Here is a 114,071-nt window from a genome sequence, read left to right on the forward strand (position 1 = left end):
TCTTCGAATTTCCAAATAAATCTATCCGTCATTTCACAAAAAACGGTCGGTTTTGCTGGCCGTTTTTTTGTGCATATGGCTCACCTATCCATAAGACATATCTTCAAACAATCGATACGATCACACGTAAACCTCTACATTTACCGTCATGGCCCGCCAAACAAAAACATTTCGAACGAAAAAGTTGGGCCACTCTCAGCCGGTCCTCCCTTCGGGTCATAGCATCCGGCCCCCGGAAAGATGCCAACTTCATTTAGTTCTGAGCAAAACAGCTGATAGAATATGTAAGCCCGACCTTTTTGAACAGGATAGCTCCCTCTCGCCGCATTTATCGGTATGGCGATGTCTCTGCAGGCACCTTCTACCGCCCAAGTGCCTATGAATTAATGATTTGGGGCAGCCCGAAAGCGCATAGCAAGCAACCTCAAGACCCCTCCTGTCAACTGAGAAAACAGATCTACATAATTGGAAGCAGGCCTCCGCATCTTTAAGGCTATGCGCTGCGTAAAGAACTGAAACCTTTCCCTCCTTTTTAAAAGGACAGCTCCGTCTTGCAACATTTATGGGTATGAACTAATCATTCGGTGAGTGTTCTCCCGGACAAGCCCGCAAGACCTGTTTAATCGAAACAGCCGATGCGGTCATAGAAGGCAGCCTCACTCCCTACCTATCAGCCTGAGAAACAGACCACATAAATGGTGGCAAGCTTCTCTGCCTTTAAGGCTATGCACAGCAAAAGCACAACATACAAAAACTGCTGAGCCCACGGGTTCAGCAGCAAAATGAATATTATGTAATCGTTTTATGATTTAGGGAGCGGAAGGAAACGTAATCCGCGCTGTAAAACGGGGCCGAAAATAGGCATCCCGATACAGGACCGTTTCGTCAAAAAGCCCTAATGCCCCGACAAGGTACGGTTTATAGCTATAGATCAATTCCGCAACGACCAGTGTCTCTGTTTCCGGCAATGTTTCGCCGCTGCCTACATCAATAAAGGCAGGGGGTAAGGTCGCGTCACCATTGATTGTTTCACCGATTGCACTTTTCCCCCCCGTTACCGCACCTGAGACACGCTGACTTAAGATATAGGGGGCCGCTGAAGTCCGTCCCTGGACTGAGGTCAACACGATCATGCTATCGTTGCTAAAATCAAAAGGGCGGGCCATATAGCGGGCTGAGTCAATAATGTTGGAGATTTCCGTTTCGGTCATACTTGTGCCATCAGACCGGGCAACCAGATCAGAAAGTGTCGCAACGATCCTATCCATTTTCTGATTGATCAAGGCATAGCGAGCGACTTCAAAACTACCGGCAGACAGGATCATGAGAACCGGCAACATCATGGCAAATTCAGTCATTGCCACGCCCGTTCGGTCAATCGCAAATGCCTTGATCTTGCCTGTGGTAAGGGTTCTAAAATTTCTAAGCAGTTTCTTCATACCTGCCGCGCTCCACATATATCCATCGATTAAAAAGGTTCGTTCATAACGACGATTGATGCAGACATTGGAATTGTTCCCTTGAGAATAGGGATGACCTGCCCACTAAGGAAATTCCAGTTATAGGTCACTGTATAAAGGACAATGTCCCCTTGCGTTCCCAGACCGGCTTCACCAAAATCTTCGTCCCAGACACCATTTCCGTTCACTTCTGTCCAAGGCTCGCCGTTCGGGTAAACCGTGCCATCCTCAGCGGTAACCGAGGTTTCCGTGCGAACGCCATTGCCATCAATATCAGTAAATTCTTCCCCTTTACCGACAGACGCAAAATTCTCATAAACAAGGGATGTAACATTCCCCGTCGTCAAATCCAGAAGGCCCAGAGACGCCTCATTCAGCATATCGACAATAGCCTGATCATTACTCGCGCCTTCCTGGATTTGGCCTGTCAGGCCGAGGCGTGAGGCCTCACGCAAGCTTCCTTCGACCACGGTATTGATAAACATACCGATACTCAATTCCATGATGCCAATAAGAACGAGAAGGAGCACAGGCAAGACCATTGCGAGTTCCACCGCGGTAGCACCATCCTCGTTTTTTCTGAACTGCCGGATTAATCGTCGGCGCAGGAGCATTCTAACCATATCACTCAAGCCTCTGTTATATTGGCTCAAGCATAAGAAACACAGATTAAATCCGGGTTAAATTAAAGCTCCGATTTACCTAAATTTTTAACTTAGCCGTCAGAAGTGCCACCAAACCTGTCCTGCCATTCAGCGATTTCGTCATCACTGATCTTGCGGAACAGGACATCCGGGACTTCAAACGCGTGACCGGGCTTCAATATCTGCAATTCTTCCAGCATCCCGCCTTTAATCCAGTCGAACTCACTCAGTTCCAGATTTAAGGCATCTGACAAAGTTTTAGATGCTGTCGGAATAACCGGGGCACTTAAAATCGCAAAAATACGGATCAGGTTAATTGCAATGCGCAATGATAATGCGGCCGCTTCTGGATCAGTTTTAAAGGCGGTCCAGGGGGCGGCCTCTGTCAGATACTCATTCCCCATCACCCAAATGGCGCGCAACTCCTGCATGGCTTTGCGAATTTGAATTTCGTCCATAAACTGATTATAGGTCGCAACCCGTTTATTCAATTCTTCTGCAAGTGCTTTTTCACGTTCTCCAATTTCACCGCCGGCAGGCAATTCTGATCCAAATTTTGACGTACAGAACTTCAAAATCCGGTTCACAAAATTTCCTAGTGTATCCGCAAGGTCTTTATTGCAGGTTCCCGCAAATCCTTCCCAGGTAAAGCTGGTATCAGAATTTTCTGGCGCATTTGCCAGCAGATAATACCGCCAGTAATCGGCAGGCAGCATTTCAATAGCGTCCGACATGAAGACACCGCGTTTCTGACTGGTCGAAAATTTACCGCCATAATAATTTAACCAGTTAAAACCTTTAACATAGTCAACCATTTTCCATGGCTCACGGCTTCCCAGAATTGTTCCCGGAAAAGTTACTGTGTGAAAAGGAATATTATCCTTGGCCATAAATTCGGTAAAACGGACATCCTTTGCATCATACCACCAGGATTTCCAATCCCGATCTTCAGGACTTTCGTCTGCCCATTCCTTTGTCGCAGCGATATATTCAATCGGGGCATCAAACCAGACATAATAAACCTTGTCTTCCATCCCTTCCCGGCCAACCGGCACACCCCATTTCAAATCGCGGGTAATTCCGCGATCATGAAGGCCTTCATCCAGCCATTTCAAGGCGATAGAAGAAGACAAAATCGGCCAATCCGTATGTTTGGTAACCCATGCGCGAATTTCGTCTGACAGTTTGGATTGAAGCAAAAAGAGGTGACGGCTTTCCCTTACCTCAAGGTTCGTGCTTCCGGATATGGCCGAGCGCGGATTTTTTAGATCCGTTGGATCCAGCAGGCGAGTACAACTTTCACACTGGTCCCCCCGCGCCTTGTCATAATCACAGTGAGGGCAAGTTCCCTCAACATACCGATCGGGTAGGAAACGATCATCGTCGATCGAGAAAACCTGCTTGGTCATCCGCTCTTCAATAAAACCGTTTTCCAGCAGCTTGTTCCCAAAATGCTGGGTCAATTCCTTGTTCTGTTGCGACGATGAACGTCCGAAATGATCAAACGAGAGCGAAAATGCCTCCCCCAAACGGGCCTGGACTTCATGCTGTTGTGCACAGAACTCCGCAACATCCAGATTAGCAGCGCGGGCTGCCAACTCTGCCGGCGTGCCGTGTTCGTCCGTTGCGCAGATTAGCAAAACCTCTTCGCCGTTCGCCCGTAAGTACCGCGCATACAGATCAGAGGGCAACATAGACCCCACCAGATTACCCAAATGTTTGACGCCGTTGATATACGGCAGGGCAGAGGTAATTAGGTGACGAGTCATCTGGTTTTCCATCTTCGAAAAAATACAGGGAATAATGCTGTTCCTTTTACAGGAACAATTTCGTTCAATCAAAAAACTTTTGTGGAAAAAGACCAGAATACGATCAGTTCTTCACAATTTTTCGATTTGCGCGCTATTCACGACCACAGATGTTACAGATCGGGTCTTCTGCATCGACCAGTGTTTTACAGTGAACGCAGCGACGAAAAAAACCGTCCGGTTCATCCAAAAGAACGGTTCCACGAGAGGCTGGCCGCCCCTGCCCTTGAGGCGGAAGCAGCACCAGAACAATCAAACTCAAAGGCATCATCGCAACAAGCAAAAGCCAAAATAGCTGTGAACGCCCTTTAGTTTTTGCAAATTTTATGGCTCCGATCAGAAAGACCACCCAAACGAACAATCCGGCAATAACCATGACATTTTGATTCCGCTTATTTGGAAAACCTGATCGTTTAACAGTCAAAGATTAAGGAAGCGTCAAAAGTCCAGTCCATTAGATATGCGTTTTTTGCAAGTCAGTGTCTTGAAAACTGCGCTTATCAAATGGGCTCCAATTCACTATTTCTGCACTGCAACATAAAATTTATATTCAGTCGGGAGACTTAAAATGGCTTATGCAAAACAAACATTGATTACTACTCAGGCACCCATCGCTTATGATGACAGCTTCATTGAAACAATCAAAAATTACTTCGTTAAAAAACGCGCGACCCGCCAACTGGAAGCAATGACTGATCGCGAACTGTCAGACATTGGCATCAGCCGCTCAGACATCCACAGAGCCGTTTCAGGTGACCTGTACAGATAAAGTTGCCTTGTTCCAAGAACAAGAAAACGTTAAAAATGGCGGTCCCTACTCACAATACTGAGACCGCCCATGCCGATTTCCCCGCCAGAAACCATTCCCGCCGATGCCGCGAAACGCCGGGCGATCAAGCCCGTCATCTGTTACCCGGTGCAAACTCTACCGGCCTATGATGCCGCATTCTACGAAAATGCCCGTGCAGGAATGTCGTTGATCGATACGGTAATCGTTCCACCAAGGGACGCCCGCTGTTTTACAGTACCCGCCGGTCATTTCTTCAGAATAGCCTATCAAGATGGTCCGCAGGTTGGGGATCTCAATCTTTGGAACAGCAAAGACCTTACCGAAAAATTCTTCAGCGGAAAAACCCGCGCCCTGCATGCGACCCATGTCACCACAGGCGACCGCCTTTGGAGCAATCTTCCAAGTTTGAGACCCCTTGCAACCATTACCCACGACACCCTCGCATGGTATGGCTGGGATGAATATGGGGGCGGCGTGCATGATGTGATTGGCACCCGATGTGACCCTTACACCAATTATCTATTGTCGGGTGAAGACTACCATTATTGCTGTCATTCCAATCTGACACGGGCACTGGCAGAGGAAAAAAATCTTAGCCTGAAAGACGCGGAGCAATATGTGCACGATGTCTTGAACGTGTTTATGTGCACAGGTTTCACAAAGGACACCCATCAGTATTTCATGAAAGCCAGCCCAGTTCGAGCAGGCGATTTTCTCGAGTTTTTCGCAGAAATCGACCTTCTGGGGGCCCTTTCCACATGTCCGGGCGGCGATTGCGGAAGCAGCCATTCCAGCGAAGATGCCGCCTGTTATCCTTTGCGCATTGAGATCTATAAGCCCAAGGACGCCTCCCTGGCTGGCTGGGAACCTGCCAAGCAATCCGGTTACGACCAAAGTCACGGTGCCTGACGGCTCACAGCAAAGGCAATCAGAAGGCCGGTCATTCATTCCGGCCTTTCCTTTTTGGCACAGGTCTTAGGCCAATGTTGAAAGTTAATCGCCCCATGCGTAAATAGTCAGTCTATCCATTGTTGCAAGCGGCCTGACGCACAGTGCAGATCGGCTGCCCGCCGCGGCCTGGCGTATCCAGCGCATAGTAAGTGCGCCAGTAGACAACCGAAGACAATATATCAAGCGACTGTCTAAATGATCAAAAACAGGATATTGCCAACCAGAACATCCTCGGCATTCTTTCGTTTCTCATACTGAAAGGCTCATAAATGGATAGACATCAGACTTTCACCATTTTGCACCCACCAATTCTTTCCATTCCATATCAATGCCGACAATCAGTGTTCCCCTCCCTTCATTTAAGGACAACACCGCATGTGGAGAGGATATCTTTCGGCTATAAGGTGGCGGCGATGTATCGTCAAAGTGATAGATCGGTTGTTTTCCGTATTGATGAAAATATTCAGCATCAAATAACGCTCGATATTTATCGTAATAGTCCTGCTTCAACGTCGAAACTGTTTGGCCGTCAGGTAAATTTCGTCCGGGAATAAACGTAACCCTCTTGCTGAGCCAATAGACCTTGTCATTCAGAATGCGAACTGACAGCTTTTCATACCCTTGTTTCCTCGCTCCTTTAATGGTGGTGCCGAATTTGGCACTAAAGCATGGTTTTTGTACGCTCTTTCCGGGCTCGGCACATTTTCCAAGTTTGTACCCTTTGGATTGCAGGGCTGCGACGGCATTTTCATGGGTCATTCCAAGGCCTACGCCATCGACAATCGCATTCACGACGCCACTGGAACCATCGCTCGACGTTTTCTGCACATTTTTCTTGGCACTGGCCTGCGCCACGTTGTTCTCAGATCGTTCAGATGTTGCTTGGCTTGTTGTAGCGTGAGTAACACTTGCATCACTTGCGCCCGCATATTTGGCCACTCTCACGTCAATACCGGTAGATATTGGTTTTGTTTTTCCCGCCAAATCTTCCCAGAAAGCAGCATGAAGTGATTGTGGAGCGATTACCAATAAACATAGTAAAGCAACATAAACATATGAATGTATACGCATGACACCCCCCTGAATTGTGAGATTTCAAGCAACACTCTATTTCAACTACCCGAAAAAACAACACGAAATTCTAATATTCAATTCGCCTGATGAAGCAACCACGTTCTCTTTATTTTACAGTGGATCAGCGCGATAGCCGACGCGGAGAATGGCCAAAATAAGAAACTAAAAAGATAAACAAAACCCGCCCCTTATTTCTCAACAAAATATACCGGCTCATAGCAGCAAGCCGGTATTTCATTTACATCCGTCGTTCCAGCAAACGCGCGCTCGAGAAAAATAACCTCTCTGTTTGGCACACGTTCCTTCCATAGAGACGTCTCAATTAGCGCATTTCATATCGGTGGTTTATGATTGCAGAACGGCGCGGATTTTATCAGCCTGGGCCTTGATTTTGGCCATATCGCCCATAACGCCGGGTGGGCGGGTCTTGATACCCTCATGACGCGGCAATACATGAAAATGTAAATGAAACACTTCCTGCCCACCGGCAGCCTCGTTGAATTGCTGAAGTGTCACGCCATCCGCGTCAAACGCTTGCATGACAGCCTTACCCAACTTCTGAACTGTTTCCATACACTGTGCCAACTGCTCAGGACTTGCATCCAGAATATTGCGTACAGGTCCCTTTGGTATAACAAGCAGATGACCATCGGCGCGTGGCATGATGTCCATGAAGGCATAAGTGTGATCGTCTTCATATACACATTCTGAAGGAATTTCTTTTCGAAGAATTTTTGCAAAGATATTATCATTGTCGTATTGCATGGAATAGTCCTTGTTGTTTTTGTGCCGCCCGTGCCCCATAGCATTCTCATAAAGTATCGTCATCTGCAAACGAAGAAAACAGTTCAAACAATAGTTTAGAAAAAAACACCGCAATTTAGGATTGTTAAATCCTGATTTGGATCCGGTCTGTGGCTATTGCCTGAAAACCATCTGTCCCTATTTAAGCATCCCTTCTGCTTTTTACCCCTGTCACCGGACTGAACACCGACCTTACCCTATCTGTTTTCCTGTGAACCGTTCGGATAGACCTCCCCTCATACTTCACCTATAATCTTGCCATAGACAAAACCAACAATTGGGGGAGAACCCATGGGGCCGACATCGAATAGTTATATTTCCCAACGATCAAAGCTGCATTATGTGGATTGGGGAAATGCAGGGGCACCCCCTTTGCTTTTGGTCCATGGGGGACGGGATCACTGCCGGAACTGGGACTGGGTAGCCGAAGAACTGCGTCATGACTGGCATGTTATCGCGCCAGATTTGCGGGGGCATGGGGATAGCGAATGGTCCACGGACGGGAACTACACCCTTCAAAGCTATGTGTATGATATCGCCCAACTGATCCACCAGAAGGAACTGAGCCCGGTGACCATCGTCGCTCATTCCATGGGAGGCAACATTGCCCTGCGTTACACAGGCACATACCCCGAAACGGTCCGCAAGCTGGTCGCGATCGAGGGGCTTGGTATGTCGCCCAAGTCACAAGCAGAAACAGCAGCCAAACCGGTGGCCGAGCGTTGGCAGGAATGGATTGAGAAAAAACGCGGGGCCAGTGCACGCCCCCCGCGTAAATACAAAACCTTTGCGGATGCCCTCGACCGGATGAAAGGGGAAAACAAGCATTTGTCTGACATTCAGGCGCTGCACCTGACCACCCACGCGGTAAACCAAAACGAAGACGGGACATTCAGCTGGAAATTCGATCCCTATATGCGGGTCTGGTGGCCTTTTGATACAAGCGCCACAGAGATACAGGAACTGTGGTCCAATATTACCTGCCCCACCTTTTTATGTTATGGCGCAGACAGCTGGGCCTCGAACCCGTTGGAAGACGGGCGGATCGAGCATTTCAAAACTGCGACCGTCAAGACCTATCAGGAGGCTGGGCATTGGCTTCATCACGACCAGTTTGACGAATTTATCGCCGACCTGCGTGCCTTTCTGTAATCCCCTGGTTCAAAACCAGTCTGTTAGGCCGCCTGCCTGAAATTAGTGCGGCTTTCTGACCTTTTATTTCCTTACGGATTGTTCAGAGTATCATAAATTCAATAACGGATTTAAGGCGCGGACATACTTCGTCGCTGCCCTTTATGGTATTTGACTGGTTGCTAAATATCGAGCCTGCGATAAACTGAGCCTTGGAATTTTCCGGGGCGGAATTACCGCTAACATAAAAATAAGAAGAGAAAAGCCAAAATGGATTTTGATACTGTTGTGCGCGAACGGCGCTCCACCCGCGGCTTCAAGCCGGATCCCATCCCAAAGGAAACCCTGACCGAAATCATCGCGTTGGCTGCACGGGCACCGTCTTCAATGAATACCCAACCCTGGCATCTGCATGTGATCAGTGGCGAGCCGCTCGATCGTATTCGTGCTGGCAACACAGAAAGAACACTGGCCGGTGTACCGCCATCCCGTGAGTTCCGGGTTGAAGGAAAATATGAAGGGGTCCATCGCCAACGACAGGTGGACATCGCCGTTCAATTGTTCGAAGCCATGGGCATTGAGCGTCACGACAAAGAGCGGCGCCAGGATTGGGTGTTGCGCGGCTTTCGCCAATTTGACGCGCCCGTGTCCGTCATTGTCGCCTATGACAAGGAACTTGAGGGAGATATCCGGCATTTTGATCTTGGCGCCATCACCTATGGGTTGGTCCTTGCCGCCTGGAGTCGGGGCATCGGTGCGGTGATCAACAGTCAGGGAATTATGCAATCACCCGTGGTGCGAGAGCATGCAAATATTCCGGACAATCACGTCATCCAAACGGCAGTTGCCATGGGTTATCCCGACGATAGTTTTGCCGCCAACGCCGTTATCTCCACCCGCCGACCAACCGAAGAAATCGCCACATTTATTGGCTTTGAAGACTAGTCTGGCAATGTAAGTATCCTAAAATCCGTCGGGCACCATACGCGGCCTGACGGAGCCTTTTGTCGTTTTTCATTTGATCGAACCAATACTCAGCCAATTTGCCGAATACAGATTGGCTTGCTAAAACTCTCTCTTACGGCATTTAATGCCAAGCGCTTCTTCGTTCGGGACAATCGTTCTTTGAAGAAAGTGACTGACTTTTAAACTGCCAGTCACGGTATTGGATGCAAGGGCACATAACAGCTTTTATTTCCTGATTGCTGGCCTTTCGGGAAACTCTTTTATTCTGTAATGCACCCTTGCCTGTTCCTTTAATAGAGTGGGCGACCTGCGGTTAAGGCATTGACCTTTTTAATGATTGAGCTCGCGTCAATCCCATAGTGCTTATACACATCACCAATGGTTCCGGTTTGTCCAAAATGCTCAACCCCGAGTGGGATCGTCTGGTGACCCAGAACCGACCCGAGCCACGCCAAGGTCGCCGGGTGACCGTCTATCACAGTGACGATACGGCAATGTGCAGGTATGTCCTGCAGCAGCGTTTCAATATGGGAGCTGGCCCCCTCCTGCCCACGTGAACGGGCACGTTGTGCTGCGGTCCAACCCGCGTTCAGACGATCGGCGGAGGTAACGGCCAGAACACCTATGTCACGGCGGCCTTCCGCCAGACGTCCCGCAGCCTTGATCGCTTCGGGTGCCACCACGCCCTGATATGCAATGATCACTTCGCAATTCGGCCCCGGCTGCCTTAGCCAGTAAGCGCCATCGATCGCCCCTTGGCGGAACGCACTGTCCCCCCGTTTCCCCGGCTGTTCGATCGGGTTGGTTGACAAACGCAGGTAAACCGCACCCCCCGTCTCATCCCGCAACCATGTCCGCTCATCCGGATCACCCTCGCCCTCGCGCTGTAAATAGTCAAACGCCCATTCCATGATCACCGCCAGTTCATCGGCAAAAGCAGGTTCAAAGGCCGCCAAACCGTCCTGGCTCATCCCGATCAAAGGAGTCCCGATGGATTGGTGTGCACCGCCTTCGGGCGCCAATGTCACACCAGAAGGCGTTCCGACCAAAAGAAAACGTGCATCCTGATAGCAAGCATAATTAAGAGCATCCAGCCCACGGCTGACAAACGGATCGTATAGAGTTCCAACAGGTATTACTCGCTTGCCAAAAAGGCTATGCGAGAGGCCCGCAGCCCCTAGAAGAAGCATCAGGTTCATCTCGGCGATACCGAGTTCAAGATGTTGACCCTCAGGTGTAAATTCCCATTTCGCGGTTGATGGGATGCGATGCTCGATGAACGCATCCGCCTGTGCAGTGCGGGCAAAAAGTTTACGGCGATTAACCCATGACCCCAGACCTGTTGTGCCGGTGACATCGGGTGACATCGTCAGAATTCGATCGGCCATCGTCCCGCCGGTCTTGCCAAGGCCGTCAAGAATTTTGCCAAAGGCTGCTTGAGTGGATATCTCGCGATCGGTGATGCTGTCGATCCGGGGCACGTCGATCTGTTCGTCGCAATATCGGCGGGCACCTTTTGCGAAAAATGGTACATCCGACAGAAACGCACGAAGGGCGCCCGGGTCCTCCACTCCGGCGATGGGTTCCCACTCTTGTCCTTCATCCACACCCATATGAGCCTGCCAGTCCTTAAACTGAGGGACATTCATCAGGCCTCCGTGGTTATCCTTATGCCCGGCGATTGGTGTCCCCCACCCTTTCACGGTATAGGCCAGAAAGCAAACAGGGCGGTCATGATCAATCCTGGCAAAAACCTCGGCCATGGTCTCTACACAGTTGCCCCCAAGATTTTCCATTAATGCAGCCAGTTCCTCATCACTGCGCCGCCCCAAAAGCTCGCTCACATCTCCCTGATCACCAAGATCATCCATCAAACGCTGACGCCACACCTCACCTCCCATATAGGTAAGTGCCGCAAATTCCTGATTTGGACAGGCATCAATCCACGCCCGCAACTTATCACCGCCCGGTTCGGCAAACGCCGCGCGCTGGAGGGAGCCATGCTTCACGCGCACCACGTCCCATCCAAACGCATCGAAGATTTTTTCGATCCGACCAAACAGCCCTTCACGGACAACACCATCAAGCGACTGCCGGTTATAGTCGATAATCCACCAACAGTTCCGCAGATCGTTCTTCCAACCTTCCTGCAAGGTTTCATAAACGTTCCCTTCGTCAAGCTCGGCGTCGCCCACAAGCGCGACCATCCGACCAAAAGGCGCCCCCTTCCCCCAGGATTTCGCAGCAATATAATCCTGCATCAACGACGCAAAGGAGGTGATGGCAACACCAAGACCGACCGAGCCAGTCGAGAAATCAACGTCATCAATATCCTTGGTTCGGCTGGGATAACTCTGCGCCCCCTCAAAGCCACGAAAATTCTCCAGTTTCTCGCGGGTCTGGTTTCCCATGAGATACTGCATCGCGTGGAAGACAGGGCTGGCATGGGGCTTCACAGCCACCCTGTCCTCAGGGCGAAGCGCCGAGAAATAAAGGGCCGTCATGATCGACACCATGGACGCGCTACTGGCCTGATGTCCGCCGACCTTGATTCCATCAATTTTGGGACGAATGTGGTTAGCGTGATGAATTGTCCAGTGCGAAAGCCACAACAGACGCTGTTCTATGGTCTTGAGATGCTTGGTTTTGGCGATCATCTTGCGCGTCCTTATGCTGCGGTTTGCTTCATATCCCGAGGCAGAGCCTGTTCCAGATCTGCAAATATATCAGCCGGATCTTCCAGCCCCACAGATAGCCTGACCAACCCGTCGCTAATGCCATGGGCTTGACGCTCTTGCGGCGTATAGGTCGAATGGGTCATGGAAGCCGGGTGCTGGATAAGGGTTTCAGCATCTCCCAAAGAAACTGCCCGCCCGATCATTTCAAGGCGGTTCATCATATCCTTTCCCGCCTGCATTCCGCCCTTCAGTTCAAAGGCGATCATTCCGCCCGGATTGGCCATCTGCTGCGTGGCGAGCTCATACTGAGCAAAACTCTTCAGCCCGGGATAATATACCGTACCAATGGCAGGATGCGCTTCCAGCCAAAGGGCTGTTTCCATCGCGGAAGCACAGTGACGATCCATCCGAAGGGCAAGCGTCTTTAATCCCCGCAAGATCAACATGGCATTGAAAGGGGCCATAACGGCACCGGTCATATCTTTCATGCCAATGAGCCGTATTTCGCTGATCTGCTCCTGCCCCCCAACCACCAGACCGGCGACAAGGTCACCGTGCCCGCCCAGATATTTAGTGGCGGAGTGCACCACAAGGTCAGCTCCCAGCTCAATCGGGCGGGTCAGGTAAGGGGTTGCGTAGGTGTTATCGACAACAACCAAGGCACCCGCATCATGAGCGATCGCGCTAACGGCACGAATATCAACCAAACGCATGTTCGGATTAGCGGGTGTTTCAAAATAAACTGCGCGGGTCTTTTCACTGACAGCAGCCGACAGGTTCGCCGGATCGGTCAGATCGACATGAGTGATCTTCACCCCCCATTTGGCGAGCCCATGACGCATGAAGGCAAAAGTGCATCCGTAAAGCGTTTCATCCACGATCAGTTCGTCACCCGGACTGAGAATGGTCCAAAGCGTTGCTGTAATCGCCCCCATTCCAGAGGACAGGGCCAACCCCGCTTCTGCCCCTTCGAGCTTGGCCACGCGGCGTTCTAAAAGATCCAGTGTCGGGTTTGAAATCCGGGAATAGACATGACCTTGTCTCTCTCCGGCGAACATCTCTGCACCTGCTTCGGCTGACTCAAACGCAAAAGTTGAGGTCAAATGGAGTGGCGGCGTCAAGGCCCCCTCGTTGTCCAGTGGATCGTAGCCATGATGAATAGCACGGGAGGCAAAGCCCTTCAGAGTGTTGGTCATTGTTGTCATCCTTCGTTTGAATATGGAAACATATTACCACACTAATCACAGTATTTTATTGCCACTTATGCCAACTTTTGATACCAAATTGACATAATATGCCAAAAAAGGAACCTTATGGACAACAAAGACCGACAGATAATCCGCGCACTTCAAAAAAACGGGCGAATGACCAATCAGGAGCTTGCTGAACTCGTAAATCTATCGCCGTCCCCCTGCCTGCGCCGGATACGCAACCTTGAAGCCCGCGGCGCCATTCTGGGGTATGCCGCCAGTGCCGATGCCGCCGCCTACGGACTTCCCGTGACGGTCTTTGTCAGGATAAAGCTCGAACGGCACAATGAAAAAGACGTTCAACATTTTGAAGCCCGCATCAAGGCGTTAGACGAAGTGCTTGAATGTCACGTCTTGACGGGGCAGACAGACTATCAGCTTCGCGTCGTGGTCGCCGATCTCGACAGTTACGAAACGTTCATCCGTAACCGCATCCATCCGATCGGGTGCATCGCATCCATCGACACCAGCTTCGTATATGGTACGGTCAAAAAGACAGCGGTCTTCCCGCCCCTGAAATAATGGAACGGCTTGGAATGGGCGGCTGGTGTAGTTTATTAAATTCACCGTGCCCGTCTTTCTTGTCCGCCCTTGCCACACTTAAACCCCTAAACGACAGGCCATAACAAACCTGGAAGAACTGACGTCCGCCAAGGCGCCAGCTCTTCAGGCTTCACAAAGCAAGGCCTCCACTGCCTCCTGTGTTTTGGCAACGGCATTGTTGTAACGGATTAAAAAGGGGATGTTGACCGCATCTTCACAGATCCTGATTAATCAAAGCCAGTTAAGGGACGCATTACCGATCAATGAACGGACACCCTTTGTCGTTGGCCTTTGCCCATACCCTGGCTAGTTTCCAGTCCCGCGGGACTTCCCCTACTGTCATGCTTTTCTTAAAGCCATCATTAATTTCGACTGTGCACCCGACTGTGCACCCGACTGTGCACCCACCCGTAATCCTGAAACTTAAACGATTTACAAACGACCAGATCAGTTGAGTTTTTTTCTTTTCTGGTTTCGTACATTCATTCAATCAGTGGCCGTAAGTTTTTGAGACATTTACTGTTACGAAACCGGACAGAACAATATTCATCGCCCCCATGCTGGACTGGACGGCATGTTTTTATGGAGATTTGACGGAAATGAAATTTTTTCGGGTCAAAAAGAACAAGTGCGCAATTGAAAGTAAATCCTCCACTTCGATATTCCTTCTCTGCGTAGAATTATGCCACCGACCTGCAAAAATACAGGCCCGAAACAAACGTCTCGGGCATGAAGTTAAGTCAGAAGCAAACCAACCTTTATTAAACATCTTGTTATGACATGCTATTTGGTAGCCATGTAGACAGGATTGGGAATTGTATCAGGACATACAGAACAACCAGTTCGATCAGGAACAAAGGCGTAATCCCTTTATAGAGTGTGGTGAGTTTTAAGTCTTTATCCGAGGCACTGACCACCGCAAACAAATTGATCCCTACTGGCGGAGTGATTACCCCGACTTCCATCAACTTGACTACGATGACGGCAAACCAAATGGGATCAAAGCCCATATTGTCGGCAACCGGAACCAGAACAGCTGCTGCCATAATCAGGATCGCAAGGCTATCCAGAAACATCCCAAGGATCAGGAACAGAACCACCATCGCGAACAGGAAACCTGCATTTCCCAATCCCAAATCTGTGATCAAACTGATTGCTTCGCGCACAAATCCGGAGAATACCAGAAAGCGTGAGAATGTGAGCCCACCGATCACGATAACGGCAAGAACAGCAGAGATTTTCACGGTCGCCTTAATCGCTTCCCAAATATCACCGCCATTCTGCCGCTTCATCATCAGAACAATCAGAATTGCTCCAACCGCGCCGACACTACCCGCAGCGGAAGGCGGAACTGTGCCGGTGTAAATCCCACCGATAACAATAAACGACAGCAGCAAAACTGCCCAAATAGGCTTCAATGAGGAAAACTTATCACCCCAGCTATATTTTTCAGAATGCTGAGGCACCCAGTCCGGTTTCACGCGGGCGATGATCATGATACCGACGATGTATCCGACGACAGTAATAGTGCCAGGAATAATACCGGCAAGAAGAAGTTTCCCAACAGATTGCTGGGTCAGCAATGCATAGATAACAAAAGTGATAGACGGCGGAATAAAAGCCGCGAGCGTGCCAGATGCAGCGATCACGCCCCCTGCCAGTCCTTTGTTGTAGCCAAGGCGTGTCATCTCTGGATACGCAATCCGTGTAAACACCGCAGAATTCACAATAGTGCTTCCAGATACTGCCGCAAAAGCCGCAGAAGAAGCCACCGTTGACATAAGTAAGGAGCCTTTCAGACCGGCCAGCCATTTATGGGCAGCATCAAACATATCCCGCATCAGCCCTGCATTGGAAGCCACAAGCCCCATCAGAATAAACATCGGCACAACAACAAGAGAGTAGTTTGAGGCAACCTCGAACGGCATACCGAAAAGAATGATTGTCGCTTTTGCAACTCCAAATTGAAGACTAAGTCCGACGGCTCCCACTGTAAATAATGCAGCCCCAATGGGCATTCCCGTGAAAATAAGAACAATAAGCGAGAGGATACCCAATCCACCTGACAATATCGCGTCCATATCTTAACTCTCCGCAGAAGGGGTATATTGTTTACGTGATTTCGGGCTCAGCTCACGGATCAAACGAGCAGACAAAGCCATCAAAGCCAATGTCGCGCCAACGGCTGCAAGCAATTTAAACGGCCAAAGCTCAAAATTGATGGCACCTGTCATGACGTCGCCTTTCTCCAAGCCCTTCATGGCCAACTTCCAGCTGAGAAACGTCAGGATTGCGAAAAAGCCGATTGTGCAAATATTGTTAAAGGCCGATAACAATCGGCGAAATGTTACCGGGACAGCGTTAATCAGCAAATCTACGGAAATATTGTCGTCGTCTTTTGCCGCCATTGGCATGGCAAGGAAGAGACAGCTAACCAGTAACATGCTTGAAAATTCGATGGTTCCGGTAATCGGGGCATTAAACAAAGACATTGCCAGCACATCCAACGTCCCCAGTCCGGCCATCATCAGTGCGCAGATGGCAGATAAAGTTCCTGACTTGTCTACCAACCAATCAAGAGTTCGCAACAGCATCATAATAATCCAAAATTAAAAAATGGCCCGTCTTGCGGACCATTTTCATAATGCAATAAACCGACTAGAGTTTTAGCTCTTTTACAAGGAAAGCTTCCACCTCTTTCGCTACGGCTTCAGCATCCGGACCAAATTTGGCGGTGGATTGAACATATTGCCCCAGGAGCCATTTAGGCGAAAATTTCTCTTTAATCAGGTGGCTATCCGAAATCGTGATTTTGGTCAGCTTGCTACTGAATAGTTGATCTGCCTTACCTTGCAAGGTCGTTACAACTTTATTGCCTGTTACTTCACCTTTATCAGAGGCAGCCCAAAACGCTTTCTTCTGATCCTCTGACATTTCATTCAGAAGATCGTTATTGATATAAGCAAGGTAAGAACTTACCGCACCAAATTCGTAATCAACATAATATTTTGCAACTTCGTGGATTTTAAAGACGAGATGAGCCACACGGGAGAAGTATGCACAATCAACGACGCCGCGCTGCATTGCCTCGTAAACTTCATGGGTCAGCGTATTAACTGGCACGGCTCCCAACTCTTTGAATACTTTAGGGATGAAGGCACCAAATGTTCGAATTTTAAGGCCTTGCAGATCCGCGACTTTTTCAACCGGCTTGTTACACAACAGCACATATGGATCCAAGCCACGGAACATAAAGGGCGTAACGCCCGCCTTTTCATATGTTCTACGGGTTAGAGGAAGCGTTTGTAACGCTTTCTTGTAGAGCGCGGCAACCTGCTCCTGATTTTCAAACAACAGGGACATTCCAAACGCTTCATATGCCGGGAACTGTGAGGCGTAGTGGTTCGTTGGGAACGAAGCAATGCCAACAACATTATTTGCAACGAAGTCCAGCATCTCTTTCTGACCGCCAAGAGATCCTCCGAAATGCAGTTTGATTTTATATTCGCCGCCTGTCCCTTGCTCCAAGGCTTCTGCAAAAGCAAGTTCAGCTTTGTTCGGTGGAAATTTCTCTGGCAGAAAATGCGCAAAATCCAATTCTTTTGCATATACGGATTGCGCGGCAAGCAACGCGGCAGACAAACCAGCTAAAGCAACACCAACTTTACGAAACATTACTTATCTTCTCCACAAATAGAAGGAACTCCCGAGATGAGCCTGACTTGTTATCAACTTTTCAGATTGACTATTGACTTCATTCTGTCAGCTCAGCATCATACATGACACGAATGTCATGTCTGGTCAATTAAAAACATGACGCCAGTGTCATTTTCGTGTAAATGACACTGTAAACCGCCGAACAGGAGAGTTGAAAAATTCTAATGAATGCAAATATTTACCATATGGAACAGGGCTTTACAGACAGAAGGGCCCTGGAAGAATTAAAGCTTGGAAAACTAAAAAAACAAATCCAGAGAGTGTATGACAACTCTCCATTCCATAAGGAAAGATTTGATCTCGTTGGTTTTCGCCCTGAAATGTTGAAGCGCCCTGAAGATCTGAAAGATGTTCCATTTTTTGACAAAAATCAGGAACGTGCTAGTCAGGCGGAAAGCCAGAAAAAGGGGCTGACTGCCCTTGGAATGCATATCGCATGTGACCCAAGAGATGTTCAGCGGATCAGCTCTACATCAGGCACCACAGGCAACCCGACTTTTACCGGCTACACACAAAACGACAGTGAGGTCACAGCAGAAATTATGCGCCGGGCGATGCCGATCATGAACGCCAAACCCGGTGATATCGTGATGCATGCCTTTGTACTTTCCATGTGGATCGCAGGAGTGCCAGTTGTAGACATAATGCAAATGGCAGGTCTTTGTGTCGTCCCGATTGGCGGCACGAGCGGGGCGGAGCGGTTCGCGATTACTGCAAAATCAGTGATGCCAAAACAATTGAATTGCACTCCTTCATATGCAGTTTGGATGGCCAAAGAGCTTCAAAATAAATATGGTATCGATCCAGCTGAATTTGGTTTTGAAAGGGTTCTACTTGCTGGTGAGCCCGGAGGTTCTATTCAGGAAGTCCGTGAAGAAATCTCAAGACTATGGGGTGGTGTGAAAATTTATGATGGTATTGGCGCCATGCATTCCAGTTTCTTCTCCTCTTTCAATTGCGACCATAACACCGGCCTGCATTTTCTGGCTGAAGACTTTGTCCATCTGGAGCTTATCGACCCGACAACCGGGGAGTTACTCCCTCTCGAAGACGGTGTGAGTGGTGAAGCCGTTTATACTGCTCTTGATAAGGAATGCGCACCAGCCATCCGTTTTCGCTCTGGCGATCGCTTTGCACTTCACCGGGGCCCATGCGCCTGCGGCCGCGACACCCTCAGATACCATGTGGAAGGTCGGACAGACGATATGCTGCTGGTGCGCGGGGTGAATGTTTTTCCCGCCGCTATTAAAGCAATTGTCAGCCGCTTTGGTGATCGTGGCGTCACCAATAACATGCGGGTCGTCCTAACGTCAAAACCACCGGTGCAAGAGCCTCCGCTTGAGATTCGAGTTGAGCTCGGCACAGGCTTGCCTGACGAAACTTCAAAAAACCTAGCCGCCGAAATGTCAGCAGTAATTTCAAAAGAATTACGGTTCAAATGCCAGATTACCTTACAGGCGAGCGGCACACTTGACGCTTTTCAGCAAGACAAGAACCAGAAACAACAAGTTTTCATCAAGGAATATTGAGGCACCCAATGTCAGAAACACAATCAGCAGAAGTTCTGTATGAGGTGCAGGATGGAGTAGCCATTATCACCCTCAATCGTCCTGAAAGGATGAACACATTTAGCAAAATTGTCTTCGCCAGTTTTAACGAAATGATCGCGCGTTTTAAAAAGGATGAAGATGCCGCGGTTTGCGTCATTACGGCAAATGGTGCGGAAGCCTTCAGCGCCGGTTTTGATATCGAGGCTGGCGGCGATCTCCTATCCACGGGCAATTATCAGGATAGCAATCAGTTTGAACTCAACTTTATGCTCGATGATCTTGGCGGAAAACCAGTCATCTGGGCAGGGTTTGGATACTGTGTGGGCCAGGGAATGGCACTGGCTGCATGGGCAGATATTCGCATCGCGACCGCAGATACCCTCTTTTCTCTGCCAGAGGCCAAAATCGGGATTTCCGCTGTCACCCTCCCTATCCTCTTGATGGATCAGATGGGTTTGTCCCAAGCGACTTACTCTCTGCTTTACGGCGGCCATCTGGACGCGGATTGGGGGCTTCGCAGTGGGTTCTTGCATGAAGTGGTTGACCGCGTTGAACTCCTGCCACGGGCCTTGAAAATAGCCAGGGCGATGACACAACAAGCCCCTCTTGCATTACAGGCTCATAAAAAATTACTCTGGGCACAAAGAACAGAGGAACGCCAGGCTGTTTTGGAAAAAGGCTTGGAGTTCAGAAATAAAACCATGTATTCAAAAGACTTCGTTGAGGGCATCAACGCATTTCTTGAGAAACGTCGCCCCACTTTCACTGGAAGCTGATCAAAAACGATGAATGAAAAAGTATCGCTTACCGAATTCTCTGCTCGTAGCTATATCGACATCCTGAAAGAACGGATCGAAGATGACACCGATGCAGGTCGTGGTGAAAAGCGAAAACATATGTTGATGCTGGCGGCAGCGGAAATTCTTCAGGGTGAAGGTTTTCATAACCTGAGCATTGCTAAAATTGTCAAACAGGTGGGGGCGGCACGCGGTACGTTTTACATTTATTTTGAAAACAAAATCGATATTGCGCTGCAAGTATTAAGTGATTTTCGAAATACCCTCCTTGAACTGTATCGCCCACAGTTTTCAGTCGGTGGCCCAAAATGGAATGAGCGCATTTTCTTTGCTGAGTTTTATTATGCGGACCTGCATGAGAAAAACAGTGGCCTGCTCAGGAGTTTTTATCAACTGCATGATGTAGAGCCAGATTTTAGAAAACTTCGATTTGAACGAGAAAAAAACTGGCACGAAAAACAGTATAAGAGCCTGATCCGCCATTTGGGCGAGCCAAAAAGCACAGAAGAGGAAACAGAACTCCGCCAAAAACTGCATGGCCTGCGCGCCATGTCAGAAGAGCTGTGCAAACAAATCTATATTGAACAAATGCCCAATCTTATAGAACTCTTTCCGACGCCTCATCATATTGCCAGGACAACCAGTGCTTTGTGGGAAAGCGCATTTGTCAAATACCAAAAGTAGAACGCAAAAGTCGGACCATTTGACGTATATTAGACAATACCTTCATTCCAATAATGTACTAAGTGAATGAGGAATATCTCCAGGCAAGCGGATATGCGCACAAGCTCATATCAAATCTATGGGGTAGCACGAACTTGGGGATGTATTGTACATACTGCTTAAAAACGTCATCTGTGAGGTGTAACAAATGACTGAAAACCACAAAAAACTATCAAATCAATTGACCACAACGTTAGCATTCCCCCCTGTTAAACCGGGCGGATTGTTAACGTAAATAATTGATTTAATTGATATTTATTCTTCTTGATACACATTTGGTCACACTAGAAAGGACGCCTAGGTTTTTGTTACCAATATTCTCTTGAGCAATAACAAAAGCCGTCCGAATAAATCAACTGATTTTTGTATAACTGACCTCTCAGCGTTGGCTCCATATCTGCAAAGTGGTTTCAGGGGTATGTATGATGATTGGAGCAACAAGTTTTTCATCATGATGTGCGTATTCAGTTTTTTCGATACTTCAAATAATCAAACATCCTGAGAAAGATTGATATTATTTACACCTGTCTTGCAACCATTTAGAAACCTAGTTAACTGGTTGATAGTCAACTCCGTTGAATATCAATTCTTTCAGGCTATACGCTTCCGTCTCTTCGGCATTACATTCCGCTTTTTCATTTACCTGGCTTTTAATTTTTACAATACGGTTCTTTATTTTTAGATTGGACAGGCCGTTTGATTTTTTATCTGCCATATACAAAATACTTTCGGTATCTGTAAACTCACCTTCACAATCCCCATTCCATTCACCAACGGATTTCTTCATGGGATATGCGTTAAGCACTTTATTTAACCTGTCACCCGATTTGATGAAAAGCGAGAGGGTCTCGCTTTCATACGGGTTCACCCGCGACATACCGGAATAGCGCACACGTACACCGAAAGCGCGCAATTCATCGGCCATACGGTAAGGTGCCGTATCAATCCTGATTTCTTTGAGTTCTATAGCATCTGAAACCCATTGGTTTGTTTGGCCGCTTTCAAAATATTTATGGGTTATTACGCCGGAACGATTGTTAACAAGAACAATATGGCTATCGAGTTTAAAATACTGCTCTCCCTCTTCTACGATCTCGGGTATGGCAACAATCACTTCATTAGGATTTTGTGAGTTAAATTTGGATGCAATCAGTTCTGTTTTAACTGCTAGCGGGTCAATCTTGAGCTCATTTAAAACGGGTAATATCAACGTATAATCCGCGATGCTATCGCTCAGCTTTCGTGAGTCTGTTTTATCAATAGTACCGTCGATGTTAATAACAAACTTTTGCTCTTCTATTTCTTTGACCAATTCCGAGGAAATACGATGGGTCGTTATCGCGTTTTCACGCAGTCTGGATTTTATTTGGATCAGGCCTTCCGCAATCTCATCATATGCAATCAGTTGATAGTCAAGAATATTGCCGCCCGAATCATAGTTGATCAGGCTAGTTTCCATCTTGTGCTCGCCTGATTTATAGGTAACCACTACCGAATGGAAGTCAGGTGAAAAGACCACCCTGTAGGAAGCCAGTGCCCGATACCTGTCTTCTTCTTCGTAGAAATCAGGATACAAGGTTTCAATTTTCAAGAGGCGGTCGTCGATGGGGTTTACGTCATCTGCGTCAATGAAACTGTCGAAGGATGCCGTCTCGATTATCGGCAAGTCTCTCTCCTCCATTGCGGTAATCGCTTTTTGAAAATCAGATAAACTCGCCCCACTCTCCCCCTCTATTCTGATAGTGTCAGTTGCATGTTCAACTGCCGCCTGTGCTTCCTCGATTGAGCTTTGCTGATTTTGAACAAAAGCCACAAGAGCCAAAATGACCATCAAAGTTCGTATGTATTTCAAGGTCATATCACATCAAAAGTTTTTTCGAGAAGGTAGTGCAATGCGCTTAAAACAACCAAAATAATTAACATTGAAAGCGCGCGTATTTTAAAAAATTGACGAGAAGACTGCCATCTCCTTTTAAGATAAAACATATCGAAAAGTATAAACACAACGGCTAGTATTGCCCCTATGGTGCCACCTACCTGAAACAGGCCAATAAAATATATTTTGGAGACAATAAATGTAAGAAGGCTTGTGTCTTCTGGCGCCGAACCTAGAACCAGGTACATATACCCGATACCAAGAAGCTGAGCGACCAAGGCCCAGAGAACGTATTCAAGGACCCTCTTCAAAATATCGTGCTTTCCGCCATTGCTCTTTGCTCCGTTTTCATTGGACAACGGCTTCAATTAAAGTCGTGATATTGGAAATGCCAACGGATTTAACGACACCATTTTCATTGAAAAACCTCAACTCACCACAGTATAGAGTCACCTCATCTTTACAGCGCACATATGCAAATTCTGCCAGCTTGTACTGTGTGTACATACCTATTTCTTCAGTAACGAGGCCGCCCAGATCCTCTTCGTTGTCCAGAAAATAGGCTGTCCCTTCATCCTGGAATACACTCAAGGGAAACGCTTTATAATATTCATAAAAGAAAATGGCATTTTCGTTTTCATAAGCCAGTTTTTTACCAGCCGCCCCCCTCTTGCTAAAGTGATGCTTTACGGTGTCTTGGATCGCTTGATGGAGGACAGATTGATCATTTTCAGGATATTTAATCAAATAAAGGTCAGGATAAACTTCTGATTGTATGAACAGCATATTCTTTAAAAAAAAGTGGTGGCCCCCTACCCCAACGAAACCAATTACCAGTAACACGCAAAATAACTGCGATCTCATTTTATCTCGCAAAATCCACTTAAGGAGCCGCAGAGCAAGTAATAAAACACTGATCAGCAAAAAGATCAGAAAGATAACGATGAGTACTTCCATCAGGCGTTAGCGTTCAGTAAGAGTAATTTATTCATTCACAATCAAGGGTATCAAAAAATATCTAAAATACAACGAATACATGCGCATTATCGCGAAAAGTATACGTATAAAAAATTGTTCTAGTTATTATTTATTTGCAACACGCATACGTTTCCGACACAGAATCCAGAATTTACCATATACACTAAAAGAATAATTATGCGATTGCAGTTACAACCTCAGCTTTAATTCACGGGCTCTCGATTGCATGACCCCTTTCATATCAAAATCCCCCTGCCCGAACGCACCCCGCGGACCAATGTACCCGCCACAAATTGCGCATGTTGGTAACGATTGTGGTTTCCGTTTCACAGAAACGCAGCCAGAAATGGTGAATAGGGTATTTGTATTCTGCTTACAGCTTTTTGCCGAAAAATGAGTCTTAAACCTTCGAACCCGCTCTTTTATCTCAAGAACATGTAACAAGTCGAATTATGGACGAGATACGCAACTCAGTTTTTACTTTTCTGTTTGTGTAAATTCATTATATCTGTGGCAGTAAGCTTCTGAGGTATTCTGTATGACCAAACTTGATCGCACCATAAGTATTGCTCCCATGCTGGACTGGACGGACCGGCATGATCGTTATTTCCTTCGGTTGATCTCCAGCAAGGCTCTTCTTTATACCGAGATGGTCACAACAGGCGCCATTTTATTTGGTGATGAAGCCCGGCATCTAAGCTTTGATCCTGCGGAGCAGCCCGTTGCCCTGCAACTGGGGGGCAGCAATGCTGCAGATTTAGCAAAATGTGCCGCGATCGGCGATCGATATGGCTATCAGGAAATTAACCTGAACGTTGGCTGCCCTTCGGATCGGGTTCAAAATGGGCGCTTCGGTGCCTGCCTCATGGCAGAGCCCAACACCGTTGCAGACTGCGTCAAAGCAATGAAAGATACGACGACCCTTCCTGTGACTGTCAAAAACCGGATCGGCATTGATGATCTGGACAGCTATCAACATCTTGTCGATTTTATCGGAACTGTTACAGCAGCAGGCTGTAAAACCTTTATCATTCACGCACGTAAAGCCTGGCTGACCGGATTGAGCCCAAAAGAGAACAGAACTATTCCGCCACTCGATTATCCTCGGGTTTACCAGTTAAAGAAAGATTTTCCAGATCTCGAAATCATCATCAATGGTGGCATTACAACTTTGGAAGAAATCGATGTGCATCTAGACCATGTAGACGGCGTCATGATTGGTCGGGAAGCGTATCAGAATCCGTATTTTCTAGCCGCCATCGACAATCGGTATTATGGACTATCCGATGAAAGTCCTGAACGGCAGGATATTATCCAGAACATGCTGCCTTATATTGATCGTGAGATGAAAAAAGGGGTTCCGCTCAAATCTATAACCCGGCATATGCTAGGTTTATTTCAGGGCCGCCCCGGGGCCAAAGCCTGGCGCAGGCACATTTCTGAGAACGCGCATCTAAAAGACGCGACACCGTCCGTCCTAAAAGAAGCGGCTGCAAAAATCCGCTAACAACGGCGAGGGTCTCAAGATCCCGAATACGCGAATGCTCCCATTCCACCTCGGGACCCTGAACGAGGAACCTAAAAAATTGAATTAAACCGGTTAAATCCGTTAAATACGGATTTCAACTGATGTCGAAAACTATGTTCTTCCTGCCGGGAAAAAGCCTCTACGCGTTTCTGATTGTCTTTTAAGAAATCAAGGATTTGCTTCGCTTCTTCCGCTTTCTTGTGATCAAAGCCTGGAAGTTCCCGCACCGCATCAGCTTCACGGCGGAAGACCCCTCGTTTATGACCTTCAATCATCTGCATGGAAGAGAACTCGACTTTGCTTCCCTCCATATTAATCACTGCGGACCGATCAGGATCAAAATCAACCGTGGTCGTAGCAACACTCACTTCCAAGGCAAATCCGCTGAAAATTCCAGCAGAAGACGCACCATATCCACCTTGGCTATAGGTTTCTTCCACTCTGGCAAATCGGATGTCAACGGAAAGGGCCGCTGCATCAACGGCCGTATCCGAAACTAGATCCGATAGACTTTCCATTGCTTTTCCAAGGATTTCTGCGAGCTCCTCACCTTTTTTACCGAACGGTTCCAAAAACCCTTCAAGCTTTTTCGCCAGCATTTCCATCATATCGTCAGAAGATTTATCGCCTTCGCCAAAAGGGAGTGAGACGACTGGTGCCCGGGCATCCTCTGCAACGAACGCATCAAAACTGAACGACGCTTCCTGCGCCAATGATGTGGAGGTTTGTGAGAGACCACGATAAGGACTGGAATAGCGCGATGCTTCAGCAAACGAGCTATAAGAGGACGAGGCCGCAAACCCCGCTATTAAATCAGACATAAAAACAACCTTTCTCTTTTCAAGAGCCCGTATGCTTCATTCTAAAGCTGGTACTGGTTCCGTTAAATTAGAGAAAGATGCTTAATAACACGTTAAGCATTGGTCAAATTGTCAAATTTATCCCTGCTGCCCCCGATGACGGAGCAAGTGGTCCGCCAGCACACAGGCCATCATGGCCTCCCCAACGGGAACAGCCCGAATGCCAACACAAGGGTCATGACGTCCTTTGGTAACGATTTCAGTGTCTTCGCCAGCAATAGTAACCGTATCCCGTGCCTTCAGAATTGACGAAGTCGGCTTCACAGCGAAACGTACCACGATATCCTGGCCGGTTGAAATGCCCCCTAGAATACCGCCCGCATGATTGCTCATAAAACGGGGTGAGCTTGCATTTCCCTGACGCATTTCATCTGCATTGCCTTCACCGGTAAGGGCCGCCGCAGAAAATCCCTCTCCGATTTCAACCCCTTTTACGGCGTTAATGGTCATCATTGCACCTGCCAGATCACTGTCCAGTTTTCCATAGATCGGTGCCCCTAGCCCGGCAGGAATACCGGATGCGACAACTTCGATCACTGCGCCAACTGACGAGCCTGCTTTTCGGATACTGTCCAGATAAACTTCCCATTCTTTTGCCGCCGTGGAATCCGGGCACCAAAAGGGGTTATTTTCAATTTCGGCAGCATCAAAGCGCGTCCGATCAATAACTTTATCGCCAATTTGGGTCAAATATCCCTGGATCTTAACCTGATCTCCAAGAACCTTACGTGCGAGGGCTCCTGCCGCAACACGGGCTGCGGTCTCCCGTGCGCTGGAACGCCCACCGCCCCGATAGTCACGAATGCCATATTTGGTTTGATAGGCAAAATCAGCGTGCCCGGGGCGATATTTTTCTTTGATATCCCCATAATCTTTGGATCGCTGATCGACATTCTCAATCATCAGGCTAACCGGGGTTCCAGTTGTCTTGCCTTCAAAAACACCGGATAAAATCTTTACCGCATCTGGCTCGCGTCGCTGAGTTGTGAAACGGTTTTGCCCTGGACGGCGCCTATCCAGCCAGAACTGAATCTCGTTTTCCGAAATATCGATCAGGGACGGGCAGCCATCAACAACGCAACCTAACGCTGGGCCGTGACTTTCGCCCCAAGTTGTTACCCGGAACAAATGACCAAAACTATTATGTGACATGGTGGCAACCGCCCCGAGTTAGAATAAGATCAGGAATTATTTTGAGGAGGGGTCAAATCAGGGGCATCTTCAGCCTTCATGCCGACAACATGATATCCCGCATCCACATGATGGGTCTCCCCGGAGACACCGGAACCAAGATCGCTCAGCAGGTAAAGAGCCGATCCCCCAACATCTTCAATGGTAACATTGCGCTTCAACGGCGCGTTATATTCGTTCCATTTCAGAATGTAGCGGAAATCACCAATACCAGAGGCCGCCAAAGTTTTAATGGGTCCCGCAGAGATCGCGTTTACCCGAATTTTATTGCGGCCCATTTCCATGGCAAGATACCGTACAGATGCTTCAAGTGCTGCCTTCGCAACGCCCATGACGTTATAATGCGGCACAACCCGTTCTGCGCCGTAATAGGTCAGCGTCACCATGCTGCCCCCTTCGGTCATAAGTCGGGCAGCGCGCTTGGCAACAGCCGTAAACGAGAAACACGAGATATCCATCGTCATCAAGAAGTTGTCGCGAGTGGTATCAGAATAATTTCCGCGCAGCTGGGTTTTATCGGAATAGCCAATGGCATGGACCAGAAAATCAATCTTGCCCCATCTATCCTCAATTGCCTGAAACACACCATCCATCGAGGCGTCATCCGTCACATCACATTCAAGAACAAGGTCGGAACCGACACTTTCAGCCAACGGCTTCACTCTTTTTCCCAAAGCTTCGCCCTGATAGGTAAAAGCGATTTCCGCCCCATGATCACTCAGTGCTTTCGCAATTCCCCAGGCAAGAGATTTATCGTTTGCGACCCCCATGATCACACCCCGCTTTCCTGCCATTAGCCCCAATTGCTCAGTCATCCACCAATCCACTTTTCTTTTTGAAAAAGAACCTATTGCTTGTCTATTTTTATAGCGCGGACCAAAAACAGTCAAAAGCAAATGGTATTATTTTGCGATAATAGTCAGTTATCAATTATTTTGCGAACTTTGATCGGGCATCATAATCATGATCTTCCGACCATTTCGCCACCCAGTCCTGAAGCTCTTTATCCTGTTTTTCAGGAAGTACAACTTTTAATCTTACCAGTTGATCACCCCGGGTTTTGCCATCAATCCCTTTCCCTTTCAATCGTAGGGTGGATCCAGTATTTGACCCCGCCGGGATTTTTAGGTTCACAGCCCCGTCCACAGTTGGAACAGCAACTTTTGCACCCAAGACGGCTTCCGGCAAACTGATCGGCAGTTCAACAATAACGTTCGTCCCGTCTCGTTTAAAAACCGGGTGTTCCTTGACCGAGACATTGATCAGGATGTCGCCATTTCCGCCGCCATACGCACCGGGCTCGCCTTGCCCCTTCAGGCGGATCTGCTTTCCATCGGTTATGCCGGCAGGAACCTTGACGTCAAGCGTCTTGCCCCCCTCGCCCAAAGTAAGGCGGCGTTTTCCGCCGATCGCAGCCTCGACAAACGAGACATCAATGGCAAAGATCTTATCGCGCCCTTTTTGCGGAACATTCTGTCGGCGGCCGCCCTGTCTGAAATTGCCAAAAATGTCAGAGAAAATATCCTCTGCACCGCCACCAAAGAAATCTGAACCGGCCTGACGGGTGCGCCCGCCACCACCTCCACCGCCGCCAAATCCAAACGGCGCTTGTTGCTGGCCATTCGCGTCAATTTCGCCACGATCAAATTTTCCACGCGATGTTTCGTCGCCGACAATATTATAGGCCGCAGAAACAGACTTGAATTTGTCCGCAATTTTTTCATCCCCTGGATTTGCATCCGGGTGATATTTTTTTGCAAGCTTTCGATAAGCCGACTTTATTTCCTGCTGGCTGGCGCTTTTCGATACGCCAAGAACACTATAAGGGTCTTGCATGAGTTGTCTTTACCGTCCGATTTCTTGAATATTCTGTTTATCAAACCAAAAACTGTTGTGGAAAAATTCCACGATTTTCTGAATAAACTAGTTCACACGCTGAAGTTGCCGTTTCTCAAGAAATGTAAGTGTTTTTTCAAGGTTCGCAAGAGATTGAGCTGCATTTTGATTACCGCTCTGCTTTGCTTTTTCCCACCAGTAATATGCCCGAACACGATCCACAGGAACAGCCAGGCCGCGATTGAACATAACCCCTAACCTATATTGGGCAACATCGTTGCCTTTTTGGGCCAATGGGGCCCAGACACTCAATGCCTGTTGATATTCTTCGAGCGTAAATGCCAGTTCCGCAAGTTCCAATTGCTCCGATAACGATAAGGCACTCGGGGCAACCGTAACGGCAGGTGCCGCCGTCTTTGGCTGGACGACCGGCTGCTGCGGTGACACCGCGGCAACGGTTTGCACCGTTTCAGTTTTTGGTTGAACCGTCTCAGAAACCTGGGTTGCTGCAGGAGCAGTCGTCTGAACAGAAGAAGCTTCCGTCGTTGCCGCAGGTTGGCTGTTCGTCACAGTCCGATCTGGACTTTCTGTTTTCACCTCAGAAGTATCAACAGCTTTTTCCTGTTCACTATCGCCGGAGACCAAGGATTTAAGCGCTGCAAAAAACCCTTTTTCCTCTTTTGGTTTATCAGCGACCGGGACTGCGACCACCTTTGGGCTCTCACTTGGGGCTGCCTTCGAGAAAACTGTTGCTTCACCAGAGGTTTGAACTTTGTTTTCACTTCCCGCAAACGGGTTAAACTTCTTCTCGGCTTTCACGGTCGGAACTGGATTTTCGGGGGCCGTTGTTGAAGGGGCCGTCGCGGTTTTCGTGACCGAGGCGACACTGTCCTGTTTTGAAACAGGCGCAACCGGCGCAGTTTTCGATGCCGTCACTGGTTTCGAGACCTTATTCAAGACCGGCTTCGAGGCCGGCTTTGGTGTCGACGGCACCACCGTTTTTACCACACTGTCTTTTGACGGTTTGGGTAATGGGGCAACAACGGGCGCCTCTGGCGGTGAAGGTGATTTAACCACAGCGACGCTTTTCGGTTTTTTTTGTACCGTCTCGACGGGGATAGATTTCTTGGCGGGGGCCTCTTCCTCAGTCGCAGAAATATCAGGATCGCCCGCCACAAGGATCGACAACTTGTTTAAAGCCTGTTTATGCCCAGCTTTTGACGCAAGATTATACCAAGCCAAGGCTTTAGCTTTATTCTTCTCGACGCCTTTTCCGTATTCATACATCAGGCCCAGATTATATTGCGCAATTGTATGGCCATTTCTGGCGGCCTTTGTAAACCAGGAGGCCGCTTCGGTGAAATTTTGATCCACCCCTTCACCGTTCAGGTACATGGTTCCAACATTTGCCTGCGCCCGATCAAATCCCATATTGGCGGCGCGCTTATACCATTTAAGCGCGAGCGAGAAATCTTTCTCGACACCTAGGCCTCGCCGAAACAGATGTCCGATGTTTCGCATAGCAGCGGGATCGTCATCCTCAGCAAGAGGCAGCCAGTTTTCATAGGCTGTTTTATAGTCCCCTTGCTCATAGGCAGTGACAGCTTCATCGAAACCAGCTGTAACAACCGGGGCAATAGACAAAGACAGGACGACTGCAACAGCCGTACCTGTCAGAATTTTTTCAAGTTTCCGCATCAACTCAATCTACACTTTTGTGTTCTGTATGTCCCTTTTATTGGACTATACAGTAAAAAGACAGACCTATTGAAGTGAAATTCACCTTTGCAAATCAGGTCATGATCTGCCAGCTACCATCTGGCTGCCGACAGGCCGTTCCATAACCTTCTTCCAGCTTACCTCCGACTTCGATGGTTTGACGAAATTCTCTGCAATAACGACCCTTTGTATCCTGTCCATCCCGGACTGGCGTAATGGTGCCGCGATTACCACTTTCCGGATTATTCCAGGTGATCGTTTTATTCAATGGCGCTGCGGTTGCTCTTTGTTCCGCGCGGTCAATGGCAGCCCGATCCGCAGCATCCAGCGACTTACCAAATTCCTGCCCGATCATCGCACCGACCAGTGTCCCGACGGCCACCGCCGCCAACCGGCCAGAGCCACCACCGAATAACGATCCAAGTAATGCCCCGCCAACGCCGCCAATAATTGCGCCGCCGGTTTGTTTGGGATTTTCCCTTTGCGCAGCGCAGCCTGTCAGGGCTAGCATACTTGCCAACGCAAGAACGGATAGTGTTTTGCCTATTGCCATATTAAATCCTTCCTATCTTCATCAATACCGACTGCCTAACGCACTTTAAAAAATTATATGGTGCGCATTCAAACGGAATCACTGATTTTCATATCTTCCTCCCATATATTTATGGCGCGAATAAGACAACAGGTCGACAGATTGCCTCCGCTTGACTAAATTACCGGGCAACGAGATAACGTTCCTGCCCAAAACCGGAACTGACAAATTTTCTTAACCGCGAGTAAAACCATGAGCGTCACTAACCTGTCTGATTTAATTGCAGAATTTAATGACTGGCTGAAAAAAGCCGAAGCAAGCGAGCCAAATGATGCAAATGCGATGTCTCTTGCTACCGTCGGCACAGACGGCTTTCCTTCGGTTCGAATGGTTTTACTGAAAGATGTCACTGAACAGGGGTTTGTGTTTTACACAAACTTCGAAAGCCGCAAGGGAGAAGAACTGCTGGCAACCCCGAAGGCTGCCCTTTGCTTTCATTGGAAAAGCCTCCGACGCGCTGTTCGGGTCACAGGCACCGTCGAGGCAGTATCAGACGCAGAGGCTGACGCATATTTTGCCAGCCGTGCAAGGGACAGTCGCATTGGCGCCTGGGCCAGTCAACAATCCAGGCCCATGGATGGGCGTTTCTCGCTGGAGGCAGCGGTTGCCAAATATGCTGCGAAATATGCTGTTGGCGAAGTCCCCCGTCCGTCTTATTGGTCGGGTTTTCGCGTCCTACCGCAAGAAATCGAATTTTGGCGGGATAAACCCTTCCGCCTTCATGAACGTCGCCAATATTCCAAAGGTCCGGATGGCTGGGAAAAAGCCGTCTTATACCCTTGATCATACCCCGCAACGAAAAGTGTTCCCATGACCAGTCAGGCTGAAAAAAACAGCTCTTTAATGCGCTTTGCTACCTATGCAGCAGTATTCGTCGCGATCAGTCTGATTGCGATCAAATCCTGGGCGTATGTTGCAACAGATTCTGTATCGATCCTGTCGACCTTGGTTGACTCTGTTCTTGATCTGGGCGCGTCGATCGTCAACCTTCTTGCCGTTCGCCATGCCCTGACGCCTGCGGATGATGAACACCGATTTGGTCACGGAAAAGCAGAAGCCCTCGCCGGACTATTCCAGTCTGCCTTTATCGTGGGGTCGGCGATCTTCCTGTTATTGCAGGCTGCGGAACGGCTCGTTCACCCGCAACCCATTCAGGCAGGTTGGGTCGGTATCGGCGTCATGATTGCATCAATCGTGCTCACACTGTTTTTGGTTGTTTTCCAGCGCTTTGTTATCCGTCAGACCAAATCAGTCGCGATTTCAGCCGACTATCTTCATTATGCCGGTGACCTACTGGTCAATGCCAGTGTGATTTTAGCCATCATCTTAAGCGCGCAGTTAGGGTGGATCATGGCAGATGGTGTTTTCGCTATCGGCATTGCGATATACATAAGTTACAATGCCTGGAGCATTATTCGTATGTCCTTCGCAGATCTAATGGATGAGGAACTTCCCGAAGAAGATCGTCAACAAATCATTGATCTTGTGCTCACACAAAAAAGCGTCATGGGCGTTCACGAACTCAGAACACGCCGTTCAGGCCAAAAAGTCTTTATTCAAATGCATATTGACCTGCCGGCCTCTCTCAACCTGCAAGAAGCCCATGAAATCTCTGAAACGGTTGAAATGGAAGTTTTGAAACTGTATCCGGATGCAGAAGCGATCATTCATCAGGATCCCTACCCAGCTGCGACCCCATAATCATGGAGCTTTCAGAGCAGCTAGAAGTTCAACAGAAGCTGATTGCTTTCTTGATGGCGCACCCCAAGAACTGGGACCCGAGAGCCACTGCCACTGATCCGGTGGAGGTGATCGAAACTCACGGCGCCACCGTGTTGCTTGGTCCGACGGTTGCATTAAAGATCAAAAAAGCGGTCCATTTTGATCATATGAATTACAGTACATTGTCTCAGAGAAAGTATTTTTGTGACAAGGAAGTGGCCATAAATCAGAACAGCGCTCGGGGGCTTTATCACGGCGTAATTGCTCTGTACGGATCGAACGAAGAGTTTTCACTGACCCCGGGCCAGGAAATCGTCGAATATGCCGTAAAGATGCAGCGTTTCCCAAAAGGCTCCCGACTGGATGAGCGGGTTCAGACAGGTGATTTTCCTATGGAGATACAGGACAAGCTCTCCGATGCGCTTGCCAGCTATCATTTAAAAGCGGAAATCATTGATGATCCCGCCAAAATACCGACTTTCGCGACTGTCATTGAACAGAATTTTCACCAACTGGATCACTTTTGCCCTGAACTTCTCTCACAAGATGCCGTTAATGTTTTCCGCGAAAATCTTGCAAATGACGCTGACAGGCTTTCTCCTCTGTTTCAAAAACGCCAACAAGACGGGTGGATACGGGCAGGACATGGCGACTTACACCTTCAGAATATCTGTGTGCTAAATGATCAGCCATTGCTCTTTGATGCTATTGAATATCAAGACGACTTTGTCATAAGTGACATCCTTTATGATGTTGCGTTTCTGATTATGGATCTTTGGTATCGCGACCAGAAAATGCCTGCCAATCGAATTTTCAACCGTTATTTGGGCAAAATCGGATGGACGACCAGCGTGACACCCCTTGAAGGTCTCCAAGCCCTTCCCTTTTTTATGTCCATGCGGGCAGGCATTCGAACACATGTCGCGGGCAACCGTTACCGACAGGCAACGAAACCTGACCAAAAAGCCGTGCTATCAGAGCAAACGAGAAGCCTGTTTGATGCGGCCTGCGCCTATCGGCGATCGGGTCGCCCGAGCCTGATTGCCATTGGCGGATATTCTGGTAGCGGAAAATCAACCCTCGCCGAACGGCTTGCCCCGGAAGTCGGAGCCGCTGTCCCTGGCGCCATTCGATTGCGAAGTGATGTTCTAAGGCGACAGTTAATTGATTGGGATGATTACTCACCGATGCCTCAATGGGCCTACACGCCGCAAATGTCCGAAAAAACCTATTCTCTTATGGCACGGAATGCTCGTGCAATTTTACAGGCAGGCCATAGCGTGATTGTGGACGCTGTTTTGGACCGCCCAACCGATCAGCAGCAATTCAAAGAGCTTGCAGCCTCCCTAAACATCCCTTTTAACGGGTTATGGCTCAGTGTAAATAAAGACAATATGACAGACCGCATCAACAAACGAACACGGGACGCCTCGGATGCGACAGTTGATATTCTGGATAAACAATTGGCCGCCCAACATGAAATCCCGAATAGCTGGTCGATTATTGACGGAAACGGTAGTATAGAAGAAACTATCGTTCTCGCCAAAGAGGCATTACAATAAAAACAGCGTTTTAATCCGTATGATGAAAACCTCTTCAGCCAAATAACTTGGTTCTAACCCCTTACTTACGCTATATTATTTAAGCAGGATAACAAAGTGAGGTAGACAATGTCCGTGAAAACAGTTTTGGTTCCGCTCGTTGGTTCTGACCATACCTGCGACACTACGGCGCTCGACAGTGCCCTAACTGTTGCAAGTCGATTGAAGGCATATGTTGACGCCCTTCACGTTCGACTTGACCCTCGCTCCGCCGCGGCCTTTGTCGGAGAGGGCATGACTTCAGCGATGATCGAAAGTGTCATCGATATGGCTGAAAAAGACAGCCGGGCACGACGTCAAACTGCCCTCAACCTGTTCAACAAAACAACTGAAAAACTGGATAAGGCGCTAGATGGAAAGGTCAATTTCGTAGAACGTCAAGGCAACCGTGAAGATGTCCTGCTGAATTACGGCAGACTGTGTGACCTGATTGTTGTCTGCAAAAATGCTAACGAAGAAAATACCAGCAATGAGATGGTCATTAATGCCGCATTACTGGAAACCGGCCGGCCCGTGTTGGTCGTTGATTCTCCTATTACCAAAGAGTTTGGCAAAAATGTTGCTGTTATCTGGAATGGTTCCGCCGAATCAAGCCGGGCAATTACCCATGCATTACCGATCCTGAAAGATGCCGATAAAGTTACCCTGATTTGTGCCGTGGATGATCTGGATGATGAATTGCATTCCGAAGAAGCCATCCGGTATCTGGAACGCCACGGGATAGCCGCCAGTGCCTGTGAAATCCGGGGAAGCAGCGGGCGAACAACAGCGGATCTTCTGATGTCGCAGGCAGAGAAGTGCGGCGCTGACTTTCTTGTGATGGGCGCATATACGCGCAGTCGGTTACGGCGCCTGTTTTTTGGTGCCGTAACAGGTGAAATTCTAGAGAAATGTAAACTCCCTGTTCTTATGGCGCATTAGGAAGGTTAAGCCTGATTAGCCGCCGTTTACGAATAGAATGCGACCATTTGTCTCTTGCCAAGGAAGCTTTATATTCGTATTCAACTTTTATAAAACATTTATGATTAAACACTAATAAGAATATAACCTGTAGCTAAAGAGGAAGTTGAAGGCATGACCGTGAACTATGACAAAGTGTTCGAGCAAGCCATTCAAAACCTAAAGGATGAAAACCGCTATAGGGTTTTTACCGAACTCGGACGCCACGCCGGTGATTTTCCACGGGCGACACGTCATACAGAAACAGGTGAGCAAGAAGTTACAATCTGGTGTTCAAATGATTATCTGGGCATGGGCCAAAACCCAAAAGTGATTGCTGCAATGAAAGAGGCTGTCGAGAAATACGGCGCAGGCGCAGGCGGCACACGCAACATTTCAGGTAATACACACATGGTCTGTGAGCTGGAAAAAGAACTTGCGGACCTTCACAACAAAGAAGCCGCGCTGGTGTTCACATCTGGCTTTGTCTCCAACGATGCGACCATCAGCACACTGGGCAAACTAATGCCGGGTGCAATCATTTTGTCTGATGAGCTTAATCATGCGTCGATGATTGACGGCGTTCGCCATTCCGGATGCGAAAAAATGATCTTTAAACATAATGATGTTGCAGATCTGGAAGAAAAACTCAAAAGTATCGATCCAAATCGCCCGAAGATTATCGCATTTGAATCTGTTTATTCGATGGATGGTGATATCTCTCCCATGGCAAAAATTTGTGACCTTGCCGACAAATATAATGCCATGACCTACTTGGACGAAGTACATGCCGTGGGCCTGTACGGACAACGCGGCGGCGGAATTGCGGAACGCGAAGGGCTTATGGATCGTATCGATATTATGGAAGGCACAATGGGCAAGGCCTTTGGTGTTGTTGGCGGATTTATTACCGGGTCAGCCAATATTGTTGATGCCATTCGCTCATATGCTGCTGGCTTTATATTTACGACAACGCTGCCGCCCGTGATCGCCGCTGGCGCCTTGGCCAGCATTCGCCACCTAAAAGAAAGCGAAGCGGAACGGACAGCGCATCAGGAACGCGCAGCAACCCTTAAACGTTTGCTTGCGGAAGCCGGACTGCCTGTCATGAACACACAAACCCATATCGTTCCCGTGATGGTGTATGATGCAGCTCTTTGTAAAGAAGCCAGTGATATCTTGTTGGAAGATTACGGTATTTATATTCAACCAATTAATTTTCCAACCGTTCCGCGCGGTGAAGAGCGGCTGAGAATTACCCCCTCCCCGCTTCACGATGATACCATGATGAGTGCCCTCGTGAATGCACTGACAGAAGTCTGGGGTCGACTGGGCCTGAAACAGGCAGCGTAAAAAGATGTCGCTTATCGATCCCACACGATCGCTATTGCTTATCATTGATTTTCAAGAGCGCCTTTTACCGGCTCTTCAGGACGGATCTGAAGCTGTGTCCATAGCCACGCTCTTGCTCAACGCTGCCGGGCAGTTATCGATACCAGTTGTCATGACTGAACAGAACCCGGATAAGCTCGGAGGTACAACAAGCGCCCTTTCTCCGGGACCATCAAGCCTGCTCGTTCCCAAAATGACGTTTAACAGTTGCCAGGCCGATGGCTTTCAAACGGCTCTTGGAAATAAAAATCATCTGATTGTTGTCGGCGCAGAAGCTCATGTTTGTGTTCTCCAGACTGTTTTGGGACTGTGTGAGTTGGGAAAAAGCGTCTTTGTTGTGTCTGATGGGATTGCATCGCGCACATACCAAAACAAAGACGCCGCCCTTACCAGAATGGCGAAGAGCGGCGCAGAAATCGTTACCGGAGAAATGGTGATCTTTGAATGGCTTCAAACAGCTGAACATCCATCATTCAAAGATATTCACCCGTTGATCAAATAAAGAAATCGGGCAACAGTTCTTCTTCTGTCACACCATCGTATCGATATTTCGAAAGATCAGCCACGCCAACACTTGCCAGAACTTCGTCATCAACATAGAAATTCCCGGTGAATTCTTTCGAGTCTCTCGTCAGAACAATATGTGCTGCATCAGACATAATTTCGGGTTTCCGGCAGTTACGGCTAATCTGACCACCACCGATCATATCCATTGCAGCAGTGTCGATCGCGGTGCGGGGCCAAAGTCCATTAAACGCAATTCCGGCTTTCCTAAACTCTTCCGCCATACCAAGAACACACAGGCTCATTCCATATTTTGCCATACTATAGGCGACATGCGGCTTGAACCAGCGCGCCTCAAAATTTAGCGGAGGCGACAAATTCAATACTTGTGGATTGTCCGCATCTTTCAAGTATGGAATTGCTTTTTGCGAACACAAAAACGTTCCGCGCACATTGATCTGATGCATCAGATCGTAGCGTTTCATCGGTGTCTGAAGGGTGCCGGTCAAACTAATAGCCGACGCGTTATTCACAAGAATATCGATACCGCCAAATGTCAGCGCCGCTTTTTCCATTGCCTTCTCAACAACGTCTTCTTCTCGGACATCAACAATCAGTGGTAATGCGGTTCCACCAGCAGCTTCGATTTCTTCCGCTGCTGTGTAGATAGTCCCCTTTAATTTCGGATGTGGCTCAGCTGTTTTCGCAGCAACAACAATATTTGCCCCATCAGCCGCAGCACGCTTTGCAATCGCCAATCCGATCCCCCGGCTCGCTCCTGTGATGAATAGTGTTTTCCCTTTTAATGTGCTCATACCGCACCCCTTTCTGGTTTCCTGCTCCAGATACTGATCATCTGCCCTTAAACTCAGGTTTGCGTTTTTCACCGAAGGCAGTCACTCCTTCAACCCAATCCTCGGTCGCACTACAAGCCGCAAAATTCTCAGCTTCTGAATTCAACTGTTCTTCAAGGCTGTTATTTAATGACGCGTGTAACATCTGTTTGGTTCGGCCAATTGCGACAGTCGGACCATTCGCAAGGCGCCGCGCCAGTTGATTGATTTCCATTTCCATATCGGCAACAGGTACGACTTTGTTCACCAGTCCGAGCCTAAAGGCTTCTTCTGCGTCAAATCGATCACCGAGCATTGCTATTTCCATTGCCTTCTTCAAACCGACCATTCTCGGTAAAGAATAGGTTCCAGAACCATCTGGCGTAGTCGCAATATTTATATAGGCCAAGGTAAAAAAGGCATTATCGGCTGCAATTACAAGATCACACGCCATGGCCAACGACAGACCAAAACCAGCGGCAGCGCCCTGCACACTACCAATGATAGGTTTGCGCATCCGGCGCATTGTCACCATTGTTGGGTGAAGACCGTGAATACGGGCCTCAAATTCCTTGCGCCGGGCATCTGCTTCTTTTTTGGCAATCTCTCCAAAGGAAATGACATCCCCGCCAGCCATGAAATGATCGCCAGCCCCCTTGATAATTACACACCGAATGTCATCGTCCGTTTCAATATCCACGACAGCTTCATACAGCTTACGACGCATTTCAATGGACAACGCGTTCCGGCTTTCCGGACGGTTCATTGTTAGAGTTGCAATCCCATCTTCTTTTTCAAACAGCAAATGATCTGACATAATTCTTCTTTCTTATTGTTCGTTGTGATCAGTTTCTTGTCTTTTAACGTCGGTCTCAGGCGACTTTATCCCGAGCCGATTTACGCACACCATATCGCCAGACACCGTCCTGTCCGACAGTTCGAGCGAATTCGTTTGTACCAACCAGATAATGACAATGTGCGAGGCCTTCCGCAATCCCAAGACCAATATCATTTTCCCCTAATTCACGGTCGAACAGGTCTGGCAAAATCTCAATGGCCGTTTTCGGCGATTGACATGCCGCTCTTAGGCGATCAAGTCTTTCCTGGTGATGGCTTTCATAAAAATCCAATTGATTATGCAACCCGACGAACACATCGTTATGGGCCGGCAACACAAGAAGGTCATCCGGCAGATGACGGAATTTATTAATTGAATCCAGGAATTTTTTAAGCGGGTTGGCAAAAGGTTCCGCCGGATAGACGCCAATATGCGGCGTAATACGCGGAAGAACCTGATCGCCGGAAATCAAAATATTCTTATCTTTATTGTGCAGGCAAACATGTTCAGGTGCGTGACCTGTCCCAACGATTACCTGCCACTCCGACCCCCCGATGGACAGAACATCCCCTTCATCCAAACGAACAAAACCCATCGGCATGGAATGAAAGGCCTTATTAAACATATTAAATCCGCGGTCTTTTACGCGCTTCATCATTGGCTCTGTGAAACCAATCTTCTGATAGAATTCAACAACATAATCCGGAGTTTTTTCCTCTCCCTCCAGATACAGCATGCGCCCGAAAGTCCATTCACCAAAGCTCATGGTCAATGGGATATTCCATTTTTCGGTAATCCAGCCAGCAAGCCCCATATGATCGGGATGGAAATGAGTACAAATCAGTCTGGTTACAGGTTTTCCATCAAGGAAGTTGTCAAAAATTTCTTCCCATAAAGACTTTATTTTACTGGAGTTAAAACCGGAATCGACAATCGTCCAGCCGTCGTCATCCTCCAATAAATAGAGATTGATATAGTCCAGACCTTTAAACGGTATCGGCATACGGACCCAGAAGACACCTTCAGTGATTTTCAAGACTTCCCCATCATCTGGGCGGGTACCTAGCGGGTATGTGATTTCTTGTTGTTTTTTCATTCATTCTTCCCGGTAGCGAATTTTCACGCAAAAACAATTGTGGCGGCCGAAGCCGCCACAATCAACAGTTAAATATGATGAACTTTCCCCAAAGGTCAAACCCAATCAGGCAACCAGGTTTTCCTCATCAATTGCAAAAAGCAACTCTGGTCCCTCTGTAACCGGGCCCAAAAGGGCCGCAGCCTGCGGTAGTATTTGCGCAGCAAAGAAACGGGCAGTCGCAACTTTCGCTTTCAGGAATTTCTGATCAGCGTCGCCTGCCTCCAACAACTCTTTTGCTTTCACAGCTGACTGAGCCATCAGATACCCACCCACTGTTGTTGCAAACATCCGCAAGTAAGGTGTCGCCCCTGCAGGCGCCGCATTTGGATCATTCGAAGCATTGCTATACATCCATTCAGTCGCTTCCCTTAAGGCCGTCACAGCAACACCGAGATGACGAGAGATTTCAGCCAGTTCAGAGTCCTCTCCGTTCATATCATGGGCGAGACGATCCATATCAGACAATAGGTTCCGAACGGGGGCACCGCCCTGAAGACCCAATTTACGGCCAACCAGATCAAGTGCCTGAATACCATTTGTTCCTTCATAGATCGGCAGAATACGAGCATCCCGATAATGTTGACCAGCCCCCGTTTCCTCAATGAAGCCCATGCCGCCGTGAATTTGCACACCAATAGACGCAAGTTCCACACCTAAATCAGTGCACCATCCTTTTGATAAGGGGATCAGCAATTCGGCAAGCCCCAGCTGACGTTCCCGCTCTGCCTCATCCGGATGATTATGGGCTTTATCAAGACTGGCACCGTTCAGGTAAATCAGGCACCGCATAGCTTCAATCTGCGACTTCATCGTCATTAACATCCGGCGTACATCCGCATGCTTTACAATTGGGGCGCTTTCTCCCTTGGCTGTTCCCGGTGCTTTGCCCTGCTTGCGATCCAGCGCATATTCAACAGCCTGTTGATACGCCCGCTCAGCGATAGCGAGCCCTTGCGTTCCCACGCCAAGACGCGCGCTGTTCATCATTGTGAACATACATGCCATGCCTTTATTTTCGCCGCCGATCAGGTATCCAACACAGTCACCATTATCGCCGTAAGACATAACCGCAGTCGGGCTTGCATGGATGCCGATTTTTTCTTCCAGCGAAACACATTTCAAATCGTTCCGCTTACCCAGAGAACCATCGTCGTTCACTAGAAATTTCGGAACAATGAATAGTGAGATGCCGCGGGTTCCAGCGGGAGAGCCCGGCGTTCTTGCCAGAACAAGATGAATGATATTGTCAGTCATCTCATGCTCGCCATAGGTAATGAAGATTTTTTGCCCGGAAATCCGCCAGCTTCCATCCTCAGCGGGTTCCGCTTTTGCCCGCAAAGCGCCGACATCTGAACCTGCATGACTTTCTGTCAGGTTCATGGTTGCGGTCCATTCTCCCGTAACAAGTTTATTCAGGTATTTTTCCTTTTGCTCATCTGAACCATGGGCAATCAGGCTTTCGATTGCCCCTTGCGTCAACAGCGGACAAAGAGCGAAAGACAGGTTAGCGGCGTTCCACATTTCAACCGTTGCAAGCGTCACAGCCTGAGGCATTGCGCCGCCTTCAAATTCCTCAGGGCTGGAAATTCCGTTCCATCCTCCTTCTGCAAACATCTTGTAGGCTTCTGCCCATCCTTCAGGCGATGTTACAACACCATCCTTCACAGAAGTTCCTGCCAGGTCTCCCGCCTTGTTCAAAGGAGAGAGTACATTTGTCGCCAGTTTGGATGCTTCTTCAAGAACAGCATCTACAACATCACTCTCAGCATGAGAAAATGTTTCAATCTCACTAAGCTCATCAAGCCCGATAACATTGTTTAGAACAAAGCGCATGTCTTTGATCGGTGCTTTATATTCGCCCATGGGATAATCCTTCCAAATTACTGCTTATGTGTTTGCAGCAGTTATGCCATAGTCACGGCACTAAAAAAAAGTATTTTAGTAGCAATGATCCTGTTGGATCTGAGTTTTTTCAATACGGTACCTAATATCTATGTCTGCCTCAAAATCCATTATCCCCCCATCGAGCACCGCGTTAGAACGGGCATCCGATCTCCTTCATAACGGAGAACTCGTTGCCTTCCCTACGGAAACTGTCTATGGGCTGGGCGCGGATGCGACGCATGACAAAGCCGTCGCCAAGATTTTTGAAGCAAAAGGCAGGCCCAGCTTCAATCCGCTCATTATCCATGTCCCGGACATGGAAACAGCAAAACAGTATGTTATCTTTGAAGAACGCGCAGAGATTCTCGGGCGTGTTTTCTGGCCCGGCGCCCTTACCATGGTCCTGCCTAGAAGGAAAGACTGCCCCATATCGAAACTGGCCAGTGCAGGTCTTGAAACATTGGCTATTCGGGTTCCTGCCAATCCACTAGCGCGGCAACTGTTGCAAGTCTGCCGCCTACCGCTGGCGGCGCCGAGTGCAAATCCATCAGGTCAGATCAGCCCAACGCAGGCGTCCCATGTTGCAACTGGTTTAGGCCATCGTGTTTCCATGATTTTGGACGGGGGCACCTGCACAATTGGCGTTGAAAGCACAGTCGTGGGGTTTGATGAGGAGAACGTGGTCTTGCTGCGATCAGGCGGTATTACCAAAGAACAGTTAGAAGCACATTTTCCAAACGTGCAAGAAGCCAATGAAGAGAGCGAAATCTCAAGTCCCGGCATGCTGTTAAGCCATTATGCTCCATCCTGCCCGGTGCGTTTAAATGCGACCGATAAACACGAAAATGAAGCGTTTCTCGGTTTTGGGCGAGAGTATGATAAAATATCAACGATCAATTTAAGTATCTCTGGCGACCTGAGCGAAGCTACAGCCAACCTGTTTTCAGCATTCCACTTGCTGGACGAACAAGGCGCAAAGCAGATCGCAGTCGCGCCAATCCCAAATATTGGGTTGGGCGTCGCAATCAATGATCGGCTAAAGAGAGCCGCCGCGCCCCGGCCATAAGGAAAAATCACATGACTTTCGAACAACAGATCAAAGAGATTGTCGGCGACAAAGGCCTTATTACCGATCCTCAGGACATGCAGGGTTATTTAAGCGAATGGCGGGATAAATACACAGGAAAAGCCCGGCTTGTTGCCCTTCCCAAAACCACCGACGAAGTCAGTGCAATTGTTCGCCTTTGCGCGCAAACCGAAACACCGATCGTCCCGCAGGGAGGGAACACCAGTCTGGTGGGTGGGTCTATCCCGTTTGACAGTGGTAACGAGGTTATTCTCTCTCTTCGCCGAATGAACGCCGTGAGGGATGTAGACGTCAAAGGGGGCACCCTGACCATTGATGCAGGTTGTATTCTTGCAGATCTTCAAACCCTTGCCGACGACCATGGCTTCATGTTCCCCCTTCGTATCGGCTCAGAAGGAAGTTGTCAGATTGGCGGAAATATCTCAACGAATGCCGGGGGTGTTCAGGTTTTACATTACGGTAATACGCGCGATCAGGTACTTGGCCTGGAAGTGGTTTTACCTGATGGTGAAATCTGGGATGGATTGACCAACTTGCGGAAAAACAATACCGGATATGACCTCAAGCAGCTTTTTATTGGCGGCGAGGGAACACTAGGGGTTATCACGGCCGCTGTCGTCAAGATATATCCCAAACCAAAATATCAACAGGTGGCCCTTGTCGCTATTCCAGACGTTGAAGCCGCGATCAATTTTTTAGGATTGGCGCGCCAATTAAGTGGCGATCAAGTAACTGCGATCGAACTTATTCCCCGTATCGCTATCGATCTGGTGGTCAAGAATGTACCCAATTTTTCAGATCCAATGCCACAAAAATATGACTGGCATATTCTTGTCGAATTGAGCTCGAGCGTTACTGAAAATTTATCAACCTTGCTTGAAGAAATTCTTGAACAGGGATTTGAAAAGGAAATCGTGCTGGATGCGATCATCCCGGCCAGTGACGCACAGCAGCAAAAACTATGGTCTCTGCGCGAGGAAATCTCAGGCGCACAAAAACCCGAAGGCGGCAGCATCAAACATGATATTTCAGTACCCATCGCCCGAATTGCCGATTTTATTCAGCAGGCAGACGCCGCGTTGCAGAAAATTATTCCAGGTTTCCGTCCTGTAACTTTTGGACATATTGGGGACGGCAATCTTCATTATAATCCGCTGCAACCGGAAGGGATGGACAAACAAGCATTTCTCAATAATTGGGAGACTGTCAGCCGCACTGTCCATGATATTGCCCATTCAATGCGCGGAAGTATGAGTGCTGAGCACGGCATCGGGCGTATGAAAAAAAATGATCTCCCTCTTTATAAATCAGAGATAGAGATCGATCTGATGCACCGTATTAAAGATGCGCTGGACCCGCAGAATATTATGAACCCCGGAAAATTATTGCCTGACAGAAAATAGACGCTGGTGTTTCAGAATATTTTCTCGGCCAATTCAACGATCTGTTCTGCAGAGACGGGCCGAGAAAACACATAACCTTGTGCTTGATGGCAGCCAGCCTGCTTCAAAAACTCAACCTGCTCAATATTTTCAACACCCTCGGCCAGAACCTCCATCCCCAGATTCTTACCCAAAGAAATGATGGTATTGGCAATGGCGGCATCTTTTGAATTTACAACCACCCCATCCACAAAACATTTGTCAATTTTCAAAACGGATGCAGGTAAATGTGTAAGATAACTGAGCGAAGAATATCCTGTTCCAAAATCATCGATCGATAGCCGAACACCGATCCCCTTTAGACGGATCATATTGCGTTTCGTCTGGCCGCGATCCCGCATGATTACACTTTCCGTCAGCTCAATGTCCAAAAGGGCTGCCGGTATTCCCGTTTCGAACAGGACCTGTTTCACCAGGGGAACAAATTCATCACTTTGAAATTCAGCAAGCGAAATATTCACGGCTACAGGAAATTCAGGCACCCCTTGCTCGGACCATCTCTGTCGTTGTTCACAAGCTTCTCTTAAAACCCATTCACTGATTGGACCCAACAAGCCTGATGCTTCTGCAATGGGAATAAATGTATTCGCCGGAACAAACTTTCCTTTTTCCCGCTCCCACCGCAAAAGGGCCTCAACGCCGGTCATGCCCCCTGTCTCTAAATCGATTTGAGGCTGGTAGCTAAGCGACAATTGGCCGCTCGTCATTCCCTCCCGCAGCGCATTATTCAACGTTACGCGCCCCAGAATTTCAGTTTCAATATGATTGTCATAATAACAGAAATTCGGACTACCCGGCTTTTTGGTATTGGCCAAAGCAATATTTGTATTTCGCCAAAGCTGATCTGACGTTCCACCATCCATCGGATAAAGCGAAATCCCGATGCGTGGAACAAGATGCGGCAAATTCAGTTCTTCCGGCAGATAAACGTCAAAAAGATCGTTCACCAGATCGGGCAATAAAGCGATTTGGTCATTGGTGGTAATGGGCGTGCAGACCCCAAAACCATCTCCTGATGTCCGGGCAAGCGCGATTGCGTCGGGGAAAAGCCTGTCCAGTTGTTCCGCTGCACTACGCAATAATTCGTCGCCGGATGAATGCCCCAGCGCAATATTCAGCTCAGGCAAGTCATCCAGGACAAACTGAACGACAGCAAACCTTTCAGTTTCACCATGCTGCAACAAGGCAATTTCCGCCTGAATTTCTTTTTTAAAACTCAGGCGATTTCCCAAAGACGTCAGGACATCATGATACGCTAGTAATCGCGCTTCCTGAAGCAACGCCGTTGTTTCCAGCCCGCGAGCCCCATTTTCCGAGAACTGCTTGAAAAGCTTTCGCTGTGCGCTTGACCACACGAAGCCGTCAGCACACTGAATAACGATGACAGCCGGTATATCCGGCCCCCGCACAAACGGTATGGCAAGTCTGTTCTGATGAACAACAATGTCTGATGTTTCCAGAGACTCTGATATGACAGTAGAAAAATCAGCCAGTATTTCCTCAGCAGAGAGACTTTGACGTCCCTCAACAGCACTCACTTCAATTTCGTAATTGCGGCCGGGTATCTGTAGAAAAGCAGCGTGGGAAATATCCGGAAAAACCCGACATAGTTCCTGAAGCGTCACCCGGCAAAACTGCCGCGTGTCTTCACATTCCTGCATTCTGGATAGGGAAATAAGCAAGGCTTCAGACGGGGACTGATGATTGCCCGCGACGTCCCTGCCTTTAGTCTGGTTGTCAATTGTAGACATATTACCTAACCATACACACTGAACACCGGTTTTTAACCGGTAAAGTTACGAACACCCTCTCAATGATCCTACTATCAATCCGGCAGATATTGGAAGGGATTATTTTTTCTGACCCGGCAATTGGGCTTGCGCCATCAAGTGTTTTCGTGCCTCGTCGTCCCACTTACCTGTCGGTTTCCCCAGCTCAGCACCAACCTTATACCCGGCTCGCAACCCCGGTCTTTCCTTAAGTCGATCATACCATTTCCGTAAATTTGGAAACTGATCGATATCAAGTTCCTGACGCTTATAGGTAATAATCCAAGGCCAACACGCCATGTCTGCGATCGAAAAATCATCACAAATATAGTTCCGCCCTTCCAATCGCCGATCAAGAACACCAAACAACCTAAGCGCTTCATTCCTGTAGCGTTCCTGTGCATACGGAATAGTTTCCGGTGCATAGAACTTAAAGTGACCATTTTGTCCCAGCATGGGGCCCAGGCCGCCCATTTGCCACATTACCCATTCAATAACCTGTATTCGCCCGCGCAAATCTGATGGGAGGAACTTGCCGCATTTTTCAGCAAGATAAATGAGAATAGCACCCGTCTCAAAAACCGAAACGGGGTCCCCGCCACCAATAGGATCGTGATCCACAATTGCTGGCATTCTATTGTTGGGGCTGATCGAAAGAAACGCTTCCTTAAATTGGTCCCCACGCCCGATATTCACTGGAATCACCTTATATTCCAGCCCCATTTCTTCGAGCGCGATGGAGATTTTCCATCCATTAGGGGTTGGCCAATAATAAAGATCAATCATTTGCCGCCCCTACAATTTCGCTTCAATCAACGTCATTCGATCGTTGCCAAAATACATATCGTCCGTATTTAAAAACAAGGTCGGGGAGCCAAAACCACCGCGTTCAATCAGTTCTTCCGTATTCTGTCGCAGCATGTCCTTGTAGGCTTGTTGTGAAATGCGCTCGAAAAATTCTGTTTCGTCCAGCCCCACTTCGTTGACGATCTCCCGCAAAACGGTTTCTTGTGAAATATCATCAAGATCTGTCCAGTAACGCTTAAACACCGCGCGCGCATAGGGAACAATACACTCATTCTCCAAAGCAACAAATGCGCCGCGCATTGCTTTCACACTATTCACAGGAAAAACCGGAGGTTGTCCAATCCGGATACCCACATAGGTGCACCAGTCCTGCAGGTCTTTTTTTGAATAGGCCTGCTTGGCCGGGACCGGATTATCGCGATTTGCATAAACAGAAGGATTAATTGCGTTAAAAACACCCCCCACGAGGAACGGCTTGTACAGCACCTTCAGATCCGGGTGGCGGCCTCTCATTTGTTCCAGGCTTTCAAACCCCAAATAGGTCCAGGGGCTTGAGCAATCAAAGAAGAATTCTAGTTTTGACACGGGGGTCCTCCATCTGTTGTTTGCGGCCAGTGTTTTTTATTACTTCTTGAATTGCCGCCCGGAAAGCCTAGAAGAACAGCTTGCAGGCGTCAATCGATAGAAACAAACATCAGTGCTCAATCCCCGTCTCACACGCAGCGATGCTGCCAATTCAGAACATCATTCTTTACAGCGCGCTGTGTTTGTCCGATGGATGTCTTTCCATCGCGGACCAAGATTAATCGAAATCTGAATTCATGGTCCACAGCCTTTTTATTGCGCTTTTCAAACACAGACTGACCGAACGGATAGGAAAAAAGATGGCGTCCCTTTCCTTCTTTGAATTCAATTCCGTCGCTCACATAAACTGTTTTATTTTTTTCGGTAACCCGCAGATAGATCAAGCCCCGGCCTTTCCCTAGAAATCGAAGATCAAACTCCGCGGTAGAGGGGCACTCCCCTTCGACAAGTCCGATATCCTGCGTAAACACAATTTCATCGACAGTAGCCGCTTGCGTCCGTACAGTCTTATTTGGTGAGACAGGTTTCTGTACGGAAGAAAGTGGCAGTTTTTTGCGATAGCGAAGTTCCGGATCGCCTTCATATCGCAAAACAATGGGCACCTTCGTCGTTGCGATCGACAGAATGTCCTCTCCGTAAACTTCTTTTCCGGTCAACGCATCCTTTGTGACCGCCTCGCAGGTAACCCGCATGTAGATGGGAAAGGTTAGCGTAAACTGGTGAGGTCGCCGGAAATACGCCCATCTTTTTTGGGGATCCGTTCCTGTTTTACGGGCATCTTTTAAGACGATTTCAACGGGATCGACAATTCGTGATTGCTGGTTCGCCGATCGAACAGGAACTGAAAACGTCTTATTGATCAAATAACGCACCTGTTTTTGTGCGGCCAAATTTTCTGGCTCTATATCTTCTTCCCACAACGATTTGTCTTCGTTGCCGATGCCAATGGTTACTTTCTTGAGGTAATAAAAAGTGTCCTTCAAAAGGCTCCGCTTGGTTTCTCTACCGCACTTGGCCTCTGCCCTGATTGGTATGCCAAAATCAGATTCCTGCAGCATCAACGACAGGTCAGACAGATATTTTGATTTACCACCGTTGGATACGCGAACCGCACTGCCGCCGTTACCGGGCATAATGAAAGATCCATTTTCAGATTCCGGTTCAATTTCTTTTGCCGCCACCCATGATTGAGCCAAAAGAAACAAGAGGATGAGCGGCCCGAAATTCCAGAAAAATCGGGCAATGAAAGGATTTCTTTTCATTTGCAATCCAACCAATAAAAAAATTCATACTCCATATCACACTGATTCGTCTCGTTTCAGAAAATTAACCATAACGATCCAAAAATTAACCTTTCACAACCGGAGGCTTTTAAAATCATACTTTAATTGCCAACATCAATAACCCTCTAATTTCATTTATAGAAATTGTTATGAATGAACGAGTTTTCGGAAAATATTGGTTAATTTTCCGTAAAATTTTCTTTTCAATTTCAGAATAAAACAACCCATCATTGAAAAACCCCATTGTAAGTTCAGGACAGTCATCCCTATGTTCTCTCAACTTTGACGAAAGATTCTTGATTTGCGAGGGGCAAAATGAAGAAAATACTGGTAGCGAGCGCGTTTTTATTATGTACCTCCGTGGCAGCACAGGCGGCGACATTTGATTTCTCTGGAAATGGTGGTCTGGCTTCTTCTTACTCTTTCACAAATGATGGTGTGACCGTTACAACAACGCCCGGCGTTTTTTCTGACGCCGGCACGGTTTATTCTCAGGGCCGCATCGGTCAATATTCAACGGGGCTTGGCATTAGCAGTTACCGCGGAGATAGCCATCAGGTTGACGGGAATTATAGAAACGATTTCGTCAATTTTTCGTTTGACCAGAACGTGACAATCAAAAGTGTTTCCTTCAGCTATGTAGACCGCGACGACGAATTTACGTTTCTCTTTGATTTGGGTGCAAACGGTATTTTGGATGCCATTAATTACAATGTCGATATCCCATCCTCTGGCACCTACATATTTCAGGGGATTTGGACAGGAAGCCTTTTTGGTATTGGCGCATTTGATGACGATACAAGCCGTTGGTGGCAAAGCAGCAATATGGATGACTTCAAAATCTCCGGCATGGTTGTCGACAAAGTAATTTCGACGGTTCCCCTCCCCGCCGCGCTGCCGCTCTATGGCGCTGGAATGGCGATCCTGGGCTTCTTTGGTTGGCGCCGCAAAAAACGCTTCGCCCGCTAAACACCCAAAATGGTGAGAATATTCCAACATTGACACATTTCTCTACCCTTTAAAAACTGCCTTTTCAGGCAGTTTTTTTTGGTTATGGAATATCTATTCAGGGACAGTTATTTTGGTCAAGTGCCCAGTTTTCGTCCAGACTCTGACGGGTTTCTCGCCGGTTTGAATATCAACTTTTTTACCCGGTGGCAGGCGAAGCCAGGAATACGGGGAAAATGTCTGTCCCTCATAGTCAAACTGATTGTTTAAAACAAAAACTTCTGCCCCCCCATCATCGCCAACACGGATCGACGATGCCTCTGTCCAATATTCAAGCCTCACCGTCTCAAACGCGTCTTGAAACAACGGTTTTATGCGAACATTTTCCCTCAAGGGGTCCCCAAAAAGTTCCATTTTTTCGGTATCCACAACCGTAAACGCTCTGTCATCTGCCTGAAACTGCCATAACTTGACCAAAATCACGCAGCCCTCATCAGAACGAGGAGTGTGCCGAGAGGTTGGTGGGTTTCGAATATAGGTTCCGACAGGATAATCTCCATGCTCGTCCTGAAATACGCCCTCCAGAACAAGGAATTCCTCACCTCCGCCATGAGTATGGGCATCGAACTGACTATTGGCGTCAAAGTGGACAATTGTCGTTGCCCGCGCGACCTCCCCTCCCACACGGTCAAGCATCCTCCTGTGAACGCCTTTTATCGGCGAAGGAACCCAATCAAGGGCTCCTCCATGTTCTATGGCAACAGTATTAAAATCAGCATTAACCTGCATGTCATTCACTTTCCTATGCCGCTTGTTTGACACTCTCCCGATTGGCAAGGCGTTCAGCATAAGCCTTAACCGCAGGGCAGTCTTCCGGTATTTCCATATTACTAAATCCTGCAAACATGAAACCCGCTTGTGCCGTAATATCGGCCACTGTAAACCTGTCGCCAGCCAGGAATTCCTGACCAACAAGCTGTTCTTCCATCCAATACAAGGTTTTGATGGCAACATTCTTGCGGTGCTCACCCCATTCGGTATTTTGATACCCTTCCACATCCGGGCCCAGCCCCTCTGTGGCATGGTGAAAGAAGTCTGCGACGGCGTCCAGAAATCCAGCTTCGACCTTACGCTGGTACATCGCAATACGGGCCCGTTCTTCGGCCCCAGTGCCTGTTAGGACCGAGTTTTCGTCAACCTGATCAATATATTCAGTGATTGCCGTGCATTCGGAGATAAAAACGCCGTCATCCAGCTCCAACACAGGGACAGCACCAGAGGGGTTTTTCTTTAAAAAAGCGTCCTTTCTGTGTTCCGCGGAAGGTACATCCACATGAACAAAATCCACCCGATCAAGCATACCTTTTTCAGCTAACGCAATTCTTATTCTGGCTGGATTTGGAAACCCCTTGAATTCATATACTTTCATCTCGCATTCCTTTTATCAAGTTTATCGGCCATAGACGTAAAATCGTGAACATGATAATCTATCTATCGATAGGTAGATAAATAACGCAAATTTTCATCTTGTCAACGGCCTATCACCTGATAGATAAAAGAACATGACTCAAACAAATTCCTCAGATCGTGTAGAAACCATTTTGGAAACGGCGGAAAAAAGAATTCGCCAGGGTGGTTTTAATCAAATCAGCTTTCGGGACATTGCCGCCGAAGTGGGCATAAAAAGCTCCAGTGTCCATTATCACTTCCCAAAGAAAGAGGATTTGGGGCGGGCTGTCATTGAACGGTATGGTCGTGCCCTTCTTGACAGTTTGGGGCCTGCCGACAGGCCTGACGAAAAGCCCGCGCACCGTATACAACGCCTTGGGGAGGCGTATCTTCACGCGCTTCAATCGCAAAATACAATCTGTCTGGGATGTGTACTCGGAGCGGAAAGTGCTGGCCTGCCCACCGAGGTACAAAAAGCTGTTGAAATCTTCTTTCAGAAGATGCTGAACTGGACGGAAACGGCCGTTACCGGTGCAAAAAGTACCGCAGCTGATGCAGACTACATCATCAGCGCATTACAAGGAGCGATGGTATTGTCAATTGCATTAAAAAAGCCGGATCCGCTCGAAAAAACGGCCCGGCTTCTTGTTCAGATGATTGATGACGCTTAGGAAAAAGCGTCTTCCCACGATCCTTGAGTGGCCGCTTTTGAATATTCAGTTGCCCGATTTTCAAAGAAATTGGTGTGCTCAACAGCGTTCAGAATTGCATCGAGCCAAGGCAACGGGTTTTTATCAATATTATAGATGGGATCCAACCCGAGCTGCCCCATACGCCGGTCTGCGATATAGCGAATATAGGCTTTGATTTCTTCGGCGGTCAGTCCTTCAATATTTCCAGCGCCAAATGCAAGATCAATAAAGGCGTCCTCATGGGAAACAATATCCTGACAGGTTTGATAAAGCTCTTCAACGAACGCATCGTTCCAAATTTCAGGGTTTTCACTGATAAATGTTTTGAACAGCTTGATGATCGAATTGCAATGCAATGTCTCATCCCGAACAGACCAGGTAACGATCTGTCCCATTCCCTTCATTTTACCATGGCGAGGAAAATTAAGCAGAATGGCGAAACTTGCAAATAGTTGTAATCCTTCTGTGAACGCGCCAAACACTGCCAATGTTTTGGCTATTTCCGACTTACTTTCCACGTTGAACTGCTGCATGTAGTCATATTTATCCTTCATCTCCTTATACCGGAGGAAGGCGGAATACTCGGTTTCAGGCATACCAATGGTATCCAGCAGGTGCGAGTAAGCCGCAATATGAACTGTTTCCATATTGGAGAAGGCCGCTAACATCATCTGCACTTCAGTGGGCTGAAAAACACGCGTATAATGGCGCATATAACAGTTATTCACCTCAATATCAGATTGCGTAAAGAAGCGAAAAATCTGCGTCAAAAGATGCTGTTCGTCTTCCGTCAAATTTTGATGCCAGTCCTTCACGTCATCAGCGAGCGGAACTTCTTCCGGCAACCAGTGAATTTGCTGCTGCATCAACCAGGCGTCATAACACCATGGATAGGAAAAAGGTTTATAAACCGGTTTTGCATCAAGCAGGGACATCTGACTCTCTAAACTCTCGTAACGGAAATTCTAAAAATAAGGGATTTTCGCTTACCTTACTGGCAAGCGAGGCATTCTTCATAGTCAGTTGTTTCGGACGCGACAACCTCCAATTTAGGACGGGACGTCTTGGCCACTCCAGCAACAAGCTCTTTTAGGCTGTCAGGCATGTCTTCCTTTGTGGCAATCACTTCTGCACGCTGGATCGATTTTGACCGGCAGTAATACAAACTTTTCACTCCCTGCTTCCAAGCCTGGAAGTGAATCTGGTGCAAATCGCGTTTGTGTACATCAGCAGGAAGGAAAATATTTACGGATTGAGACTGGTCAATCATTGGTGTGCGATCTGCCGCAAGTTCGATAATCCATCGTTGATCCAGTTCAAACGCCGTTTTAAAGACATCTTTTTCCAAATCAGTCAGGAAATCCAATTTCTGGACAGATCCCTCATTTACCGTAATGAAGCTCCAGGTTTCCTCGTTATCATGGCCTTTTTCTGCCAGCAATGCTTTCAAGTGCGGATTACGCACATTGTAGGAGCCTGAAAGCGTTTTGTGGGTGTAGCTATTGGCCGCAGTCGGTTCAATACCCGGGCTTGCGCCGCCGCAAATAATTGAAATTGATGCTGTCGGTGCAATCGCTGTTTTATTGGAAAACCGCTCTTCAAAGCCGTAATCAGCCGCATCCGGGCAGGCGCCCCGTGTCTTAGCCAATGACTTGGAAGCCGCATCCACATGTTTTTGTATATGGCTAAAGATCTGATTGTTCCAGACTTTGGCCATAACAGACTCCATTGGAACCCGTTTTGCCTGCAACAATGAATGGAAACCCATTACACCCAAGCCAACGCTTCTTTCACGCATCGCAGCATATTTGGCCCGCTCCATCTTTTCGGGGGCCCGATCAATAAAGTCCTGCAAAACGTTGTCCAGGAACAACATGACATCTTCGATAAAGACCTCATCATCCTTCCATTCTTCATACTTTTCCAAATTTAAAGAAGAAAGACAACAAACCGCTGTTCGATCATTCCCCAAATGGTCGCGGCCGGTCGGCAACGTGATTTCGGCACAAAGATTAGATGTTTTTACAGAAAGTCCGGCAAGCTTATGATGCTCAGGCACCAGGCTATTCACCCGATCATTGAAAATAATATAAGGCTCACCGGTTTCGACCCGCGCTGTCAGAATTCTAATCCACAGACTGCGTGCGCTGATTTTCCGGACAACGGAACCATCTTTGGGACTGGTTAATCCCCAATCCGTATCATTTTCCACGGCCCTCATAAAATCGTCAGACAACAAAATACCATGGTGCAAATTCGGTGTTTTGCGGTTTGGATCGCCCCCTGTCGGACGGCGAATTTCAACAAATTCTTCGATTTCAGGGTGAGAAACAGGCAAATAAACAGCAGCAGAGCCACGGCGCAACGAACCCTGGCTAATCGCCAGGGTAAGGCTATCCATGACACGAATGAAGGGCACAACACCAGACGTTTTACCAACAGCACCAACACCCTCGCCAATAGAACGCAGATTGCCCCAGTAACTACCGATACCGCCGCCTTTTGACGCCAGCCAGACATTTTCTGTCCAAAGATCCACAATACCGTTAAGGCTATCATCAGACTCATTTAGAAAGCAGGAAATCGGCAGACCCCGATTACTACCGCCATTACTGAGAACGGGCGTGGACGGCATGAACCAAAGCTTGGAAATATAGTTATAGATCCGCTGAGCATGATCATCATTGTCACCATAGGCGCTTGCAACCCGACCGAACAGGTCTTGAAAACTTTCACCTGGCAGAAGATAGCGATCGACCAAAACCGCCTTACCAAATTCTGTCAGATACTCATCGCGACTATGGTCGATATGTACACGCGCACCATCTTTTACCTGTACGACATCCGTCAACATATCGACTGTATCCAGCATCCGTTTATCCCCAATATTTCCAATTTTCCAGCAAGCCAACATTGGCCTGTACAATTTTTTGTTCCTCAAGAGACCAGACAATGCCTGTCATAAAATCGCCTGTCATAAACATGTAACGACAATCGAATATTTTGAATAACATCCAAAAAACCGAACGCCGCCTTTAGTCCTATGAATCACCGAGCTTTTTTAAGCTCGCCGCCCCTTCTTGAGAACCACTACATATTGTAGAATACCCCTCACCCCGTCAACAAATTGTAATGCATTTTTTTTAAAAAATTTACTTGACGAATCCGGGATGCTTTATTTCTGCCGTTCTTACAGAAACTTCCCTGAAAATCCTCATATTTTTGAAGGAAAGTCCGGCTGTGGCACAAAAGTGACAATTCTCACCTTCGCTGCCCTTTTCACCTGTTTCAGGTCATGCATGTTGTTTATTTCGAGTTTTTAATAGCCTATCGCCTGACCGTATCTGAAAGAACGTCCAATCAACATATAGTATGCCTATATTTTAACCAACAATCCTGTTTTGGGCTCCTCCTAACTGAAAAAACACAACAAATCAGAGGAGTTAGAAGTCTGAGTTACAACAAAATATAAAAGCCCCTCTCCGGTCTGAGAGGGGCCTGACGTCAATGGCATCGGAAAAATGGTTCCTGTTAGCTCCTGGGGGCGGAAGAAACGGTGACGCGACCGTCATAGGCCGCGCCGGTTTCGGGCCCCACGATCCCCCCTGCCTCGTTGCGGATATAATCCATGATCTGACCGCGATAGAGAAGATAGGTATTAAACGCCTTCGTCTGCCGTAGTTTTTTAAGATCATACCCCTTGATCTGCGCGGGCAGTCCCTTGATCGCGCCTCCTGAATAACCTTCCCGACCATTTGCAACGTAAGAGTTAAACGCGATCCGGAAGTTCCGATCCAAAAGCTGGTCAATTGGTGTGCCGTTCAAGGTAATATTCTTGGCGACTGTTTCCATGGCATTATTTCCAAGGAAAATTTCGTATCGGATACCTGATGAATAATGCTGGAACCCCCGCGGAATGAATTTTTCAGGATCCAATGATCCGCCATTATGCTGCAGCTCTTCTGGACGAACGATGCGCCGCGCATTATCCTGAATGATGGCTTTCAGTTCCGCGCCTGTCACCGAGTAGACATAAATCTCGTCGGCATAGGGCATAACCTTGTACCATTCGTCATAGGTCAGGTCGCCGTTCATGTCCACACCGCGCATCCCTGTTGCGTTAAAGGCTGCAAAATCTACAGGGTCCGTTGCCCAGTATTTACTTCTGGCAACAACCGCATCATTCATAAAATTGGCAATTGCCGTTTCGCCGGTATAACGATCCAAAATAACCTGATCATCCCGCATACTCTTCTGAGATAAAACAACACCAATGGATTCCTGCAAACGCTTGTCCAGTTCCGTTTTAATCGGATCCAACACGTCTTTGTTCATCTTTAAATCCAGGTCGGTCACCGTTTCGTTGGCCCGGCCCTTCGTTGCAATCAATCGTTCAGAAAACTCAGCGCTCACCTCCCCGGACTTGGATTTGGAAAGGGTAATTTTCAAATCACCAACAAATTTCCCGTATTCACCCGCCTGAACTATCGGAACACCAGCCACAACCGAACGGTTGTCCAGCGCATTTTCGTTAAGGACTGTATGGGTATGCCCGCCCAGAAGGGCAACAGGTTTTGTTGCGACTTCCGATACGGCCTCAGCAATCTGCTTATCACCGATCGCCAGATCGTATTTAAGCTCCATTCCTTTTGGCAATGCGCCATTATAACCGACATGGCTTAACAGCAGGATCACATCGACATGCGGATCAAGAGCCCTGACCATATTTTTTGCAACCTTCACTGGATCATAGCCCTTAAGCCCGGGGTCGGCTTCTGTCTGCAAATAGGTGTCAATTATGGATGTTAATCCGATAAATCCGATTCGAACATTATTTACCTCACCAATGGCTGCCGGCGCCCACGGCATCTTGAATTTTGAGCCTGCCAAATTCGCTGTCAAAACAGGAAAATCCGCATCCTGCTCAATCGCGCGCGCCAAAAGTTCGGAGCCTTTATCCAATTCATGATTTCCGACTACCGACATATCCAGACCCGCAGCAGACAAAGCCCGATAGGACGCACTCATTTTAAAATCGTCGGCGGAAGAGCCAAGCAATTCATCCCAAACGGTTCCAATATGCTCATCCCCCATACTCAAAAACAGGACGGCTTCGTTATTGGTGCTCGCTTTCCGGCGCGCGTCTTTTACGATCTTTGAAATCTGTGAAAACCGATGCGTATTGCCTTTGCGATGGAAATCAATCAGATGAGAATGCAGGTCATTTATATGCAGAACCCTAAGCGTTTTTATTTGCCCTGGGGAAAAGTCATTTTTTGCAGCATGGAAATCCAGGACAAGCGCATCTTCAGCCACACTATTCCCGTTCAGAACATATAGTTTGCTTAAAGCGCCCGCGCTGTTGGGCGTGATCGCCCTTGCCGACAATGTTTGTTCAGCAAAAGACATCGATGATGTCGATGCCAGCAAACCAACGGTCAGCGCCGCGGAAATTAGTGTCTTTTTCATAAGGCAACCCCTGTATACTTAAGTCGATTGAGTAAAATCGTTTTGTCAGACGACAAACTGTTAGGGTTGCGTTGCAGTGATGTGTCGAAACATTGACAGTTTCGTGATAGGGCCAATAAAAAATGCGCCAGAAAAATCCAGCGCATTATTAAAAGTTATAAAGCAATCAGCGGGATTAGTTTTTCACCTGCTGCGCTGATACTTCTGCTATTCGTTCTTTTAATCGGAGTTTTTCTCGTTTGAGCTCGGTAATATGGGTATGGTCGGCCGACGGATGTAACATTTCTGAATGAATTTCTTCTTCAATCTGATGATGTTTTTCTGTCAGCTGTGCAACATACTCTGTTGTGCTCATATTTTATCTCCTCTACTAAAAGGTAGGCAGTTGGGATTCCAACTTTGGACATTAATATATTACAAAATTGTTAAAGAAAATGATATCAATCATTGCCCTGAAACCCAAAATAATGAGTGAACCGAATTAATGTCCGAAAAACAGAAACTTATAATCGGAATGACTGGCGCATCGGGGGCGATTTATGGAATTCGTCTGTTAGAGGCCTGTAAATTACTAAATATTGAGACCCATTTAGTCATAAGCAAGGCAGCGGAAATTACCCTCGTTCACGAAACCAAACGATCCGTTTCAGAGGTCCGGGCCTTGGCTGATGTCAGTTATAAATATGCAGATATCGGAGCCGCCATTGCGTCAGGATCTTTTCGGAATGCGGGTATGGTTATAGCCCCCTGTTCTGTACGGTCCATGTCAGAGATTGCCGCGGGAACAACCAGCAACTTGCTGACAAGAGCTGCTGATGTAATTCTGAAAGAACGCCGGCGTCTTATTCTAATGATACGAGAATCGCCCCTTCATTCAGGTCACCTGCGTCATCTGGCTGAATTGTCTGATCTGGGGGCAATTATTGCGCCGCCTGTTCCGGCCTTTTACACACACCCGAAAAATCTGGATGATTTGGTCAATCATACAATTGGAAGAACACTTGACCTGATGAATATTGACAATGATCTTGCTACCCGGTGGAACGGTCTCAAAAACGGTTAGGCGATTTCATCAAACAACTCGTCTTCTTCCGAAAAAACCGCCAGCCATATGGCCTTTATATCTGCGCGATCCTGATCATCCGGCTCAGCGTCCAGTTCTTTTGCCAGATATTTAAATAAATTTTGAACGGCGGCGCGGGCGCAAATCGACCCACTGAAGGACGCCGTTGCTGGCCTGTCGATCAGCCGGTCCAACGCCAGTAATTGAAGTTTTTCAGCGTAAATTTCACTTTCGCTGACCACACGTTTCAACTCGTTGGTCAGTCGATTATCGACATATTTTAAAGGTGGCTTTAAAAAATTTCGGATATTCCGCATGGGCCGGACAGTTGCCTCTTGCCAATAATGACTTATCGCCATGCCTTCCTCAAGCTCGACTTCCCGTAATTCCTCTCGTCCACTAGCCGCAACCCAGACGCAGAACAGCAACAAATTAACATCAACTCCTTTTCTGTTTTGTAGTGAAAGGCACGCCTGCTCAACGGTCGGGTTGCTGTAAAGCTTCAAGGCAAAATCCCATAGAGCACAAGGCGGGAAACCGGCATTTGGAAAAACGGACAACTCAACACTCCTTGACTCTGGTCTTGTTACAATTCATAAACACCCACCATTTCTGACTGGCAAAACAAGGTCTTGCCGTTTTTAAAGCCCGGCAAATTTGACCATTCCGACCTAGTTTAAATTGCAAAAAAATGGTACATTCAAAGATGAGGTTACCGCATATCACTGATTTTACAAAATTTGTGTGATGACGGTTTCACAAAATGATCGCTTACGCGAAGGCTTGGTATTGTTGGGGTTTAAACGTCGCCATGACAGAAATTGATGAGCAGGAAATTCTTAAGCAACGCTTGGCGGAACTAAAGACGGAACACAGGGATATGGATTTGGCCATTGATGCTCTGATAAATTCTGGAAATTATAATAGCCTTCAACTTCAACGCCTGAAAAAGCGAAAGCTTATTTTGAAAGATCAGATATTCCGGACTGAAAGTGCGTTACTGCCGGATATTATTGCGTAACTCCAGCCGCAGGACGGATCAGCTGTCCTTCTTGAATTCCTGTTTATGCTCGTACATTTTGCTGTCGGCTTTATCAAGCGCCTGTTCAGCATTAACACCGCTTTCAACAGGAACAATCCCATAAGACATCCCAACATCCAATCGATGGCCTTCCCAGGATATCGGATTTCCGGACAGCTCACTGGTCAGACGCAATGTAAGCGCCGTTGCTGCTTCTTGATTGGTTCTGGACAGGATCAAACCAAATTCATCCCCGCCCAGGCGACCAACGATATCCGTTTCACGAACGGTTACCAATAACCTCTTTGAGAACTCAGACAGTACATAGTCTCCAGCCTGATGGCCGTATTCGTCATTTATGCCCTTGAAACCGTTCAGGTCGATATAAATCAAGCTGGCTGCACTGTCGTAACGCTCGACCGAAGCTTGCACACGGGTCAATTCCCGAACGAAGGCCCGACGATTATAAATTGGAAGCAAGGGATCCTGATCCGCCAGTTTTTCGGCTTCTTCCAATCGTTGATTGATCCCTTCAACAGATTTTCGAAGCCGATCCACTTCACCCATAAGCGTCATAATGGCGTCCCGCACCTTAGGTGTCAGTTCCGCTTCGGGAATCCCCATGACAGAGGTTGTATCTGTGATTGTACGCGGACTCGAAACACTGGAATAGGCATCTGTCGCAGCTTTAGACCTTGTCTTTCCAACTGCTCCGGTTGTGCTGGCACGGCCCGTGGATCCTATTTTCATTTATAAACCTGACTGGTCACAATAATTCTACACACTGATAACTACATACTCTATTTGACTTTAAATTTCAAAGCTTCAAGCGATACTTGCTTCTGAAAAAACCGGGCCTATAATCCGGAAAATTCACTCATCCATTAGGAAACTCCGATAACAGGACACCAAAACATGGGTCAAGACGGCGCACCACTCGTCGGTATCATCATGGGCAGCCAGTCAGACTGGCCAATTATGAAACATGCCGCAGATACATTATCCACCCTTGGCATTCCCTATGAAGCCAAGATTGTCTCAGCGCATCGCACACCGGACCGGCTGGTGGATTATGCACAGTCAGCCAAATCCAAAGGACTTAAAGTTCTGATCGCGGGCGCAGGCGGCGCGGCGCACCTTCCCGGAATGGCTGCGTCAATGACCCCCTTGCCAGTACTCGGGGTTCCAGTTGAAAGCAAAGCCTTGAAAGGTATGGATAGCCTGCTCTCTATCGTTCAAATGCCAGGCGGCGTTCCTGTTGGAACCCTTGCGATTGGAAAAGCTGGTGCGATCAATGCCGCCCTGCTTGCCGGGCAAATTCTCGCGCTCGGCAATGAGGATATTGCACGCTCAATCGATATCTGGCGGTCCAAACAAACAGATGCCGTCGCGTTAGAACCAACTGACATCCCTAAATAGGATATATTCATGACCACTCTTGCTCCTGGACAAACGATCGGCATCCTCGGTGATGGACAATTAGGTCGGATGATGGCAATTGCTGCGGCCGAATTGGGGTTTAAAACCCACATTTTTGGGCAGGAAAAAAATAGTCCCGCGGCTCAGGTTGCCAATGCGAACACAATTGCAGACTATACAGACAAAGTGGCTTTACGGAAATTTGCCTCCTCAGTCGATGTTGTAACGTTGGAGTTTGAAAATATTCCAACAGACACTCTGAACTTTCTATCTCCTCTTATCCCAGTGCGGCCCGGCAGAAAGGTTCTTGAAATCACACAGGACCGTCATCTGGAAAAAAGTTTCGTTAATAGTCTGGGGGTACCGACAGCCCCTTTCGCCAATGTTGAAAGCCTGGAAGAATTGCGTCAGGCAGTCGAGCGGATTGGAACGCCCGCAATTTTAAAAACGCGGCGGGATGGCTATGACGGTAAAGGTCAGGTCAAAATAAATTCGGCAACCGAAATCGACAAAGCTTGGGAAACTCTGGGGGGAAAAGCATCCATTTTGGAAGGATTTGTTCCGTTCGAGCTTGAAATCTCAATTGTCGCTGCACGTGATATTCATGGAAATGTGGCAACCTACTGCCCCGTTGAAAACCGGCACAAAAACCACATTCTCGATGTTACAATTGCACCTGCTAACATTTTATCCACTGTTTCAGAACACGCGACAGAGCTTGCCACCAAAATTGTGCAAAATCTGGATCTTGTCGGTTTGGTTGCCGTGGAAATGTTTGTCGCCAGAGATGGAGATGTTCTCGTAAACGAACTTGCTCCGCGCCCCCACAATTCGGGCCACTGGACGATAGAAGCCTGCACCACATCCCAGTTCCGCCAAAGTATTCGTGCAGCCGCGGGTCTGTCTCTGGGCGATCCCACGGCCCACTCCAATGCCTTGATGCGTAACCTGATCGGCGACGATGCCGATCATTGGAACGACATTTTACAGCATCCCGAGATGAGCCTCCATCTTTATGGAAAAACGGAAAGCCGCCCCGGCCGAAAAATGGGCCATGTTACCCGGCTGTTCCCCTTAAATGTACCGCCAAAGGTTTAAATCCTGGCGGCTATGCCCAGCCGCCGGCGAAATACAGAATCTGACCGGTAATAAAATCTGATTTGTCGGAGACAAGAAAAGCGAGATATTCACCCGCTTCTTCGGGCTTACCCAATCGGCCAATAGGGATGGGTTTAGTTATTTTCATTAATGTTTCAGGATTACTCAGCAGTTCCTCAGGGAAGTAGGTCGGGCTTTCTACGAAATTCGGGGCCAGCGCGTTCACCTGAATACCAAATTTTCCCAACTCCTTGGCCAATGACACCGCCAGACTATTGGCTCCGCCGCGCGCCGCGGTATACATTGAATAATTTGGCAAGCCATGTTTTGGCACTGCCGATGAAACAAAAACAATTTTACCTTTTCCTGCGGCCTTCATAACTTTTGACGCGTATTTGGCATAGGCAAAGCCGCGCACCAGCAAGGCATCCAGTGTTCTTCGAAAATCGTCAATATCTGCGTCATCAATGGTTGCCTTGATCGCCGGATAGGCATCATTGTTGATCAAAGCATCCAAGCGTCCCTCGGCTTGAATAACAGCCGCGACAACGTCCTCGGGCTCCTGTTCGGCCAGCGCCTTCACACCCGGGATTAAGGCCTCGAACGCCTTGCGGGCGGTCGCATCCACAAAAGAAGCGTCCTGTGCGTAAAGTATCGCATGCTCACGCATCAAAACCCGGCTCCCCGGAGTTCCTACAAAATGAGTCGCGTCTGTAATCAGGATAATTTTATTGCTTAGCATTTTTTTGGTCCCGAGTTTAAGTCGGCCTTTTTATTTGGCTGTTAAATTTCGAAAGAAACGCCCCGGCCTTGGTATAAAAGAAAAATCAGGTTTGTTGGCGAGTTTTTGTTTGGTTTTGAATTTAAAAGTCTCAAACTGCATGACATTTTCGATACGGCGATCCAAAAATTCCCACGTCTTGTCATGCCCTTCAGACACATCATCCAACCAGTAAAGCAACGTAGCACTATAAACAGCAGAGAGGGTCAGTCGCTTTGTGTAATAACTGAAATCCGTTGATCGATCCCCCGTCGCGTACCACATCCGGCTGACGGTTTCGTTGGTCAGCGTCAACGCCAAAGCAGCATTTCGCGGCATGGCAAGCCACGTCAATGTTTTACGAACGCAGTCTTTTTCCTGCTCCACCAATTCCAATCGGGTTCTGACCGCCAGCGTAATCCTGTCGCGGATCTTCATTGAAAGAACATCCTTTGCCTGAAGCACCGCCTCCATCCGATCATCGGCACGGGTCACATAAAAGGTGACAAGGTCTTTCAGGCCGCCCGGAAAAAGAAGATTAAAATCCAGATCATCCATCCCCAGATCAGCAGCGCCGCGCCGAACCGCCTTTTCTGACCAACCGTCAAACATCACATGATCTAAAACCGCATTCAGACATTTATCTTTTGTGATCTTTTGATCTGTCATCACCTACTCCTTGGAATGATTGATCTTTTCCTTCGGTTAAGGAAAAGTGCTTGATAAATTCACCCATCTCATCTTCATACACCAGATTGCGGAGATCTGTCATGCGTTGAACATATAAAATACCATCCAGATGATCGCATTCATGTTGGACAACACGCGCATGAAACCCTTCAGCAAGGATGTCCTGCCTCTGCCCTTGAAGGTCAAATGCCCGATATCTCAATCTTGTATACCGGGGCACAAGACCCCGTAAACCCGGCACGGAAAGGCATCCTTCCCAGCCCAAGGATGTATCCACTCCCAAAGGCTCCAACTCTGGATTAATCAACACTCTTTGCGCAAACCCGTCACTGTCCGGACTACCATCCTCATTTTGAAGACGCGCCGCGGATATCCCAAAAATAACAAGGCGCAATGGAACACCGATCTGCGGGGCCGCCAAACCTATACCGCCGGCTTCTTTCAGACTTTCCTGCATCTGTTTAACGAGTTTACGAATCTCTGGCGCTGTTGGATCATCGATCTCCTCTGCGCGCTGTAATAAAACTGGATTTCCCATTTTCACGATTGGTTTTGCTGGCATTTTCAGTTGTTTACTCGCTTAAAACTGTGTTAAAAGACTTTTCTTTATAAATATTCCCTATTTCGGGTGTTTAACGCTTCACATCGGTTAGGCGGCATGTTACTAGACACGCCACTTTGTGAACTGACTTAACCACATTATAGCATAGGAGCACTAAAGGCTGTGCAGGTACATGTTCGCGACAACAATGTCGATCAAGCGCTACGCGCTTTAAAAAAGAAAATGCAACGAGAAGGTATCTTCCGCGAGTTGAAACTCCGGGGTGCTTACGAAAAGCCGTCTGAAAAACGCGCTCGCCAGAAAGCAGAGGCTATTCGCCGCGCTCGCAAGCTGGCTCGCAAACGCGCTCTCCGCGAAGGTTAAGTTTTCCGCAAACAGGAAGCTTCGGTTTCCTGATCATGCGACAGTCAAAGCCGCACCGGTTTCACCGGTTAGCGGCTTTTGGTGTTTGTGGGGAATTCAGAAAAGCCGGACACGGCCGATCAGAATATCCTTGAACATAACCCAGTCCCCGAAAAGACTATAAAAGGGATACTTGAAGGTGGCCGGTCTATTCTTCTCAAAGAAGAAATGCCCGACCCAGGCAAATCCATATCCAATAACGGGCAGCCACCATAAAAGAAACCACATCCCGGACCAAAACGCAGCCACAAGAGTGACAAGCACCAGAAAACTGCCCACAAAATGCAAGCGTCTGCATGTCACATTCGAATGTTCACTCAGGTAAAACGGGTAAAACTCTTTGAACGACGAAAATCTTTCGTCCGTTGATTGTTGGGTCAATTGCACACCTCCCTTCTCTAACGCAGGCGCGTCATCCAGCAGCCCGGCCGCCTGACGGTCCATCACATCACCACGCGCCTACTAACCAGATTGCGCCGGTCAACATAGTCCGTCAAGATTGATTTCATCGATCATCACGTACCAAGCCAAGACCGTCCAAGGAACCGGTGGACATCAAACGCCGTTCATGGCATTGCGGGGACTTCAAAGTGATTACGGCTCGTGAGGTATTGGCGCGGGCATATAAACGTTAGGGTAATCAGAATTACATTGCCCGACCACTTAGTTCACCTGATACTCAAAGAACATCTACATGGGCTCTAACCAAGCCTGTTCTTTTTCCAGAAAAAACCTGTTCCACCATCACACATTGCTGCGCGCTCTTTTTTACAGATACTCTTGGTGCATTTTGCGATTGCAATAGAAGCCGCGAGTGCGCTTTACAGTTCATTGAATGAGCAACAGGGAAAGCGGAGCTACAGTCAGCAAGTTAGAGATTCTCAGACAACGTCAAGACACTGAAATCGCAAATTACTGAAAAAGACTCACAGGATGGATATATTTTTGTGATTTTTGGAAGTGCGGGAGGAGTATTCCCTGCTTCCTGAGCCTGTTACATTAAACTTATGCAACAAGCTAGGAAATTTGGGCTCTCTGGGTTTTCCAGAGAGTTGGTGCGGCCGAGAAGACTCGAACTTCCACCCGTGTTACCGGACAGCGACCTCAACGCTGCGCGTCTACCAATTCCGCCACGGCCGCTTGAGGTAGAGGGGAAATATCAAATACCAGCGTCGCTGGCAAGGACAGATTTCAATATTTTTTATGATTTGTGAACTTTATTGAATTTTTACCAGTTACAAGCGCAAATCTTCACACATCTTGCTGATTGGGACTAATTTTATCTGTGATCGAGATCCCGATATTGTCATCCACAACAATAATTTCACCATAGGCAATCGGTTGATTATTCGCGAGCACAATAGCATCGTCATCTACGCTCGTATCCAGCTCAATAACGGCACCGCGACCCATTTTGAGAAGCTGATGGATGGGCATGATGGATTTTCCCAGAACAACTGAGATTTCAACATCGACCCCTTTAATCGCTTTATCGCGCATTGCATTCCCTATTCAATAACTCACCGAGATCAGTATCCGTGATTAGGGTTACCAAGAGATTAACATTCTGTAATTGAGGCAACTTGAACCACTTGGGATTAATGGTATAACGACCCATGCATGAAATCGAATGGAAAATTTCAGACGGCCTTGTTTCCTATGAAACAGCCTTACAGGAAATGGAAACCAGAGTGGCCGCCATTCGCGCAGGAACAGCCCCCGAGCTGATTTGGCTACTGGAGCATCCTCCGCTTTATACAGCGGGCACCAGCGCGGATGAAGAGGATTTGGTCGCCCCCGATAAATTCCCTGTATATGATGCAGGCCGTGGCGGACAATACACCTATCATGGTCCGGGACAGCGGGTTGCCTATGTTATGCTCGATCTGAAGAAGCGAGAATCGGACATTCGCAAATTTGTCGAAGACATGGAAAATTGGGTAATTGATGTTCTTGCCCAGTATCAGATAAAGGGCGAAAAGCGGAATGGCCGGGTCGGCGTTTGGGTTGCCCGCGGGACGAAAGAAGATAAAATCGCCGCAATCGGCGTGCGCGTGCGCAAATGGGTCAGCTTTCACGGCATTTCCATCAATGTAGAGCCCGACCTCACTCATTATGACGGAATTGTCCCCTGCGGAATCTCGGAACACGGCGTCACGTCCCTTGTCGATCAGGGAATCCCCGTCACAATGGACGAATTTGATCAGGAATTACGCGCAAGTTTTGAAAAAATATTTCTAAAAGACGGCGCTAAAGGGTCGATTTTGAGCTGAACCGCGCACAGGCCGGCTCTTCTTCAGTTTCACGGGTATGAACATCGACCACCCGCGCAAGAAAAGGGCCGTCAAAACACTTTTCGATCATTTTTTGAATCCGCCTCTCTTCACCCTGAAAAACGGCTTCTACCGAGCCGTCCTTTCTATTACGCACCCAGCCTTTCAAGCCGAGGCACGTTGCGGTTTCAATTGTCCATGCCCGATAGCCAACACCTTGAACGCGGCCTTTAATTCGGGCATGGAGGCTTTTCATAATTTAGGGTCTTCCCTTATTCAAACTCAAGAATAACGTCATCCACTGCCAGCGTGTCACCGGCGGCAGCATTCACGGCCGAGACGATGCCGTCCTGTTCCGCCCGGAGGATATTTTCCATCTTCATGGCTTCAACAACCGCAAGCGGCTGGCCAGCCTTGACTTCATCGCCCAGTCCGACATTCACCGATACAATCAGTCCCGGCATTGGACATAACAGAAATTTTGACAGATCCGGCGCGACTTTCACAGGCATGAATTTGGCTAGCTCTGCAAGCCGTGGCCGCCGAAGGGCCAGCTCAACGACACCACCACCATGGGTAATTCGGATGCCATCCCCCGCTTTCTCAACAAGGCCTGCCACCAGTTTCCCGTTAATATCCGCAACAATTCGCCGGTGTCCGGGCAACCAGTCACATCGTACCGCCAGCACGTGACCGTCAATCGTCACATCGATACCATGCTCGATATCTTCGACAGAGAGTGCCGTCTGGCGATCCAGCCCCTCACTCGCAACCCAATTGGAACCCGCGGTCTCAGCCATTCCCATGATCTCACGGGTTGTCTGGCGCAAATGAACCAGCGTTGCAAGGGCAACGATATTGTTATAGGCACCGTCCGTCAAATCCACACCGGAGAACCCGTCTGGATACTCTTCGGCGATAAATCCGGTGGTCAGGCGCCCTTCTTTGAAACGTGGATGATTGCACACGGCATTGAGGAAATTGATGTTATGCGCAATTCCCTTCACCTCATAAGCATCCAAGGCCTGGCTCATCCGTTCAATTGCCGTGGCACGATCCGGCCCATACGTGCAGAGCTTGGCAATCATCGGATCATAGAACATGGTGATTTCAGAGCCTTCCGTCACCCCCGTATCGACCCGAACATTCTTTCCTTCGGGCGCATGATAGCGGCTTAGGCGACCAATGGATGGCAAGAAACCCCGGTATGGATCTTCGGCATACAGGCGGCTTTCTACAGCCCAACCGGTCAGCGTCACATCTTCCTGCTTCAACGAAAGCGCTTCGCCATTTGCAACGCGGATCATTTGCTCAACCAGATCGACCCCAGTGATCAATTCGGTCACAGGATGCTCGACCTGCAGACGGGTGTTCATTTCCAGAAAGTAGAAACTCCGATCAGCGCCAACGATAAATTCGACTGTTCCGGCAGAATGATAATCCACTTCCTTCGCCAGCGCGACAGCCTGCTCTCCCATTGCTTTACGCAAGGCTTCATCGAGAAACGGGCTTGGCGCTTCCTCAATGACTTTTTGATGGCGTCGCTGGATAGAACATTCCCGTTCGCCCAGATAGATGCAGTTTCCCTGCTTATCCGCAAGCACCTGAATTTCAATATGGCGCGGATCGACAACAAATTTTTCGATAAAAATACGGTCATCGCCAAAGCTGCTGATGGCTTCATTTTTTGCAGACTGAAAACCTTCGCGCGCTTCGTCATCATTCCAGGCGACACGCATTCCTTTACCGCCGCCGCCAGCTGACGCCTTGATCATCACAGGATAACCAATTTCACCGGAAATCTTAACGGCATGATCCGCATCTTCGATCAGATCCATGTGACCCGGCACGGTATTCACGCCCGCTTCCAGCGCCAGCTTCTTGGACTCGATTTTATCACCCATCGAGGCAATCGCTTTTTTGCCAGGGCCGATAAAGGTAATATTCTCTTTGGCAAGCGCGTCGGCAAAAGCCTGATTTTCTGAAAGAAAACCATAGCCAGGATGGACGGCTTCCGCCCCCGTTTCCTTACAGGCGTTTATGATCTTTTCAATGATCAAATAGCTCTCCGCCGCCGGGGCTGGCCCAATATGAATAGCTTCGTCGGCCATCTGCATATGCATCGCGCCGTCATCGGCATCCGAATAAACAGCAACAGTTTTAATGCCCATTTCCCGTGCGGTTTTGATAACACGGCAGGCGATTTCGCCACGGTTGGCAATCAGGATTTTCTTAAACATTGTGCGTTCCTCCTCGCCTACAGCGGTATATTTCCGTGTTTTTTCCACGGATTTTCTAATTCTTTGTTTTTTAACATTCGAAGCGAACTTGCGATCCGGTGACGGGTGTTATTCGGCATGATCACGTCGTCGATAAAGCCTCGATGACCAGCGATAAACGGATTGGCAAAACGTTCTTTATATTCTTCTGTGCGCCGCTCGATTTTCGCATCGTCGCCGATTTCCGACCGGAAAATAATCTCAACAGCGCCCTTGGCACCCATTACAGCAATTTCAGCGGACGGCCACGCATAATTCACGTCGCCGCGCAGATGTTTAGACGACATCACATCGTAGGCGCCGCCATAGGCTTTACGGGTAATAATGGTCACTTTTGGCACGGTTGCTTCTGCATATGCGTAGAGTAGTTTCGCGCCATGTTTAATGATACCGCCATATTCCTGCGAAGTTCCCGGCAAAAAGCCCGGGACATCCACAAGGGTGACAATCGGAATATTAAAACAGTCACAGAAACGGACAAAACGGGCCGCTTTACGGGAACTATCAATATCCAGACACCCCGCCAAGACCATCGGCTGGTTGGCCACGATACCAACCGTCTGCCCTTCGATGCGAGCAAAACCAGTGATAATATTTTTGGCAAAATCAGGTTGGATTTCAAAGAAATCACCCTCATCGGACAATTTCTCAACCAGTTCCATCATATCGTATGGTTTATTCGGGTTATCCGGGATCAACGTATCCAATGAAGGCTCTTTCCGATCAGGATCATCGAAAGTAGGCCGGACAGGAGACCGCTCACGATTGGACGCCGGCAGCATATCCACCAAGCGGCGAACCTCTGAAAGGGCTTCCACATCGTTGTCATAGGCATTATCGGCAACGGACGACTTACTAGTATGGGTTCCCGCACCACCTAGCTCTTCTGCGGTCACACTCTCGTTTGTAACCGTTTTCACAACATCCGGTCCGGTTACAAACATGTAGGAGCTGTCGCGGACCATGAAAATGAAATCAGTCATGGCAGGCGAGTAAACAGCGCCGCCCGCGCACGGCCCCATAATAACGGAAATTTGAGGAATAACACCAGACGCCATGACATTCCGCTGGAATACTTCCGCGTAACCCGCAAGACTGTCGATGCCTTCCTGAATACGTGCGCCCCCTGAATCATTCAGACCAATAATCGGAGCTCCAACCTGAACGGCTTTGTCCATGACCTTGCAGATTTTTTTCGCGTGATACTCGGAAAGAGACCCGCCGAAAACAGTGAAGTCCTGCGAGAAGACAAAGACAAGCTTCCCGTTTATCGTCCCATGTCCGGTAATAACCCCATCACCGGTTATTGCTTCATCTTCCATGCCGAATTCGGTACAGCGATGTTCAACGAACATATCCCATTCTTCGAAAGATCCTTCATCCAAGAGGAATTCAATTCGCTCCCGCGCGATGAGCTTTCCCTTGTTATGCTGCGAGTCAATTCGTTTTTGCCCGCCTCCCAAACGTGCTACGGCCCGTTTTTCTTCAAGCTTTTGGATAATATCTTTCATATCAACTCCCTAACGCCTTTACAGAACACGGCGGTGTTTTTCATTAGTCACAAAGGGTTAAAAACCGGATCGCATTCAGCAGGCTTTGCTTATTATTCTTTCTGCGCAAAGCAGCTTCCGCGTCTTCCCCCCATTCTTCAATAACATGGGTTTCATCCAATTCACTTACTTCAAAGGCCATCTCGCCATCCAGATGCCCGTCGGTAACAGCCAGCGTTACCACCATTGAGCCGGTCAGGCTGACAATGGTATGGATAGCTGCCAACTCAAAATCGTTTCTCGCCTGTACCAGATCGCGAAATCTTTCAAGCGCCGCTTCATCCTGCTTAACGTGGGACAGGCCAGTTGTAGTTTTCAATGAAATATCGTGTTCATTTTTTATCCACTCCAGTAGTGGATCCCAAGCCTTTGATTGCTTTTTGACCAGAGGCGCCGGATAACTCGCCCGGTAACAGACCAGATCGGTGCCACCGTATCCGCAAATTTCGTCAATGACGGCGTCTCGCTGCGTTGTAACCCGGTCAATTGCCGTGGCCGCATATTGCATGCAGGGCATCGTTGACGGATCAACTTTTTCGTCTTGAGCATCCCATTCATTGGCGATTGCAACGGCCATTTGTTCTGATGGTAACAGAAGTTTTTCTTTTGCAGGCGTTTTGATCGGACGCCCATCGAGCAGGACCGTCATGCCAGATTCTAAAGAACCTGCTTCTGCTTTTTCATAAAAACGCTTCATAAATGTTTCTTTGTCGCCAAATTTTGATTGGATAAAACAAACAGTCGTTTGGTTTATACTGTCTTCTCGAGAAAAATCAAGCTTTTCTGCATCTTTATTAGGGATGTATCAAGGAATACAGATCTTTGTAATGATGGATTAGATGATCTGCTCCGCTCTGCCAGAGAGTTTCTTCATCGTGATAGCCCCAATTCACGCCGACTGCATGACAACCGGCGTTCTTCGCCATGGAAATATCATAGCTGGTATCACCGATCATATAGGTGTTTTTGACGTCAGCGCCTACGGCAGTCATTGCTTTTTCCAGCATCTGTGGATGAGGTTTTCCCGGATTGGTATCCGGGGTCTGCAGTGACACGAAAAACCGCTCAAGATTGTGCTGCTCGATAATAGCCTTCAAACCCCGCATGGATTTCCCCGTCGCAACCGCCATGGGCGTTCCCGCTTTTTCCAGCGCAATCAGAATGTCCAGAGTTCCGTCATAAAGTGGCTCGTGGTGATCAGGTTGAAGCCGCCGGCTCATAAAGGCATTCTTATAGGCATCGACCAATGAAAGAAGCAGTGCGTCATCGTCTTTATCTGTCATCAAACTGTGAATTGCCTGATCCAGATTAAGCCCAATGATTGACCTGACAGAGGCATCATCCGGAACTTCCTGCCCCTTGCAGGTAAAGGCTTCCCGCATACAATAGACAATATTGTGCTGACTATCGATCAGCGTTCCATCACAATCAAAAACCACCAACTTTAACGGCACATCCGTCATAATCCGATCCTTGTCTCAATAAGGGGTATTTCAGCTTTGTAGCAGCTGTGAAATTCAAACGAACTGTTACATCAACTGGCCTTGAAAGACAAACAGCCTGTCTGCAATGCCCTTCCTTTAAACGCAGTTTCTTCGACAACATTGTTTGTATAAAAAACTATTTGCGAACGATGAAAGGTCCGATATGGTCTCTGGGACAGGAAATCATAAATTAAAATTGATAAGGAAATCAAAGATGTACCTTTTGTATGATTTCTTGCCGTCCGGTAACGGCTATAAAGTCCGTTTGGCCCTGAAGCATCTACAGCTTCCCTACACCCTCGTTGAAAAAGATATTCTAAAAGGCGAAACCCGGACGAAAGATTTTCTCCGGTTGAACGCAAACGGGCGGATCCCTTTGTTACAGTTGGAAAATGGTGAATGCCTCGCAGAATCAAATGCAATCCTCATGTATTTGGCGGAGGGAACATCCTTGCTTCCGACAGATCGGATTGAAAAGGCACGGGTGTTACAGTGGCTGTTTTTTGAACAATATAGTCATGAACCCAATATCGCTGTGCTCCGGTATTGGATGACCCATGGCGGGCCTACCGACCAACAACAACAGGAACTTCCTGCAAAACGAAAGGCAGGATATGAAGCTCTTGATGTCATGGAAAATCAACTGAAAGAACACCCTTTTCTCGTCGCCGATCGTTTTAGCATCGCGGATATCGCCTTATACGCTTATACGCATGTTGCCCATGAAGGAGGCTTTGATTTGCACGATTATCCAGGCATTCAAACCTGGCTGAAGAAAATCGCAGATCTGGCTCACCATTCTCTCATCACAGATAAATAGCCGCACGTATAGTCGTGATCCGGATAGTTTCTGGTCTCGAAAACGGTAAAGCTACCTCCAACAGAAATTGTAAGGTTTATTGATGAGCAATTCTTCAGCGATTCCGCAAAACACCAGCCTTAATTTAATTAACTGGTTTATACTTATAGTACTGTCGTTTTTATGGGGCGGTTCATTTTTCTTTAACGGCGTTGCGGTGAAGGAACTGCCGGTTCTGACGGTGGTTCTAGGCCGTGTAAGTTTGGCTGCATTTGCCCTTTTCTTTTATCTGCGACTTCGCGGACATCACTTTCCAACAGATCTGCCAACCCTGAAAGCCTTTGCGGTTATTGGCTTGGTCAACAACCTGATCCCTTTTTCATTAATCGTTTTCGGTCAAACCCATATCAGCAGTGGACTTGCCTCCATTCTAAACGCGACAACACCTTTATTTGCGGCGCTTGTCGCCCATGTTATCGGCAATGAGGCCTCCGAAAAACTTACTATCCGGCGGATTGTCGGCATTTTACTGGGGATCGCCGGCGTTGCCATAATGCTGGGACCAGATATTGGCACTTACGGTCTGTCCAGCATGGCGGTTCTGGGTCAACTTGCCGTTCTGGGAGCGACTTTCCTTTATGGTTTTGGCGTTGTCTATGTAAGACGCCTGTCGCAACAAGGGATAGAACCTGCAGTCAGCGCAACCGGCCAAGTTGCCGCGACAACGATAATGCTCTTACCAATTGTTCTGATTGTCGATCAACCCTGGACATTTATCGCATCCGTCAGCAACTCTGTTTTACTAGCGGTTGGCGGTCTGGCATTTTTCAGCACAGCTGTTGCTTATATTCTGTATTTCCATCTTATCAAAACCGCAGGATCGACCAACGCATCGTTGGTTACCTTACTAATTCCGGCAAGTGCGATTATCATGGGATATCTGTTTTTAGGCGAAAGTATCAGCCTAATTGCTTTGACTGGTATGGGATGTATTGCGATGGGTCTACTGGTGATTGACGGTCGGTTGCTAAAGTATTTCAAATAAGAACAGCCCGGCAATGACCGGGCTGTTCTTATCGTTCTTCAGAATGGCGTTAACTCGCGCGATTGACCGCACTGGTGATTGCCTTCAAAGACGCTGTCACGATATTCGCATGTTGACCGACACCAAAGACCGGCCGGCCTTCTGCATCCCGCATTTCCACGTAGGCAACAGCCACGGCATCAGCACCAAAGCCTGTCGTATGCTCACGATAGTCATTAACCGCAAGATCAACACCGAAATTTTCTTTCAGGGCGGACATATACGCATCGATCGGGCCTGTTCCAGCCCCTTCAATAACCTTCTCATTACCGCCTTCGCGAATTGTCGCGCTCAGGATACGGCGCTCGGACGCGTGCGTATCAACTGTTGTCTGGTGATTAACGAATTCAATCTGTCCGCTTGCTTCCAAATATTCTTTTTTGAAAACATCATAAATAAACGCGGAGGACAGTTCCTTGCCTGTTTCGTCTGTAATCTGCTGAATGGTCTTACTGAACTCGACCTGAAGCATACGGGGTAACTCGATTCCATAATCTTCTTGCAACAGATAGGCGACCCCGCCTTTCCCTGACTGGCTGTTTACCCGGATTACCGCATCATAGCTGCGCCCCAAATCCTGTGGGTCAATTGGCAAATAAGGAATTTCCCAAAGTTCGCTATTTGCCTGTTTCAAGGCCGCGAAACCTTTCTTGATCGCATCCTGATGAGATCCAGAAAACGCCGTAAAGACCAGTTCACCGCCGTAAGGATGACGCGGATGAACGGGCAACTGGTTACAATATTCTACAGTCCGCACGACTTCATTGATGTTGCTGAAATCCAAGTCTGGATTAACCCCTTGCGTGTACATATTCATGGCAATATTGACCACATCCACATTGCCTGTCCGTTCACCATTCCCAAACAACGTACCTTCCACGCGGTCCGCACCGGCCATGATGCCAAACTCAGCCGCAGCGACGCCGGTTCCCCGGTCGTTATGGGGATGCAATGACAGAATAATTTTTTCCCGCTCGGGCAGATTGCGATGCATCCATTCAATTTGATCGGCATACACATTCGGTCCCGCAACTTCGACTGTCGCTGGCAGATTGAATATTATTTTATTGTCTTCCGTCGGCTTCCAGATTTCCATGACGGCTGTACACACTTCGCAGGCATATTCCAGCTCTGTTTGGGTGAAGCTCTCAGGCGAATATTCCATCTGAACCTTAGTTTGCGGCATTTCATCCGCCAACTGACGAACCAACTTTGCGCCTTCGGTGGCAATCTCTTTGATGCCCTTTTTGTCCATATCAAAGACAACACGGCGCTGCAGTGTTGATGTGGAGTTATACAGGTGAACGATCGCTTCTTTGGCACCTTCAATTGATTCAAACGTCCGGCGGATCAGCTCTTCACGCGCCTGTGTCAAAACCTGAATTTTAACGCCATCCGGGATCTCGTTATTCTCAATAAGATGGCGGACAAAATCAAAATCGGTCTGAGAGGCAGAGGGGAACCCAACTTCTATTTCCTTAAAACCCAGATCAACCAAATGCCGGAACATCCGCAATTTGCGCTCATGTCCCATCGGTTCGATCAGGGCCTGATTGCCATCTCTCAAATCAACACTGCACCAAATCGGCGCTTTGTCGATTACTTTACTTGGCCATTGACGATCTTCCAGTTTGATCGGCTCGAAAGGTACATATTTATCACCAGGAGTGAATGTCATTGTCTTGTCCTTAGAATATTCTTTGCAGCGCATTAATTGTCAGGCGCGCACGTGTTTTTAGTTTGAATTATGTGCAGCTTAATACGGTCACCGGTCGCTACTCAGAACGGCGACCGTGCATAAGTCGAGAGAGCCCCCCGGATGAAAGCGTCATATCATCCTGGCTAATAAATGGATCAGATTTGAAAACTTGAGTATTTTTAACGTCAGACCAGTTGGTCGTATCTGCAAACATTGATTTTCTCGACACAGAAGGGAAAAGGACTTCACACGCCCCGGCAGCTTTTATAGCGCCGGGCCAGTAAGTCGTAGTAGGCCGAGAAGTTCATTTGCGTAATTCATGATGAAAAAATTATCCATTGCTTCAGATTAGTCAAGCCAAAAACCTCAAATGACTATAAAAGTTCGTCAAACGGGTCCTCATAATCATTTTCATGGAAACCAAGAAGTTTCCAGGTTGCCTCCATATGACTGGAGATTGGCGCTGCAACGGTTAGATCGCCACCTGCCGGATGAGAAATCGTGATTTCTTTCGCATGCAAGTGCATTTTCTTGGATATGGCCCCCTCCAGAAAGGCTTCCGGTCCGCCATATTTTCCATCACCAACAATAGGATGTTCTATGGCAGCACAATGAACCCGAAGCTGATGGGTTCGGCCTGTCAACGGCTTTAGAGCCAGCCATGCAGCTTTCGTTCCCGCTACTGCGACCACGGAATAGTCACTGATCGCCTTTTGCCCAGACCGATCAACGACTACTTTCTCGCCAGCGGCCGTTACAATCTTGGTCAGATTGTAGGAGACCGTCGCTTGATGCGGGCGCGGAACACCCGCGACCAGAGCCCAATAAATTTTGCGGGTTGTACGTTGTTTAAATGCTTCCGTCAGATGTTTGGTTGCCAAACGGGTCCGCCCAATGACAAGAACCCCTGAAGTGTCTTTATCCAGACGGTGAACCAAACGTGGACGTTCATCATAATCAAAGCGCAATCCATCGAGCAATCCATCAATATGCCTGGTTTGCCCGCTGCCGCCCTGAACTGGCAGCCCCGCGGGTTTATTCAGGACAATCACATCGTCATCCATATGCAGGATCATTTGACGGATATCTGTAATATCATGATCTGTCAGCACCATTTTATTGGTTTTAACGGCGCCTGATTTCTCGGATGCCTGGGTTGCCCATTCAGGCAAGGGCGGTATTCGTACGGATTGCCCTGGCTCTAATCGATCCTTGGCTTTAACCCGCTTCTTATCAACCCGCACTTCTCCTTTTCGGAGAAATTTTTCCAGCTGACCATGGGTTACACCGGGAAAGCGGTTTTTGAACCACTTATCCACTCTTTGATCGGCCTCAGCTTCTGTTACTTCGATAAACTGTACTCTGCTCACGCCATCACCATCCGCATGACATGCAACCCTGCAAACAGGCCTGCAATAGATAAAAGGACAGACAGCATTATGTAACTGCCTGCTGAAAAATAATCGCCTCGTTGAACCTGGACGGCTACATCCAGAGAAAAAGTCGAAAATGTTGTAAAAGCCCCTAAAAATCCTGTCACCAGAAACACCCGCATTTCCGGGCTAGGGGACCATCTCAGCGCCATATATTCAATTAGGGCTCCCATTAGGAAAGAACCAGCGATATTCACGAATAATGTAGCGAAAGGAAAACCAGAACCCACTACTTTGAAAAAAATCTGCCCCACACCATATCGGGCGCAAGCGCCAAGCGCGCCGCCAAGCGCAATTGATAAATACATCCCCATCAGTCTTTTTCTTCCTGATTTTTCTTCAGTCGCAGTCCAGCCCAATAATCCAATCGCTTTTGAATATCTCTCTCAAAGCCACGAGAAACAGGATTATAATAGTCTTCCCGCTTCATCCCGTCCGGAAAATAATTCTGCCCGGAAAAACCATCACGCGTATCATGATCATACGCATAATCTTTTCCGTAGCCCATATCCTTCATCATTCCCGTTGGTGCGTTCAGAATATGCTTGGGCGGCATAAACGAGCCGTTTTTTCTGGCCGATTTTGCCGCATCCTTATAAGCCCGATACGCGGCATTGGATTTTGGTGCCGTCGCAAGATAAATAACCGATTGCGCGATTGCCAACTCACCTTCGGGGCTTCCTAAAAACTGATACGCTTCTTTTGCTGAATTAGCCTGCACCAAAGCATTGGGGTCTGCCATGCCGATATCTTCCACCGCAAAGCGCACAAGGCGGCGTAGGATATAAAGAGGATCCTCTCCTCCATCAAGCATCCGGGTAAACCAGTATAAAGCTGCATTAACGTCAGATCCACGGAGTGATTTATGCAGGGCGCTAATCAGATTATAATGCCCCTCCCCATCCTTGTCGTAGGCCGGTGCTTTTTTTGAAATCGCGGCGGCCAGTTCCTCTGCATCAAGGGGTTTATCGCCCGTTCTGAACACCGTCTCAACCATATTCAGAAAAAATCGGCCATCGCCATCGGCTAACTGAAACAAAGCAGATCTTGCGGTTTCCTGCAGGGGGACTTTCCGCTCTTCCAACTGTTCCGCACGATCCAGCAGAACCTGTAAGGATTGATCTGTATGCCGTTCCAGAACCAGAACCTGACATCGGGATAACAGTGCACCGTTCAATTCAAAAGACGGGTTTTCTGTTGTCGCACCGACAAGTGTAATGGTTCCATCCTCAACAAAAGGAAGGAACCCGTCCTGCTGTGATTTGTTGAACCGGTGAATTTCATCAACAAATAAAAGGGTACTCCTACCATTTGCTTTGCGTATTTTGGCCGCATCAAATACTTTTCTTAAATCTGCGACCCCTGAAAAAACCGCCGATATCTGTTCGAAATGCAGATCAACCTTTTCAGCCAATAATCGGGCCATTGTTGTTTTTCCGGTTCCAGGAGGTCCCCAAAAAATTAGCGATGCCAACCAACCGGCTTCAATCATTCGATATAACGAGCCGCCCTCTTTCAACAGATGATCCTGCCCGACCACATCTGTTAAGACAGCGGGTCTCAACCGATCGGCAAGCGGTCGTCCTGCATGGTTTTCGGCGACCTGTTTTTGAAACAGATCACTCAACTCGACACCTGAAATGTAAGCGTCCGCCCTTTACGAACCAAACTAATGATCCAACGCCCGTCAGCATCATTCAGTAACGTTTGCAACTGCCTGTTCGTGTTGACTTTTTGAGCATTCACCGACGTAATGATGTCTCCAGGGCGAATATTATAGCGCGCGGCAATACTTCCCTTTTTAACCTTCGAAACAATAACGCCCTTCAAACTAACGGGGATTCCAATTTCAAGTGCATAGGCAGGCGAAAGGTTACCAACGACAGCGCCCGCCAATGGCTGCTGTCCCGTCAACTCAAAGATATCTCGTGCTGGCTTTTCCGGTGCTGTCATCAACGGGATTGCCAAATCAATTTCCTGACCGTTTCGGAAGACCGTGATAATGGCTTTCTCTCCTATTATTCCAGTGGAAATACGGTACAGCAATGCCTGGGGATCCAAAACTTCGTGTCCATCAACCGCCAAAATAACATCCCCGGTTTCAAGCTTCCCAACGTCAGCCGCACTATCTGCATAAACATTGTTGATCAGGACACCACCGGTCCGCTTCAGTCCCAGCCCCTCGGCGACATCCCGTGTGACAGTCTGCCCTTCGGCACCCAGCCATGGACGAATAACCTGCCCTGTTGCCAGGCCATTACTCAAAACGGACTGGACAAGATTAGCAGGAATAGCGAAGCCGATCCCCAAGGAGCCTCCCCCCTTACTGAAAATCGCAGAATTGATCCCGGCAATTTTTCCATCCATTGTTAAGAGCGCACCGCCTGAATTGCCCGGATTGATCGCCGCATCCGTTTGAATGAAAGACCGAATATCGTTGCGCACCCCGGTAGACCGCCCTAGCGCTGAAATTATGCCGGTTGTAACCGTCTGCCCCACTCCGAACGGATTACCGATTGCAAGCACGAGGTCGCCCACTTCAAGGTCATCTGAATCCCTGAACTCCAAAAACGGCAGTTGTTCACTTTCAGCATCGATTCGCAACACCGCCAAGTCTGTGCGTTCGTCCTCCAACACAAGCGTCGCGTCAAATTCACGCCGATCCTGAAGGGCCACCGTAATTTCATCCGCGCCGGCGATCACGTGATAGTTGGTCACAATCGTCCCATCCGGGTTCACGATGACTCCGGACCCCAACGAACTTTGAGTGCGCTTTCTGCTTTTTTTATCCCGGATTCCAGGACCAAAAAACTGTTCAAAAAAGGGATCGCTAAACAAACTCGGGCGGGCGGCCTGCACGACGGTTTTCTTTGTAAAGATGTTCACAACAGCCGGCGATGCCCTCTTCACCAAAGGCGCAAAGGACAATGTAATTTCGCTTCGGCTTTGAGGGACCGTTTTCTGGGCCTGTGCTTGGGCCATATTCCCAAGCAAGACAGCAATCGCCAACCCGGTAATCAGGGAATTAACGAGTGCCGCCAATCGCTGCTGTGGGTATCTAATCTTATTTGATCGCCGTATCGTCATAATTTCGTCAATTCTTTTTACCATGAATGAATATGTATACTGTTGTACAGTATTTTGGTCCAGAATGTGTGCCTGAATAAACTGAATTAGTGCCTGCATTCCTTTGTTAAGGAGAAGATTTTGAAACGAAGAACAGCAACTTTCTTAACTCTGGCCACGATTTTTGCCTTCGGCGCCCAAGCGGTTCCTAATACTTATGCCGCAAGTGAATCCAATCTATCAGGAAAAGAAATCGCCCGTGTGGTCTTTAGTGAGATCGAAAAGCGGATCATCGACGACTATTTTAAAGACCGCGCGGAGTCTCCGAAAAACGATAAGAAGAAAGGCAAAAAGAAAGGTCTTCCACCGGGGCTTGCAAAAAAAGAACAACTTCCTCCCGGGTTGCAAAAACAACTGGAACGGAACGGTACTTTACCCCCTGGTCTCCAAAAACGCTCATTGCCGGACGATCTGCTAAGTCGCCTTCCAAAAAGGGGCAGCCGCTTTGATCGCGTTATTGTCGACAACGATATCGTCCTTCTTGAACGTGGTACGAACCTGATACTTGATATCCTGAAAGGCGCGGCCAAATAGATCAGCCCTCCCTGGAACCAACCGCCAAACAACAAAAAAGGCAGTCATCACTGACTGCCTTTTTTAATTGGTATCGAAGGGCACGTTACGCGACGGCTTCGGCTTCCAGAACTTCTTCTTCTGCGTTCTGGTCTGGTCCACTGTCCTGACCTTTGGCGTCAAGGTCACGATCGACAAGTTCGATCACGCCCATTGGCGCCGCATCACCGGTCCGGAAACCAGCTTTAAGGACACGCGTGTATCCACCGTCACGATCAGCATACCGTTCAGCAATTGTTGTGAACAGTTTGTCGACGATCGCTTTGTCAGAAAGCTGAGCCAACACCTGACGACGTGCATGAAGATCACCCCGTTTGCCAAGTGTGATCAGTTTTTCGACAATCGGACGAAGATCTTTCGCCTTCGGCAGTGTCGTTTTGATTTGCTCATGCTTGATCAATGATGCTGCCATGTTGGCAAACATCGCCATGCGATGAGATGAAGTTCTGCTGAACTTACGTCCAGATTTACGATGACGCATTTTATCTACTCCAAAGCAGTGCTGGCTGCCCTAAAAAGGTTCTTCTAGCCGTTTGGCCAATTCTTCAATATTTTCGGGCGGCCAGTTCGGCACTTCCATTCCAAGATGCAGACCCATCTGAGCCAGCACTTCCTTGATTTCATTCAAGGATTTACGACCGAAATTCGGTGTGCGAAGCATTTCTGCTTCTGTCTTTTGAATGAGATCCCCGATATAAACGATGTTGTCGTTTTTCAGGCAGTTTGCAGAACGAACAGAAAGTTCAAGTTCGTCAACTTTACGAAGCAGGTTCCGATTAACTTCTGGTTCCTGATTCTCTTCCTTAACAACAACTTCTTCAGGCTCATCAAAATTGATGAACAACTGGAACTGTTCCTGAAGGATCCGTGCTGCATAAGCAACCGCATCTTCCGGGCTAACGGTTCCGTTCGTTGTGACTTTCAAAGTCAGTTTATCATAGTCCAGTACCTGGCCTTCACGCGCCGCATCAACTTTGTAGCTGACTTTGCGCACTGGGCTGTACAGACTGTCCATCGGGATAAGACCAATCGGTGCATCTTCCGGACGGTTAGCCGCACCGGCCACATACCCTTTACCCGTATTGACTGTCATTTCCATGTTAATGGTTGCACCGTCATCAAGGGTAAGGATTACCCGGTCTGGATCCATGATTTCAATATCTGACCCAGTATCGATCATGCCTGCTGTAACAGCACAGGGGCCAGACGCACGAAGTGAAATCCGCTTCGGACCTTCAACGTGACTACGAATAGCCAGTTTTTTCAGGTTCAGAACAATATCTGTGACATCCTCGCGGACACCGGCAATTGACGAAAACTCGTGAAGAACATTGTCAATCTGGATCGATGTAATCGCGGCACCCTGCAGACTTGAAAGCAGGACACGACGTAACGCATTACCCAAAGTTAGACCGAACCCTCTTTCAAGCGGTTCGGCGACGATTGTCGCTTCACGATCGCCCTGATCTCCCGGTTCGATGGAGAGATTGGCCTGGATTAGCTCTTTCCAGTTTTGCTGAATCACGGCGTTGACCTCATAGCTTTGCAGGCCCACCATGGGCCTGCGTTATCTCTAAACTCTCAGTGTAGTCACTAATGACGACACTTACCACATATACCTAATTAAACGCGACGGCGTTTTGGCGGGCGGCAGCCATTATGTGGAATCGGTGATACATCGCGAATTGACGTAATTGTAAAACCGACAGCCTGAAGCGCACGCAGTGCTGATTCGCGTCCTGAGCCTGGGCCCTTAACTTCGACCTCTAGGGTCTTCATGCCGTGGTCCATAGCTTTTTTACCAGCGTCTTCAGCAGCAATCTGTGCAGCGAAAGGTGTTGATTTACGTGAACCACTAAACCCCTGAGAACCTGCAGATGACCAGGCAATCGCATTGCCCTGTGCATCCGTGATCATGATCTTAGTGTTGTTAAACGTCGCGCTTACGTGAGCCACACCAGAGATGATGTTTTTCCGCTCGCGGCGGCGAATACGTGTCTTATCTTTAGCCATATTACTTCTTCTTTCCAGCGATAGGCTTTGCCGGGCCCTTACGGGTACGGGCATTTGTATGTGTCCGCTGACCGCGCACAGGCAAGCCGCGACGGTGGCGCAGGCCACGGTAACAGCCAAGATCCATCAGGCGTTTAATGTTCATTGCAGTCTCACGACGCAGGTCACCTTCAACGACATGATCACGATCGATTGTTTCGCGAATGCTAAGTACTTCAGCATCGCTAAGTTCGTTCACACGGGTCTCTGATTTCAGACCAACTGACTTACAGATTTCTTTCGCCTGAAAGGAACCAATGCCATGAATATAGGTCAGTGCAATCTCGACCCGCTTGTTAGTCGGGATATTCACACCAGCAATACGAGCCACGCTAGTTTCTCCTCATCACCATAAATCGGGCCAAATCGACCCGTTTGAATCTTGCGCTTTCGGGAAGCGCGCGATTATATAAATTTGTTTCACCTAGTCAACACTTTAGATGTTCTGCAATTCTGCTTCTATCTGCCGGGTCACTTCATTAATTTCGGCCATTCCGTCAACTTGCTTCAGAATGCCTTTTCCCTTGTAGTAGGGAAGGAGTGGTGCTGTCTGTGCATGATAGGCTTTCAACCGTGATGTCACGGTTTCTGCATTATCGTCACTACGCCGGGTAAATTCTTGCCCACCGCATTTGTCGCAAACACCTTCTTTCGCCGGCTTCAGGAAACTATCGTGATAGCCGGCTCCACAGTTGGCACATGTATAACGGCCAGTGACCCGTTCGACAAGTACCGCATCGTCTGTTTTCATCTCAATAACGGCATTTAATGACAATTTCTTGTCGTTAAGCATATTATCAAGGGCTTCCGCCTGCGCTTCCGTGCGGGGAAAACCGTCCAGAATGACGCCATTGGCGCAATCTGGTTGATCAAGGCGATCAGAAATGATTCCCGTCATGATGTCGTCGGACACCAATTCGCCTCTTTCCATAACTTCTTTGGCTTTTTTGCCAACATCAGTACCGGCAGCAACCGCTGCCCGTAACATGTCTCCGGTAGAAAGCTGAACCAGTCCCCTGCTGTCTTGTAACCGCTGGGCCTGTGTTCCCTTCCCTGCTCCCGGTGCTCCCAATAAAATGAGAATCATTTACGCCGTCCCCCAAGTTTGGATTTCTTGATCAGACCATCGTATTGGTGCGCCAGTAGATGACTTTGAATCTGAGCAACAGTATCCATCGTTACCGAAACAACAATCAAAAGTGAAGTACCACCGAAATAAAACGGGACCTGCCATTGGGATACGAGAATCTCCGGCAAAATACAAACAAGCGAGAGATAGGCTGCGCCAACAACGGTGAGGCGTGTCAGGACATAGTCAAGATATTCAGCAGTTCTTTTGCCTGGACGCATCCCAGGAACAAAACCGCCATGCTTTTTCAAGTTATCAGCTGTTTCGTCCGGGTTGAACACAACCGCTGTGTAGAAGAAACAGAAAAACACGATCCCTGTAATATACAGAAGCATATAGAGTGGCTGACCACGGCCAAGCAGCGTGGTCACTGTTGTCAACCATTCAGGTCCTGTACCGGAGGCGAAGCTCGCCACGGTAATCGGCATCAGCAAAAGGGATGAAGCAAAAATCGGAGGAATTACACCCGCTGTATTGAGTTTAAGCGGCAAGTGTGAATTCTGTCCACCGTAGGTTTTGTTCCCTCGTTGCCGCTTTGGATATTGAATGAGCACTTTGCGCTGCGACCGTTCCATGAAAACGATGAACGCAATAACCGCAACAGACATAACCAGCAGGAACAGGATAACAGCTGTATCCAGGGCCCCTGTGCGACCGAGTTCGAGAGTTCCGACCAGGGCGCTCGGGAGCGCAGCCACAATGCCGGCAAAGATAATAAGGGAAATACCGTTACCAACGCCGCGTGCGGTGATCTGCTCACCAAGCCACATCAGGAACATTGTACCGCCCACCAGTGTTATCACAGTGGTAATACGGAAATAAAGCCCGGGGTCACCAACAGCAGACTGTCCGGTTGACAAAGACATGCCTTCCAACCCCACAGCGATACCGTACCCTTGAAGGGTCGCCAGTAACACGGTTCCGTACCGGGTATACTGATTAATTTTCTTACGGCCCTGCTCGCCTTCTTTTTTCATCTGCGCCATCTGAGGCGAGATAGATGTCATCAACTGCATGATGATTGAAGCAGAGATATAAGGCATGATGTTCAACGCAAAAATGGTCATGCGCCCAAGCGCACCGCCTGCAAAAACGTCGAACATACCCAGAATGCCACCCGAATTCTGTGAGAACACATCCGCAAGTACGGTTGGATCAACACCAGGAATCGGAATGTAGGTACCAATACGGTAAACAATCAGCGCAAAAAGCGTGAACCACAAACGCTTCTTGAGCTCAGTCGCCTTTGAAAAGGCTCCAAAGCTCATGGAGGAAGCCATTTGTTCTGCTGCAGACGCCATTTAGTGATACTCCAGGTTAAAAGGGCAGCCTGAGCTGCCCTATACGCTTTTCCTTATTCGGCTTTTGCGGCAGCTGGGGCTGTCAATGTGACAGTACCACCTGCTTTTTCAACAGCTTCAACTGCTGATTTAGAGGCACCTGAAACTTCAAAATTAACTTTTGTTTTCAGTTCACCTTTGGCCAATAGACGAACACCGTCTACGACCTTACCGACGACGCCAGCTTCTTGAAGCTTGGCAATAGTCACAGTTTCCTTGGCATCGAGTTTACCAGCTTCAATCGCTTCCTGTACACGACCGAGATTCGCAACAGCAAATTCCTTACGGAAAATGTTGTTAAAACCACGTTTCGGCAGACGACGGTGAATAGGCATCTGACCGCCTTCAAAGCCTTTGATCGCGACACCAGAACGGGACTTCTGACCCTTCTGACCAGCACCGGCAGTTTTACCTTTGCCGGAACCGATACCACGACCTACACGCTTACGGTCTTTAACTGCACCACTATTATCGGAAAGTTGATTCAAACGCATATCATATATTCCTTATCCTACGGGCCTGCCTTAAGAGGCTTCTTCGACCCGCACGAGATGGTGAACTTTACGGATCATACCCCGAATTGAAGGGGTATCTTCCAGCTCGACCGTCCGGTGCATTTTATTCAGACCAAGACCGACCAGTGTAGCACGCTGTGATTTGTGCCGACCGATAGGGCTTCCGGTTTGAGTTACTTTGACTGTTGCTTTAGCCATCTGCATTCTCCTTAGCCGCGTTACTTGAACGGCGACCCAAGATTTCAGACGCTTTTTTACCGCGTTTCTGCGCAACCTGACGTGGAGATGTCGTGTTTTGCAGAGCCTCGAAAGTCGCCTTCACCATGTTATATGGGTTTGAAGTACCAACAGATTTAGTCACAACGTCTTGAACACCGAGTGTTTCGAAAACCGCACGCATTGGTCCACCAGCAATAATACCGGTACCCGCAGGCGCTGAGCGAAGCAACACACGTCCTGCACCGAAATGACCTTTTGAGTCGTGGTGCAGTGTCCGGCCCTCACGAAGAGGAACGCGGATCATGTTCCGTTTTGCAGCTTCAGTTGCTTTACGGATGGCTTCTGGAACTTCACGGGCCTTACCATGACCGTATCCAACGCGGCCATTCTGGTCACCTGCAACCACGAGGGCCGCAAAACCAAACCGACGTCCACCTTTTACAACTTTGGCCACACGGTTAATGTGAACAAGTTTGTCGACGAATTCTGAATCGCCTTTGTCTTGTTGATCAGGTCTCATCATAATCAAATTCCCCTAGAAGGACAGCCCGCCCTCGCGGGCGGCTTCGGCGAGGGCTTTGACCCGGCCATGATATTTATAACCACCGCGATCGAAAGTGACTTCTTTCAAGCCAGCTTTCAACGCACGCTCTGCAATCAGTTTCCCGACTTCAGTGGCAGCGTTTTTATCGCCACCCTTGCCAAGCTTTTCGCGCATATCTTTCTCGATGGACGAGGCTGCACAGAGTGTGCGACCTGCTACATCATCAATGATTTGTGCGTAAATCTGACGGTCTGAACGGTGAACTGAAAGCCGTAAACGGCCTCCAGAAACTTTGCGAAGCTGCGAACGATTTCTGCGGCGACGACGATCGAACAATTCTTTTGAGTTTGCCATGGTCGTATCCTACTTCTTCTTGCCTTCTTTGCGGAAGATGAACTCGTCCGCATATTTGACACCCTTACCTTTGTAAGGCTCAGGCTTCCGATAAGAGCGGATCTCGGCAGCAATCTGCCCGACCATCTGCTTATCAGCGCCAGTGATTTCGATAGCAGTCGGAGACGGACACTTCACTTCAATTCCTTCTGGAATTGGGTAGTTGATGTCATGACTGAAACCAAGGTTCAAATTCAGAGTTTTCCCCTGAACCGCTGCCCGGTAACCGACGCCAACAACTTCCAGTTTTTTGGTGAAGCCATTGCTTACACCTTCAACCAGATTGTTCAGCAAAGTCCGTTGCATACCCCACATCTGACGAGCACGCTTGCCCTCATTCCGTGGTTTTACCCAGATTTTGTCGTCTTCGCGTTCAACAATAACATCCTCGACGAATGTCATGCTCAGAACACCTTTGCTACCTTTAACGGTTACGTCCGCTTCTGACAGTTGTACGTCAACGCCGGAAGGGATTGTCACCGGATGTTTACCAATTCGAGACATAATTCCTCCTTAGTAGACTTTGCAAAGCACTTCGCCGCCAACATTGGCTTCACGTGCTTCACCGTCAGAAAGGACACCGCGAGGTGTAGACAAGATGGAAATACCCAAACCATTACGAACCGTAGGCATATCTTTAACGCCTGTATAAACACGGCGACCTGGTTTGGAGATACGGCTGACATGCTCGATGACGGCCTTACCCTGATAATATTTCAGTTCAATACTTACTTCGGCCTTCCCTGGCTCTGGCTCTGAAACTTCATAACCGCGAATAAAACCTTCGCGTTTCAGAGCTTCAAGAACGTTTACCCGCAATTTAGACGCTGGGCTCTTAACAGAACCTTTGCGTGCTTTTTGACCATTGCGGATACGAGTCAGCATATCGCCGAGAGGATCACTAAATGACATTGTTAATCTCCTCTACCAGCTTGACTTGACCATGCCTGGGATCTGACCAGTTGAGGCCAGGTCACGCAGACCGATACGGGAAAGCTTCAACTTCCGATACACACCACGAGGACGCCCTGTCAACTGACAGCGGTTCCGTGTGCGTGTTTCAGAAGAGTTGCGAGGAAGAGCTGCCAACTGAAGACGCGCAGTAAAACGTTCTTCTTGTGGCAGGCTTTCGTCTTTACTGATCGCTTTAAGAGCGGCGCGCTTTGCTGCGTATTTCTCAACAAGGCGACGACGCTTAAGATCGCGCTCAACGGCACTTTTCTTAGCCATTTTCTATTCTCCTAGGATCAATTGATCTTGAACGGCATGTTGAAACCACTCAGAAGCTCGCGCGCTTCTTCATCAGTTTCAGCAGTCGTGCAGATCACGATATCCATTCCCCGTACATCGGCTACATCATCGTAATCGATTTCCGGGAAGACGATTTGCTCTTTAAGGCCCATGGCATAGTTGCCACGCCCGTCAAAGCTTTTAGGTGACACACCACGGAAGTCACGTACCCGAGGCAGAGCAATATTGACCAAACGGTCAAGGAACTCATACATCTGGTGTTTACGCAGTGTCACTTTCGCACCGATCGGCATGCCTTCACGCAATTTGAACGTTGCGACAGATTTCTTAGCCACTGTGACGACAGGTTTTTGACCCGCAATTTTAGCCAGCTCGGCTTCAACTGCTTTGATCTTTTTGGAGTCACTGACGGCTTCACCACAACCAACATTGATGACGATCTTTTCCAGTTTTGGAATTTTCATCTCGTTGGAGTAGTTGAATTTTTCCTGAAGCTCCGCACGGAGCTTTTCGTTGTAAAGTTCTTTAAGTCTAGGCGCTGACATCATTCCATCCTTTACTGGTCAATGACTTCGCCGGAACGCTTCGCGAAGCGAACTTTACGGCCATCATCAAGAGTTTTATAGCCAACACGGGTTGCTTTACCATCTTTAGGGTCCTGCAACGCGAGGTTTGACAAATGGATGGAAGCTTCTTTTTCAACAATGCCGCCAGCGTCTGTCTGGCTCTGCTTTGTGTGACGCTTGACCATATTTACACCAGCAACAAAGGCCCGGCGATCTTCGCGTACTACGCTCAGAACTTCACCTGACTTACCTTTGTCTTTACCGGCGAGGACGACAACCTTGTCGCCTTTTTTCACGGTAAATTTTTCAGCCATTACAGTACCTCCGGTGCAAGAGACACGATTTTCATCATGTTTTTAGCGCGAAGCTCGCGTGTTACTGGACCAAAAATACGGGTGCCAACTGGCTCACCGGCTTTATTGATCAGAACAGCAGCGTTCGTGTCAAATCGGATTGCGGTACCGTCTGTGCGGCGGATCTCTTTCTTCGTGCGAACGATGACAGCGCGTTGCACGTCACCTTTTTTCACGCGGCCACGCGGAATAGCTTCTTTAACAGAGACAACAATAACGTCGCCAATAGAAGCTGTTTTCCGTTTGGATCCGCCCAAAACTTTAATGCACTGCACCCGTCTTGCGCCGGAATTATCGGCAACTTCCAGGTTGGTTTGCATTTGAATCATAGTCTTTACCTTCGTTTGGTATACGAGCGTCTAATTAGACGTTTTCGTAAAGGACTTCCCAACGTTTCAGTTTAGAAAAGGGACGACATTCCTGAATACGGACTTTGTCACCGATCTTGAACTGATTCTTCTCATCATGGGCATGGTACTTTTTGGACCGGCCAATGTATTTTTTGTAAAGCGGGTGCATCACCTGACGCTCTACTTTGACAACAACGGTTTGATCGTTCTTGTCGCTTTCTACTGTTCCTTGCAGGATACGCTTCGGCATATCTAACTCTCCTAAGACGCAGCTTGCGACGACATTACCGTCTTGATTTTGGCAATGTCGCGGCGAACTTGACGTACGCGCGCCGTATTTTCCAACTGGCCACCAGCCTTCTGGAAGCGCAAATTGAACTGTTCTTTTTTGAGCGCAATCAGCTCACTTTTCAGCTCATCGGCGCTTTTGCCCAGCAAATCTTGTGCCTTCATAATTAACCCCCTTCACCGAGACGGGTAATAAACTTGGTTTTGATCGGCAGCTTAGCAGCGCCACGTTCAAAAGCTTCTCTGGCAAGTTCCAACGGAACACCATCGAGTTCAAACATGACTTTGCCTGGCTGGATACGTACCATCCAATATTCCGGAGAACCCTTACCTTTACCCATACGGACTTCAGTAGGCTTCTTTGAAACCGGAACATCTGGGAAGATGCGGATCCAAACACGACCTGAACGTTTAATGTGACGAGTTACCGCACGACGGGTAGCTTCGATCTGACGTGCAGTGATACGTCCGGGCTCCAAAGCCTTAAGGCCGTAAGCACCGAAGTTCAGCGTTGTACCTGAAGTTGCGACGCCCTTCAAGCGTCCTTTGTGCGCTTTGCGAAATTTTGTGCGTTTCGGTTGCAGCATGAGACTTTCCCTTTACCTTAACCGCGACGACCGGAACGGTTTGCAGGACGTCCAGCAGCTTGCTGTTTTTCCTGAGCCTTTTCCTGCGCCATTGGGTCATGTTCCATGATTTCGCCTTTGTAAATCCACACTTTGATACCGATGATACCGTATGTAGTCAAAGAACGAGCGGTTCCGTAGTCGATATTCGCACGGAGTGTGTGCAACGGCACACGACCTTCACGATACCATTCAGTACGGGCGATTTCTGCACCACCGAGACGGCCGGCACAATTGATCCGAATACCTTCAGCACCAAGGCGGAGAGCGGACTGAACAGCCCGTTTCATTGCCCGACGATAAGCTACACGGCGTGCCAACTGCTGACCGATATTTTCGGCAACCAGTTTCGCATCGATTTCAGGCTTACGGACTTCAACAATATTCAGGTGAACTTCTGAAGTTGTCATTTTGGCAATTTTAGAACGGAGTTTTTCAATGTCCGCACCTTTTTTACCAATAATCACACCTGGGCGTGCTGAATGAATTGTTACACGGCATTTCTTTGCAGGGCGCTCAATGATTACCTTGCTAATGCCAGCCTGAGCCAGTTCAGTTTCAACAAACTCACGAATACGAAGATCTTCGTGCAGCAGATCGGCGAATCCACCTTCTGCATACCAACGAGAATCCCATGTCCGGTTAATACCGACGCGCAGGCCAATTGGATTGACTTTCTGACCCATTATGCTTGCTCCTCGCGTTCACGGACCACGATAGTGATGTTGCTAAACGGTTTTTGAATACCACTGGCTCGACCACGGCCACGAGCGCGGAAACGCTTCATAACAAGTGCCTTACCAACATGTGCTTCTGCAACAACCAACTGATCAACGTCAAGCTGGTGATTGTTTTCAGCATTTGCAATGGCGGACTGCAAAACCTTTTTAACGTCACGTGCGATTGCACGCTTAGAAAAAGTGAGTTCTGCCAGGGCGGCTTCCGCGGATTTTCCGCGAATAAGCCCTGCCACGAGGTTCAGCTTCTGTGGGCTGACACGCAGACGAATACCTTTCGCCTGTGCTTCAGTATCCGCAAGCTGCCTTTCGAGGGACTGCTTACCCATGATTATTTCCTCCGGGCCTTCTTGTCGGCCGCATGGCCGTAATATGTACGGGAAGGAGAGAATTCTCCGAACTTATGTCCCACCATATCTTCATCAACCAGAACAGGAACGAATTTTTGGCCATTATAGACACCAAAAGTAAGCCCAACGAACTGAGGGAGAATGGTTGACCGGCGAGACCAGGTCTTAATGATTTGTTTTTTACCGCTTTCGCGTGCAGCTTCAGCTTTCTTAAGCATATAGCCATCAACAAAAGGGCCTTTCCACACTGAACGTGCCATCTAGCGCTCCTTATTTCTTCCGCTTTTGCGGACGGCGCCGCATGATCATTTTGTCAGTAGACTTGTTAGACCGTGTCCGTTTACCCTTTGTAGGTTTACCCCAAGGAGAAACAGGATGACGACCACCGGATGTCCGGCCTTCACCACCACCATGCGGGTGATCGATCGGGTTCATGGCAACACCACGAACGGATGGGCGACGTCCCAACCAACGTGAACGACCGGCTTTCGCAAGTTTAATGTTTTTCTGATCCTGGTTTGAAACAGCACCAACAGTTGCCATGCATTCCGCAGGAACAATCCGCTGTTCGCCAGATGCCAACCGAAGTTGAGCAAAACCAGCATCTTTACCAATCAACTGAACATATGTTCCAGCAGAACGCGCCATCTGACCGCCTTTACCTGGCTTCATCTCCACATTGTGGATAATGGTACCAACAGGCATATTCTTCATCGGCATTGCGTTACCAGGCTTGATATCAGCGGTCTTACCGGAGATCACTTTGTCTCCAACTGAGATACGCTGTGGCGCCAGAATGTATGACAGCTCACCATCTTCATAACGGATCAACGCAATAAAGGCTGTCCGGTTAGGATCGTATTCGAGCCGCTCAACTGTCGCTGATACATCAAATTTCCGACGTTTGAAGTCGATGATGCGGTAGCTGCGCTTGTGTCCACCACCACGCCGACGCGCGGTAATACGGCCGTTATTGTTACGACCACCACTGCCGGACAAACCCTCAGTCAGGGTTTTAACCGGCTTGCCTTTATGCAATCCTGAACGATCAACGAGGATAAGGCCACGCTGAGCAGGAGTTGTAGGCTTATAACTTTTAAGAGCCATTTTTTAAATCCCCGTAGTCACGTCGATGGTTTGACCATCAGCCAGGGTTACCATTGCTTTTTTGAAGTCAGACCGCTTGCCTACCCGACCACGAAAACGTTTTTCCTTACCGTTAGTACGGTTCGTGTTTACGTTCACAACCTTCACATTGAAGAGTGTCTCCACAGCTTCTTTGATTTCTGGTTTCGTAGCGTCCAGGGATACACGGAAGGTAACCTGATTGTACTCTGATCCCATAGTTGACTTTTCGGTAACTACCGGTGCCAACAGGATATCGTAAATGCGTTCCTGGTTCATTTAAGTCGTGCCTCCAGGCTTTCTACTGCACTCTTTGTCAAAACCAGGGTGTCACGGCGTAGGATGTCATAAACATTCGCGCCTGATTCTGGAAGAATGTCCACACGTGGAAGATTACGTGTAGAAAGTGCAAAATTTGCTTCCGGCTCGCCAGCATCAATGATGAGGGTTGAATCCCATCCAAGAGCCTTAAATTTGCTCGCCATGAGTTTGGTCTTCGCATCCGCTGATGTCAGCGCATCGACAATTACCAGTTTGCCTTCAGCCTGCTTAGCGGACAAAGCCGTTTTCAGCGCCAACTTACGAACTTTCTTAGGCAGAGAGTGCGCATGTGAGCGAAGAACCGGACCATGAGCCACACCACCACCACGCTGATGAGGTGCCCGTTTCTGACCCTGACGAGCACGGCCTGTGCCCTTCTGAGCAAACGGCTTGGCACCCGTACCAGATACTTCAGAGACATCTTTTGTCTTATGAGTACCCGCACGACGACCAGCAAGCTGGAATTTGACCATCCGTTGGAGAAGATCCGCACGCGGAGCCAATCCAAATACCTCTTCAGCAAGCTCGATATCTCCAGCTGCCTTATTTTCGAGGTTGATAACTTTAACCTTCATTTGGACCAGTCCTCTTATTCTTCAGCTGGGGCGCTCTCGACAGGCGCGTCCTCGGCTGGTGTTTCAGATGCAGCAGGTGCAGAAACGGCTGCTGGGAAAGGAACGCCTTCAGGGCGGGCTTTCTTCACAGCGTCAGCCACGAACACCCATCCGCCTTTAGAACCAGGAACGGCTCCTTTGACGAGGATCAATCCGCGCTCAACATCCGTTGAAACTACTGTCAGGTTCTGTGTCGTTACACGGGCAGCACCCATGTGACCGGCCATTTTCTTACCTTTGAAAACGCGTCCAGGATCCTGACACTGACCAGTTGAACCATGCGCACGGTGAGAAACAGACACACCGTGAGTTGCGCGCATACCACCGAAGTTATGACGTTTCATGGCACCGGCAAAACCTTTACCAATGCTTGTCCCAACAACATCAATCGGCTGGTCAGGCACAAAATGATCAACGGTAATTTCTGAACCGACTTCAACAAACGCGTCGTCTTCGATCCGGAACTCTGCCAGTTTCATTTTTGGCTCAACATTGGCTTTCGCATAATGTCCACGCATCGCTTTGGAAACGTTTTTCACTTTTGCTTTACCAACGCCAACCTGCAAGGCGTTATACCCATGAGTTTCTGTTGTACGGTGAGCAACAACCTGCTGGTTGTCCACTTCCAGTACTGTCACTGGAATATGACGGCCATCTTCAGCGAAGACTCGGCTCATTCCCAGTTTTTTTGCAATCATTCCACAGCGCATATCGCCTTACCCCAACAACTTGATGGACACGTCTACGCCAGCGGCGAGGTCCAGTTTCATCAGTGCATCCACGGTTTGTGGCGTTGGCTCAACGATATCCAAGACACGTTTGTGTGTCCGGATTTCAAACTGCTCACGTGATTTCTTATCGATATGCGGTCCACGAAGAACCGTATATTTATCGATATTAGTCGGCAGCGGGATCGGGCCACGAACCTGAGCGCCTGTGCGCTTGGCTGTATTCACGATCTCGTTAGTCGACGAATCGAGCACGCGGTGATCAAACGCTTTAAGGCGAATGCGAATATTTTGGTTTTCCATTACTCTGGTCACTCCAGAAAATGGCCGCGCCCACTAGCGCGGCCGAAACAATTCTTTTTACTCGACGATAGATGAGACGACGCCGGCGCCGACTGTCCGTCCACCTTCGCGAATAGCGAAACGCAGACCTGCATCCATAGCGATCGGAGCAATCAATTCAACATCCACTTTGATGTTATCACCAGGCATGACCATTTCGGTCCCTTCTGGCAATGTTACAACACCGGTTACGTCCGTTGTACGGAAGTAGAACTGTGGACGATAGTTTGTGAAGAATGGTGTGTGACGACCACCTTCATCTTTCGTCAGAATGTAAGCTTCTGCTGTGAATTTCGTGTGCGGTGTAATCGTTCCTGGATGTGCCAGAACCTGACCACGCTCAACATCTTCACGTTTCGTACCACGAAGCAGAACACCAACGTTATCGCCAGCTTCACCCTGATCGAGCAGCTTGCGGAACATTTCAACGCCTGTGCATGTTGTTTTGACAGTGTCTTTGATACCGATGATTTCGATCTCTTCACCAACCTTAACAACACCGCTTTCGATCCGGCCTGTTACAACAGTACCGCGACCGGAAATTGAGAACACATCCTCAATTGGCATCAGGAATGGCTTGTCAACATCACGCTCTGGAAGTGGGATGTAGTCATCAACTGCCTGCATCAGTTCCAAAATAGCGTTCTTGCCGATTTCGTCATCACGACCTTCAAGCGCTGCAAGAGCAGACCCTTTAACAATCGGGATATCGTCACCTGGGAAGTCGTATTCGCTCAGAAGCTCACGAATTTCCATTTCAACAAGCTCAAGAAGCTCTTCGTCGTCGACCTGGTCAACTTTGTTCATGAAAACAACGAGGGCTGGAACACCAACCTGACGCGCAAGCAGGATATGCTCGCGAGTCTGTGGCATTGGTCCGTCAGCGGCTGACACAACAAGGATACCACCATCCATCTGTGCGGCACCAGTGATCATGTTTTTCACATAGTCAGCGTGACCTGGACAGTCAACGTGAGCATAGTGACGACCTTCTGTTTCATATTCAACATGTGCTGTTGAAATCGTGATACCACGCGCTTTTTCTTCAGGCGCTTTATCGATTTCATCAAATGCGAATGCGGCGCCACCGCTCTGCTCAGCAAGAACTTTCGTGATTGCTGCTGTCAGTGTGGTTTTACCGTGGTCAACGTGACCAACAGTACCGATATTCGCGTGCGGTTTATTACGCTCAAATTTTTCTTTGGCCATTTTAATTCTCCGTTATCTCCGGCTGCCTCAGCTCTGTGTTACGCCAATTTCGCCAGAACTTCGTCTGAAACGTGTTGTGGCACTGGTTCATAGTGATCAAATACCATTGTGAATGTCGCACGGCCCTGAGTCTGAGACCGAAGATTGTTCACATAACCAAACATGTTGGCCAATGGAACCATCGCATTCACAACCTGCGCGACACCGCGCTGTTCTGTACCGGTTACCTGACCACGGCGACTATTCAAGTCACCCATCACATCACCGATATATTCGTCTGGGGTCACAATCTCGACCTTCATCATTGGCTCAAGAAGACGCAGACCAGCTTTACGGGCCAGTTCGCGCATTGCTGCACGGGCAGCGATCTCAAACGCCATGACGGAGGAGTCAACATCGTGATACGCACCATCAATCAACTCGACATCCACATCGATCAGAGGGAAGCCTGCAAGAACGCCGGTTTCGACGACGTCTTTAATACCCTTCTGAACACCTGGGATATATTCCTTAGGAACAGAACCACCGGTGATGCTGTCGTGGAAATTCAAACCACAACCTAGTTCGCCGGGCTGCGCAATCAACTTGATCCGCGCAAACTGACCTGAACCACCAGACTGTTTCTTATGGGTGTAATCCAGCTCGGCTTTCGTTGTGATTGATTCACGGTAAGCAACCTGTGGTGCACCGATATTCGCCTCAACCTTGAATTCACGCTTCATGCGATCGACAATGATGTCCAGGTGGAGTTCGCCCATACCCTTAATAATAGTCTGTCCACTTTCGTGGTCACTGGAAACGCGGAAAGAAGGATCTTCCTGAGCCAAACGGTTCAGCGCGACACCCATTTTTTCCTGGTCACTCTTGGTCTTAGGTTCAACAGCAATCTCGATCACAGGCTCCGGGAACTCCATGCGTTCCAGAATTACTGGTTTCGCTGAGTCGCAAAGGGTATCACCGGTTGTTGTGGCCTTAAGACCAGCAATCGCAACAATATCACCTGCGCGGGCTTCCTTAACGTCTTCCCGAGAGTTCGCATGCATCTGAAGCATCCGACCAACCCGCTCGCGGTTATCTTTAACTGAGTTCAAAGTCTGAGTACCAGCTTCAAGAACACCAGAATAAACACGAACGAATGTCAGCGAACCAACAAATGGATCTGTCATTACCTTGAAGGCAAGTCCTGCAAAAGGCTCATCATCAGAAGGGTTACGCTTGATTTCCTTGTCAGTCTTAACATCGATGCCTTCTGTACCCCCAATATCAAGCGGAGATGGCATAAAGTCGATGACCGCATCCAGAAGTGGCTGAACACCTTTGTTCTTAAAGGCCGTTCCTGTCAAAACAGGAACAAACGCAGCTTCCAGCGTACCAAGACGAATACAACGACGGAGCGTGTCTTCATCAGGCTCTTCACCTTCCAGATACGCTTCCATAACAGCTTCATCCATTTCGATGGCTGTTTCCAACATTGCTTCGCGGTATTCCGCAGCTTTGTCAGCAAGATCAGCGCGGATATCGCGATATTCAAACGCGGCACCCATTTCCTCACCTGTCCAGACGATTTCCTTCATCTTGATCAGGTCAACAACGCCTTCAAATTCAGCTTCTGAACCAATTGGCAACTGAAGAACAAGTGGCTTCGCACCCAGACGCGTTTTGAACATTTCCACACAGTTGTAGAAGTTCGCACCCGTACGGTCCATTTTGTTCACAAAGCACATGCGCGGAACACGATACTTATCAGCCTGACGCCAAACTGTTTCCGATTGCGGCTCAACACCCGCAACACCATCAAACACGGCAACCGCGCCATCGAGGACACGCAAAGAACGCTCTACTTCAATTGTGAAGTCAACGTGGCCTGGTGTATCAATGATGTTGATCCGGTGATCATTCCAAAAACAAGTCGTCGCAGCAGAAGTAATTGTAATACCCCGCTCCTGCTCCTGTTCCATCCAGTCCATAGTGGCTGCGCCATCATGAACTTCACCAATTTTGTGAGAAACGCCTGTATAATACAGAATACGTTCTGTTGTCGTTGTTTTACCGGCGTCAATATGAGCCATGATACCGATATTACGATATTTTTCGATGGGCGTCGTGCGTGCCATGAGAGGAAATCCTGTCCTTAAGCTTAGCTTTTACCAGCGATAATGAGCAAAGGCGCGGTTCGCCTCAGCCATTTTGTGCGTGTCTTCGCGCTTCTTCACCGCACCGCCACGCTCGTTAGAGGCATCCAGCAACTCACCAGCCAAACGCTCAACCATAGTAAGCTCAGAGCGGCTGCGTGCACTGTTGATAACCCAACGGATAGCCAACGCCTGAGCGCGGTCCGCACGAACCTCAACAGGAACCTGATAGGTCGCACCACCAACACGGCGTGAACGAACTTCAAGTTCCGGCTTAACTTTGCCAAGAGCTTCGTGAAAAACTTCTACAGGGTCATTGCCGGATTTCTTACCGATAATGTCGAACGCACCGTAAACGATACCTTCGGCAGTGGACTTTTTACCTGCAATCATAAGAGAGTTCATGAACTTAGTCAGAACTACATCACCAAATTTTGCATCAGGCAAAACTTCGCGCTTCTCTGCTGCGTGACGACGTGACATCCGTTTATTCCTTACTTAGGCTTCTTCGCGCCATACTTAGAACGACGCTGGCGGCGTGTTGAGATACCTTGAGTATCCAGCGTACCGCGAATAATGTGATAACGAACACCTGGCAAATCCTTCACACGGCCGCCGCGGATCATCACGACAGAGTGTTCTTGAAGGTTATGACCCTCACCAGGGATGTAGCTTGTAACCTCAAACCCGTTGGTCAACCGAACACGGGCGACTTTACGCAACGCGGAGTTCGGTTTCTTAGGTGTTGTTGTATAAACTCTTGTGCAAACGCCACGCTTTTGCGGGCATGCTTCCATAGCAGGCACCTTATTCCGAGAAACAGGCGCTTTACGTGGTTTTCTAATCAGCTGATTAATAGTAGGCATTCTTATTCCTATCCAATCGTTTCCGCAAATAGCACAGCCGCGCACAGCTGCGGACCTGAGCGCGGTCGGGTTTTTTGCGTCTACCCGAAGAGACATAACACGTGCACCTTCCTTCAAACACCTGACCGCGCACGGAAATTGATGAAACATCGTTCGTCAGGAGGGCGCAATATATGAGTGGACCCGCCATCAGTCAAGTAGAAATGTAAGGAAAACTGCGTGCTCTGCGACTCTTTTAGATTCTCGCAGTTTCGCGGCCATTTCCATCGATAAAATCAAAGAAATCACGAAGACAATCATCCGTTTTTCTCCCATTAGGGGAAATACTCTACTGGAATCAAAAACGGCGCCCCGATAAAGGGCGCCGTTTTTAGAATCTCAGAAAAGCATCAGACCCCTATCGGGATCTGATTCTAGGACATTAATCCGTGGTCGCTTCCTGACCATCAGTCGTGTTGATCATATCGACTGGAAAATCGGACTGTTCCTGTATGACACGATCCCGCTCCGCAGCAATGCGTTTCAGTTGGTTCATCTGAGCCCCTGTACCCGCTGGGATCAGACGACCCACGATCACGTTTTCTTTCAGGCCGGTCAGCGTATCCTTCTTACCCGCTACAGACGCTTCGGTAAGAACCCGTGTTGTTTCCTGGAAGGACGCAGCAGAGATGAAAGAGTTTGTCTGCAAGCTGGCTTTGGTAATACCCAGTAGGATTGGGCTTCCCTGCGCCGGTGCACGACCCGCTTTTTCAAGTTTGATATTTTCTGCTTCGAACTCTTCACGGTCAACATGTTCACCAAGCAGGAAGGTTGACTCGCCTTGCGATTCAATTTCAATCTTCTGAAGCATCTGACGGCAAATCACTTCGATATGCTTGTCATTGATCTTCACACCCTGCAGACGATAAACGTCCTGGATTTCATTGATCAGGAAGTTCGCCAGGGCTTCAACACCCAGGACCTTCAAAATATCATGCGGTGCAGGATTACCATCCAACAGATAATCGCCAACCCGGACATAGTCGCCCTCATTCACGGCAAGATGCTTACCTTTTGGAATGAGATATTCTACAGGGTCCAGATTCTCGTCTTCAGGGCGAATGCTGACGCGGCGTTTTGACTTATAGTCTTTACCGAATTCAACATAACCATCCGCTTCAGCGATAATCGCATGGTCTTTTGGACGACGCGCTTCAAAGAGTTCGGCCACCCGTGGCAGACCACCGGTAATATCTTTCGTTTTCGATCCTTCACGTGGGATACGAGCAAGGACGTCACCCGCCTGAACTTCAACACCATCTTCAACAGACAGAATCGCATCCACAGGCAGGAAGTAACGGGCTTCGTGACCGTTGGGCAACGCCAGTAGTTCACCACTTGCATCCCTTAGCGTAATACGAGGGCGCAGATCCGTGCCTTTTGGCTGAGCTTTCCAGTCAACTACGATTTTACGGGTAATACCGGTTGCTTCATCGACCTGTTCCGCAATGGAGATACCGCTTACCAGATCTTTATAGCTTACAGTACCTTCAAGTTCCGTAATCACTGGGGTTGTAAATGGATCCCACTGGGCCAGCTTATCGCCCTTGCCGACCTTTTGATCTTCGTCAACCAGCAGGGTCGTACCATAGGTCAGGCGGTGACGGGCACGTTCACGATTGTTACTATCCACAAGAACCAGTTCAGAGTTACGGCCCATAACAACGAGCAGCCCTTTACTGTTTTTCACAACATTTCTGTTGTGAATGCGGATTGTACCTTCATGAGACGCTTCAATGGATGAAATTTCAGCAACCTGCGCTGTACCACCAATATGGAAGGTACGCATGGTCAGCTGAGTACCAGGCTCACCAATTGACTGAGCCGCGATAACACCAACAGCCTCACCGATATTCACGGGTGTTCCGCGGGCCAGATCACGACCATAACATTTACCGCAAATTCCGCCTTTTGTTTCACAGGTAAGAACCGAACGGATAAGAACCTGCTCAACACCACATGTTTCAGCAGCCAATGACGTGGCTTCGTCGAACATGTCACCCGCAGCAACAAGGACATCTCCTGTTTGTGGGTTGATCACGTCAACAGAAGCGGTCCGTCCAAGGAGACGATCACTTAGAGTAGCGATAATATCACTGCCCTCAACAACCTCACGAACGGTCACACCTTTCTGAGTACCACAATCGAATTCAACAACAACACAGTCCTGAGCCACATCGACCAGGCGACGCGTCAAATAACCGGAGTTGGCTGTTTTCAAAGCGGTATCAGCAAGACCCTTACGCGCACCATGTGTCGAGTTAAAGTACTCAAGAACACTCAAACCTTCTTTAAAGTTTGAAATGATCGGTGTCTCAATGATTTCACCAGACGGCTTGGCCATAAGGCCACGCATACCAGCAAGCTGTTTCATCTGTGCAGCAGAACCACGAGCACCAGAGTGAGCCATCATATAGATTGAGTTAATGCCGATCTGACGGTTATCTTCACCGATCTGAACGGCTTCAATAACCTTCATCATTTCGTCAGCAACTTTGTCCGTACACTGCGACCAGGCATCAATAACCTTATTGTACTTCTCACCCTGAGTAATCAGGCCATCATAGTACTGACGCTCATATTCTTCGGCAAGAACACGTGTATCTTCAACCAGCTTGTCTTTAGACACTGGAATCTGCATGTCGTCCTTACCAAAAGAAATACCAGCACGGCAAGCGTGGGCAAAACCAAGACCCATGAGCCTATCAGCAAAGATCACGGTCTCTTTTTGTCCGCAGTGACGGTACACTTCGTCAATAACAGAGGTAATTTCTTTTTTGGTCAACAAGCGGTTGATCAAACCAAAATTAACTTTGGAGTTCCGAGGCAGTATTTCTTCGATCAGCATCCGGCCTGGTGTTGTTTCAGTAAGGCGGGCCTCTTCAGAACCATCTTCATTCACGTAGCGGATTTTTGTTTTAATCTTACTGTGAAGTGTCAAAACATTGTTGTCGATCGCATGCTGGGCTTCTGCAACGTCAGAAATCAGCATTCCTTCGCCCGGCTCATTATCTTTATTCATTGTCAGATAATAGATACCCAGAACAATATCCTGACTTGGAACGATAATCGGCTTACCACTGGCAGGGCTGAGGATGTTGTTCGTAGACATCATCAAAACGCGAGCTTCCAACTGAGCTTCCAGTGAAAGAGGTACGTGGACCGCCATTTGGTCACCATCAAAGTCAGCATTAAACGCTGTACAAACCAAAGGATGAAGCTGAATGGCTTTACCCTCGATCAGAACAGGTTCAAACGCCTGAATACCAAGACGGTGAAGCGTTGGCGCCCGGTTCAGCAGAACCGGATGTTCGCGAATGACTTCGTCAAGAATATCCCAAACTTCGGGACGTTCTTTTTCAACAAGTTTCTTGGCCATCTTGACCGTTGCCGCCATACCCTTCAATTCGAGCTTGGCATAAATAAACGGCTTAAACAGCTCCAAGGCCATTTTCTTCGGCAAACCACATTGGTGTAGTTTCAATTCCGGTCCCACAACGATTACAGAACGACCAGAATAGTCAACACGTTTACCAAGAAGGTTTTGACGGAAACGACCCTGCTTACCTTTCAACATGTCTGAAAGGGACTTCAGAGGACGTTTATTGGCACCTGTGATCACACGACCGCGACGACCATTATCGAACAACGCATCAACCGATTCCTGCAGCATACGTTTTTCGTTCCGGACAATGATGTCAGGAGCACGCAATTCAATCAGGCGCTTCAAGCGGTTGTTCCGGTTAATAACACGGCGATAAAGATCGTTGAGATCTGACGTCGCAAAGCGGCCGCCATCCAGCGGGACCAATGGACGAAGCTCAGGTGGAATAACCGGAATGACCTGAAGGATCATCCATTCAGGGCGGTTACCGGATTCCATGAACGCTTCAATCAGCTTAAGACGTTTAGCCAGTTTCTTAGGTTTGGCTTCAGACGTTGTTGTCCGCATCTCTTCGCGGATTTCTTCGCTGATGGTTTCCAGATCAAGGTTCGACAAAATGTCACGAATGGCCTCTGCACCAATACTGGCTGTAAAGGCATCGTCACCATAGTCATCCTGCGCATCCAGGAATTCTTCTTCGGTCAGCAACTGGTACTGCTTCAAAGGAGAAAGACCAGGTTCGATTACAACATAATGCTCGAAATACAGGATCCGTTCTAGATCCTTCAATGTCATATCAAGCAGAAGGCCAATACGAGATGGTAGTGATTTCAGGAACCAGATATGGGCGACTGGAGACGCAAGCTCAATATGCGCCATACGTTCACGACGCACCTTAGACAGCGTCACTTCAACGCCACATTTTTCGCAGGTAATCCCACGATATTTCATGCGTTTGTATTTACCACACAAACATTCGTAGTCTTTTATCGGGCCAAAAATTCTGGCGCAGAAAAGGCCGTCTTTTTCTGGTTTGAACGTCCGGTAATTGATGGTTTCGGGCTTTTTGATCTCACCATAAGACCAAGAACGGATACGTTCTGGGGAAGCGATTGAGATTTTAATCTCATCAAACGCCTGAGTGCCTTGTGGCTGACCGAAAAGGTTCATCAACTCATTCATGGACCAACTCTCCTATTGATCCCGGGCTTGCCGGGGGGCCGCCAGTTTGACGGCCAAAATTAGTAACGTGACGATAATGGAAGGCTCCGGCCAAAGCCGGAGCATCCAATTAGTAACCGATCTGGGACAGCTCAACATTCAGACACAAGGAACGCATTTCCTTGACCAGAACGTTAAAGCTTTCCGGAATACCGGCTTCAAATGTGTCATCACCACGAACAATTGCTTCATATACTTTCGTACGACCCGCAACGTCGTCAGACTTGACAGTTAGCATTTCCTGCAAGGTGTAAGCAGCACCATAAGCCTGCAATGCCCAAACCTCCATTTCACCGAAACGCTGTCCACCGAACTGAGCTTTACCACCAAGCGGCTGCTGAGTGACCAAGCTGTATGGTCCAATTGACCGGGCGTGGATCTTGTCATCCACAAGGTGATGAAGTTTCAACATGTAAATGTATCCAACTGTCACCTTACGGTCGAAGGTTTCACCTGTACGGCCATCAATCAATGTCACCTGACCGGATGTATCCAGACCCGCAACCTGAAGGAGACGATCAATGTCTACTTCTTTCGCGCCGTCAAAAACAGGTGTCGCCATTGGCACACCGTTTCTTAGATTTTCACCCAGTTCGATGAACTGATCATCGGCCATGTCAGAGATTTTCTCACCATATTCCTCATCGCCATAAACTTCATTCAGTTTACTTTTCAGAGGTTCAAGGTCAGAAGCACCCCGATAGATGCGTTCCATAATCTCGTTAATCTGAACTCCGATACCATGGCTGGCCCACCCTAAATGGGTTTCCAGAATCTGACCGACATTCATACGGGACGGAACACCCAATGGGTTCAGTACGATATCAACAGGCTTTCCGTCTTCAAGATAAGGCATGTCTTCTTCCGGAAGAATGCGCGAGATAACACCTTTGTTACCATGACGACCCGCCATTTTGTCACCTGGCTGAAGCTTACGCTTAACCGCAACAAAGACTTTGACCATCTTCATCACCCCAGGAGGCAATTCATCACCACGCTGAAGTTTATCCACTTTATTTTCAAAGCGGGCACGAAGACGACCAATCGCTTCATCATACTGTTTCTTCAATGCTTCGATGTCTGTCATGACATCGTCATTGTCGACACTGAGCTGCCACCAGACACCGGAATGGATGTCCATCAGTTTTTCGGACGTAATCTCTTCGCCCGCTTTAAACTCGGCTGGTCCTGAAATAACAGTCTGACCGGCAAGCAACCCTTTCAAGCGATCATAAATTGTCCGCTCAAGGATCGCTTTTTCGTCATCCCTGTCTTTTGCCAGATGTTCAATTTCATCCCGTTCAATCGCCAGAGCACGTTCATCTTTTTCAACACCATGACGGTTAAAGACACGCACCTCAACCACTGTACCGGCCACACCTGGCGGCAAGCGCAACGAAGTATCCCGAACATCGGATGCTTTTTCACCAAAGATGGCCCGCAGAAGTTTCTCTTCTGGAGTCATCGGGCTTTCACCCTTAGGTGTAATCTTACCAACCAGGATATCGCCTGGCTGAATTTCAGCACCCACATATACGATACCGGCTTCATCAAGGTTTTTCAGGCCTTCTTCACCGACATTTGGAATATCCCGAGTAATTTCCTCAGGGCCCAATTTCGTATCCCGTGCAGCAACTTCAAACTCTTCGATATGAATTGAAGTGAAGACGTCGTCTTTAACGATCCGCTCCGAAATCAGGATCGAATCCTCAAAGTTATAGCCATTCCACGGCATAAACGCGACCAGCACGTTCCGTCCGAGAGCCAGCTCTCCAAGATCAGTCGACGGCCCATCACAGATGATGTCGCCTTCTTCAACCCGATCACCAACCTTTACGAGTGGACGCTGGTTTATGCAGGTATTCTGGTTAGACCGCTGGAATTTCAGCAGGTTGTAAATATCAACACCAGACTTGCTCAAATCGGTTTCTTCTGCCCGAATAACGATACGGGTAGCATCCACCTGATCAACAATACCGCCGCGTTTGGCAACCGTTGCAACACCAGAGTCCCGTGCGACACGCTCTTCCATACCAGTACCAACAAACGGGGCTTCCGCTTTTAGGAGTGGAACGGCCTGACGCTGCATGTTCGAGCCCATCAAGGCACGGTTCGCATCATCGTTTTCAAGGAACGGAATAAGGGACGCACCCACGGATACCAGCTGTTTTGGTGATACGTCGATGAAGGTCACTTCTTCAGGTTTAACAACAACATATTCGCCTTGTGCACGACAACGGACAAAATCCTCCGTAAATTGGCCGTTTTCATCCAGTGCCGCATTGGCCTGCGAAATTGTATGCTTGCTCTCTTCCATTGCGGAGAGATATTTTACTTCGCCGGTCAGCTTATTATTTTCAACCCGCTGATATGGGCTTTCAATAAAGCCATACTTATTGACCCGCGCGAATGTAGCAAGCGAGTTGATCAAACCAATGTTTGGACCCTCTGGCGTTTCAATCGGGCAAATACGACCATAGTGCGTTGGATGAACGTCACGGACTTCAAAGCCTGCGCGTTCTCGCGTAAGACCACCTGGGCCAAGCGCCGACAAACGGCGTTTATGGGTAATCTCTGACAATGGGTTTGTCTGATCCATAAACTGGCTAAGTTGTGACGAACCGAAGAATTCACGAACAGCGGCAGCAGCCGGTTTCGCATTGATCAAGTCATGCGGCATGACCGTATCAATTTCGACAGAACTCATCCGCTCACGAATAGCACGCTCCATACGAAGCAAACCAATACGATACTGATTTTCCATCAGTTCACCAACGGAACGAACCCGGCGATTACCCAGGTTATCAATATCGTCGGTTTCACCGTGGCCGTCTTTAAGGCGCACGAGTGTTTTTACAACTTCAAGAATGTCTTCCTTGCGAAGAACACGTACCGTATCCTCAACGTCCAGATCCAGACGCATGTTCATTTTCACACGGCCAACCGCAGACAGGTCATAGCGTTCTGAATCGAAGAACAACCCGTGGAACAATGCTTCAGCAGTTTCCTCGGTTGGCGGCTCACCCGGACGCATCACACGGTAGATGTCGATAAGCGCCTGCTCACGAGTGGAGCTTTTATCAACTGCAAGAGTGTTGCGGATATAGGGGCCAACATTGACATTATCGATGTCCAGAGTGGAAATCTCGTCAAAGCCGGCAGCTTCCAACTGATCCACCAAAGCTTCTGTAAGCTCGTCACCGGCTTCAACAAAGACTTCCCCGGTTTCAGGGTTAATCATGTCTTCCGCTGCAAAACGTCCCACCAGTTCAAGGTGACTGACCAGCATGTCTTTCAAGCCGGCATCAACCAATTTCTTGGCCAGACGCTGTGTGACTTTTGTGCCTGTTTCGGCAACAACTGTTTCTGTATCTGCGTCGACGAGATCCCGGATAAGACGGCTTCCACGAACCCGTTCAACATTAAACGGAGTCCGCCAGCCTTTTTTATCCAGCTTGTAATCAACACGATCGTAGAAATAATTCAGGATATCTTCCTGACTCAGCCCCAGAGCCTGAAGCAAGGCAGTCACCGGAAGTTTACGGCGACGGTCAATCCGAACATGGACGATGTCTTTGGCATCAAACTCAAAATCGAGCCAGGAACCACGATATGGGATAACCCGAGCCGCAAACAAAAGTTTACCGCTTGAATGGGTTTTACCTTTGTCATGATCAAAGAAAACACCGGGGCTCCGATGCATCTGCGACACGATTACGCGCTCGGTACCGTTAATAATAAAGGTACCTTTATCCGTCATGAGCGGCATATCGCCCATGTAAACGCTCTGTTCTTTAATATCCAAGACAGATTTAGCTTCTGTATCGGGGTCTACCTCAAACACGATCAGACGAAGCGTCGCTTTCAATGGCGCCGCGAATGTCATACTGCGTTGCTGACATTCCTCTTCGTCATATTTCGGAGGTTCGAATTCATAACTCACGAATTCCAAGCTAGCCGTATCCGCAAAATCCTTTATCGGAAAGACTGACTTAAAAACGCTTTGAAGACCTTCGTCACCCCGCTCATCCGCTGGAATATTTTCCATAAGGAAAGCGTCGTAGGAGGTTTTCTGAACCTCAATAAGATTTGGCATTGTTGTCGCGGCTGCGATACGCCCAAAATCTTTACGAACACGTTTCCGACCGGTGAACGACTGCAAAATGCCCATGCGAAATCCCCGTAATTCTGTTGCCTAACTGAGATGTAGCCCAAAATGGTCTACAAATTTAAACTCTGACCGGCTTTTTTGCCCATAATGGCGTTTAACCAGATCAAAATTCAACATATTTCGTACCAAATTCAGACCATTGGTGCCGGTCACGTGTTTAAAATCCCGTCAGATTGAGCCGCTCTGTTTTCAAAAGCGGTTGCGGGGAAGGCAGCAAATGCCACCTTCCCCGGCTTATTTAACGATCAGCTGATCGCTGGCAATGTTGAGCTTATTTAAGTTCAACAGAAGCACCAGCACCTTCGAGCTGTTCTTTAAGTTTAGCAGCTTCATCTTTAGAAGCGCCTTCTTTAACAGGCTTCGGTGCGCCTTCAACCAGTTCTTTAGCTTCTTTCAGACCCAGGCCAGTGATGGCGCGGACTTCTTTAATCACGTTAATTTTCTTCTCACCAGCGGCAGTCAGAATAACGTCGAACTCGTCTTTTTCAGCAGCAGCAGCTTCGCCGCCGCCAGCACCTGGAGCTGCAGCAACAGCAACTGGTGCTGCGGCAGAAACGCCCCATTTGTCTTCTAGAAGTGTTGCAAGTTCTGCAGCTTCCAGCACTGTAAGTGCGGAAAGGTCTTCGGCAATCTTTTCGAGATCGGCCATTGTACTATTCTCCTCAGGTAAACCGTTAGGTTTTCAATAAATAAATAACTGGCTTTTACATCTAACCCTGTTCGGCTTTCGCCGACAGGACACGGGCCAACTGTCCAGCTGGTGCTTGTAGAACGCCTGCGATTTTCGTCGCTGGAGCCTGTACAAGACCAACAAGTTTTCCACGAAGTTCGTCGAGAGATGGAAGGCTTGCAAGAGACTTAATGCCATCAGCATCAAGCTCAGTTGCACCCATTGCACCACCAATAACAACAAACTTGTCATTCCCTTTTGCGAATTCTGTAACAACCTTAGGGGCTACTACAGGATCCTCAGAATATGCAATACCGACTGGGCCTTTCAGCTTGTCGGCAAGAGAACCATAGTCCGTGCCATCAAGAGCGAGACGTGTAAGCCGATTTTTCGTCACTTTGAAGTTGGCGCCTGCTTCGCGCATCTTTACACGCATGGCTGTCATTTCTGCTACAGTGAGGCCACTGTATTCTGCAACAACAACTACGCCAGCGTTTGCAAAGACACCGCTCATTTCGGCAACCAGAGCTTCTTTTTGCGATCGGTCCACTCGTCGTCTCCAGTAAATGAAATGTCACCTAAATGGTAAACATCCCGGTTAAAAAAGAATTCGGCCCAAATGGGTCAAATCCGTTTTACTGTCCCAGGTCCACCTGAATTGCTGACAAGCAGCGAATTTGTAGCTTCCCTGTCTATGCAGGCAACATTCGTTTTTAAATTCGAGTCCCTAAAAAGGAACCTGAACACCTACGGTCTTGGACAGCTGAGCCTGACTAGCAGGCTCAGGCATCTGCCGCAAAAGCGGCAAATCCTTTAAAGCAAACTTACGAAAGTTCGCTAATTTCTACTTTGACACCTGGGCCCATAGTGGAGCTCAATGCCATTCTTTTCAGATACTGACCTTTAGCGCCTGCTGGTTTGGCTTTAACAACCGCTGCAACAAAAGCTTTGATATTTTCGTTCAGCGCATCGGCAGTAAAGCTTGATTTTCCAACACCTGCGTGAACAATACCGGTTTTCTCAGCGCGGAATTCAACCTGACCGCCTTTGGCCGCCTTAACAGCGTCCGCAACGTTTGGTGTAACCGTACCCAGCTTTGGATTTGGCATCAGACCACGTGGGCCCAGTACCTTACCAAGACGGCCAACAACAGCCATCATATCTGGAGTTGCGATACAACGATCGAAATCCATGTTGCCGCCCTGAATGATTTCCATCAGGTCTTCAGCACCAACGAGTTCAGCACCAGCAGCTTTCGCTTCGTCGGCCTTATCGCCCCGTGCGAACACAGCAACGCGAACAGATTTACCAGTACCATTAGGCAGCTGAATAACACCACGAACCATCTGATCAGCATGACGTGGGTCAACGCCCAGGTTCATTGCGATTTCAACAGTTTCGTCGAATTTGGAAGTTGCGTTGGATTTAACCAGTTCTACAGCTTCGTTCAGTGCATAGAGCTTTTCAGAATCGATAGCGTCTGCTGCAACTTTTTGTCTTTTAGTCAATTTCGCCATGTCTTCAGCCCTCTACCGCATAGCCCATAGAACGGGCAGAGCCTTTGATGATTTCCATCGCGGCTTCGATATCATTTGCATTGAGGTCAACCATTTTCGCTTCAGCGATTTCCTTGACCTGAGCCAAAGTAACTGTCGCTGCAACATCACGACCAGGTGTGCTACCACCTTTTTTCTGACCTGCTGCCTTCTTAAGGAAATAAGAGGCTGGTGGCGTTTTAGTAATGAATGTGAAAGACCGGTCAGCAAACACTGTGATCACAGTAGGGATCGGCATGCCGCCTTCCATACTACCTGTCGCAGCATTAAATGCTTTACAGAATTCCATAATATTCACACCCTGTTGACCCAAAGCCGGACCAATCGGTGGTGAAGGATTTGCCTGTCCCGCCGGGACCTGCAGCTTGATATAGCCTTGTATCTTCTTTGCCATTTTCTTCCCTATTCAATTTTAAGGGTCTGCGGTGCGGCCATGGCAGGCCTTCCGCAACTCTGTCGCACCATTACGACAAAATTCTAATTCTTAGCTTTTCTCAACTTGAGAATAATCGAGCTCTACCGGGGTGGATCGACCAAAGATTGAAACGGATACCTTCAACTTGGCTTTATCTTCATCCACCTCCTCAACAACCCCCATAAAGGTTGCAAAAGGACCGTCACTGACGCGGACTTCTTCGCCGATTTCAAATGTAACAGATGGTTTCGGACGTTCGATCCCTTCCTGAACCTGGTTCAGAACCGACATCGCCTCTTTCTCAGAAATTGGCTGCGGTTTGTTCTGGTTGCCCAAAAAGCCTGTAACCTTGGGAAGATTCTTCACAAGGTGATAGGTCTCATCGTTCATTTCCATATTTGCCAGAACATAACCGGGGAAGAATTTGCGCTCAGCACTCACTTTTTGACCGCGGCGCACTTCCACAACTTCCTCGACAGGAACCAGAACATCTTCAAATTTGTCAGCCATCCCTTTCAGGATAGCCTGCTCTTTCACAGCTTGAGCAACTTTTTTCTCAAAACCGGAATAAGCATGAATAATATACCAACGTTTTCTGGGCTTGCGTTCAGTCTCAGACATACCAATCAGGCTCCCGCTTCCAGAATAAGCTTAACAATTGCCTGAATACCTGTATCCACGGCAAAGAAGAAAATCGACGCAAGAAAGACCATAACGAACACCATACCAGTGGTGATCATTGTCTCTTTGCGAGTTGGCCACGTTACCTTGGAAGCCTCTTGCCGCACCTGGCGGATAAAAGCACCTGGAGTTACCTTTGCCATTCTTTCCTCAAATCAGTTTTCAACAACCGGGTGACCCGGCGGTATACAGGATTTCTTTCCAGAGATCAACCAGACTGGCAGGAGTGGAGGGGATCGAACCCCCAACCCCCGGTTTTGGAGACCGGTGCTCTACCAATTGAGCTACACTCCTGCGGTCTGTAGTGGCACATAGAGCCGCCGAAAATTTTCCCGACGGCTCAATGCCAACTCTCTAGTCTGACGAAATCAGAAATTTCGTCAGAAGAAACGAATTTACTCGACGATAGATGAGACGACGCCGGCGCCGACTGTTCGTCCACCTTCGCGAATAGCGAAACGCAGACCTGCATCCATAGCGATCGGAGCAATCAATTCAACATCCACTTTGATGTTATCACCAGGCATGACCATTTCGGTCCCTTCTGGCAATGTTACAACACCGGTTACGTCCGTTGTACGGAAGTAGAACTGTGGACGATAGTTTGTGAAGAATGGTGTGTGACGACCACCTTCATCTTTCGTCAGAATGTAAGCTTCTGCTGTGAATTTCGTGTGCGGTGTAATCGTTCCTGGATGTGCCAGAACCTGACCACGCTCAACATCTTCACGTTTCGTACCACGAAGCAGAACACCAACGTTATCGCCAGCTTCACCCTGATCGAGCAGCTTGCGGAACATTTCAACGCCTGTGCATGTTGTTTTGACAGTGTCTTTGATACCGATGATTTCGATCTCTTCACCAACCTTAACAACACCGCTTTCGATCCGGCCTGTTACAACAGTACCGCGACCGGAAATTGAGAACACATCCTCAATTGGCATCAGGAATGGCTTGTCAACATCACGCTCTGGAAGTGGGATGTAGTCATCAACTGCCTGCATCAGTTCCAAAATAGCGTTCTTGCCGATTTCGTCATCACGACCTTCAAGCGCTGCAAGAGCAGACCCTTTAACAATCGGGATATCGTCACCTGGGAAGTCGTATTCGCTCAGAAGCTCACGAATTTCCATTTCAACAAGCTCAAGAAGCTCTTCGTCGTCGACCTGGTCAACTTTGTTCATGAAAACAACGAGGGCTGGAACACCAACCTGACGAGCAAGCAGGATATGCTCGCGAGTCTGTGGCATTGGTCCGTCAGCGGCTGACACAACAAGGATACCACCATCCATCTGTGCGGCACCAGTGATCATGTTTTTCACATAGTCAGCGTGACCTGGACAGTCAACGTGAGCATAGTGACGACCTTCTGTTTCATATTCAACATGTGCTGTTGAAATCGTGATACCACGCGCTTTTTCTTCAGGCGCCTTATCGATTTCATCAAATGCGAATGCGGCGCCACCGCTCTGCTCAGCAAGAACTTTCGTGATTGCTGCTGTCAGTGTGGTTTTACCGTGGTCAACGTGACCAACAGTACCGATATTCGCGTGCGGTTTATTACGCTCAAACTTTTCTTTGGCCATATCTCTGTCGTCCTGAACTATTTAATTCTCACAGCCCAAAGATACCGAAGCTGCACTTCAGTATCACAAAATTCACGATCCGGTTTATATAGCGCTGATCGGCGCTTGGAGCGGGTGAAGGGAATCGAACCCTCGTCGTAAGCTTGGAAGGCTTCTGCTCTACCATTGAGCTACACCCGCATAGTCAGCGCCCGATCTTCTCCATAGACTGGCAACTGTAAAGTAATGGTGGAGGGAGTTGGATTTGAACCAACGTAGGCATAGCCAGCGGATTTACAGTCCGCCCCTTTTAACCGCTCAGGCATCCCTCCGGTATTACTTTCACCTTCCGACATCGCCGTAAGGTGTGCGGCACTATCGAAAATTCACGAACAAAGTCAACCGAAAAAGTGAAAAATAATCAATTAAATCGATTTTTTTCAATCCATCTGTAAAAGCTGGCTTGTTGCGCGAGGCGAAGCGCAATATAAGCGAGGGCATGACGACACGCAAGCCACCAAAAGGCCAAAAATCGAATTTTTTTGAAAAGGGCGGAAAACCGGGCTTTTCAAAGGGAAAAAAAGAGAGAACTGGTCCACAAAACTCACAAAAGGATGCTTGGCTCTATGGAGACCATGCTGTTCTTGCCGCTCTTTCTAACCCTGATCGGAAAATCAGGCGCCTCCTGCTGACCAAATCGAAATTGGACAAGCTGGAATTGGACATGCAGGAGCGTGTTCAAAAAATTCCGACGCTAGAGCTGGTATCCGCGGATGATATCCGGGCTCTATTGCCAGACCAGGCCATTCATCAAGGCATCGCTTTAATGGCGTCCCCTCTTAAAGAACTTGATATAGAAGATGTGGTTGCACTGGTTGATAACAGTCCCGGGAATGCTGTCGCAATTTTGGATCAAGTCACGGACCCACATAATGTAGGGGCAATTTTAAGGTCAGCAGCGGCCTTTAACATTGCGGCCGTAATTCTCCCCGACCGGCATTCGCCGCCTGTAACCGGGGTACTGGCCCGCTCTGCATCCGGCGCTGTGGAAACGGTTCCGATGGTTCGGGTTGGAAACTTGTCACGCGCAATGGACAGACTTGCTGAAATGGGGTTTTGGCGAATCGGAATGGATGGAACAGCCGCTCAAACTTT

General features: G+C 48.3%; 120 protein-coding genes and 4 tRNA genes (2 of these 124 only partly in view). 30 read left to right on the forward strand and 94 right to left on the reverse strand.

What is annotated here, in order from left to right; translation table 11 throughout:
• Positions 1-19 carry the final stretch of a pilus assembly protein gene (locus OIR97_RS12715; RefSeq protein ID WP_169546083.1) on the forward strand. The gene continues 1,550 nt to the left of window position 1, outside the view, so only the last 19 of its 1,569 coding nucleotides appear in the window; its start codon lies off the left edge, out of view; its stop codon occupies positions 17-19.
• A 790-nt stretch (positions 20-809) separates the two neighbouring features.
• Here the strand turns inward: OIR97_RS12715 and OIR97_RS12720 are convergent.
• The 4 genes from OIR97_RS12720 to OIR97_RS12735 form a co-directional block, all read right to left on the reverse strand.
• On the reverse strand, positions 810-1,439 hold the full coding sequence (locus OIR97_RS12720; protein WP_169546084.1) for a TadE/TadG family type IV pilus assembly protein: 630 nt from the start codon (positions 1,437-1,439) through the stop codon (positions 810-812).
• Positions 1,440-1,468: 29 nt separating this feature from the next.
• Positions 1,469-2,083: a TadE/TadG family type IV pilus assembly protein gene (locus OIR97_RS12725; RefSeq protein ID WP_169546085.1), complete on the reverse strand. Its 615-nt coding sequence runs from the start codon at positions 2,081-2,083 to the stop codon at positions 1,469-1,471.
• A gap of 92 nt (positions 2,084-2,175) precedes the next feature.
• Positions 2,176-3,873 (reverse strand): methionine--tRNA ligase, encoded by a 1,698-nt coding sequence (gene metG / locus OIR97_RS12730; RefSeq protein WP_169546086.1) that lies wholly within the window; start codon positions 3,871-3,873, stop codon positions 2,176-2,178.
• A gap of 133 nt (positions 3,874-4,006) precedes the next feature.
• On the reverse strand, positions 4,007-4,288 hold the full coding sequence (locus tag OIR97_RS12735) for a hypothetical protein (protein WP_169546087.1): 282 nt from the start codon (positions 4,286-4,288) through the stop codon (positions 4,007-4,009).
• Positions 4,289-4,480: 192 nt separating this feature from the next.
• Here OIR97_RS12735 and OIR97_RS12740 point away from each other — a divergent pair, with 192 nt between their 5' ends.
• Positions 4,481-4,681, forward strand: a complete 201-nt coding sequence (locus tag OIR97_RS12740) for a DUF1127 domain-containing protein (RefSeq protein ID WP_169546088.1) — start codon at positions 4,481-4,483, stop codon at positions 4,679-4,681.
• Positions 4,682-4,750: 69 nt separating this feature from the next.
• Positions 4,751-5,611: an urea carboxylase-associated family protein gene (locus OIR97_RS12745; protein ID WP_169546089.1), complete on the forward strand. Its 861-nt coding sequence runs from the start codon at positions 4,751-4,753 to the stop codon at positions 5,609-5,611.
• A 330-nt stretch (positions 5,612-5,941) separates the two neighbouring features.
• Here OIR97_RS12745 and OIR97_RS12750 read toward each other — a convergent pair whose 3' ends face one another.
• Both OIR97_RS12750 and OIR97_RS12755 read right to left on the reverse strand, forming a co-directional pair.
• The gene (locus tag OIR97_RS12750; protein ID WP_169546090.1) at positions 5,942-6,724 is read right to left on the reverse strand and encodes a hypothetical protein; all 783 of its coding nucleotides are present in this window, start codon (positions 6,722-6,724) and stop codon (positions 5,942-5,944) included.
• Positions 6,725-7,072: 348 nt separating this feature from the next.
• The gene (locus tag OIR97_RS12755) at positions 7,073-7,492 is read right to left on the reverse strand and encodes an HIT family protein (protein WP_169546091.1); all 420 of its coding nucleotides are present in this window, start codon (positions 7,490-7,492) and stop codon (positions 7,073-7,075) included.
• A 330-nt stretch (positions 7,493-7,822) separates the two neighbouring features.
• Here OIR97_RS12755 and OIR97_RS12760 point away from each other — a divergent pair, with 330 nt between their 5' ends.
• Both OIR97_RS12760 and OIR97_RS12765 read left to right on the forward strand, forming a co-directional pair.
• Entirely contained in the window at positions 7,823-8,683 is an 861-nt protein-coding gene (locus OIR97_RS12760) for an alpha/beta fold hydrolase (RefSeq protein WP_169546092.1), read from the forward strand.
• 249 nt (positions 8,684-8,932) lie between these two features.
• The gene (locus OIR97_RS12765) at positions 8,933-9,607 is read left to right on the forward strand and encodes a nitroreductase (protein WP_169546093.1); all 675 of its coding nucleotides are present in this window, start codon (positions 8,933-8,935) and stop codon (positions 9,605-9,607) included.
• 311 nt (positions 9,608-9,918) lie between these two features.
• On the opposite strand, the gene OIR97_RS12770 is transcribed toward OIR97_RS12765, so the two are convergent.
• Positions 9,919-12,285: a transketolase gene (locus OIR97_RS12770; protein ID WP_169546094.1), complete on the reverse strand. Its 2,367-nt coding sequence runs from the start codon at positions 12,283-12,285 to the stop codon at positions 9,919-9,921.
• Between the two features lie 11 nt (positions 12,286-12,296).
• Positions 12,297-13,502, reverse strand: a complete 1,206-nt coding sequence (locus OIR97_RS12775; protein ID WP_169546095.1) for a methionine gamma-lyase — start codon at positions 13,500-13,502, stop codon at positions 12,297-12,299.
• Between the two features lie 117 nt (positions 13,503-13,619).
• Here OIR97_RS12775 and OIR97_RS12780 point away from each other — a divergent pair, with 117 nt between their 5' ends.
• On the forward strand, positions 13,620-14,078 hold the full coding sequence (locus OIR97_RS12780; RefSeq protein WP_169546096.1) for an Lrp/AsnC family transcriptional regulator: 459 nt from the start codon (positions 13,620-13,622) through the stop codon (positions 14,076-14,078).
• A gap of 794 nt (positions 14,079-14,872) precedes the next feature.
• Here OIR97_RS12780 and OIR97_RS12785 read toward each other — a convergent pair.
• The 3 genes from OIR97_RS12785 to dctP all read right to left on the reverse strand — a co-directional run bounded on the left by OIR97_RS12785 (position 14,873) and on the right by dctP (position 17,774).
• Positions 14,873-16,180, reverse strand: a complete 1,308-nt coding sequence (locus OIR97_RS12785; protein WP_169546097.1) for a TRAP transporter large permease — start codon at positions 16,178-16,180, stop codon at positions 14,873-14,875.
• 3 nt (positions 16,181-16,183) lie between these two features.
• Complete coding sequence (locus OIR97_RS12790; protein ID WP_169546098.1) at positions 16,184-16,696, reverse strand: TRAP transporter small permease; 513 nt, start codon at positions 16,694-16,696, stop codon at positions 16,184-16,186.
• Between the two features lie 61 nt (positions 16,697-16,757).
• On the reverse strand, positions 16,758-17,774 hold the full coding sequence (dctP, locus tag OIR97_RS12795) for a TRAP transporter substrate-binding protein DctP (protein WP_169546099.1): 1,017 nt from the start codon (positions 17,772-17,774) through the stop codon (positions 16,758-16,760).
• Positions 17,775-17,980: 206 nt separating this feature from the next.
• Here dctP and OIR97_RS12800 point away from each other — a divergent pair, with 206 nt between their 5' ends.
• From OIR97_RS12800 to OIR97_RS12810, 3 genes are read left to right on the forward strand one after another with little or no spacing between them, the layout of a single operon-like run.
• Positions 17,981-19,345 (forward strand): phenylacetate--CoA ligase family protein, encoded by a 1,365-nt coding sequence (locus tag OIR97_RS12800; RefSeq protein ID WP_169546100.1) that lies wholly within the window; start codon positions 17,981-17,983, stop codon positions 19,343-19,345.
• A gap of 8 nt (positions 19,346-19,353) precedes the next feature.
• Complete coding sequence (locus OIR97_RS12805; RefSeq protein ID WP_169546101.1) at positions 19,354-20,142, forward strand: enoyl-CoA hydratase/isomerase family protein; 789 nt, start codon at positions 19,354-19,356, stop codon at positions 20,140-20,142.
• Between the two features lie 9 nt (positions 20,143-20,151).
• Positions 20,152-20,847: a TetR/AcrR family transcriptional regulator gene (locus tag OIR97_RS12810; protein WP_169546102.1), complete on the forward strand. Its 696-nt coding sequence runs from the start codon at positions 20,152-20,154 to the stop codon at positions 20,845-20,847.
• A 586-nt stretch (positions 20,848-21,433) separates the two neighbouring features.
• Here OIR97_RS12810 and OIR97_RS12815 read toward each other — a convergent pair.
• Positions 21,434-22,717: a PA3715 family protein gene (locus OIR97_RS12815; protein WP_169546103.1), complete on the reverse strand. Its 1,284-nt coding sequence runs from the start codon at positions 22,715-22,717 to the stop codon at positions 21,434-21,436.
• Between the two features lie 393 nt (positions 22,718-23,110).
• Positions 23,111-23,719 (reverse strand): hypothetical protein, encoded by a 609-nt coding sequence (locus OIR97_RS12820; protein WP_169546104.1) that lies wholly within the window; start codon positions 23,717-23,719, stop codon positions 23,111-23,113.
• Positions 23,720-24,278: 559 nt separating this feature from the next.
• Between OIR97_RS12820 and dusA the strand changes: the two genes are divergently transcribed.
• Positions 24,279-25,247: a tRNA dihydrouridine(20/20a) synthase DusA gene (gene dusA, locus OIR97_RS12825; protein ID WP_169546105.1), complete on the forward strand. Its 969-nt coding sequence runs from the start codon at positions 24,279-24,281 to the stop codon at positions 25,245-25,247.
• 71 nt (positions 25,248-25,318) lie between these two features.
• On the opposite strand, the gene OIR97_RS12830 is transcribed toward dusA, so the two are convergent.
• The 6 genes from OIR97_RS12830 to OIR97_RS12855 form a co-directional block, all read right to left on the reverse strand.
• Complete coding sequence (locus OIR97_RS12830) at positions 25,319-26,089, reverse strand: hypothetical protein (protein ID WP_169546106.1); 771 nt, start codon at positions 26,087-26,089, stop codon at positions 25,319-25,321.
• Positions 26,090-26,206: 117 nt separating this feature from the next.
• Positions 26,207-27,280 (reverse strand): chorismate synthase, encoded by a 1,074-nt coding sequence (gene aroC, locus OIR97_RS12835; RefSeq protein WP_169546107.1) that lies wholly within the window; start codon positions 27,278-27,280, stop codon positions 26,207-26,209.
• A 29-nt stretch (positions 27,281-27,309) separates the two neighbouring features.
• Positions 27,310-28,134, reverse strand: coding sequence for an enoyl-ACP reductase FabI (gene fabI / locus OIR97_RS12840; RefSeq protein WP_267177725.1), 825 nt, complete (start codon positions 28,132-28,134; stop codon positions 27,310-27,312).
• Positions 28,135-28,249: 115 nt separating this feature from the next.
• Entirely contained in the window at positions 28,250-29,155 is a 906-nt protein-coding gene (locus tag OIR97_RS12845; RefSeq protein ID WP_169546108.1) for a DnaJ C-terminal domain-containing protein, read from the reverse strand.
• Between the two features lie 87 nt (positions 29,156-29,242).
• Positions 29,243-30,853 (reverse strand): tetratricopeptide repeat protein, encoded by a 1,611-nt coding sequence (locus tag OIR97_RS12850; RefSeq protein WP_169546109.1) that lies wholly within the window; start codon positions 30,851-30,853, stop codon positions 29,243-29,245.
• Between the two features lie 94 nt (positions 30,854-30,947).
• Entirely contained in the window at positions 30,948-31,427 is a 480-nt protein-coding gene (locus OIR97_RS12855) for an RT0821/Lpp0805 family surface protein (protein ID WP_169546110.1), read from the reverse strand.
• A 231-nt stretch (positions 31,428-31,658) separates the two neighbouring features.
• On the opposite strand from OIR97_RS12855, the gene pdxH reads away from it, so the two are divergent.
• The 6 genes from pdxH (at position 31,659) to OIR97_RS12885 (ending at position 37,622) form a co-directional block, all read left to right on the forward strand.
• On the forward strand, positions 31,659-32,249 hold the full coding sequence (pdxH, locus tag OIR97_RS12860; protein ID WP_169546111.1) for a pyridoxamine 5'-phosphate oxidase: 591 nt from the start codon (positions 31,659-31,661) through the stop codon (positions 32,247-32,249).
• Between the two features lie 27 nt (positions 32,250-32,276).
• Entirely contained in the window at positions 32,277-33,167 is an 891-nt protein-coding gene (locus tag OIR97_RS12865; protein WP_169546112.1) for a cation diffusion facilitator family transporter, read from the forward strand.
• A gap of 2 nt (positions 33,168-33,169) precedes the next feature.
• A complete protein-coding gene (locus OIR97_RS12870) occupies positions 33,170-34,750 on the forward strand; it encodes a bifunctional aminoglycoside phosphotransferase/ATP-binding protein (protein WP_169546113.1) in 1,581 nt (526 codons plus the stop codon).
• Between the two features lie 108 nt (positions 34,751-34,858).
• Positions 34,859-35,710 (forward strand): universal stress protein, encoded by an 852-nt coding sequence (locus OIR97_RS12875; protein WP_169546114.1) that lies wholly within the window; start codon positions 34,859-34,861, stop codon positions 35,708-35,710.
• Positions 35,711-35,869: 159 nt separating this feature from the next.
• The gene (hemA, locus tag OIR97_RS12880) at positions 35,870-37,081 is read left to right on the forward strand and encodes a 5-aminolevulinate synthase (RefSeq protein ID WP_169546195.1); all 1,212 of its coding nucleotides are present in this window, start codon (positions 35,870-35,872) and stop codon (positions 37,079-37,081) included.
• 4 nt (positions 37,082-37,085) lie between these two features.
• A complete protein-coding gene (locus OIR97_RS12885) occupies positions 37,086-37,622 on the forward strand; it encodes an isochorismatase family protein (protein ID WP_169546115.1) in 537 nt (178 codons plus the stop codon).
• Here OIR97_RS12885 and OIR97_RS12890 read toward each other — a convergent pair.
• The 4 genes from OIR97_RS12890 to OIR97_RS12905 all read right to left on the reverse strand — a co-directional run bounded on the left by OIR97_RS12890 (position 37,615) and on the right by OIR97_RS12905 (position 42,296).
• Positions 37,615-38,439, reverse strand: a complete 825-nt coding sequence (locus OIR97_RS12890; RefSeq protein WP_169546196.1) for an SDR family oxidoreductase — start codon at positions 38,437-38,439, stop codon at positions 37,615-37,617. The genes OIR97_RS12885 and OIR97_RS12890 overlap by 8 nt on opposite strands.
• A gap of 37 nt (positions 38,440-38,476) precedes the next feature.
• Positions 38,477-39,274 (reverse strand): enoyl-CoA hydratase, encoded by a 798-nt coding sequence (locus OIR97_RS12895; RefSeq protein WP_169546116.1) that lies wholly within the window; start codon positions 39,272-39,274, stop codon positions 38,477-38,479.
• Between the two features lie 55 nt (positions 39,275-39,329).
• The gene (locus OIR97_RS12900) at positions 39,330-40,391 is read right to left on the reverse strand and encodes an MBL fold metallo-hydrolase (protein WP_169546117.1); all 1,062 of its coding nucleotides are present in this window, start codon (positions 40,389-40,391) and stop codon (positions 39,330-39,332) included.
• Positions 40,392-40,496: 105 nt separating this feature from the next.
• Positions 40,497-42,296, reverse strand: coding sequence for an acyl-CoA dehydrogenase C-terminal domain-containing protein (locus tag OIR97_RS12905; RefSeq protein WP_169546118.1), 1,800 nt, complete (start codon positions 42,294-42,296; stop codon positions 40,497-40,499).
• 130 nt (positions 42,297-42,426) lie between these two features.
• Between OIR97_RS12905 and OIR97_RS12910 the strand changes: the two genes are divergently transcribed.
• The gene (locus OIR97_RS12910) at positions 42,427-43,383 is read left to right on the forward strand and encodes an L-threonylcarbamoyladenylate synthase (protein WP_169546119.1); all 957 of its coding nucleotides are present in this window, start codon (positions 42,427-42,429) and stop codon (positions 43,381-43,383) included.
• An 11-nt stretch (positions 43,384-43,394) separates the two neighbouring features.
• Positions 43,395-44,807: an FAD-binding oxidoreductase gene (locus OIR97_RS12915; protein ID WP_169546120.1), complete on the forward strand. Its 1,413-nt coding sequence runs from the start codon at positions 43,395-43,397 to the stop codon at positions 44,805-44,807.
• A gap of 11 nt (positions 44,808-44,818) precedes the next feature.
• Here the strand turns inward: OIR97_RS12915 and OIR97_RS12920 are convergent, their stop codons facing one another.
• The 4 genes from OIR97_RS12920 to OIR97_RS12935 all read right to left on the reverse strand — a co-directional run bounded on the left by OIR97_RS12920 (position 44,819) and on the right by OIR97_RS12935 (position 49,269).
• A complete protein-coding gene (locus OIR97_RS12920) occupies positions 44,819-46,597 on the reverse strand; it encodes a putative bifunctional diguanylate cyclase/phosphodiesterase (RefSeq protein ID WP_169546121.1) in 1,779 nt (592 codons plus the stop codon).
• Between the two features lie 99 nt (positions 46,598-46,696).
• On the reverse strand, positions 46,697-47,401 hold the full coding sequence (locus OIR97_RS12925; protein WP_169546122.1) for a glutathione S-transferase C-terminal domain-containing protein: 705 nt from the start codon (positions 47,399-47,401) through the stop codon (positions 46,697-46,699).
• A 9-nt stretch (positions 47,402-47,410) separates the two neighbouring features.
• Positions 47,411-48,007 (reverse strand): 2-hydroxychromene-2-carboxylate isomerase, encoded by a 597-nt coding sequence (locus tag OIR97_RS12930; protein ID WP_169546123.1) that lies wholly within the window; start codon positions 48,005-48,007, stop codon positions 47,411-47,413.
• Between the two features lie 128 nt (positions 48,008-48,135).
• Complete coding sequence (locus tag OIR97_RS12935; protein WP_169546124.1) at positions 48,136-49,269, reverse strand: hypothetical protein; 1,134 nt, start codon at positions 49,267-49,269, stop codon at positions 48,136-48,138.
• A gap of 336 nt (positions 49,270-49,605) precedes the next feature.
• On the opposite strand from OIR97_RS12935, the gene OIR97_RS12940 reads away from it, so the two are divergent.
• Positions 49,606-50,259: a VPLPA-CTERM sorting domain-containing protein gene (locus OIR97_RS12940; RefSeq protein WP_169546125.1), complete on the forward strand. Its 654-nt coding sequence runs from the start codon at positions 49,606-49,608 to the stop codon at positions 50,257-50,259.
• A 93-nt stretch (positions 50,260-50,352) separates the two neighbouring features.
• On the opposite strand, the gene OIR97_RS12945 is transcribed toward OIR97_RS12940, so the two are convergent.
• Both OIR97_RS12945 and OIR97_RS12950 read right to left on the reverse strand, forming a co-directional pair.
• Positions 50,353-51,027: a cupin domain-containing protein gene (locus OIR97_RS12945; RefSeq protein WP_169546126.1), complete on the reverse strand. Its 675-nt coding sequence runs from the start codon at positions 51,025-51,027 to the stop codon at positions 50,353-50,355.
• A 13-nt stretch (positions 51,028-51,040) separates the two neighbouring features.
• Positions 51,041-51,667, reverse strand: a complete 627-nt coding sequence (locus OIR97_RS12950; RefSeq protein WP_169546127.1) for a glutathione S-transferase family protein — start codon at positions 51,665-51,667, stop codon at positions 51,041-51,043.
• A 133-nt stretch (positions 51,668-51,800) separates the two neighbouring features.
• Here OIR97_RS12950 and OIR97_RS12955 point away from each other — a divergent pair, with 133 nt between their 5' ends.
• Complete coding sequence (locus tag OIR97_RS12955; RefSeq protein WP_169546128.1) at positions 51,801-52,358, forward strand: TetR/AcrR family transcriptional regulator; 558 nt, start codon at positions 51,801-51,803, stop codon at positions 52,356-52,358.
• On the opposite strand, the gene OIR97_RS12960 is transcribed toward OIR97_RS12955, so the two are convergent.
• From OIR97_RS12960 to OIR97_RS12975, 4 genes are all read right to left on the reverse strand, one after another.
• Positions 52,355-53,314, reverse strand: a complete 960-nt coding sequence (locus OIR97_RS12960; protein ID WP_169546129.1) for a ribonucleotide-diphosphate reductase subunit beta — start codon at positions 53,312-53,314, stop codon at positions 52,355-52,357. The genes OIR97_RS12955 and OIR97_RS12960 overlap by 4 nt on opposite strands.
• Before the next feature lie 56 nt (positions 53,315-53,370).
• Positions 53,371-55,251 carry a ribonucleoside-diphosphate reductase subunit alpha gene (locus OIR97_RS12965; RefSeq protein WP_169546130.1) on the reverse strand — a complete coding sequence of 627 codons (1,881 nt, stop codon included), beginning with the start codon at positions 55,249-55,251 and terminating at the stop codon, positions 53,371-53,373.
• A 659-nt stretch (positions 55,252-55,910) separates the two neighbouring features.
• On the reverse strand, positions 55,911-57,848 hold the full coding sequence (locus tag OIR97_RS12970; RefSeq protein WP_169546131.1) for a bifunctional metallophosphatase/5'-nucleotidase: 1,938 nt from the start codon (positions 57,846-57,848) through the stop codon (positions 55,911-55,913).
• 175 nt (positions 57,849-58,023) lie between these two features.
• On the reverse strand, positions 58,024-58,203 hold the full coding sequence (locus OIR97_RS12975; protein WP_169546132.1) for a YdcH family protein: 180 nt from the start codon (positions 58,201-58,203) through the stop codon (positions 58,024-58,026).
• A 129-nt stretch (positions 58,204-58,332) separates the two neighbouring features.
• Between OIR97_RS12975 and OIR97_RS12980 the strand changes: the two genes are divergently transcribed.
• On the forward strand, positions 58,333-58,911 hold the full coding sequence (locus tag OIR97_RS12980) for a UbiX family flavin prenyltransferase (RefSeq protein WP_169546133.1): 579 nt from the start codon (positions 58,333-58,335) through the stop codon (positions 58,909-58,911).
• Here OIR97_RS12980 and OIR97_RS12985 read toward each other — a convergent pair.
• Positions 58,908-59,471: a TIGR02444 family protein gene (locus OIR97_RS12985; protein ID WP_169546134.1), complete on the reverse strand. Its 564-nt coding sequence runs from the start codon at positions 59,469-59,471 to the stop codon at positions 58,908-58,910. The genes OIR97_RS12980 and OIR97_RS12985 overlap by 4 nt on opposite strands.
• Before the next feature lie 251 nt (positions 59,472-59,722).
• On the opposite strand from OIR97_RS12985, the gene OIR97_RS12990 reads away from it, so the two are divergent.
• A complete protein-coding gene (locus OIR97_RS12990; protein ID WP_169546135.1) occupies positions 59,723-59,932 on the forward strand; it encodes a YdcH family protein in 210 nt (69 codons plus the stop codon).
• 18 nt (positions 59,933-59,950) lie between these two features.
• Here the strand turns inward: OIR97_RS12990 and OIR97_RS12995 are convergent, their stop codons facing one another.
• Positions 59,951-60,682, reverse strand: a complete 732-nt coding sequence (locus OIR97_RS12995) for a GGDEF domain-containing protein (RefSeq protein ID WP_219821765.1) — start codon at positions 60,680-60,682, stop codon at positions 59,951-59,953.
• 165 nt (positions 60,683-60,847) lie between these two features.
• Here OIR97_RS12995 and purE point away from each other — a divergent pair, with 165 nt between their 5' ends.
• Both purE and OIR97_RS13005 read left to right on the forward strand, forming a co-directional pair.
• A complete protein-coding gene (purE, locus tag OIR97_RS13000; protein WP_169546136.1) occupies positions 60,848-61,351 on the forward strand; it encodes a 5-(carboxyamino)imidazole ribonucleotide mutase in 504 nt (167 codons plus the stop codon).
• A gap of 9 nt (positions 61,352-61,360) precedes the next feature.
• Entirely contained in the window at positions 61,361-62,449 is a 1,089-nt protein-coding gene (locus OIR97_RS13005; protein ID WP_169546137.1) for a 5-(carboxyamino)imidazole ribonucleotide synthase, read from the forward strand.
• Positions 62,450-62,459: 10 nt separating this feature from the next.
• Here the strand turns inward: OIR97_RS13005 and OIR97_RS13010 are convergent, their stop codons facing one another.
• From OIR97_RS13010 to def, 3 genes are read right to left on the reverse strand one after another with little or no spacing between them, the layout of a single operon-like run.
• A complete protein-coding gene (locus OIR97_RS13010) occupies positions 62,460-63,191 on the reverse strand; it encodes an SDR family oxidoreductase (protein ID WP_169546138.1) in 732 nt (243 codons plus the stop codon).
• 30 nt (positions 63,192-63,221) lie between these two features.
• Positions 63,222-63,878: a COQ9 family protein gene (locus OIR97_RS13015; protein WP_169546139.1), complete on the reverse strand. Its 657-nt coding sequence runs from the start codon at positions 63,876-63,878 to the stop codon at positions 63,222-63,224.
• A complete protein-coding gene (gene def / locus OIR97_RS13020; RefSeq protein WP_169546140.1) occupies positions 63,850-64,461 on the reverse strand; it encodes a peptide deformylase in 612 nt (203 codons plus the stop codon). Before def ends, OIR97_RS13015 begins: the two co-directional genes overlap by 29 nt.
• 162 nt (positions 64,462-64,623) lie before the next feature.
• Here def and rpsU point away from each other — a divergent pair, with 162 nt between their 5' ends.
• Complete coding sequence (gene rpsU / locus OIR97_RS13025) at positions 64,624-64,824, forward strand: 30S ribosomal protein S21 (RefSeq protein WP_037493599.1); 201 nt, start codon at positions 64,624-64,626, stop codon at positions 64,822-64,824.
• Positions 64,825-64,920: 96 nt separating this feature from the next.
• On the opposite strand, the gene OIR97_RS13030 is transcribed toward rpsU, so the two are convergent.
• From OIR97_RS13030 to OIR97_RS13040, 3 genes are all read right to left on the reverse strand, one after another.
• On the reverse strand, positions 64,921-65,307 hold the full coding sequence (locus OIR97_RS13030) for a DUF962 domain-containing protein (protein WP_169546141.1): 387 nt from the start codon (positions 65,305-65,307) through the stop codon (positions 64,921-64,923).
• Positions 65,308-65,916: 609 nt separating this feature from the next.
• Positions 65,917-66,003: transfer RNA gene (locus OIR97_RS13035), tRNA-Leu, on the reverse strand.
• A 111-nt stretch (positions 66,004-66,114) separates the two neighbouring features.
• Positions 66,115-66,363, reverse strand: coding sequence for a FliM/FliN family flagellar motor switch protein (locus tag OIR97_RS13040; RefSeq protein ID WP_169546142.1), 249 nt, complete (start codon positions 66,361-66,363; stop codon positions 66,115-66,117).
• 116 nt (positions 66,364-66,479) lie between these two features.
• On the opposite strand from OIR97_RS13040, the gene lipB reads away from it, so the two are divergent.
• Positions 66,480-67,136: a lipoyl(octanoyl) transferase LipB gene (lipB, locus tag OIR97_RS13045; protein WP_169546143.1), complete on the forward strand. Its 657-nt coding sequence runs from the start codon at positions 66,480-66,482 to the stop codon at positions 67,134-67,136.
• Here the strand turns inward: lipB and OIR97_RS13050 are convergent.
• The 5 genes from OIR97_RS13050 to OIR97_RS13070 form a co-directional block, all read right to left on the reverse strand.
• The gene (locus OIR97_RS13050; protein WP_169546144.1) at positions 67,114-67,392 is read right to left on the reverse strand and encodes an acylphosphatase; all 279 of its coding nucleotides are present in this window, start codon (positions 67,390-67,392) and stop codon (positions 67,114-67,116) included. The two genes, lipB and OIR97_RS13050, sit on opposite strands and share 23 nt — an antisense overlap.
• 16 nt (positions 67,393-67,408) lie before the next feature.
• Positions 67,409-69,376 (reverse strand): acetyl-CoA carboxylase biotin carboxylase subunit, encoded by a 1,968-nt coding sequence (locus OIR97_RS13055; RefSeq protein ID WP_169546145.1) that lies wholly within the window; start codon positions 69,374-69,376, stop codon positions 67,409-67,411.
• A 17-nt stretch (positions 69,377-69,393) separates the two neighbouring features.
• Positions 69,394-70,926 carry an acyl-CoA carboxylase subunit beta gene (locus tag OIR97_RS13060; protein ID WP_169546146.1) on the reverse strand — a complete coding sequence of 511 codons (1,533 nt, stop codon included), beginning with the start codon at positions 70,924-70,926 and terminating at the stop codon, positions 69,394-69,396.
• Between the two features lie 43 nt (positions 70,927-70,969).
• Positions 70,970-71,662: an ATP12 family chaperone protein gene (locus OIR97_RS13065; protein ID WP_169546147.1), complete on the reverse strand. Its 693-nt coding sequence runs from the start codon at positions 71,660-71,662 to the stop codon at positions 70,970-70,972.
• Between the two features lie 97 nt (positions 71,663-71,759).
• The gene (locus OIR97_RS13070; RefSeq protein WP_169546148.1) at positions 71,760-72,428 is read right to left on the reverse strand and encodes an HAD-IA family hydrolase; all 669 of its coding nucleotides are present in this window, start codon (positions 72,426-72,428) and stop codon (positions 71,760-71,762) included.
• Positions 72,429-72,663: 235 nt separating this feature from the next.
• On the opposite strand from OIR97_RS13070, the gene OIR97_RS13075 reads away from it, so the two are divergent.
• Both OIR97_RS13075 and OIR97_RS13080 read left to right on the forward strand, forming a co-directional pair.
• Positions 72,664-73,269 (forward strand): glutathione S-transferase family protein, encoded by a 606-nt coding sequence (locus OIR97_RS13075; protein ID WP_169546149.1) that lies wholly within the window; start codon positions 72,664-72,666, stop codon positions 73,267-73,269.
• 196 nt (positions 73,270-73,465) lie between these two features.
• Entirely contained in the window at positions 73,466-74,293 is an 828-nt protein-coding gene (locus tag OIR97_RS13080) for a DMT family transporter (protein ID WP_456115325.1), read from the forward strand.
• 49 nt (positions 74,294-74,342) lie between these two features.
• On the opposite strand, the gene leuA is transcribed toward OIR97_RS13080, so the two are convergent.
• The 5 genes from leuA to OIR97_RS13105 form a co-directional block, all read right to left on the reverse strand.
• Positions 74,343-76,010 carry a 2-isopropylmalate synthase gene (leuA, locus tag OIR97_RS13085; RefSeq protein WP_169546151.1) on the reverse strand — a complete coding sequence of 556 codons (1,668 nt, stop codon included), beginning with the start codon at positions 76,008-76,010 and terminating at the stop codon, positions 74,343-74,345.
• 395 nt (positions 76,011-76,405) lie between these two features.
• Positions 76,406-77,401: an RluA family pseudouridine synthase gene (locus tag OIR97_RS13090; protein ID WP_169546152.1), complete on the reverse strand. Its 996-nt coding sequence runs from the start codon at positions 77,399-77,401 to the stop codon at positions 76,406-76,408.
• On the reverse strand, positions 77,398-77,778 hold the full coding sequence (gene crcB / locus OIR97_RS13095; protein WP_169546153.1) for a fluoride efflux transporter CrcB: 381 nt from the start codon (positions 77,776-77,778) through the stop codon (positions 77,398-77,400). Before crcB ends, OIR97_RS13090 begins: the two co-directional genes overlap by 4 nt.
• Complete coding sequence (locus OIR97_RS13100) at positions 77,778-79,091, reverse strand: replication-associated recombination protein A (protein WP_169546154.1); 1,314 nt, start codon at positions 79,089-79,091, stop codon at positions 77,778-77,780. The genes crcB and OIR97_RS13100 overlap by 1 nt, the downstream gene beginning before the upstream one ends.
• Positions 79,088-80,551, reverse strand: coding sequence for a Do family serine endopeptidase (locus OIR97_RS13105; RefSeq protein WP_169546155.1), 1,464 nt, complete (start codon positions 80,549-80,551; stop codon positions 79,088-79,090). The genes OIR97_RS13100 and OIR97_RS13105 overlap by 4 nt, the downstream gene beginning before the upstream one ends.
• A gap of 120 nt (positions 80,552-80,671) precedes the next feature.
• On the opposite strand from OIR97_RS13105, the gene OIR97_RS13110 reads away from it, so the two are divergent.
• Positions 80,672-81,124: a hypothetical protein gene (locus OIR97_RS13110; protein ID WP_169546156.1), complete on the forward strand. Its 453-nt coding sequence runs from the start codon at positions 80,672-80,674 to the stop codon at positions 81,122-81,124.
• 85 nt (positions 81,125-81,209) lie between these two features.
• Here OIR97_RS13110 and rplQ read toward each other — a convergent pair whose 3' ends face one another.
• The 43 genes from rplQ to OIR97_RS13325 form a co-directional block, all read right to left on the reverse strand.
• Complete coding sequence (rplQ, locus tag OIR97_RS13115; protein ID WP_169546157.1) at positions 81,210-81,644, reverse strand: 50S ribosomal protein L17; 435 nt, start codon at positions 81,642-81,644, stop codon at positions 81,210-81,212.
• Between the two features lie 30 nt (positions 81,645-81,674).
• Entirely contained in the window at positions 81,675-82,688 is a 1,014-nt protein-coding gene (locus OIR97_RS13120) for a DNA-directed RNA polymerase subunit alpha (protein ID WP_169546198.1), read from the reverse strand.
• Positions 82,689-82,786: 98 nt separating this feature from the next.
• Positions 82,787-83,176 carry a 30S ribosomal protein S11 gene (rpsK, locus tag OIR97_RS13125; RefSeq protein ID WP_169546158.1) on the reverse strand — a complete coding sequence of 130 codons (390 nt, stop codon included), beginning with the start codon at positions 83,174-83,176 and terminating at the stop codon, positions 82,787-82,789.
• Position 83,177: 1 nt separating this feature from the next.
• Entirely contained in the window at positions 83,178-83,546 is a 369-nt protein-coding gene (gene rpsM, locus OIR97_RS13130) for a 30S ribosomal protein S13 (protein ID WP_169546159.1), read from the reverse strand.
• A gap of 105 nt (positions 83,547-83,651) precedes the next feature.
• Positions 83,652-84,302: an adenylate kinase gene (locus OIR97_RS13135; protein WP_169546160.1), complete on the reverse strand. Its 651-nt coding sequence runs from the start codon at positions 84,300-84,302 to the stop codon at positions 83,652-83,654.
• A complete protein-coding gene (gene secY, locus OIR97_RS13140) occupies positions 84,299-85,645 on the reverse strand; it encodes a preprotein translocase subunit SecY (RefSeq protein WP_169546161.1) in 1,347 nt (448 codons plus the stop codon). The genes OIR97_RS13135 and secY overlap by 4 nt, the downstream gene beginning before the upstream one ends.
• 53 nt (positions 85,646-85,698) lie before the next feature.
• The gene (gene rplO / locus OIR97_RS13145) at positions 85,699-86,178 is read right to left on the reverse strand and encodes a 50S ribosomal protein L15 (RefSeq protein WP_169546162.1); all 480 of its coding nucleotides are present in this window, start codon (positions 86,176-86,178) and stop codon (positions 85,699-85,701) included.
• A 30-nt stretch (positions 86,179-86,208) separates the two neighbouring features.
• Positions 86,209-86,403 carry a 50S ribosomal protein L30 gene (rpmD, locus tag OIR97_RS13150; RefSeq protein WP_169546163.1) on the reverse strand — a complete coding sequence of 65 codons (195 nt, stop codon included), beginning with the start codon at positions 86,401-86,403 and terminating at the stop codon, positions 86,209-86,211.
• Entirely contained in the window at positions 86,390-86,941 is a 552-nt protein-coding gene (gene rpsE, locus OIR97_RS13155; protein WP_169546164.1) for a 30S ribosomal protein S5, read from the reverse strand. The genes rpmD and rpsE overlap by 14 nt, the downstream gene beginning before the upstream one ends.
• Positions 86,942-86,953: 12 nt before the next feature.
• On the reverse strand, positions 86,954-87,316 hold the full coding sequence (gene rplR, locus OIR97_RS13160) for a 50S ribosomal protein L18 (RefSeq protein WP_169546165.1): 363 nt from the start codon (positions 87,314-87,316) through the stop codon (positions 86,954-86,956).
• Positions 87,317-87,325: 9 nt separating this feature from the next.
• Entirely contained in the window at positions 87,326-87,859 is a 534-nt protein-coding gene (gene rplF / locus OIR97_RS13165) for a 50S ribosomal protein L6 (protein WP_169546166.1), read from the reverse strand.
• A gap of 9 nt (positions 87,860-87,868) precedes the next feature.
• The gene (gene rpsH / locus OIR97_RS13170) at positions 87,869-88,267 is read right to left on the reverse strand and encodes a 30S ribosomal protein S8 (RefSeq protein ID WP_169546167.1); all 399 of its coding nucleotides are present in this window, start codon (positions 88,265-88,267) and stop codon (positions 87,869-87,871) included.
• A gap of 12 nt (positions 88,268-88,279) precedes the next feature.
• A complete protein-coding gene (gene rpsN / locus OIR97_RS13175; RefSeq protein WP_169546168.1) occupies positions 88,280-88,585 on the reverse strand; it encodes a 30S ribosomal protein S14 in 306 nt (101 codons plus the stop codon).
• A gap of 17 nt (positions 88,586-88,602) precedes the next feature.
• Entirely contained in the window at positions 88,603-89,154 is a 552-nt protein-coding gene (gene rplE / locus OIR97_RS13180; RefSeq protein WP_407696657.1) for a 50S ribosomal protein L5, read from the reverse strand.
• Between the two features lie 8 nt (positions 89,155-89,162).
• Positions 89,163-89,486, reverse strand: a complete 324-nt coding sequence (rplX, locus tag OIR97_RS13185; protein ID WP_169546169.1) for a 50S ribosomal protein L24 — start codon at positions 89,484-89,486, stop codon at positions 89,163-89,165.
• Entirely contained in the window at positions 89,486-89,854 is a 369-nt protein-coding gene (gene rplN, locus OIR97_RS13190; RefSeq protein WP_169546170.1) for a 50S ribosomal protein L14, read from the reverse strand. The genes rplX and rplN overlap by 1 nt, the downstream gene beginning before the upstream one ends.
• A 34-nt stretch (positions 89,855-89,888) precedes the next feature.
• Positions 89,889-90,125, reverse strand: coding sequence for a 30S ribosomal protein S17 (rpsQ, locus tag OIR97_RS13195; protein ID WP_169546171.1), 237 nt, complete (start codon positions 90,123-90,125; stop codon positions 89,889-89,891).
• An 11-nt stretch (positions 90,126-90,136) separates the two neighbouring features.
• Complete coding sequence (rpmC, locus tag OIR97_RS13200; RefSeq protein WP_169546172.1) at positions 90,137-90,328, reverse strand: 50S ribosomal protein L29; 192 nt, start codon at positions 90,326-90,328, stop codon at positions 90,137-90,139.
• A 2-nt stretch (positions 90,329-90,330) separates the two neighbouring features.
• Complete coding sequence (gene rplP / locus OIR97_RS13205) at positions 90,331-90,750, reverse strand: 50S ribosomal protein L16 (protein ID WP_169546173.1); 420 nt, start codon at positions 90,748-90,750, stop codon at positions 90,331-90,333.
• Positions 90,751-90,767: 17 nt separating this feature from the next.
• Positions 90,768-91,475 (reverse strand): 30S ribosomal protein S3, encoded by a 708-nt coding sequence (rpsC, locus tag OIR97_RS13210; protein ID WP_169546174.1) that lies wholly within the window; start codon positions 91,473-91,475, stop codon positions 90,768-90,770.
• Positions 91,475-91,855 (reverse strand): 50S ribosomal protein L22, encoded by a 381-nt coding sequence (gene rplV, locus OIR97_RS13215; RefSeq protein ID WP_169546175.1) that lies wholly within the window; start codon positions 91,853-91,855, stop codon positions 91,475-91,477. The genes rpsC and rplV overlap by 1 nt, the downstream gene beginning before the upstream one ends.
• 2 nt (positions 91,856-91,857) lie before the next feature.
• The gene (gene rpsS / locus OIR97_RS13220) at positions 91,858-92,136 is read right to left on the reverse strand and encodes a 30S ribosomal protein S19 (protein WP_169546176.1); all 279 of its coding nucleotides are present in this window, start codon (positions 92,134-92,136) and stop codon (positions 91,858-91,860) included.
• Positions 92,137-92,146: 10 nt separating this feature from the next.
• Positions 92,147-92,983 carry a 50S ribosomal protein L2 gene (gene rplB / locus OIR97_RS13225; protein ID WP_169546177.1) on the reverse strand — a complete coding sequence of 279 codons (837 nt, stop codon included), beginning with the start codon at positions 92,981-92,983 and terminating at the stop codon, positions 92,147-92,149.
• Positions 92,984-92,986: 3 nt separating this feature from the next.
• A complete protein-coding gene (locus OIR97_RS13230; RefSeq protein WP_169546178.1) occupies positions 92,987-93,280 on the reverse strand; it encodes a 50S ribosomal protein L23 in 294 nt (97 codons plus the stop codon).
• Positions 93,277-93,897 carry a 50S ribosomal protein L4 gene (gene rplD / locus OIR97_RS13235; RefSeq protein ID WP_169546179.1) on the reverse strand — a complete coding sequence of 207 codons (621 nt, stop codon included), beginning with the start codon at positions 93,895-93,897 and terminating at the stop codon, positions 93,277-93,279. The genes OIR97_RS13230 and rplD overlap by 4 nt, the downstream gene beginning before the upstream one ends.
• Positions 93,898-93,911: 14 nt before the next feature.
• On the reverse strand, positions 93,912-94,646 hold the full coding sequence (gene rplC / locus OIR97_RS13240) for a 50S ribosomal protein L3 (RefSeq protein ID WP_169546180.1): 735 nt from the start codon (positions 94,644-94,646) through the stop codon (positions 93,912-93,914).
• A 6-nt stretch (positions 94,647-94,652) separates the two neighbouring features.
• A complete protein-coding gene (rpsJ, locus tag OIR97_RS13245; protein WP_169546181.1) occupies positions 94,653-94,967 on the reverse strand; it encodes a 30S ribosomal protein S10 in 315 nt (104 codons plus the stop codon).
• Between the two features lie 57 nt (positions 94,968-95,024).
• A complete protein-coding gene (gene tuf, locus OIR97_RS13250; RefSeq protein WP_267177726.1) occupies positions 95,025-96,215 on the reverse strand; it encodes an elongation factor Tu in 1,191 nt (396 codons plus the stop codon).
• A gap of 38 nt (positions 96,216-96,253) precedes the next feature.
• On the reverse strand, positions 96,254-98,329 hold the full coding sequence (gene fusA / locus OIR97_RS13255; protein ID WP_169546492.1) for an elongation factor G: 2,076 nt from the start codon (positions 98,327-98,329) through the stop codon (positions 96,254-96,256).
• A 30-nt stretch (positions 98,330-98,359) separates the two neighbouring features.
• Positions 98,360-98,830, reverse strand: coding sequence for a 30S ribosomal protein S7 (rpsG, locus tag OIR97_RS13260; RefSeq protein ID WP_169546493.1), 471 nt, complete (start codon positions 98,828-98,830; stop codon positions 98,360-98,362).
• Positions 98,831-98,841: 11 nt separating this feature from the next.
• Positions 98,842-99,213 (reverse strand): 30S ribosomal protein S12, encoded by a 372-nt coding sequence (gene rpsL / locus OIR97_RS13265; protein WP_169546494.1) that lies wholly within the window; start codon positions 99,211-99,213, stop codon positions 98,842-98,844.
• Positions 99,214-99,634: 421 nt separating this feature from the next.
• Entirely contained in the window at positions 99,635-103,819 is a 4,185-nt protein-coding gene (gene rpoC / locus OIR97_RS13270; protein ID WP_169546495.1) for a DNA-directed RNA polymerase subunit beta', read from the reverse strand.
• Positions 103,820-103,928: 109 nt separating this feature from the next.
• Positions 103,929-108,023, reverse strand: a complete 4,095-nt coding sequence (gene rpoB / locus OIR97_RS13275) for a DNA-directed RNA polymerase subunit beta (RefSeq protein ID WP_169546502.1) — start codon at positions 108,021-108,023, stop codon at positions 103,929-103,931.
• Positions 108,024-108,300: 277 nt separating this feature from the next.
• Entirely contained in the window at positions 108,301-108,678 is a 378-nt protein-coding gene (gene rplL, locus OIR97_RS13280; RefSeq protein ID WP_169546496.1) for a 50S ribosomal protein L7/L12, read from the reverse strand.
• Positions 108,679-108,739: 61 nt separating this feature from the next.
• Positions 108,740-109,249, reverse strand: coding sequence for a 50S ribosomal protein L10 (gene rplJ, locus OIR97_RS13285; RefSeq protein WP_169546497.1), 510 nt, complete (start codon positions 109,247-109,249; stop codon positions 108,740-108,742).
• A gap of 274 nt (positions 109,250-109,523) precedes the next feature.
• On the reverse strand, positions 109,524-110,216 hold the full coding sequence (rplA, locus tag OIR97_RS13290; protein WP_169546498.1) for a 50S ribosomal protein L1: 693 nt from the start codon (positions 110,214-110,216) through the stop codon (positions 109,524-109,526).
• Between the two features lie 4 nt (positions 110,217-110,220).
• Positions 110,221-110,649, reverse strand: a complete 429-nt coding sequence (gene rplK / locus OIR97_RS13295; RefSeq protein WP_169546499.1) for a 50S ribosomal protein L11 — start codon at positions 110,647-110,649, stop codon at positions 110,221-110,223.
• A gap of 90 nt (positions 110,650-110,739) precedes the next feature.
• Positions 110,740-111,291, reverse strand: a complete 552-nt coding sequence (gene nusG, locus OIR97_RS13300) for a transcription termination/antitermination protein NusG (RefSeq protein ID WP_169546500.1) — start codon at positions 111,289-111,291, stop codon at positions 110,740-110,742.
• 5 nt (positions 111,292-111,296) lie between these two features.
• A complete protein-coding gene (secE, locus tag OIR97_RS13305) occupies positions 111,297-111,494 on the reverse strand; it encodes a preprotein translocase subunit SecE (protein ID WP_169546501.1) in 198 nt (65 codons plus the stop codon).
• A 75-nt stretch (positions 111,495-111,569) separates the two neighbouring features.
• Positions 111,570-111,645: transfer RNA gene (locus OIR97_RS13310), tRNA-Trp, on the reverse strand.
• Between the two features lie 101 nt (positions 111,646-111,746).
• On the reverse strand, positions 111,747-112,937 hold the full coding sequence (gene tuf, locus OIR97_RS13315) for an elongation factor Tu (RefSeq protein WP_267177726.1): 1,191 nt from the start codon (positions 112,935-112,937) through the stop codon (positions 111,747-111,749).
• 106 nt (positions 112,938-113,043) lie between these two features.
• A tRNA-Gly gene (locus tag OIR97_RS13320) sits at positions 113,044-113,117 on the reverse strand.
• 46 nt (positions 113,118-113,163) lie between these two features.
• Positions 113,164-113,248, reverse strand: a tRNA-Tyr gene (locus OIR97_RS13325).
• 167 nt (positions 113,249-113,415) lie between these two features.
• Between OIR97_RS13325 and rlmB the strand changes: the two genes are divergently transcribed.
• Positions 113,416-114,071, forward strand: the 5' portion of a protein-coding gene (gene rlmB, locus OIR97_RS13330) for a 23S rRNA (guanosine(2251)-2'-O)-methyltransferase RlmB (RefSeq protein WP_169542759.1). 196 nt of this gene lie beyond the right edge of the window; only the first 656 of its 852 coding nucleotides appear in the window; it begins with the start codon at positions 113,416-113,418; its stop codon lies beyond the right edge, outside the window.

Origin of the sequence: Sneathiella aquimaris (assembly GCF_026409565.1) — a bacterium.
GTDB classification, from domain to species: Bacteria; Pseudomonadota; Alphaproteobacteria; order Sneathiellales; family Sneathiellaceae; genus Sneathiella; species Sneathiella aquimaris.

Bases quoted from the DNA above. Each gene is read 5' to 3' on its own strand.
- OIR97_RS12720 (WP_169546084.1), bottom strand. From the start codon at position 1,439: ATGAAGAAACTGCTTAGAAATTTTAGAACCCTTACCACAGGCAAGATC.
- OIR97_RS12725 (WP_169546085.1), bottom strand. From the start codon at position 2,083: ATGGTTAGAATGCTCCTGCGCCGACGATTAATCCGGCAGTTCAGAAAA.
- metG (WP_169546086.1), bottom strand. From the start codon at position 3,873: ATGACTCGTCACCTAATTACCTCTGCCCTGCCGTATATCAACGGCGTC.
- OIR97_RS12735 (WP_169546087.1), bottom strand. From the start codon at position 4,288: ATGGTTATTGCCGGATTGTTCGTTTGGGTGGTCTTTCTGATCGGAGCC.
- OIR97_RS12740 (WP_169546088.1), top strand. From the start codon at position 4,481: ATGGCTTATGCAAAACAAACATTGATTACTACTCAGGCACCCATCGCT.
- OIR97_RS12745 (WP_169546089.1), top strand. From the start codon at position 4,751: ATGCCGATTTCCCCGCCAGAAACCATTCCCGCCGATGCCGCGAAACGC.
- OIR97_RS12750 (WP_169546090.1), bottom strand. From the start codon at position 6,724: ATGCGTATACATTCATATGTTTATGTTGCTTTACTATGTTTATTGGTA.
- OIR97_RS12755 (WP_169546091.1), bottom strand. From the start codon at position 7,492: ATGCAATACGACAATGATAATATCTTTGCAAAAATTCTTCGAAAAGAA.
- OIR97_RS12760 (WP_169546092.1), top strand. From the start codon at position 7,823: ATGGGGCCGACATCGAATAGTTATATTTCCCAACGATCAAAGCTGCAT.
- OIR97_RS12765 (WP_169546093.1), top strand. From the start codon at position 8,933: ATGGATTTTGATACTGTTGTGCGCGAACGGCGCTCCACCCGCGGCTTC.
- OIR97_RS12770 (WP_169546094.1), bottom strand. From the start codon at position 12,285: ATGATCGCCAAAACCAAGCATCTCAAGACCATAGAACAGCGTCTGTTG.
- OIR97_RS12775 (WP_169546095.1), bottom strand. From the start codon at position 13,502: ATGACCAACACTCTGAAGGGCTTTGCCTCCCGTGCTATTCATCATGGC.
- OIR97_RS12780 (WP_169546096.1), top strand. From the start codon at position 13,620: ATGGACAACAAAGACCGACAGATAATCCGCGCACTTCAAAAAAACGGG.
- OIR97_RS12785 (WP_169546097.1), bottom strand. From the start codon at position 16,180: ATGGACGCGATATTGTCAGGTGGATTGGGTATCCTCTCGCTTATTGTT.
- OIR97_RS12790 (WP_169546098.1), bottom strand. From the start codon at position 16,696: ATGATGCTGTTGCGAACTCTTGATTGGTTGGTAGACAAGTCAGGAACT.
- dctP (WP_169546099.1), bottom strand. From the start codon at position 17,774: ATGTTTCGTAAAGTTGGTGTTGCTTTAGCTGGTTTGTCTGCCGCGTTG.
- OIR97_RS12800 (WP_169546100.1), top strand. From the start codon at position 17,981: ATGAATGCAAATATTTACCATATGGAACAGGGCTTTACAGACAGAAGG.
- OIR97_RS12805 (WP_169546101.1), top strand. From the start codon at position 19,354: ATGTCAGAAACACAATCAGCAGAAGTTCTGTATGAGGTGCAGGATGGA.
- OIR97_RS12810 (WP_169546102.1), top strand. From the start codon at position 20,152: ATGAATGAAAAAGTATCGCTTACCGAATTCTCTGCTCGTAGCTATATC.
- OIR97_RS12815 (WP_169546103.1), bottom strand. From the start codon at position 22,717: ATGGTCATTTTGGCTCTTGTGGCTTTTGTTCAAAATCAGCAAAGCTCA.
- OIR97_RS12820 (WP_169546104.1), bottom strand. From the start codon at position 23,719: ATGGAAGTACTCATCGTTATCTTTCTGATCTTTTTGCTGATCAGTGTT.
- dusA (WP_169546105.1), top strand. From the start codon at position 24,279: ATGACCAAACTTGATCGCACCATAAGTATTGCTCCCATGCTGGACTGG.
- OIR97_RS12830 (WP_169546106.1), bottom strand. From the start codon at position 26,089: ATGTCTGATTTAATAGCGGGGTTTGCGGCCTCGTCCTCTTATAGCTCG.
- aroC (WP_169546107.1), bottom strand. From the start codon at position 27,280: ATGTCACATAATAGTTTTGGTCATTTGTTCCGGGTAACAACTTGGGGC.
- fabI (WP_267177725.1), bottom strand. From the start codon at position 28,134: ATGACTGAGCAATTGGGGCTAATGGCAGGAAAGCGGGGTGTGATCATG.
- OIR97_RS12845 (WP_169546108.1), bottom strand. From the start codon at position 29,155: ATGCAAGACCCTTATAGTGTTCTTGGCGTATCGAAAAGCGCCAGCCAG.
- OIR97_RS12850 (WP_169546109.1), bottom strand. From the start codon at position 30,853: ATGCGGAAACTTGAAAAAATTCTGACAGGTACGGCTGTTGCAGTCGTC.
- OIR97_RS12855 (WP_169546110.1), bottom strand. From the start codon at position 31,427: ATGGCAATAGGCAAAACACTATCCGTTCTTGCGTTGGCAAGTATGCTA.
- pdxH (WP_169546111.1), top strand. From the start codon at position 31,659: ATGAGCGTCACTAACCTGTCTGATTTAATTGCAGAATTTAATGACTGG.
- OIR97_RS12865 (WP_169546112.1), top strand. From the start codon at position 32,277: ATGACCAGTCAGGCTGAAAAAAACAGCTCTTTAATGCGCTTTGCTACC.
- OIR97_RS12870 (WP_169546113.1), top strand. From the start codon at position 33,170: ATGGAGCTTTCAGAGCAGCTAGAAGTTCAACAGAAGCTGATTGCTTTC.
- OIR97_RS12875 (WP_169546114.1), top strand. From the start codon at position 34,859: ATGTCCGTGAAAACAGTTTTGGTTCCGCTCGTTGGTTCTGACCATACC.
- OIR97_RS12885 (WP_169546115.1), top strand. From the start codon at position 37,086: ATGTCGCTTATCGATCCCACACGATCGCTATTGCTTATCATTGATTTT.
- OIR97_RS12890 (WP_169546196.1), bottom strand. From the start codon at position 38,439: ATGAGCACATTAAAAGGGAAAACACTATTCATCACAGGAGCGAGCCGG.
- OIR97_RS12895 (WP_169546116.1), bottom strand. From the start codon at position 39,274: ATGTCAGATCATTTGCTGTTTGAAAAAGAAGATGGGATTGCAACTCTA.
- OIR97_RS12900 (WP_169546117.1), bottom strand. From the start codon at position 40,391: ATGAAAAAACAACAAGAAATCACATACCCGCTAGGTACCCGCCCAGAT.
- OIR97_RS12905 (WP_169546118.1), bottom strand. From the start codon at position 42,296: ATGGGCGAATATAAAGCACCGATCAAAGACATGCGCTTTGTTCTAAAC.
- OIR97_RS12910 (WP_169546119.1), top strand. From the start codon at position 42,427: ATGTCTGCCTCAAAATCCATTATCCCCCCATCGAGCACCGCGTTAGAA.
- OIR97_RS12915 (WP_169546120.1), top strand. From the start codon at position 43,395: ATGACTTTCGAACAACAGATCAAAGAGATTGTCGGCGACAAAGGCCTT.
- OIR97_RS12920 (WP_169546121.1), bottom strand. From the start codon at position 46,597: ATGTCTACAATTGACAACCAGACTAAAGGCAGGGACGTCGCGGGCAAT.
- OIR97_RS12925 (WP_169546122.1), bottom strand. From the start codon at position 47,401: ATGATTGATCTTTATTATTGGCCAACCCCTAATGGATGGAAAATCTCC.
- OIR97_RS12935 (WP_169546124.1), bottom strand. From the start codon at position 49,269: ATGAAAAGAAATCCTTTCATTGCCCGATTTTTCTGGAATTTCGGGCCG.
- OIR97_RS12940 (WP_169546125.1), top strand. From the start codon at position 49,606: ATGAAGAAAATACTGGTAGCGAGCGCGTTTTTATTATGTACCTCCGTG.
- OIR97_RS12945 (WP_169546126.1), bottom strand. From the start codon at position 51,027: ATGCAGGTTAATGCTGATTTTAATACTGTTGCCATAGAACATGGAGGA.
- OIR97_RS12950 (WP_169546127.1), bottom strand. From the start codon at position 51,667: ATGAAAGTATATGAATTCAAGGGGTTTCCAAATCCAGCCAGAATAAGA.
- OIR97_RS12955 (WP_169546128.1), top strand. From the start codon at position 51,801: ATGACTCAAACAAATTCCTCAGATCGTGTAGAAACCATTTTGGAAACG.
- OIR97_RS12960 (WP_169546129.1), bottom strand. From the start codon at position 53,314: ATGTCCCTGCTTGATGCAAAACCGGTTTATAAACCTTTTTCCTATCCA.
- OIR97_RS12965 (WP_169546130.1), bottom strand. From the start codon at position 55,251: ATGCTGGATACAGTCGATATGTTGACGGATGTCGTACAGGTAAAAGAT.
- OIR97_RS12970 (WP_169546131.1), bottom strand. From the start codon at position 57,848: ATGAAAAAGACACTAATTTCCGCGGCGCTGACCGTTGGTTTGCTGGCA.
- OIR97_RS12975 (WP_169546132.1), bottom strand. From the start codon at position 58,203: ATGAGCACAACAGAGTATGTTGCACAGCTGACAGAAAAACATCATCAG.
- OIR97_RS12980 (WP_169546133.1), top strand. From the start codon at position 58,333: ATGTCCGAAAAACAGAAACTTATAATCGGAATGACTGGCGCATCGGGG.
- OIR97_RS12990 (WP_169546135.1), top strand. From the start codon at position 59,723: ATGACAGAAATTGATGAGCAGGAAATTCTTAAGCAACGCTTGGCGGAA.
- OIR97_RS12995 (WP_219821765.1), bottom strand. From the start codon at position 60,682: ATGAAAATAGGATCCACGGGCCGTGCCAGCACAACCGGAGCAGTTGGA.
- purE (WP_169546136.1), top strand. From the start codon at position 60,848: ATGGGTCAAGACGGCGCACCACTCGTCGGTATCATCATGGGCAGCCAG.
- OIR97_RS13005 (WP_169546137.1), top strand. From the start codon at position 61,361: ATGACCACTCTTGCTCCTGGACAAACGATCGGCATCCTCGGTGATGGA.
- OIR97_RS13010 (WP_169546138.1), bottom strand. From the start codon at position 63,191: ATGCTAAGCAATAAAATTATCCTGATTACAGACGCGACTCATTTTGTA.
- OIR97_RS13015 (WP_169546139.1), bottom strand. From the start codon at position 63,878: ATGACAGATCAAAAGATCACAAAAGATAAATGTCTGAATGCGGTTTTA.
- def (WP_169546140.1), bottom strand. From the start codon at position 64,461: ATGCCAGCAAAACCAATCGTGAAAATGGGAAATCCAGTTTTATTACAG.
- OIR97_RS13030 (WP_169546141.1), bottom strand. From the start codon at position 65,307: ATGGACCGTCAGGCGGCCGGGCTGCTGGATGACGCGCCTGCGTTAGAG.
- OIR97_RS13040 (WP_169546142.1), bottom strand. From the start codon at position 66,363: ATGCGCGATAAAGCGATTAAAGGGGTCGATGTTGAAATCTCAGTTGTT.
- lipB (WP_169546143.1), top strand. From the start codon at position 66,480: ATGCATGAAATCGAATGGAAAATTTCAGACGGCCTTGTTTCCTATGAA.
- OIR97_RS13050 (WP_169546144.1), bottom strand. From the start codon at position 67,392: ATGAAAAGCCTCCATGCCCGAATTAAAGGCCGCGTTCAAGGTGTTGGC.
- OIR97_RS13055 (WP_169546145.1), bottom strand. From the start codon at position 69,376: ATGTTTAAGAAAATCCTGATTGCCAACCGTGGCGAAATCGCCTGCCGT.
- OIR97_RS13060 (WP_169546146.1), bottom strand. From the start codon at position 70,926: ATGAAAGATATTATCCAAAAGCTTGAAGAAAAACGGGCCGTAGCACGT.
- OIR97_RS13065 (WP_169546147.1), bottom strand. From the start codon at position 71,662: ATGAAGCGTTTTTATGAAAAAGCAGAAGCAGGTTCTTTAGAATCTGGC.
- OIR97_RS13070 (WP_169546148.1), bottom strand. From the start codon at position 72,428: ATGACGGATGTGCCGTTAAAGTTGGTGGTTTTTGATTGTGATGGAACG.
- OIR97_RS13075 (WP_169546149.1), top strand. From the start codon at position 72,664: ATGTACCTTTTGTATGATTTCTTGCCGTCCGGTAACGGCTATAAAGTC.
- leuA (WP_169546151.1), bottom strand. From the start codon at position 76,010: ATGACATTCACTCCTGGTGATAAATATGTACCTTTCGAGCCGATCAAA.
- crcB (WP_169546153.1), bottom strand. From the start codon at position 77,778: ATGGGGATGTATTTATCAATTGCGCTTGGCGGCGCGCTTGGCGCTTGC.
- OIR97_RS13105 (WP_169546155.1), bottom strand. From the start codon at position 80,551: ATGACGATACGGCGATCAAATAAGATTAGATACCCACAGCAGCGATTG.
- rplQ (WP_169546157.1), bottom strand. From the start codon at position 81,644: ATGCGTCATCGTAAATCTGGACGTAAGTTCAGCAGAACTTCATCTCAT.
- rpsK (WP_169546158.1), bottom strand. From the start codon at position 83,176: ATGGCTAAAGATAAGACACGTATTCGCCGCCGCGAGCGGAAAAACATC.
- OIR97_RS13135 (WP_169546160.1), bottom strand. From the start codon at position 84,302: ATGATTCTCATTTTATTGGGAGCACCGGGAGCAGGGAAGGGAACACAG.
- secY (WP_169546161.1), bottom strand. From the start codon at position 85,645: ATGGCGTCTGCAGCAGAACAAATGGCTTCCTCCATGAGCTTTGGAGCC.
- rplO (WP_169546162.1), bottom strand. From the start codon at position 86,178: ATGCGTTTGAATCAACTTTCCGATAATAGTGGTGCAGTTAAAGACCGT.
- rpmD (WP_169546163.1), bottom strand. From the start codon at position 86,403: ATGCAGATGGCTAAAGCAACAGTCAAAGTAACTCAAACCGGAAGCCCT.
- rpsE (WP_169546164.1), bottom strand. From the start codon at position 86,941: ATGATGAGACCTGATCAACAAGACAAAGGCGATTCAGAATTCGTCGAC.
- rplR (WP_169546165.1), bottom strand. From the start codon at position 87,316: ATGGCAAACTCAAAAGAATTGTTCGATCGTCGTCGCCGCAGAAATCGT.
- rplF (WP_169546166.1), bottom strand. From the start codon at position 87,859: ATGTCTCGAATTGGTAAACATCCGGTGACAATCCCTTCCGGCGTTGAC.
- rpsH (WP_169546167.1), bottom strand. From the start codon at position 88,267: ATGTCATTTAGTGATCCTCTCGGCGATATGCTGACTCGTATCCGCAAT.
- rpsN (WP_169546168.1), bottom strand. From the start codon at position 88,585: ATGGCTAAGAAAAGTGCCGTTGAGCGCGATCTTAAGCGTCGTCGCCTT.
- rplE (WP_407696657.1), bottom strand. From the start codon at position 89,154: ATGATGTCAGCGCCTAGACTTAAAGAACTTTACAACGAAAAGCTCCGT.
- rplX (WP_169546169.1), bottom strand. From the start codon at position 89,486: ATGGCTGAAAAATTTACCGTGAAAAAAGGCGACAAGGTTGTCGTCCTC.
- rplN (WP_169546170.1), bottom strand. From the start codon at position 89,854: ATGATTCAAATGCAAACCAACCTGGAAGTTGCCGATAATTCCGGCGCA.
- rpsQ (WP_169546171.1), bottom strand. From the start codon at position 90,125: ATGCCGAAGCGTATCCTGCAAGGAACAGTAGAAAGCGACAAGAACGAT.
- rpmC (WP_169546172.1), bottom strand. From the start codon at position 90,328: ATGAAGGCACAAGATTTGCTGGGCAAAAGCGCCGATGAGCTGAAAAGT.
- rplP (WP_169546173.1), bottom strand. From the start codon at position 90,750: ATGCTGCAACCGAAACGCACAAAATTTCGCAAAGCGCACAAAGGACGC.
- rpsC (WP_169546174.1), bottom strand. From the start codon at position 91,475: ATGGGTCAGAAAGTCAATCCAATTGGCCTGCGCGTCGGTATTAACCGG.
- rplV (WP_169546175.1), bottom strand. From the start codon at position 91,855: ATGGGTAAGCAGTCCCTCGAAAGGCAGCTTGCGGATACTGAAGCACAG.
- rpsS (WP_169546176.1), bottom strand. From the start codon at position 92,136: ATGGCACGTTCAGTGTGGAAAGGCCCTTTTGTTGATGGCTATATGCTT.
- rplB (WP_169546177.1), bottom strand. From the start codon at position 92,983: ATGGCTCTTAAAAGTTATAAGCCTACAACTCCTGCTCAGCGTGGCCTT.
- OIR97_RS13230 (WP_169546178.1), bottom strand. From the start codon at position 93,280: ATGAACCAGGAACGCATTTACGATATCCTGTTGGCACCGGTAGTTACC.
- rplD (WP_169546179.1), bottom strand. From the start codon at position 93,897: ATGAAGGTTAAAGTTATCAACCTCGAAAATAAGGCAGCTGGAGATATC.
- rplC (WP_169546180.1), bottom strand. From the start codon at position 94,646: ATGCGCTGTGGAATGATTGCAAAAAAACTGGGAATGAGCCGAGTCTTC.
- rpsJ (WP_169546181.1), bottom strand. From the start codon at position 94,967: ATGGAAAACCAAAATATTCGCATTCGCCTTAAAGCGTTTGATCACCGC.
- tuf (WP_267177726.1), bottom strand. From the start codon at position 96,215: ATGGCCAAAGAAAAATTTGAGCGTAATAAACCGCACGCGAATATCGGT.
- fusA (WP_169546492.1), bottom strand. From the start codon at position 98,329: ATGGCACGCACGACGCCCATCGAAAAATATCGTAATATCGGTATCATG.
- rpsG (WP_169546493.1), bottom strand. From the start codon at position 98,830: ATGTCACGTCGTCACGCAGCAGAGAAGCGCGAAGTTTTGCCTGATGCA.
- rpsL (WP_169546494.1), bottom strand. From the start codon at position 99,213: ATGCCTACTATTAATCAGCTGATTAGAAAACCACGTAAAGCGCCTGTT.
- rpoC (WP_169546495.1), bottom strand. From the start codon at position 103,819: ATGAATGAGTTGATGAACCTTTTCGGTCAGCCACAAGGCACTCAGGCG.
- rplL (WP_169546496.1), bottom strand. From the start codon at position 108,678: ATGGCCGATCTCGAAAAGATTGCCGAAGACCTTTCCGCACTTACAGTG.
- rplA (WP_169546498.1), bottom strand. From the start codon at position 110,216: ATGGCGAAATTGACTAAAAGACAAAAAGTTGCAGCAGACGCTATCGAT.
- rplK (WP_169546499.1), bottom strand. From the start codon at position 110,649: ATGGCAAAGAAGATACAAGGCTATATCAAGCTGCAGGTCCCGGCGGGA.
- nusG (WP_169546500.1), bottom strand. From the start codon at position 111,291: ATGTCTGAGACTGAACGCAAGCCCAGAAAACGTTGGTATATTATTCAT.
- secE (WP_169546501.1), bottom strand. From the start codon at position 111,494: ATGGCAAAGGTAACTCCAGGTGCTTTTATCCGCCAGGTGCGGCAAGAG.
- tuf (WP_267177726.1), bottom strand. From the start codon at position 112,937: ATGGCCAAAGAAAAGTTTGAGCGTAATAAACCGCACGCGAATATCGGT.